The 101,553-nt window shown below is 73.9% G+C and carries 81 protein-coding genes and 1 pseudogene (1 of these 82 only partly in view); 43 read left to right on the forward strand and 39 right to left on the reverse strand.

Translation table 11 applies throughout. The features are described from left to right. Both ACZ6TV_RS39680 and ACZ6TV_RS39685 read right to left on the reverse strand, forming a co-directional pair. Positions 1-752: the beginning of an ABC transporter substrate-binding protein gene (locus ACZ6TV_RS39680; RefSeq protein ID WP_465303887.1), read on the reverse strand. It extends 838 nt beyond the left edge of the window; the window shows 752 of its 1,590 coding nt (coding positions 1-752); the start codon lies at positions 750-752; the stop codon falls past the left edge of the window. A gap of 11 nt (positions 753-763) precedes the next feature. Beyond that, positions 764-2,158 (reverse strand): serine hydrolase domain-containing protein, encoded by a 1,395-nt coding sequence (locus ACZ6TV_RS39685; protein WP_465303889.1) that lies wholly within the window; start codon positions 2,156-2,158, stop codon positions 764-766. Positions 2,159-2,321: 163 nt separating this feature from the next. Here ACZ6TV_RS39685 and ACZ6TV_RS39690 point away from each other — a divergent pair, with 163 nt between their 5' ends. Both ACZ6TV_RS39690 and ACZ6TV_RS39695 read left to right on the forward strand, forming a co-directional pair. Continuing rightward, complete coding sequence (locus ACZ6TV_RS39690; protein WP_465303891.1) at positions 2,322-5,051, forward strand: ABC transporter permease; 2,730 nt, start codon at positions 2,322-2,324, stop codon at positions 5,049-5,051. Positions 5,052-5,295: 244 nt separating this feature from the next. Further along, a complete protein-coding gene (locus ACZ6TV_RS39695; protein WP_465303893.1) occupies positions 5,296-6,483 on the forward strand; it encodes an RCC1 domain-containing protein in 1,188 nt (395 codons plus the stop codon). A 67-nt stretch (positions 6,484-6,550) separates the two neighbouring features. On the opposite strand, the gene ACZ6TV_RS39700 is transcribed toward ACZ6TV_RS39695, so the two are convergent. The 4 genes from ACZ6TV_RS39700 to ACZ6TV_RS39715 form a co-directional block, all read right to left on the reverse strand. Then, positions 6,551-7,090, reverse strand: a complete 540-nt coding sequence (locus ACZ6TV_RS39700; protein WP_465303895.1) for a hypothetical protein — start codon at positions 7,088-7,090, stop codon at positions 6,551-6,553. A gap of 284 nt (positions 7,091-7,374) precedes the next feature. Continuing rightward, positions 7,375-8,157 carry an ABC transporter permease gene (locus ACZ6TV_RS39705; RefSeq protein WP_465303897.1) on the reverse strand — a complete coding sequence of 261 codons (783 nt, stop codon included), beginning with the start codon at positions 8,155-8,157 and terminating at the stop codon, positions 7,375-7,377. Next, the gene (locus ACZ6TV_RS39710) at positions 8,150-8,920 is read right to left on the reverse strand and encodes an ABC transporter permease (protein WP_465303899.1); all 771 of its coding nucleotides are present in this window, start codon (positions 8,918-8,920) and stop codon (positions 8,150-8,152) included. Before ACZ6TV_RS39710 ends, ACZ6TV_RS39705 begins: the two co-directional genes overlap by 8 nt. Positions 8,921-8,934: 14 nt before the next feature. Continuing rightward, entirely contained in the window at positions 8,935-9,882 is a 948-nt protein-coding gene (locus ACZ6TV_RS39715; protein WP_465303901.1) for an ABC transporter ATP-binding protein, read from the reverse strand. A gap of 528 nt (positions 9,883-10,410) precedes the next feature. Between ACZ6TV_RS39715 and ACZ6TV_RS39720 the strand changes: the two genes are divergently transcribed. Continuing rightward, positions 10,411-11,703: a CHAT domain-containing protein gene (locus tag ACZ6TV_RS39720; RefSeq protein ID WP_465303903.1), complete on the forward strand. Its 1,293-nt coding sequence runs from the start codon at positions 10,411-10,413 to the stop codon at positions 11,701-11,703. 155 nt (positions 11,704-11,858) lie between these two features. Here the strand turns inward: ACZ6TV_RS39720 and ACZ6TV_RS39725 are convergent, their stop codons facing one another. The 4 genes from ACZ6TV_RS39725 to ACZ6TV_RS39740 form a co-directional block, all read right to left on the reverse strand. Further along, entirely contained in the window at positions 11,859-13,511 is a 1,653-nt protein-coding gene (locus ACZ6TV_RS39725) for a lectin (RefSeq protein ID WP_465303905.1), read from the reverse strand. A 119-nt stretch (positions 13,512-13,630) separates the two neighbouring features. Continuing rightward, positions 13,631-14,491, reverse strand: coding sequence for a carbohydrate ABC transporter permease (locus tag ACZ6TV_RS39730; protein WP_465303907.1), 861 nt, complete (start codon positions 14,489-14,491; stop codon positions 13,631-13,633). A gap of 6 nt (positions 14,492-14,497) precedes the next feature. Next, positions 14,498-15,475: a carbohydrate ABC transporter permease gene (locus tag ACZ6TV_RS39735; protein WP_465303909.1), complete on the reverse strand. Its 978-nt coding sequence runs from the start codon at positions 15,473-15,475 to the stop codon at positions 14,498-14,500. A gap of 13 nt (positions 15,476-15,488) precedes the next feature. Beyond that, positions 15,489-16,817: an ABC transporter substrate-binding protein gene (locus ACZ6TV_RS39740; protein ID WP_465303911.1), complete on the reverse strand. Its 1,329-nt coding sequence runs from the start codon at positions 16,815-16,817 to the stop codon at positions 15,489-15,491. Between the two features lie 244 nt (positions 16,818-17,061). On the opposite strand from ACZ6TV_RS39740, the gene ACZ6TV_RS39745 reads away from it, so the two are divergent. The 4 genes from ACZ6TV_RS39745 to ACZ6TV_RS39760 are packed head-to-tail and all read left to right on the forward strand — an operon-like array spanning position 17,062 to position 21,843. Next, on the forward strand, positions 17,062-18,381 hold the full coding sequence (locus tag ACZ6TV_RS39745) for an L-fuconate dehydratase (RefSeq protein WP_465303913.1): 1,320 nt from the start codon (positions 17,062-17,064) through the stop codon (positions 18,379-18,381). Position 18,382: 1 nt separating this feature from the next. After that, positions 18,383-19,894 carry a sugar ABC transporter ATP-binding protein gene (locus ACZ6TV_RS39750; RefSeq protein WP_465303915.1) on the forward strand — a complete coding sequence of 504 codons (1,512 nt, stop codon included), beginning with the start codon at positions 18,383-18,385 and terminating at the stop codon, positions 19,892-19,894. Further along, positions 19,891-20,862, forward strand: a complete 972-nt coding sequence (locus ACZ6TV_RS39755) for an ABC transporter permease (protein ID WP_465303917.1) — start codon at positions 19,891-19,893, stop codon at positions 20,860-20,862. The genes ACZ6TV_RS39750 and ACZ6TV_RS39755 overlap by 4 nt, the downstream gene beginning before the upstream one ends. 15 nt (positions 20,863-20,877) lie before the next feature. Beyond that, positions 20,878-21,843, forward strand: a complete 966-nt coding sequence (locus tag ACZ6TV_RS39760; protein WP_465303919.1) for a substrate-binding domain-containing protein — start codon at positions 20,878-20,880, stop codon at positions 21,841-21,843. Between the two features lie 69 nt (positions 21,844-21,912). On the opposite strand, the gene ACZ6TV_RS39765 is transcribed toward ACZ6TV_RS39760, so the two are convergent. Genes ACZ6TV_RS39765 through ACZ6TV_RS39795 form a run of 7 tightly spaced genes read right to left on the reverse strand, consistent with a single transcriptional unit; the run spans position 21,913 to position 32,756 of the window. Continuing rightward, positions 21,913-22,854, reverse strand: coding sequence for a phosphoglycerate dehydrogenase (locus ACZ6TV_RS39765; RefSeq protein ID WP_465303921.1), 942 nt, complete (start codon positions 22,852-22,854; stop codon positions 21,913-21,915). A gap of 12 nt (positions 22,855-22,866) precedes the next feature. After that, positions 22,867-24,612, reverse strand: coding sequence for a hypothetical protein (locus ACZ6TV_RS39770; protein WP_465303923.1), 1,746 nt, complete (start codon positions 24,610-24,612; stop codon positions 22,867-22,869). After that, positions 24,609-25,271 (reverse strand): hypothetical protein, encoded by a 663-nt coding sequence (locus tag ACZ6TV_RS39775; RefSeq protein WP_465303925.1) that lies wholly within the window; start codon positions 25,269-25,271, stop codon positions 24,609-24,611. The genes ACZ6TV_RS39770 and ACZ6TV_RS39775 overlap by 4 nt, the downstream gene beginning before the upstream one ends. 8 nt (positions 25,272-25,279) lie before the next feature. After that, positions 25,280-26,023, reverse strand: a complete 744-nt coding sequence (locus ACZ6TV_RS39780; RefSeq protein WP_465303927.1) for a hypothetical protein — start codon at positions 26,021-26,023, stop codon at positions 25,280-25,282. Then, positions 26,013-27,113 carry a hypothetical protein gene (locus ACZ6TV_RS39785; RefSeq protein WP_465303929.1) on the reverse strand — a complete coding sequence of 367 codons (1,101 nt, stop codon included), beginning with the start codon at positions 27,111-27,113 and terminating at the stop codon, positions 26,013-26,015. The genes ACZ6TV_RS39780 and ACZ6TV_RS39785 overlap by 11 nt, the downstream gene beginning before the upstream one ends. Further along, on the reverse strand, positions 27,113-30,385 hold the full coding sequence (locus ACZ6TV_RS39790) for a hypothetical protein (protein WP_465303931.1): 3,273 nt from the start codon (positions 30,383-30,385) through the stop codon (positions 27,113-27,115). The genes ACZ6TV_RS39785 and ACZ6TV_RS39790 overlap by 1 nt, the downstream gene beginning before the upstream one ends. Before the next feature lies 1 nt (position 30,386). Further along, positions 30,387-32,756, reverse strand: coding sequence for a hypothetical protein (locus ACZ6TV_RS39795; protein ID WP_465303933.1), 2,370 nt, complete (start codon positions 32,754-32,756; stop codon positions 30,387-30,389). 111 nt (positions 32,757-32,867) lie between these two features. On the opposite strand from ACZ6TV_RS39795, the gene ACZ6TV_RS39800 reads away from it, so the two are divergent. Continuing rightward, positions 32,868-33,167 carry a GlsB/YeaQ/YmgE family stress response membrane protein gene (locus ACZ6TV_RS39800; protein ID WP_465303935.1) on the forward strand — a complete coding sequence of 100 codons (300 nt, stop codon included), beginning with the start codon at positions 32,868-32,870 and terminating at the stop codon, positions 33,165-33,167. Positions 33,168-33,246: 79 nt separating this feature from the next. Here the strand turns inward: ACZ6TV_RS39800 and ACZ6TV_RS39805 are convergent, their stop codons facing one another. Next, positions 33,247-34,176 carry an ion transporter gene (locus ACZ6TV_RS39805; RefSeq protein ID WP_465303937.1) on the reverse strand — a complete coding sequence of 310 codons (930 nt, stop codon included), beginning with the start codon at positions 34,174-34,176 and terminating at the stop codon, positions 33,247-33,249. 308 nt (positions 34,177-34,484) lie between these two features. Here ACZ6TV_RS39805 and ACZ6TV_RS39810 point away from each other — a divergent pair, with 308 nt between their 5' ends. Further along, positions 34,485-35,159, forward strand: a complete 675-nt coding sequence (locus ACZ6TV_RS39810; RefSeq protein WP_465303939.1) for a hypothetical protein — start codon at positions 34,485-34,487, stop codon at positions 35,157-35,159. 1 nt (position 35,160) lies between these two features. Here the strand turns inward: ACZ6TV_RS39810 and ACZ6TV_RS39815 are convergent, their stop codons facing one another. Beyond that, the gene (locus ACZ6TV_RS39815; protein WP_465303941.1) at positions 35,161-35,421 is read right to left on the reverse strand and encodes a PspC domain-containing protein; all 261 of its coding nucleotides are present in this window, start codon (positions 35,419-35,421) and stop codon (positions 35,161-35,163) included. Positions 35,422-35,630: 209 nt separating this feature from the next. Between ACZ6TV_RS39815 and ACZ6TV_RS39820 the strand changes: the two genes are divergently transcribed. From ACZ6TV_RS39820 to ACZ6TV_RS39830, 3 genes are read left to right on the forward strand one after another with little or no spacing between them, the layout of a single operon-like run. Further along, the gene (locus ACZ6TV_RS39820; RefSeq protein ID WP_465303943.1) at positions 35,631-36,011 is read left to right on the forward strand and encodes a hypothetical protein; all 381 of its coding nucleotides are present in this window, start codon (positions 35,631-35,633) and stop codon (positions 36,009-36,011) included. Then, positions 36,008-36,892 carry a hypothetical protein gene (locus ACZ6TV_RS39825; protein ID WP_465303945.1) on the forward strand — a complete coding sequence of 295 codons (885 nt, stop codon included), beginning with the start codon at positions 36,008-36,010 and terminating at the stop codon, positions 36,890-36,892. Before ACZ6TV_RS39820 ends, ACZ6TV_RS39825 begins: the two co-directional genes overlap by 4 nt. 11 nt (positions 36,893-36,903) lie before the next feature. Continuing rightward, positions 36,904-41,952: a CHAT domain-containing protein gene (locus ACZ6TV_RS39830; RefSeq protein WP_465303947.1), complete on the forward strand. Its 5,049-nt coding sequence runs from the start codon at positions 36,904-36,906 to the stop codon at positions 41,950-41,952. 67 nt (positions 41,953-42,019) lie between these two features. On the opposite strand, the gene ACZ6TV_RS39835 is transcribed toward ACZ6TV_RS39830, so the two are convergent. Next, the gene (locus ACZ6TV_RS39835) at positions 42,020-42,964 is read right to left on the reverse strand and encodes an acyltransferase domain-containing protein (protein WP_465303949.1); all 945 of its coding nucleotides are present in this window, start codon (positions 42,962-42,964) and stop codon (positions 42,020-42,022) included. Between the two features lie 187 nt (positions 42,965-43,151). On the opposite strand from ACZ6TV_RS39835, the gene ACZ6TV_RS39840 reads away from it, so the two are divergent. Then, positions 43,152-44,261, forward strand: a complete 1,110-nt coding sequence (locus ACZ6TV_RS39840) for a cellulose binding domain-containing protein (RefSeq protein ID WP_465303951.1) — start codon at positions 43,152-43,154, stop codon at positions 44,259-44,261. 346 nt (positions 44,262-44,607) lie between these two features. Then, positions 44,608-45,537 carry a hypothetical protein gene (locus tag ACZ6TV_RS39845; RefSeq protein ID WP_465303953.1) on the forward strand — a complete coding sequence of 310 codons (930 nt, stop codon included), beginning with the start codon at positions 44,608-44,610 and terminating at the stop codon, positions 45,535-45,537. Here the strand turns inward: ACZ6TV_RS39845 and eno are convergent. Next, entirely contained in the window at positions 45,519-46,784 is a 1,266-nt protein-coding gene (gene eno, locus ACZ6TV_RS39850; RefSeq protein ID WP_465303955.1) for a phosphopyruvate hydratase, read from the reverse strand. The genes ACZ6TV_RS39845 and eno overlap by 19 nt on opposite strands. A 137-nt stretch (positions 46,785-46,921) precedes the next feature. Here eno and ACZ6TV_RS39855 point away from each other — a divergent pair, with 137 nt between their 5' ends. After that, complete coding sequence (locus tag ACZ6TV_RS39855; protein ID WP_465303957.1) at positions 46,922-47,872, forward strand: MerR family transcriptional regulator; 951 nt, start codon at positions 46,922-46,924, stop codon at positions 47,870-47,872. Here the strand turns inward: ACZ6TV_RS39855 and ACZ6TV_RS39860 are convergent. After that, on the reverse strand, positions 47,848-48,438 hold the full coding sequence (locus tag ACZ6TV_RS39860) for a GrpB family protein (RefSeq protein WP_465303959.1): 591 nt from the start codon (positions 48,436-48,438) through the stop codon (positions 47,848-47,850). The two genes, ACZ6TV_RS39855 and ACZ6TV_RS39860, sit on opposite strands and share 25 nt — an antisense overlap. Before the next feature lie 153 nt (positions 48,439-48,591). On the opposite strand from ACZ6TV_RS39860, the pseudogene ACZ6TV_RS39865 reads away from it, so the two are divergent. The 6 genes and pseudogenes from ACZ6TV_RS39865 to ACZ6TV_RS39890 form a co-directional block, all read left to right on the forward strand. Further along, positions 48,592-49,952, forward strand: a pseudogene (locus tag ACZ6TV_RS39865) (KUP/HAK/KT family potassium transporter); the annotation flags it as partial. A 150-nt stretch (positions 49,953-50,102) separates the two neighbouring features. Then, complete coding sequence (locus ACZ6TV_RS39870) at positions 50,103-50,516, forward strand: KUP/HAK/KT family potassium transporter (RefSeq protein ID WP_465304045.1); 414 nt, start codon at positions 50,103-50,105, stop codon at positions 50,514-50,516. Between the two features lie 151 nt (positions 50,517-50,667). After that, the gene (locus ACZ6TV_RS39875) at positions 50,668-52,029 is read left to right on the forward strand and encodes a DUF4832 domain-containing protein (RefSeq protein WP_465303961.1); all 1,362 of its coding nucleotides are present in this window, start codon (positions 50,668-50,670) and stop codon (positions 52,027-52,029) included. A 19-nt stretch (positions 52,030-52,048) separates the two neighbouring features. Next, on the forward strand, positions 52,049-54,706 hold the full coding sequence (locus ACZ6TV_RS39880; RefSeq protein ID WP_465303963.1) for a fibronectin type III domain-containing protein: 2,658 nt from the start codon (positions 52,049-52,051) through the stop codon (positions 54,704-54,706). 64 nt (positions 54,707-54,770) lie between these two features. Beyond that, entirely contained in the window at positions 54,771-56,924 is a 2,154-nt protein-coding gene (locus tag ACZ6TV_RS39885; protein WP_465303965.1) for a hypothetical protein, read from the forward strand. Beyond that, positions 56,921-57,313, forward strand: coding sequence for an SRPBCC family protein (locus ACZ6TV_RS39890; protein ID WP_465303967.1), 393 nt, complete (start codon positions 56,921-56,923; stop codon positions 57,311-57,313). Before ACZ6TV_RS39885 ends, ACZ6TV_RS39890 begins: the two co-directional genes overlap by 4 nt. Before the next feature lie 89 nt (positions 57,314-57,402). Here the strand turns inward: ACZ6TV_RS39890 and ACZ6TV_RS39895 are convergent, their stop codons facing one another. Beyond that, positions 57,403-58,002: a MauE/DoxX family redox-associated membrane protein gene (locus ACZ6TV_RS39895; RefSeq protein WP_465303969.1), complete on the reverse strand. Its 600-nt coding sequence runs from the start codon at positions 58,000-58,002 to the stop codon at positions 57,403-57,405. A gap of 32 nt (positions 58,003-58,034) precedes the next feature. After that, entirely contained in the window at positions 58,035-60,824 is a 2,790-nt protein-coding gene (locus ACZ6TV_RS39900) for an AfsR/SARP family transcriptional regulator (RefSeq protein ID WP_465303971.1), read from the reverse strand. 193 nt (positions 60,825-61,017) lie between these two features. Here ACZ6TV_RS39900 and ACZ6TV_RS39905 point away from each other — a divergent pair, with 193 nt between their 5' ends. The 5 genes from ACZ6TV_RS39905 to ACZ6TV_RS39925 all read left to right on the forward strand — a co-directional run bounded on the left by ACZ6TV_RS39905 (position 61,018) and on the right by ACZ6TV_RS39925 (position 64,207). Beyond that, positions 61,018-61,209 carry a hypothetical protein gene (locus ACZ6TV_RS39905; protein ID WP_465303973.1) on the forward strand — a complete coding sequence of 64 codons (192 nt, stop codon included), beginning with the start codon at positions 61,018-61,020 and terminating at the stop codon, positions 61,207-61,209. A gap of 106 nt (positions 61,210-61,315) precedes the next feature. Beyond that, the gene (locus tag ACZ6TV_RS39910) at positions 61,316-61,873 is read left to right on the forward strand and encodes a TlpA family protein disulfide reductase (RefSeq protein WP_465303975.1); all 558 of its coding nucleotides are present in this window, start codon (positions 61,316-61,318) and stop codon (positions 61,871-61,873) included. Continuing rightward, the gene (locus tag ACZ6TV_RS39915) at positions 61,870-63,204 is read left to right on the forward strand and encodes an ATP-binding cassette domain-containing protein (RefSeq protein ID WP_465303977.1); all 1,335 of its coding nucleotides are present in this window, start codon (positions 61,870-61,872) and stop codon (positions 63,202-63,204) included. Before ACZ6TV_RS39910 ends, ACZ6TV_RS39915 begins: the two co-directional genes overlap by 4 nt. Further along, a complete protein-coding gene (locus ACZ6TV_RS39920; RefSeq protein ID WP_465303979.1) occupies positions 63,174-63,755 on the forward strand; it encodes an ATP-binding cassette domain-containing protein in 582 nt (193 codons plus the stop codon). The genes ACZ6TV_RS39915 and ACZ6TV_RS39920 overlap by 31 nt, the downstream gene beginning before the upstream one ends. After that, positions 63,752-64,207 (forward strand): S26 family signal peptidase, encoded by a 456-nt coding sequence (locus tag ACZ6TV_RS39925; protein WP_465303981.1) that lies wholly within the window; start codon positions 63,752-63,754, stop codon positions 64,205-64,207. Before ACZ6TV_RS39920 ends, ACZ6TV_RS39925 begins: the two co-directional genes overlap by 4 nt. Positions 64,208-64,290: 83 nt before the next feature. On the opposite strand, the gene ACZ6TV_RS39930 is transcribed toward ACZ6TV_RS39925, so the two are convergent. Beyond that, on the reverse strand, positions 64,291-64,689 hold the full coding sequence (locus ACZ6TV_RS39930) for a nuclear transport factor 2 family protein (protein ID WP_465303983.1): 399 nt from the start codon (positions 64,687-64,689) through the stop codon (positions 64,291-64,293). Positions 64,690-64,748: 59 nt separating this feature from the next. Here ACZ6TV_RS39930 and ACZ6TV_RS39935 point away from each other — a divergent pair, with 59 nt between their 5' ends. The 3 genes from ACZ6TV_RS39935 to ACZ6TV_RS39945 all read left to right on the forward strand — a co-directional run bounded on the left by ACZ6TV_RS39935 (position 64,749) and on the right by ACZ6TV_RS39945 (position 67,061). Further along, the gene (locus ACZ6TV_RS39935; RefSeq protein WP_465303985.1) at positions 64,749-65,324 is read left to right on the forward strand and encodes a TetR/AcrR family transcriptional regulator; all 576 of its coding nucleotides are present in this window, start codon (positions 64,749-64,751) and stop codon (positions 65,322-65,324) included. A 9-nt stretch (positions 65,325-65,333) separates the two neighbouring features. Beyond that, positions 65,334-65,645: a Dabb family protein gene (locus tag ACZ6TV_RS39940; protein ID WP_465303987.1), complete on the forward strand. Its 312-nt coding sequence runs from the start codon at positions 65,334-65,336 to the stop codon at positions 65,643-65,645. 174 nt (positions 65,646-65,819) lie between these two features. Further along, complete coding sequence (locus ACZ6TV_RS39945; RefSeq protein ID WP_465303989.1) at positions 65,820-67,061, forward strand: metal-dependent hydrolase; 1,242 nt, start codon at positions 65,820-65,822, stop codon at positions 67,059-67,061. Positions 67,062-67,087: 26 nt separating this feature from the next. Here the strand turns inward: ACZ6TV_RS39945 and map are convergent, their stop codons facing one another. Both map and ACZ6TV_RS39955 read right to left on the reverse strand, forming a co-directional pair. After that, positions 67,088-67,873: a type I methionyl aminopeptidase gene (gene map / locus ACZ6TV_RS39950; protein WP_465303991.1), complete on the reverse strand. Its 786-nt coding sequence runs from the start codon at positions 67,871-67,873 to the stop codon at positions 67,088-67,090. 121 nt (positions 67,874-67,994) lie between these two features. Then, positions 67,995-70,031 (reverse strand): cell wall-binding repeat-containing protein, encoded by a 2,037-nt coding sequence (locus ACZ6TV_RS39955; protein ID WP_465303993.1) that lies wholly within the window; start codon positions 70,029-70,031, stop codon positions 67,995-67,997. A 485-nt stretch (positions 70,032-70,516) separates the two neighbouring features. Here ACZ6TV_RS39955 and ACZ6TV_RS39960 point away from each other — a divergent pair, with 485 nt between their 5' ends. Together ACZ6TV_RS39960 and ACZ6TV_RS39965 are read left to right on the forward strand one after the other, a co-directional pair. Next, positions 70,517-73,654 (forward strand): M28 family peptidase, encoded by a 3,138-nt coding sequence (locus tag ACZ6TV_RS39960; RefSeq protein ID WP_465304047.1) that lies wholly within the window; start codon positions 70,517-70,519, stop codon positions 73,652-73,654. A gap of 86 nt (positions 73,655-73,740) precedes the next feature. Beyond that, entirely contained in the window at positions 73,741-74,760 is a 1,020-nt protein-coding gene (locus ACZ6TV_RS39965) for a threonine aldolase family protein (protein WP_465303995.1), read from the forward strand. A gap of 98 nt (positions 74,761-74,858) precedes the next feature. On the opposite strand, the gene ACZ6TV_RS39970 is transcribed toward ACZ6TV_RS39965, so the two are convergent. The 3 genes from ACZ6TV_RS39970 to ACZ6TV_RS39980 form a co-directional block, all read right to left on the reverse strand. After that, positions 74,859-75,356 carry a hypothetical protein gene (locus tag ACZ6TV_RS39970; RefSeq protein WP_465303997.1) on the reverse strand — a complete coding sequence of 166 codons (498 nt, stop codon included), beginning with the start codon at positions 75,354-75,356 and terminating at the stop codon, positions 74,859-74,861. 118 nt (positions 75,357-75,474) lie between these two features. Further along, positions 75,475-76,059, reverse strand: a complete 585-nt coding sequence (locus ACZ6TV_RS39975) for an RNA polymerase sigma factor (protein ID WP_465303999.1) — start codon at positions 76,057-76,059, stop codon at positions 75,475-75,477. Next, positions 76,056-77,300, reverse strand: coding sequence for a S8 family peptidase (locus ACZ6TV_RS39980; RefSeq protein ID WP_465304001.1), 1,245 nt, complete (start codon positions 77,298-77,300; stop codon positions 76,056-76,058). Before ACZ6TV_RS39980 ends, ACZ6TV_RS39975 begins: the two co-directional genes overlap by 4 nt. Positions 77,301-77,349: 49 nt before the next feature. Here ACZ6TV_RS39980 and ACZ6TV_RS39985 point away from each other — a divergent pair, with 49 nt between their 5' ends. From ACZ6TV_RS39985 to ACZ6TV_RS40010, 6 genes are all read left to right on the forward strand, one after another. Next, positions 77,350-80,010 (forward strand): CHAT domain-containing protein, encoded by a 2,661-nt coding sequence (locus ACZ6TV_RS39985; RefSeq protein ID WP_465304003.1) that lies wholly within the window; start codon positions 77,350-77,352, stop codon positions 80,008-80,010. A 174-nt stretch (positions 80,011-80,184) separates the two neighbouring features. After that, positions 80,185-80,808: a hypothetical protein gene (locus ACZ6TV_RS39990; RefSeq protein WP_465304005.1), complete on the forward strand. Its 624-nt coding sequence runs from the start codon at positions 80,185-80,187 to the stop codon at positions 80,806-80,808. 10 nt (positions 80,809-80,818) lie between these two features. Continuing rightward, entirely contained in the window at positions 80,819-81,418 is a 600-nt protein-coding gene (locus ACZ6TV_RS39995) for a hypothetical protein (RefSeq protein ID WP_465304007.1), read from the forward strand. A gap of 71 nt (positions 81,419-81,489) precedes the next feature. Beyond that, positions 81,490-82,053 (forward strand): SdpA family antimicrobial peptide system protein, encoded by a 564-nt coding sequence (locus ACZ6TV_RS40000; protein WP_465304009.1) that lies wholly within the window; start codon positions 81,490-81,492, stop codon positions 82,051-82,053. Next, positions 82,047-83,132 (forward strand): hypothetical protein, encoded by a 1,086-nt coding sequence (locus ACZ6TV_RS40005; protein WP_465304011.1) that lies wholly within the window; start codon positions 82,047-82,049, stop codon positions 83,130-83,132. The genes ACZ6TV_RS40000 and ACZ6TV_RS40005 overlap by 7 nt, the downstream gene beginning before the upstream one ends. Beyond that, positions 83,129-83,401: a hypothetical protein gene (locus ACZ6TV_RS40010; protein ID WP_465304013.1), complete on the forward strand. Its 273-nt coding sequence runs from the start codon at positions 83,129-83,131 to the stop codon at positions 83,399-83,401. The genes ACZ6TV_RS40005 and ACZ6TV_RS40010 overlap by 4 nt, the downstream gene beginning before the upstream one ends. 29 nt (positions 83,402-83,430) lie before the next feature. Here ACZ6TV_RS40010 and ACZ6TV_RS40015 read toward each other — a convergent pair whose 3' ends face one another. From ACZ6TV_RS40015 to ACZ6TV_RS40025, 3 genes are all read right to left on the reverse strand, one after another. Next, positions 83,431-84,006: a hypothetical protein gene (locus tag ACZ6TV_RS40015; RefSeq protein ID WP_465304015.1), complete on the reverse strand. Its 576-nt coding sequence runs from the start codon at positions 84,004-84,006 to the stop codon at positions 83,431-83,433. Positions 84,007-84,113: 107 nt separating this feature from the next. Beyond that, on the reverse strand, positions 84,114-84,788 hold the full coding sequence (locus ACZ6TV_RS40020) for a hypothetical protein (protein ID WP_465304017.1): 675 nt from the start codon (positions 84,786-84,788) through the stop codon (positions 84,114-84,116). Positions 84,789-84,845: 57 nt separating this feature from the next. Beyond that, positions 84,846-86,114 (reverse strand): multidrug effflux MFS transporter, encoded by a 1,269-nt coding sequence (locus ACZ6TV_RS40025; protein ID WP_465304019.1) that lies wholly within the window; start codon positions 86,112-86,114, stop codon positions 84,846-84,848. Positions 86,115-86,149: 35 nt separating this feature from the next. Here ACZ6TV_RS40025 and ACZ6TV_RS40030 point away from each other — a divergent pair, with 35 nt between their 5' ends. Next, on the forward strand, positions 86,150-86,617 hold the full coding sequence (locus ACZ6TV_RS40030) for a MarR family winged helix-turn-helix transcriptional regulator (protein WP_465304021.1): 468 nt from the start codon (positions 86,150-86,152) through the stop codon (positions 86,615-86,617). 6 nt (positions 86,618-86,623) lie between these two features. Here the strand turns inward: ACZ6TV_RS40030 and ACZ6TV_RS40035 are convergent, their stop codons facing one another. From ACZ6TV_RS40035 to ACZ6TV_RS40045, 3 genes are all read right to left on the reverse strand, one after another. Beyond that, positions 86,624-87,895 carry a glycosyltransferase gene (locus ACZ6TV_RS40035; protein WP_465304023.1) on the reverse strand — a complete coding sequence of 424 codons (1,272 nt, stop codon included), beginning with the start codon at positions 87,893-87,895 and terminating at the stop codon, positions 86,624-86,626. Between the two features lie 88 nt (positions 87,896-87,983). Further along, the gene (locus ACZ6TV_RS40040; RefSeq protein ID WP_465304025.1) at positions 87,984-88,460 is read right to left on the reverse strand and encodes a hypothetical protein; all 477 of its coding nucleotides are present in this window, start codon (positions 88,458-88,460) and stop codon (positions 87,984-87,986) included. Between the two features lie 11 nt (positions 88,461-88,471). Beyond that, positions 88,472-89,371, reverse strand: a complete 900-nt coding sequence (locus ACZ6TV_RS40045; RefSeq protein ID WP_465304027.1) for a hypothetical protein — start codon at positions 89,369-89,371, stop codon at positions 88,472-88,474. Between the two features lie 195 nt (positions 89,372-89,566). Here ACZ6TV_RS40045 and ACZ6TV_RS40050 point away from each other — a divergent pair, with 195 nt between their 5' ends. After that, complete coding sequence (locus tag ACZ6TV_RS40050) at positions 89,567-92,638, forward strand: CHAT domain-containing protein (RefSeq protein WP_465304029.1); 3,072 nt, start codon at positions 89,567-89,569, stop codon at positions 92,636-92,638. 162 nt (positions 92,639-92,800) lie between these two features. Continuing rightward, positions 92,801-94,720 (forward strand): putative bifunctional diguanylate cyclase/phosphodiesterase, encoded by a 1,920-nt coding sequence (locus ACZ6TV_RS40055; protein ID WP_465304031.1) that lies wholly within the window; start codon positions 92,801-92,803, stop codon positions 94,718-94,720. Between the two features lie 28 nt (positions 94,721-94,748). On the opposite strand, the gene ACZ6TV_RS40060 is transcribed toward ACZ6TV_RS40055, so the two are convergent. Together ACZ6TV_RS40060 and ACZ6TV_RS40065 are read right to left on the reverse strand one after the other, a co-directional pair. Next, positions 94,749-95,291 carry a TetR/AcrR family transcriptional regulator gene (locus tag ACZ6TV_RS40060; RefSeq protein WP_465304033.1) on the reverse strand — a complete coding sequence of 181 codons (543 nt, stop codon included), beginning with the start codon at positions 95,289-95,291 and terminating at the stop codon, positions 94,749-94,751. Beyond that, complete coding sequence (locus ACZ6TV_RS40065; RefSeq protein WP_465304035.1) at positions 95,288-95,878, reverse strand: sugar O-acetyltransferase; 591 nt, start codon at positions 95,876-95,878, stop codon at positions 95,288-95,290. Before ACZ6TV_RS40065 ends, ACZ6TV_RS40060 begins: the two co-directional genes overlap by 4 nt. A 41-nt stretch (positions 95,879-95,919) precedes the next feature. Here ACZ6TV_RS40065 and ACZ6TV_RS40070 point away from each other — a divergent pair, with 41 nt between their 5' ends. The 3 genes from ACZ6TV_RS40070 to ACZ6TV_RS40080 all read left to right on the forward strand — a co-directional run bounded on the left by ACZ6TV_RS40070 (position 95,920) and on the right by ACZ6TV_RS40080 (position 100,217). After that, positions 95,920-97,134 carry an MFS transporter gene (locus tag ACZ6TV_RS40070; protein WP_465304037.1) on the forward strand — a complete coding sequence of 405 codons (1,215 nt, stop codon included), beginning with the start codon at positions 95,920-95,922 and terminating at the stop codon, positions 97,132-97,134. 158 nt (positions 97,135-97,292) lie between these two features. Continuing rightward, entirely contained in the window at positions 97,293-99,311 is a 2,019-nt protein-coding gene (locus ACZ6TV_RS40075) for a caspase, EACC1-associated type (RefSeq protein ID WP_465304039.1), read from the forward strand. Between the two features lie 300 nt (positions 99,312-99,611). Next, complete coding sequence (locus tag ACZ6TV_RS40080) at positions 99,612-100,217, forward strand: DUF1062 domain-containing protein (protein WP_465304041.1); 606 nt, start codon at positions 99,612-99,614, stop codon at positions 100,215-100,217. Between the two features lie 52 nt (positions 100,218-100,269). On the opposite strand, the gene ACZ6TV_RS40085 is transcribed toward ACZ6TV_RS40080, so the two are convergent. Then, the coding region (locus tag ACZ6TV_RS40085; RefSeq protein ID WP_465304043.1) for a sensor histidine kinase at positions 100,270-101,553 on the reverse strand (1,284 nt) is incomplete at its 5' end.

Here is a 101,553-nt window from a genome sequence, read left to right on the forward strand (position 1 = left end):
ACCTGCTTGGACGTCAGCAGGTTGGCCGCGGTCGCCTCGTTGGTGACGACCTTGAGGACCGCCGTGTCGGGCAGGCCGGGCTGGACGGTCTTCCAGTCACCGGGGCCCCACGCGTAGTCCTTGCGGCGGGTGAACGTGTAGTGGTCGTTGGCGACCGCCTCGGTCAGCGTGAACATGCCGGTGCCGTCGCCGCCCTGCTTGAGCAGGTTGCGGTCCTTCATGCCCTTGTCGCACACGATCGGCAGGCCGCCGACCATCCGGGCGAGGAACGCCGCGGGCGCCGGCGAGGTGACCGTCACCGTGCCGGCCGCGTCGTCCGCCTTCGCGGTCGCGCCGGCCGGGACGAACGCCCCGATCCGCGACGACCCGTTCTTCGGGTCGCCGACGAAGTTGATGTTGTCGGCGACCACGGTCGCGGTGAGCGGGCTGCCGTTGGCGCACTTGACGTCCTTGCGCAGCGTGTACGTCGCGGACGTCGTCGTGCCCTGCCAGGTCTGCGCCAGCCCGGCGACCTCGTTGCCGCCCGGGTCGATGCTGATCAGGGAGTCGTACATGAACCGGCCGACGAGCATCGCGACCGACAGGGACGTGAGGTGGGGGTCGAGCGTGCCGGGGTCGGCGCCGAGCACCATGGTGAACGTCTTGCCGTCGGCGAGCTGCTGATCGCCGGTGGTCCCGGTGCCGTTGCCGCCGCACGCGCCGAGGAGGAGCGCGAGACCACCGACTGCGGCGGTGATCCGGACAGATCTCATGGATGCCTCCGCTACTGGTTCGTGGGGACGCGACGGATCGCGCGGCCGCTGTGGACGTACAGGGAGTGACCGGTCCCGTCGTCGCCGACGAAGACGTAGGGGATGTGGACGCCGAGCGTGGCCTTGAGCGGGACGAACCGGTCGCCGGACAGATGGACCAGCTCGGTCCGCTCGACCTGGCCGCCGAGCTGCGCCATGAGCCCCTTGGGCCGCTGCTCGACCCAGAGCCGTCCGTCGCCGTCGCGCTCCACGACGAGCTCGGCCACGTCGCACGAGTACGTGCCGAGGTGGCGCTCGACGTCGACGGTCTCCGGCTCCTCCGGCGGCGCCGGCAGCGGCGGCATCTGCACGCCGGCCAGGTCCCGCAGCACCTTCGTGAAGATCTCGCTGTACAGCGCGAACGGATTGCCGCCGTTGCTGAGCAGCGCGACCGCGACGTCCCGCCCGGGCACCACGCGCAGCATCGCCGCCTGGCCGATCGTGTTGCCGTCGTGCCCGATCACCGGGCCGCCGGGCCAGTCGAACACCTCCCAGCCGAGCCCCCACGCGTCGCCCATCAGGCCGAGCTCTGGCAGGGTCACCTGGGGCTGCCGCATCGCCGCCGCGCTGTCGGCGCCGAGCACCTGGGTGCCGTCGGCCGCCTTGCCGCCGTCGAGGTGCATCCGCGCGAAGGCGACCAGGTCGCGGGCCCGCATCGTGAGCATCGACCCGGCCGGGGCGTTGGACCGGGCCAGGGCCCAGATCGGCGCCGGCACCGGGTCGGCGTCCGGCCCGGGCTGGATGTGCCCGACCGCGGCCCGGAAGAGGATCGCCTCGTCGGCGCCGTTGGCGGCGTGGGTGAGCCCGAGCGGCCCGAACAGGTGCTCGCGGACGCAGGCGTCGAACGGCTTGCCGCGCAGCACCTCGACGACCCGGCCGAGCACGCAGTACCCGGCGTTGTTGTAGGAGAACATGCTGCCGGGCGGGAACAGCTGGGGCGTGGCGGCGAGCGTCGCGACGTACTTCTCGACGCAGTCGTCGCCCTTGCCGGTGTCGGTGAAGATGTCGCCCTCGAAGCCGGCCGTGTGGCTCAGCAGCTGCCGCACCGTGATCGCGGCGGCCGCCGCTTCGTCGGCGATGGCGAACTGCGGCACGTACTGCCGGACGGGCGCGTCGAGGTCGAGCGCGCCCTCGTCGGCCAGCTGCATCACGAGCGTGGCCGTCCACACCTTGGTGATGGACCCGACCTGGAACACCGAGTCGGCGGTGGCCTCCACCCCGGTCGCCAGGCTCAGAACGCCGGCCGCGACGTCGATGACGTCACCGCCGACCGAGACCGCCACCGCAGCGGCGGGCACCTTGTACTCGACGAGCAACGCGGGCAACCGCTCGCGCAGCCAGTGATGGATGTCATCCAGTTCCGACATGCGGCAACCCTAGGTTCACGCTCCCGACCGGTGTTCGTCCAAGACGACAACTCCGGTGCCGCCAGTTCGTACCGGCGGACAGTCCGGCGCTTATTTCGCGTCTTGACATAAGGGGTCGGATCGATGGATGGTTCGGGGCGACCGTCGACACGGGGGTGTCCGAATGATCACGATCATCCGCGCGCAGCTGCGTTTCCGCCTGGGCCGGCAGGTCGCCACGCTCGCCGCGGTGACCGTGGCGGTGGCCAGCTTCGCGCTGCTGGTGTCGGCGTCGCAAGGGTCGCGGGTGCGGGTCGGCGGCACGGTCCAGGCCAACTACCGGCCCGTGTACGACATCCTGGTCCGCCCGCCCGCCGCCGTCGACACCGGGGAACAGGCCGGCGGGCTGGTGCGCACCGACCGGGTCACCTCGACCTACGGCGGCATCACCGAGGCGCAGTGGAAGCGGATCCTGGACCTGCCCGGGGTCGCGGTGGCCGCACCCGTGGCGATGGCCGGCTACGTCATGCAGACGGCGGCCGTCACCGTCGACCTCACCGACCACGTCGCCGCCGGCGGGCAGCGGCAGGTGCTGCGGGTGCGTCCGGTCTTCACCGGCGACCGCGGGCTGTCGAGCATCGCCGACGGACCGAAGTACCTCTACGCCACCAGGAACGCCCTCGAGTTCCTGCCGGGTGAGCCGATGGTCGAGGGCAAGATGTACGACAGCTCGCAGCTGCCGAGACCGCCGGCGGTCCACGAGCACGGCGCCGGTGGGGTGACCGAGGTGTGCGAGCCGCTGACCGGCTACTTCGACGGCGTCGACCCGCTCGCGCCGCGGGACCGCACCGAGGCGGTGTGCTGGTCCAGCGATCCGGCGTCGAGCATCGAGCAGACCCCGCACCCGCAGCTGCGGGTGCTGTTCCCGATCCCGCTGCTGCTGGCCGCGGTCGACCCGGTGCAGGAGGCGAAGCTCGACGGCCTCGACGCCGCCGTGGTGCGGGGCGGCTACTTCACGCCCGGCGACACCGCGCCGGGCATCCCGGTGCTCGCCTCCGGCAGCCTCGACCTGGACCAGCAGCTGCGCCTGGAGATCGAGCGCGTCGACGGCGACGCGGCGGACAAGACCGGTGCCGGGATGCGACTGGACAACGCGGTCGACTACTACGCCACCCAGCCGGCCACCCCGATCGGCGCGCGGGCCTACAGCGCCCAGGACGTGTATCCGGACCTGCTCCGGTCGCTCACCGGCACCGTCCCCGTGGGCGACTGGTGGACGACCAGCCCGATGACGCTGTCTGGCGGCACCGCCGGCGTGCTGCCCTACACCGGCGTCGAGTGGGGGCAGCACGCGCACGACAGGCCGGCCGGCAGGCCGCTGCCGGTGGGCCTGGCCGACGACCCGGTCCGCACCGTCGTCATGCACGGACCGTCGGACCCCAGGGGCGGGACGTTCCTGCGCGGCGTCGGCGTGTACGACCCGGCCGTGCTCGCCGCCGGTCCGGCGCTGTCCCGGCCGCCCTTCGACCTGTGGGCCGTGCCCGGGGCGACCGGCGCCGACGACGCGGCGCGCGCCGCGCTCGGCGACCGGCCGTTGCTGGCCGGCACCGGCTTCGCGGGCCCGCTCGGGCAGCGGCCGCACCTGCTCACCACGCTCTCGGCGCTGCCGGCGTTGCAGCGGGCGCCGTACGACAACCTCGACCCGGCGCACGGCGTCAACGCCGACGCCCCGATCTCGATGGTCCGGGTCCGGGTCGCCGGCACCGTCGGCATGGACGCGTTCTCCCAGGAACGGGTCCGGGCCGTCGCGGACCAGATCCATCTCGCCACCGGCCTGCGGGTCGACCTCACCATCGGATCCTCCGCGGCGGCGGTGCCGCTGCGCCTGCCCGCCGGAAGGTTCGGCCGCCCCGCGCTCGCCGTCCGCGACACCTGGCTGAAGCTCGGGGTCGCCACGACGATCGTGTCCGCGATCGACCGCAAGTCGCTGGTCCTGTCGATACTCGTCCTGATCGCCTGCGGCCTCGCGGTCGGCAACGCGACCGGCGCCGCGGTCCGCGGCAGGACCACCGAGCTGGGCGTGCTCGCCTGCGTCGGCTGGCCCCGCCGTCGGCTGTTCGCCCTGGTCGCGGGGGAGGCGTGCGCGGTCGGCGCGGTCGCCGGCCTGCTGGGCGCGATCCTGGCCCTCGCGTTGTCCCCGGCGCTCGGGGCCACGCTGAGCGCCGGGCACGCGCTCGTGGCGGTCCCGGCGGCGCTGCTGCTGAGCCTGCTGGCGTCGCTGCCTCCCGCGTGGCGGGCCACCCGCGCCGACCCGGCCGCCGCCGTGCGCCCCCCGGTCGTGGCCGTGCGGCGCCGCCGGGTGCCGCGCCGGGTCGGCGGCCTCGCCATCGGCAACGTCCTGCGCGCACCCGGCCGCACCGCCGTCGGCGCGTCGAGCCTCGCGATCGGCGTGGCGTCGCTGACCCTGCTGGTGATCATCAACCTCACCTTCCGTGGCAGCGTCTCCGGCACGGTCCTGGGCGACGCCGTCACCGTGCAGGTGCAGACCACGGACTACGTCGCGGCGGTCCTCACCACCCTGCTGGGTGCCGGCACGGTCGCCGACGTCCTCTATGTCGGCATCCGGGAGCGGGCCGCCGAGTTCGCCCTGCTCGGCGCGGTGGGCTGGGCGGACCCGGCGCTCGCCCGCCTCGCCGCGTACGAGGCGGTGGCGCTCGGCGTCCTGGGCGCGACCACGGGCGCCGGCGCGGCGCTCGGCACCGCCGCCCTGCTCAGCTCCGACCTCACCGTCACCTCGTTCGCGGTGGCCGCCGCCGCGGCGGTCGCCGGGACACTCCTGGCGGTGGCGGCCGCGATCCTGCCGGTCAGGTCGCTGCGCACCCTGCCGGCCGCCCGCCTGCTCGCCGAAGGCTGAATCCGGGACCGCGCGCCTTCTTCGCCGCCGTGGCGGAGGGCCGGTCGTCCCGGTTTCCTCGGCCCGCCTGGGGCATCACCTTTCGACCACCCGGACGGGTGCCGGCCGGACCCGCGCGCCGATTGACGACTGTAACTTTCGCGGCCCGGTGCAGGCGGACGGCGGTGCGGCGACGGCTTCGTTGCCCAGCGTGAGCGGATGATCGTAGCGTCCGCCCATCATCATGTCGTTGGGAGACAGGTACATGGGCGAATCTCGGATCGGCCGGCCGCGCGTTCGGCGGCGGCCCTTGTTCAGCATCGCCGCCGCCGCGGTGGCGAGCGTCGTCGGCGCCGTCCTGGCGGTCGCGTTCACGGCCGGCCCGGCCGCGGCGGCTCCGCCGGTCGCCAGTGTCGGCGCCGGTTACGGGCAGACGTGCGCGGTCGGCACCGACGCGACGCTGTGGTGCTGGGGCAGCAACTGGAGCGGCGAGGTCGGTGACGGCACCAACACGACGCGGACCACGCCGACCCGGGTCGGGACCGCGACGAACTGGTCCCGCATCGAGGCCGGCAGCAACTACGCGTGCGCGACCAAGACCGACGGCACGCTGTGGTGCTGGGGCGGCAACCGCCGGGGCCAGCTCGGCGACGGCAGCATCACCAACCGGAACGCCCCCGTGCAGGTCGGCACCGCGACCACCTGGGCCAACGTCAGCGCCGGTGACAGCCACACCTGCGGTGTGCGGACCGACGGCTCGCTGTGGTGCTGGGGCTTCAACCGGCTCGGGCAGCTGGGCCTGGGCACCGCCGACTACTACGTGACCGCGCCGGTGCGGGTCGGCACGGCGAGCAACTGGGCGAGCGTCACGGCTGGCTACGCGCACACCTGCGGGACGCGGACCGACGGCACCCTGTGGTGCTGGGGCGACAGCTCCAGCGGGCAGATCGGCACGGGCTCGCTGAGCTACTCGACGACGCCGGCGCAGGTCGGCACCGCGACCACGTGGAGCAGCGCGACGGCTGGCTTCCTGCACACCTGCGGCGTCCGCACCGACCGGACCCTGTGGTGCTGGGGCAACAACGGCTACGGCCAGCTCGGCGCGAGCGGCCCGCTGCAGAGCGCGCCGGTGCAGGTCGGCAGCGTCACCACCTGGAACGCGGTCAACGCCGGCTACGACTCCTCGTGCGCGAGCCGCACCGACGGCAGCCTCTGGTGCTGGGGCAACAACATGGCCGGCGGGCTCGGTGACGGCACGACGACCAGCCGGTCCACCCCGACGCGGGTCGGCACCGCCACGACCTGGACGACCGGGCTCGTCGCCGGCTACCACAGCTGCGGCGTGCGCACCGACGGCGGGCTGTGGTGCTGGGGGTACAACGGGAACTCGCAGCTCGGTGACGGCACCGCCACCGACAGGTCGACCCCGGCGCAGGTGAACCTCCCCGGCTGACCGCCGGCCGGGCGTGCCCGCCTTCACTCGTGGGCGGGCACGCCCGGCGTCACCGTGTCGCCGGAAGCTACATCGGCGGCAGCACGTAGGTCGCGTACGCGGAGACGTTGCCGACCTTGTCCCGGGCGCGGACGGCGTACGTCGTGGCCGCGTTCGCGAAGTGCGGGACGGACTGGTAGAGCTGCGTCGTGGTGATGTACGGCCGGCCGTTGACGGTGACCTCGTAGCCGGTGACGCCGAAGTTGTCCGTCGACGCCGACCACCGCAGCGTCACTCCGGTGCCGACCCCGGGCCACGTCGCCCGCGTCGCGACCATGTTGCCCGGGACCGTCGGCGCCTGGGTGTCGGTCAGGACGGTGTAGGTGCAGGGGTTGCCGTCGACGCGGCAGTTCGTGAGGTCGCCGGTGCCGAGGACGGCGAAGCCGGTCTCGAAGCGGACGCCCGCGGTCTGCGGCGACGCGGCGTAGAACTGCGCGACCCAGTGGTTGCCGGTGCGGGTGAAGGGCAGGCTGCCGAACGGGGTGACGCTCGAGCCCTCGGGCAGGTCGAACTCGAGGCGGAACGACGTGGTCGGCGCGCTGGTGGTGTACAGGACGGTGACTGTCACCCCGTAGGTCGGCGATCCGGCGGGGGAGGCTGCCGGACCAGGGTGCCCGTCCCGGCGTAGGCGGGCGACGTGACGAACAGGCTCGCCACGGCCCCGAGCAGCGCGGTGACGGCGACCGCGGCCCCTCGGGCGGTAAAGCGCGATGAAGTCATGGCCATAGATGTATCGAGATATCGACGGCCGTGACAGTGTCCGATCGGGCAGTCCCCGGCAGAGCATTTGAACCAGAATGCGGCCGACCCGGACAATAGCCAGGTGCGGGCCGGCCGCATCGCCCGGCCGGGTCAGCCGCGCAGCGTCCGGTCCAGCCGGCGGACGGCGACGAGCAGCGCGGCGAGGCCCAGCACCGTGAGGTAGACGATCGCGATCAGCGCGTGCCGCCAGCCGGTGCCGAGGAAGCAGGCCCGGACCAGTTCGATGCTGTGGTACAGCGGCAGCGCCTCAACCAGCCACCGCACCGGCCGGGGGTACACCGACAGCGGGAAGAACGTGGTGGAGAACAGGAACATCGGCAGCATCACCAGCTGGATCAGCTGCGTGTCCTGCCAGCTGCGCAACAGGGTGACCACGACCAGGCCGAGCGACGCGAAGGTCGCGCCGATGAGCAGGGCGGCCGGGACGACCAGCAGCGCGGTCCAGGTGCCGGTCAGGCCGATGAGGCTCACCGCGACCAGGAACGTGGTGGACACGAGCGTCCCGCGCAGCAGCGCCCAGGTGACCTCGCCCAGCGCCACGGCGCGGCTGGACATCGGCGTGGTGAGGATGGCCTGGTAGGTCTTCTCGGTGGCGAGCTTCGCGTACATGTTGAACGTGGTCTCGTTCATGGCGCCGTTCATGGCCGCGGTGGCCAGCAGGGCCGGCGCCACGAAGCTGGGGAAGTCGACGGCGGTGCCGGCGAGGCCGGTCACGGTGCCGACGAGGACGCCGATGCCGACCCCGAAGGCCAGCAGGTACATCATCGGCTCGAAGATCTCGGCCAGCAGCACCGGCCAGGTGTGCCGGTAGATGAGCAGGTTGCGCTCCACCATGGTGAACGCCCGGCCGGGACGCAGCGCCGTGTCAGACATACAGCTGCCTCCGGTAGTTGCGCCGGGCGAGGACGACGCCGGCGACGGTGAGCGCGGCGAGGTACGCCACGTGGACGAGCGTCAGTGGCAGGGTCGCGGTGCCGAGCGCGACGCCGCGGGCGAGGTCGATGCCGTGCCACAGCGGCGTCACCCAGGCGACCGGCTGGAGCCACCCGGGCAGCTGCTCGATGGGGAAGAACGTGCCGGAGAACATGTACAGCGGCAGGATCACGAAGCGGAACATCATGTTCAGCTGCGCGGGGCGGCTGACGGTCACCGCCCAGGCCGCCGCGGGCGCGCCGAACGACACGGCGACGAGGACGGCGATGGGGACCAGCAGCGCGCCGCGGGCGGGATCCACGGCACCGAAGCACGCGCACACCGCGATGAACAGGATCGCGTTCTGCGCCGCGCGCAGCAGCCAGTACAGCAGGTGGCCGTGGAAGATGTCGGCGGGACGCAACGGGGCGGTCGCCGCCGACCGGTAGTTGCCGGTCGGCCGGGTGCTCTGGAAGACCGGGCCGGCCGCCTCGAGGAAGGCCGTCTGCATGACGGCGGCGATGAGCAGCCCGGGCACGATGAACTCGGCGTAGGTGTGCCCGTGCAGCTGCGGGTCGGCCCGGGCGTCGATGAGCTTCCCGAGGCCCAGCCCGAGGGCGATCATGAAGAACAGCGGGTTGACGACGCTGATCACGATGCTGCCGCGCCAGGTACGGCGGTAGCGCAACAGCCAGTAGGTGAGGGCGTGCAAGGCGGTGGTCATCGCGGAGATCCCCGTCAGTCGATGAGTGAGCGGCCGGTGAGGGTGAGGAAGACGTCCTCCAGCGTCGAGCGCCGCACGATGGCCGCAGCCGGGCGCACGCCCCTGGCGTGGACCGCGGCCAGGGTCGACTCGCCGTCGTCGGTGTACAGCACCAGCCGGTCCGGCAGCACCTCCAACCGGTCGGTGACCCCGGCGCACTTGTCGATCATCGGCTGCCGCTCGTGGGTGGCGAACCGCAGCTCGAGCACCTCGCGGGTGCTGTAGCGCCCGATGAGGTCGGCGGGGGAGCCCTCGGCGACGATCGTCCCGGCGTCCATCACCACCAGGCGGTCGCACAGCTGCTCGGCCTCGTCCATGTAGTGCGTGGTGAGCAGCAGCGTGACGCCGTCCTCCTTGAGCTGGAACAGCCGCTCCCACAGCAGGTGGCGCGCCTGCGGGTCCAGGCCCGTGGTCGGCTCGTCGAGCAGCAGGATCTCCGGCTGGTTGATCAGCGCCCGGGCGATGGTGAGCCGCCGTCGCATGCCGCCGGAGAGGGTGGCGACGGCCTGGGTGCCCTTGTCCTCGAGCCGGCTGAACTCCAGCAACTGGTCGCAGCGCTCGCGCAGGGCCTTCCACGCAATGCCGAAGTAGCGGCCGTAGATGAGCAGGTTCTCCCGGACGGTGAGCTCGGTGTCGAGGGTGTCGTCCTGCGGCACCACGCCGAGTCGGGCGCGGATCAGCCGGCCGTCGCGGGCGGCGTCCATGCCGAGGATGCGCAGTGTGCCGCCGGAGACCGGGGAGACGCAGGCGATCATCCGCATGGTCGAGGACTTGCCGGCGCCGTTGGCACCCAGGACGCCGAAGGCCTCACCCGCGCGGACCTCGAAGTCGATCCCGCGGACCGCGGTGTACGGCTCCCCGCCGGAGCGGCTGTCGTAGGTCTTCGTCAGGCCCCGGGCCTCGATGAGTGGCGCAGTGGTCATGATCGTAAACCTAGTCGGCGAAGTCGAAAATTTACAACGCATTACCACGTTTCGAGCAAGCTCTTGTCGACCCGATTGCGGCACCGGTCCCGGCCCCCTGTCGGTGCGCCGGGCGTTGTCCGCGCCGCAGTTGGTCAACGCCGACACCCGCGCCCGGATCCAGGAGATCTCCGGTGTGCTCGGCCACCAGCCCAACCGCGCGGCCCGCGGGCTGATCACCGGCCGAACGTCGCCACCGGCGACTACCACCGCAGCGTCTACTTCCGCTGCACACCCTGACCCGAGACGGAAAGCGCATCGGAAGTCCCGCACGCGCCCGCAGTTCTCCGAATCGCGGCCGCGTGCGCTGGGCCGTCCGCCTGCGGTGCCGCTGTCCGTCAGGACGTCATGAGCGGTCTGCCCGTGGCCCGCGGACACAGTTTGGTGGAGGAACCCGTGACAGACCTCGGCAGCCGTGACCTGGACCCGGCAGCCCCGCGGCCGGCACCACGGCCTGCCGCCGCCAGCAGGCCGGCGGCCGCCGGTGCGGTGGCGCCGCTGGAGGGGCACAACCGGATCCTGATGCTCGCCGCGAACCCGGCAGCCACCCCACGGCTCGCCCTGGACGAGGAGGCCCGGGAGATCGACGAGAAGCTTCGACTGTCCGGAGGCCGCGACACCTTCGAGTTCATCACCCGCTGGGCGGTACGCCCGGCGGACCTGCTCCAGCACCTCAACCAGCTCCGCCCGCAGATCGTGCATTTCAGTGGCCACGGCACCGCGAACGGCGAGATCGTCCTGTCGACCGGCACCGGCGGTGAGCACCGTGTCAGCCCGGAGGCACTGGCCGGACTGTTCAGGACCATGAAGGACGACGTCCGGATCGTCGTGCTCAACGCCTGCTACTCCGCTGCCCAGGCAGAGGCGATCGGCCGCCACATCGACTACATCGTCGGCATGACCGCGCCCATCGACGACCGCTCCGCCGCCGTCTTCGCCGCCGCGTTCTACTCGGCCCTCGGCTTCCGTCGCACCGTCGAGGAGGCATTCGATCAGGCGACCGCGGCGCTGATGCTGCACGGACTGCCGGACCACGCCGTCCCCCAACTCATTGTCCGGCCCGGGGCCGAGACCGCGGCTCGGATCGGCGCCGGGCCGGCCACGGTCGAAGACCTCTTCTCACCGCTGCCCGCGCCCGTGACGATCGCCTGGCGCTCGGATTTCGACCAGGGGCTGCACCGCGGCACATACACTGATCCGGCGGTCGAGCTCCACGTCGTCCCCCTGGGCGCACCTCCGCTGTCGGCACGGGTCCATGCCGGCCTCGTCGATTCGCTGCCCGCACGCATCCGGGCCGCCGCCGCCGTTCCCGCAACGGAGGCGGTAAAGCTCACGCGCGACACCGCGGGTGCGACCGTGCCCTTCGATCCGCCGAGGCTGCGCTGGAACGAGGCGCGGGCGCCGCAACTGCAGGGCATCCGCCTCGCTGCCGACGGTCAGGTGTCGATCTGGTCGACGCTGCCCTGCGATTCGATGGGCGCCGTCCTGGACCGCGATCATCTTCCCGCGCAGATCGCTGACCTGCTCCGCCTGATCGGCCGGCTGGAACTGCTGGGTGCCGCACACATGGCTGTCGCGGCCGGTGTGCAGTCGACGCTGATGCTCTCGATCGACAGCGTCGACCGGCTGCCCCGACGGCAGGCGAGCACGTTGTACCAGTCCGACAAGCCGATCCGCGTCGAGCCCGACGAACGCATCTCCGCCGCGGCGCTGGCCGACAGCGCTCCAGAGGTCGCGCGGGCACTGTCCAGGGCGATCCTCGACGCCGCCGCAGCACGGTAGGACCCGATGTCGCTGAGGACGGTCCGATGACGCGGTGAGCGGCCGTGACGGGGTACGGCACTCGTGCCTGACCTGTCACGGGCCGGGGGCGCTGTCCAGGGTGCGTCCGCTCCCAGGTTCCGGTGGAGCGGACGCACCCGGAGACGCGCCGGTGGCTATGCCGGGAGCTGGTCGAACTGTTCCCAGCCGCCGATCGCCGTGCGGTTGGCGATCAGGGCGGCGGCGCCCGCGTTCTCCGCGCACACGTAGCGGTTGTTGACCGTGGCGAGGAGGCTGACGGTGCCGTTGCTGTTGCGGATCAGGGTGAACGTCTCCCAGGGGCCGGCGGCGGTACGGTTGGCGATCAGCGCGGCGGCGCCGGCGTTCTCCGCGCAGACCAGGCGGCTGTTGACCCTGGCGCGCAGCGCGATGTTGCCGCCGCCGAGGTCGAGGACCTCGAAGCGTTCCGCGTTGCCGACCGCGGTGGCGGAGGCGATCAGCGCGGAGTTGCCGCTGTTGGGTGCGGAGACGTAGCGGTTGTTCGCCCGGGACCGGAACGCGAAGGCGGTGCCGGTCGGCGGGGTCGAGGGCCCGCCGGCGACCGGCTGGGTCGGCCGGGTCGGGGTCAGCGGCGTCTCGCGTTTGAACATGCGGCCGCCGTCGGCGGTGAGCCGCAGGTAGTAGTCCGCCGAGCAGGCCACGCCGTCGGCGTCGAGGGCGGGGTGGCCGAAGTTCGCCGGCTGCATCGAGGCGTTCTCGGCGGTCTTCGCGATCTGGTTGCCCTCGTTGAACTCGTCGAACATCGACACGTACAGGCCCTGCGCGCCGAGCCGGGTCATGTTGTAGATGTGCCGCCAGTAGAAGTCGCCGTGGGCGCGGGCGCCGGCGGACAGGTCGCCGGGCATGACGCACGGCTGGTAGTCGATGCCGCGGGCGTTGCAGTCGGCCTGGTCGCCGAGGTTGACGTTGTTGTAGTAGGAGTCGAGGCCGGCGACGTCGCCGGTGCGGCCGACCATCCACGGCGAGATCATGTTGAACGCGTGGTACACGTCGAGGAAGCCGGGTCGCGAGTCGTTGACGCCGGTGCGCCACCAGGTCGGCACGCCGCCGATGACGTAGCAGCCCTGGGCCTTGAACCAGTTGATGACGTCCAGGCACGGGCCGGGTGCGAACGGGCGGCCGGGGTCGTTGAAGCCGAAGCCCCAGATGCAGACCACCGGCTTGCCGTTCTGCCGGGCGTACGCCGGCGACGCGGTGTAGGCCGACATCTTCGTCGTCCAGTCGGTCTTGATCTGCGACTGCATGTTGGTCCAGCTGGTGACGTCGTACATGATGTAGAACTTGCGGCCGAAGGCCTCCGCGGCGCTGCGGACCTTGACCGTCATGGCGTCGCGCATGGGACCTTCGCCGCCGACCGGGTTGAACCGTTGCAGCGCGGCGGTGTCGCAGCCGTAGTCGCGCATCCACTTGAAGTGGGTGTCGACGGTCTGCTGGTCGTAGGACGAGAACAGCTTGGCGGGCTGTCCGTTGCCCAGGTTCGCGTACGCGGTCGGGTAGCTCTTGGTGAACTCGCGCATGTCCGGCCACGACACGAGCGTCGTGTTGCCCGGCGACGGCGGCTGGCTGCCGTTGGCGCTGTAGTGCCACCACTGGTTGATCGGTGACCCGTCGCCGAGGCAGGCGAACCACCCCTGGTAGCCGACGGAGATCTTCCCGACCACGTCGCCGGGCGGGCTGGCGGCCTCGGCGGTGCCGGCGACGTACGCGGTGGCACCGAGACCGGCGGCGGCCAGTCCGGAGGCCAGGACCTGGCGTCTGGTGATGCTCATCGAATGTCCTTCAGACACATGGGAGCGCGCCGACGCAACCTGGTGTAACGGCATTCCGCGATGAGGGTGTCCGGAATTGCCGTCTTCGGTTGGACTTTTGCAAGAAGAATACTGATTTGTCAATACGTTGCTGTCCCGAGCATCTGGCCGCGGGTGAGGGCGCGCTGGGCGATGACGAAGACGGCGACCACCGGGGCGACCGTGACGAGGGTGGCGACGGCCAGCTGCGGCGCGTAGAGCCGTACGTCGAGCCCGGCGGCGTTGGTCGGGTCGAAGAGCGGGCTGGAGGAGACCAGCTGCGGCAGTCCGACCGAGATCGTGGTGTCCGACGACAGCGGCAGCAGGACCAGCGGCAGGAAGAAGTTGGTCCAGTTCGCCACGAAGCTGAAGAAGCCGACCAGGGCCACCGCCGGCTTCGCGGCGGGCAGCGCGACCAGGCGGAAGATGTCGGTCTCCGACAGCCCGTCGATGCGGGCCGCCTCGAGGACCGGCGCGGGGAGCGTCGTGCGGAAGTGGATGTACGTGAGGTAGACGCCGAACGGGTAGAAGCCCATGAGCAGCGCGACGACCCAGATGTTGTTCACCGCCCCGGCCGCGCTCACCTCCAGGTACAGCGGGATCACCAGCACGGTGTTGGGCACGACCATCGTCAGCAGCGTGCAGAAGCGCAGCAGCCGGCGGCCCGGGAAGCGCAGCCGGGCGAGCGCGTAGCCGGCCGGCACGCCGACGACGACGGCGACGAGCGCGCCGCCGGTGGCCACGATCAGCGAGTTGCCGAGCCAGCTCAGCACGACCCCGTCGTTGAAGCGCAGCACCGTCTGCCAGCTGTCGCGGGCGTTGCCCAGGGACAGGCCGGTGGGGCCGGTGCCGTCGTCGCGGCGCAGCCCGACCAGCGCGAACGCGGCGACGGGGTAGGCGAACCCGGCCGCGACGAGCAGCAGTGTCAGGATCCGGCCGGCGCGGCCGAGGTGTACGGGCATCGTAGGTCACCGTTCGTCGTCGAAGAGGCCGCTGCGGCGCACGACCAGCAGGCCGACGCCGAGCGTCACGGCCAGCAGGATCACCGACATCGCGGCGGCCATCGGGGTGTCGAGGATCTGGTACGCGTAGGAGAACCCGAGCTGGTTCGGCGTCCACTGCGGGGCGATCAGCCCGTGCGTGACCTGGCTCAGGACCTGCGGCTCGAGGAACAGCTGGAAGCCGTAGGCGAGGTTGAGCAGCGCGAGGTAGCCCAGCCAGGGCCGGATCATCGGCAGCTTGACCCGCCACGCGATGCCCCAGGCGCCCGCGCCGTCCAGCCGCGCCGCCTCCAGCAGGTCCGCGGAGATGCTGTTCAGCCCGCCGGTGAGCACCACGACCCAGGTGCCGGCGCCCTGGAAGAAGAGCATGGCGGCCAGGATGTACGGCAGGTTCCCGGGCTGGGCGACCTCGCCCAGCGTGTGGTGGCCGAAGCCGTGCCAGAGGAACGCGACCGGGCTCTGCCCGGGGTCGAGCAGGAACAGCCAGAGCATGAAGTTGGCGACGCCGGTGAGGGCGCCGGGCAGGTAGTAGACGAAACGCATCGTGCTGCCGAAGCGGCCGGGGCTCGCGTCGACGAGCAGGGCGAGGCCGACGACGCCGAGCAGCATCAGCGGCAGCCAGATGAGCATGGTGAGCGCCACGTTGCCGAAGGTCTCGGCGAAGCGGAGGTCCGTGACCACCCGCCGGTAGCTGCTGAGCCCGCCGAAGCCGGTCTCCGACTCGTTCTGCAGGCTCTTGACCAGGGCGTACCCGGCAGGTACGAGGCCGCCGACGAGCAGCAGTGCGACGTACGGCAGGACGAGGACCGCGGCGGCGCGGCGGCCCATCCTGCCGGCCCGCCCGGTCCTGCCGGGCCGGCCGGTCCTCCGCGGTGGCTGGGGCGGCGGCGGGACGGCCGCGTGCACCGGCGCGTAGATCTGGCTGCTGCTCCTGTACGTCGACACGGGCGGACTCGATTCAGGCGCTGTCGTGGACGGTGTAGCCGAACGAGCGGGCCTCCCCGACGAGCCGTTCGCCGAAGACGGTCCAGGCGTGGGAGAAGGAGCGCCCCGAGGTGAGCGCCGGGGTGACGGTGTGCGTCCACACGGTGCCGGTGTTGTACCGCGTGTAGTCGCGCTCGGGCCGCACGATGGTGCTCGCCCGGACGAACGCCGCGGCGGCGGCGTCGAAGTCGGCGAGGTACTTCGCCTCGCGCTGCCGGTCCAGCCACGGCTGCTGCAGCGCGGTGACCCCGGGCAGCCCGACGCTGAGCTGGACCTGCCAGCGCGGGTCGGCGGCGACGAACCGGGCGAACGTCAGCGTGTTCGCCAGCTGGGTGCCCTTGATGTGCCGGGAGAACCCCCACAGGCCGCCGCCCTCGGAGCTGGTGTGCGGCGTGTCGTCCGTGGACCAGCGCAGCGGCGCGGCCGCGGCGATGCGGCCCGGCGGGACCTTCCACGTGTCGCGGAACAGGAAGCTGCCCCACCACACCGCGCCCGGGCTCATGACGAGGCGTTTGCCGAGGTCGGCGGCCTCGGGGGAGAAGATGCCGGCCGGGGCGACCGCGCGGGCGGCGACGAGCCGGTCGAGCAGGTCGCGGACGCGCAGGCAGCGCGGGTCGCCGAGGTCGATGTGCACCTGCCGCTCGCCGAGCCGGTGGTTCGTCGGGCAGCCGCTCGCCCACAGGTAGCGGTCGGGTGCGTAGGCGTCGCCGAGGAAGCCGGTGACGTAGCCGGGGTGCTCGGCGGCGATGCGCACGCTGAGCTCGCCGTACTCCTCCCAGGTGGCGGGCGGCCGGTAGCCCCAGGCGGCCATCAGCTGCTTGTCGTACCACAGCACGTCGGGTGCCGCGTCGTTGCGCAGGCAGCGGAACAGCCCGTCGATGCGGCACTGCGAGATGGAGCTCGGCGCATACCCGGCGATGACGTCGGCCAGGTCCTCCGTCAGGTCCCGGACGTAGTTGATCTTCGAGTTGGCGGCCCAGGCGATGTCGTCGTTGGACGGGAAGAAGATCGCGTCCGGCCATCCGGTGCCGGCCTGGTTGAACAGCACGAACTTCTGCTGCAGCTCGGTGCTGCCGACGTTGCCGTTGATGGTCGTCACCTCGACCGGGATCTCGGGGTGCGCCTGCTGGAAGGCGCTCACCGCGGGCAGCCGGGGCGGGTCGACCCACACCGTGATGCGCCCGCCCGAGTCGGTCGCGTCGTCGGCGGTGCCGGTGCCCTCCGGGCCCTTGCAGGCGGCGGGACCCATCAGCGCGAGCACCGCGAGCGTCGTGACGGCGGCACGTGTACCGCAGTGGATCATCGCGGCTCCTCACCGAAGCCATCGGATGTCTAGTGGAATGACGGTGGGATTAGACATGGGAGGTCTCTCGCTGTCAACCCGGACAAACCACGTCCTCGATCACGCATGTCCGAAAGACATCCTATGAATATGCCGATTCGGGGGAGACGCGGTTCGACATCCGGTGCTAGTGTCCGTCGCCAATAGATCGGATCAATGCCCGCCACCGTGGGGATTGATCCGCGCGGCGGACGGAAGTGTGTGCATGACGACGATCACCGCAGTACGGATCCACGACGTGCGGTTCCCGACGTCGCTGAGGCTCGACGGGTCGGACGCGATGAACCGGGACGCCGACTACTCGGCCGCCTATGTGGTGCTGGAGACCGACACCCCCGGGCTCGCCGGGCACGGCTTTACCTTCACCATCGGCCGCGGCACCGACCTGGTCGCCGAGGCGGTGCGGCAGCGCGCCCAGCCGCTGCTCGGCCGCGACGCCGGCGAGCTGTGCCGCGACCTCGGCGCGGTCTACCGGGAGCTGGGCGCGGACTCGCAGCTGCGCTGGCTGGGGCCGGAGAAGGGGGTCGTGCACCTGGCGCTCGCCGCGGTGATGAACGCCGTGTGGGACCTGGCGGCGCGCCGGGCCGGAAAGCCGCTGTGGCTGCTGCTCGCCGAGATGTCACCCGAGGAGCTGGTCGCCGCGACCGACTTCCGGTACATCACCGACGCCCTGACGCCGGACGAGGCCCTCGCGATGCTGCGCGAGATGGCGCCGACCCGCACGCAGCGGATCGAGCGGCTGCGCGAGCTGGGCGGCTACCCCTGCTACACGACCAGCGCGGGCTGGCTCGGCTACGACGACGACAAGCTGCGCCGGCTGCTGAAGGAGGCGGTCGACGCAGGGTACCGGCACGTCAAGCTCAAGGTCGGGCTGGACCTCGCCGACGACGTACGACGGCTGCGGATCGCCCGTGAGGTCATCGGCTGGGACGCGGACCTGATGATCGACGCGAACCAGGTGTGGGACGTGCCGCAGGCGGTCGACTGGGTGGGCCGGCTGGCCGAGTTCCGTCCACTGTGGATCGAGGAGCCGACGAGCCCCGACGACGTCCTCGGGCACGCCGCGATCCGGCGGGCGGTGGCGCCGATCGGGGTCGCCACCGGCGAGCACGGCATGAACCGGGTGCTGTTCAAGCAGCTCTTCCAGGCCGGCGCGATCGACTACTGCCAGCTCGACTCGGCCCGGCTCGCCGGCGTCAACGAGATCCTCGCCGTCTACCTGATGGCGAAGAAGTTCGGCGTCCCGGTCTGCCCGCACGCCGGCGGTGTCGGGCTGTGCGAGCTCGTCCAGCACCTGTCGATCTTCGACTACGTCGCGGTGTCCGGATCCCTCGAAGGCCGGGTCACCGAATACGTCGACCACCTGCACGAGCACTTCACCGACCCGTGCGTGGTCGTGGACGGGCACTACGTGCTGCCGGACGCGCCGGGCTACAGCGCGCAGATGCGCGAGCGGTCGCTGCAGGAGTTCGGCTACCCCGGCGGCGGCTACTGGCAGACGCGCGGCCCCGCCACGGGAGCCTGACATGACCCTGCTGGAGGTGCGCGGCGCGAGCAAGAGCTTCCCCGGCGTCCAGGCCCTGGACGGCGTCGACCTGGAGCTGCGCCACGGCGAGGTCCTGGCGCTCGTCGGGGAGAACGGCGCCGGCAAGTCGACCCTCATGAAACTGCTGACCGGCATCGACCGGCCGGACGCCGGCACGTTCCGGCTCGACGGTGAGCAGTACACGCCGATGAGCCCGAGGCACGCGCAGGAGCTCGGCATCTCGATCATCCATCAGGAGCTCAACCTGATGCCGGACCTCACGGTCGCGCAGAACATCTTCATCGGCCGGGAGCCGCGCATCGGCGGGCTGCTGCTGTCGGAGCGGGCACTCAACCGGCGGACGGGCGAGCTGCTCGCCCGGCTCGGCCTGCCGCTGGAGCCCACCGACCTCGTCGGTGACCTGACGGTGGCGCGGCAGCAGATGGTCGAGATCGCGAAGGCGCTCAGCTTCGACGCGCGGGTGCTGGTCATGGACGAGCCGACCGCCGCGTTGAACGAGGTCGAGGTGGCCACCCTGTTCGGGCTCATCCGCCGGTTCGTCACACCGCGGACCGGCGTCATCTACATCTCGCACCGGATGCACGAGCTGGCCCAGATCACCGACCGGATCACGGTGCTGCGCGACGGGCGGTACGTCGACACCGTCGGCACCGCGTCGAGCACCGTCCCGCAGGTGATCTCGCTGATGGTCGGGCGGACGATCACCGGCGAGCAGCGGCCGCGGGGCGCCGTCGTCACCGGCGAACCGGTGCTGTCGGTGCGCGGGCTGCACACGAAGGCCCTGCTGCGCGACGTCAGCTTCGACGTGCGCCGCGGGGAGATCCTCGGGTTCGCCGGGCTCATGGGCGCCGGCCGCACCGAGGTCGCCCGGGCCCTCGTGGGCGCGGACCGCAAGGACGGCGGCACGGTCACGGTCCACGGGCGTGAGGTCGCCATCGCCAACCCGGCCGACGCGGCCCGGGCCGGGATCGGCTACCTGTCCGAGGACCGCAAACGCTACGGCGTCCTGCTCGGCCGCAACGTGCGGGACAACGTCGTGCTCGCCTCCATGCCCCGCTTCACCTCGCACCTCGGGCTCGTCGCCGACCGGATGATCGCCAGGACCGCCGCCGACCACGTCGCCAAGCTGCGCATCCGCACCCCGTCGACGGGCCAGCTGGTGCAGCACCTGTCCGGCGGCAACCAGCAGAAGACCGTCATCGCCAAGTGGCTCGTCCGCGACTGCGACGTCCTCATCTTCGACGAGCCGACCCGCGGCATCGACGTCGGCGCGAAGGACGAGATCTACGCGCTGCTCGACGAGCTCGCCGCGGCCGGCAAGGCGATCGTGATGATCTCCTCCGAGCTGCCCGAGATCCTGCGGATGTCGCACCGGATCGCGGTCATGTGCCAGGGCCGGATCACCGCCGTCATCGACAGTACCGACGCGACCCAGGAAAAGATCATGGACTTCGCCACCCGATTCAGCACCGAAGGAACGGTGACCTCGTGACCTCGATCCCTTTTCCCGCCAGGGTCCGGGGCTCTGTGCAGCAGCTGCTCGCCCTCGCCAGCCTGATCGCGATCCTGGTGTTCTTCTCCTTCGCCAGCCCGTACTTCTTCACGCCCAGCAACCTCGTCGGCATCCTCATGGCCGCCACGGTCACCGGGATCCTGGCCCTGGGCACCACGTTCGTCATCGTCTCCGGCGGCATCGACCTGTCCATCGGCACCGGCATGATCCTGTGCGGCGTCATGACGGGCGTGTTCATGACGTACTGGGGCTGGCCCGCCTGGGCGGGGGTCACCGCGGCGATCCTGTTCGGCGGCCTGATCGGCTTCGTCAACGGCTTCAACGTGTCGGTCCTGGGCCTGCCGCCGTTCATCGCGACGCTCGGGATGATGCTCGTCGCGTCCGGCCTGTCGCTGGTCATCTCCGGCACGAAGCCGATCTACTTCAAGGAGCACCCCGACTTCCAGCTGCTGATGAACTACTCGGTGATCCCGGGCGCCCGCTTCCCCCTCGGCGTGCTCATCTTCCTGGTGCTGACCGTCGTCGCCGCGGTCGTGCTCGGCAAGAGCATCGTCGGGCGCTACGCGTTCTCGATCGGCAGCAACGAGGCCGCGACCGCCCTGTCCGGCGTCAACGTGGTCCGCTGGAAGCTCACCATCTACACCCTCGCCGGGCTGTTCGTCGGCGTCGCCGGCGTCCTCGCCGCGTCCCGGCTCAGCTCCGCCCAACCCGTCGGCGGCATGGGCCTGGAACTGGAGGCCATCGCCGCCGTCGTCATCGGCGGCACCTCCCTGCAGGGCGGCCGCGGCTCGATCGCCGGCACCGTCGTCGGCGCGCTCATCGTCGCGGTCCTCACCAACGGCCTGCGCGTCACCGCCGTGCCGCAGGAATGGCAGTCGGTCGTGGTCGGCTGCGTGATCCTCGTCGCCGTCTACGTCGACATGCTCCGCAAGAAACGCACCCTCTGAGAAGGAGACACCCCCATGCACAGGAAGGCCTTCGTCGCGCTGCTCGGCGCGACCGCGATCATCCTCACGCTCGGCGCCTGCTCCGACGCCGCCGAGAAGCCCGGCGAGGCGAAGAAGCCCTACGTCGCGCTCATCTCCAAAGGGTTCCGCCACCAGTTCTGGCAGGCCGTGAAGGCCGGCGCCGAGCAGGCCGCCAAGGAGTTCGACGTCACCGTCACCTTCGAGGGCGCGCAGGAGGAGGGCAACGTCGAGCAGCAGATCCAGCTGCTGCAGACCGTCATCGACAAGAAGCCCGACGCGATCGGCTTCGCGGCCATCGACAGCCAGGCGGCGGGCCCGCTCATGCAGCAGGCGAAGAACGACAAGATCCCGGTGATCGCGTTCGACTCCGGCGTCGACAGCGACGTGCCGATCACCACCGCCGCCACCGACAACCTCGCCGCCGCCGCCGAGGCCGCCAAGCACATGGCCGAGAAGATCGGCCACGAGGGCAAGATCGCCATGGTCGTGCACGACCAGACCAGCGTCACCGGCGTCCAGCGCCGCGACGGCTTCCAGGACTACATCAAGAAGAACGAGCCGAAGATCCAGATCGTCGACATCCAGTACAGCGGCGACCCGCTCAAGGCGACCGACCTCGCCAAGGCGATCATGACCGCCAACCCCGACCTCAAGGGCATCTACGGCTCCAACGAGGGCGCCGCGATCGGCGTGCTGCACGCCGCCCAGGAGAAGGGCCTCACCGGCAAGCTGACGATCGTCGGCTTCGACTCCGGCAAGGACCAGATCGACGCGATCAAGGCCGGCACGATGTACGGCGCCATCACCCAGAACCCGGTCGGCATCGGCTACGAGACCGTCAAGGCGGCCGTCGCCGCCATCAAGGGCGACAAGCTCCCCAAGTCCGTCGACACCGGCTTCTACTGGTACGACAAGACCAACATCGACGACGCCAAGATCACCGCCGTCCTGTACCAGTGACCGGCCGAAATTCGTGACCAGGTGCCGGCCGGTGGATCCTCACCGGCCGGCGCCGTGCCTTGTCGCGGCTCAGCCTCGCACGACGTTGCGCAGAGGGGTGCCGGCCCGCAGGGCGGCCAGGTTTTCGGCGATCAGCGCGGCCGCGCCGACCGGGCGCCCGCCGGCGGCGTGCGGGGTGACGATGATGTTCGGCTCGTCCCAGAGGCCGGAGTCCGCGGCGAGCGGCTCGGACTCGAAGACGTCGAGGGCCGCACCGGCCAGGCGCCGCGCCCTTACCGCGTCGAGGACGGCAAGCTCGTCGACCGTCGCGCCGCGGCCGACGTTGATCAGCCAGGCGTGCGGCGGCAGCAGGGCGAGCTGCTCGGCGCCGAGCGCGTGCCGGGTCTCGGGGGTGGCCGGCAGGATCATGACCAGGACGTCGGTCGCGGGCAGCACGGCCGGCAGGTCGTCGGCGGCGACGACGGGAAAGCCGGCCCGCTCACCGGCGCTGCGGGCGACGCCGGTGACGGTCGCGCCCAGCGCGACGAGATGCGGCGCGAGGGTCGTGGCGATCCCGCCGAACCCCCAGATCGTCACCCGGGCGCCGCGGAGCGTGCGGAAGTCGCCGACCGGCGCCACGGGCTGCAGGCCGCCCAGTTCGCCGGCCCAGCGGTGGCCGATCTGCGCGCGGACCGTCAGGTGCAGGCGGCGCGCGGCGGCCAGGATCAGCGCGAGGGTGTGCTCGGTGACCGGCCAGTCGTGCAGGGTCTGCCCGGCGGTGATGACGACGCCCTGCCCGAACCCCGCCGCCAGCACCGCGTCCGGCCCGGCCGCCAGGGTCTGCACCCACCGCAGCCGACCCAGCCGCGCCGCGGCGTCCCGCAACTGGTCCGCCGGGTTGCCCCAGACCACCAGGGCCTCGGCGTCGGTGTGCCCGTCCGGCACGGGCCGGTCGACGGCATACCGGACCGCGGTGACGTCGGACGGGACCTGGACGTCCAGGTCGATGCTGTCAGGCAGGAGCAGTTTCACCGGTCCAGCTTCCTACATCGGCGACCAGCGATGCGTTGCCGGCGCGGGCGGCGGGTCCAGGGCGGCGCCGGCGGCGGCCAGCCGGTCGGCCATCGCCGGGTCGGCGGCGCGCAGGGCGGCGAGATCCGTCTGGGTCTCCAGCAGCTGCGTCCACAGCACGCCGCGGCCCTGTTCCAGCAGGGAAGCGGCCCGGTGCGCGCGGCCGGCGGCGATGGCGCAGGCCGCGGCGTCGAGGGCCAGCTCGGCCCGCTCGCCGAGCAGTTCCTCCCGGCTGTCGCGGCTCACGCCCCGCCAGATCAGCCGCGGCAGGAGCCCGACGGCCGTGGCGTACCCGTCGGACGCGTCCTGCCAGTGCGCCGCCGACGCGGCCACCCCGCCCCACAACTGGCCGGCGAGCACCCGGTCGGCGGCCGGCGCGTGCGGCAGCAGGGCGGCGGCCCGCCAGGCGTCGCGCGCCGGTCCCTGCTCCGCCCGGCTCCGCAGCCCGAAGCCGAGACTGGTCAGCAGCCACGCCCGCGAAGGATGGCCGGCGGGCGTGGCGGCAATGGACGAGCGCAAGAGCTCGACCGCCTCGTCGAGGTCCGCCGGCTCGCCGGTCCGCCCCTTCCGGACGTGCAGCACGGCGGCGAGGTTCGCCCGCAGGCCGGCACGATCGGGCGAGCTGTCGCCGGCGGCGGCCACGGCCTCCCGGCAGCTGGCGACGGCGTCGTCCAGGTCCTGCCAGGCGCCCGTCACCGCGAACCTCAGCTGCAACACGCTGCCGAGGTTGGACAGCCGGTGCGCTCGCTCGCGGTCGCCGCCGGGGGTCGCGGCGAGACCGGCGAGGCTGGCCTCCGCGGCGTCGTGGATGTCTGCGGGACGCTTCCTCCGCTGGAACCGCAGCATCAGCATGGCGCCCAGGTTGGACAGGAGCCGGGCCAGCCCGGGGTGGTCGCCGGGGGTCGCGGACACGGCGCCGCGCCCGGCGAGGACCGCCGCGTCAAGGTCCGCGAGCTCGCCGAGGAACTCGTACCGGGACCGCAACGCGCTGCTGAGGTTGCTCAGCCGGCCCGGCAGCTCGGGGTGCCGATCGGGCGTCGCCCGCACGGCCTTCCACCCGCTGTGCACCGCTGTGCCGAGATCAGCGAGGTCCCCGGTGCGCTCGAACCGTGCGTGCAGCGTGAGGCAGAGGTTGGACAGCCGGTCCGGCAGCGCCGGGTCGTCATCGTCGGTGGTGGCCGACACGGCGGCACCGGCCATCTGCGCCGCTTCGTCGAGGTCCACGGCCGAACCGGTCTGCTCGAACATCGTCCACAACCGAGAGCCGAGGCCCGACAGGACCAACGCCCGGTCGGGGCCGTGGCCGGGGACGGCGTCGAGCGCCGACCGCATCAGGCGCACCGCCTCGTCCAGGTCCGGCCGCGCGCCGCCCCGCTCGAACCGGGCCGCCAGGGCGTTGCTGAGGTTGAACCATCGTCTCGCCCGAGCGGGGTCGGCGTCAGGGGTCGCCGCCACCACCCTGCGGGCCAGGACGATCGCCTCGTGCAGATCCCCGGTCCGGCCCAGCCGGTCGAACCGGAGACGCAGGCAGCTGCCCAGGTGGGACAGCCAGTCCAGGCGGTCAGGATGGCCGTCGCGGAGGAGGAACAGGGCCACGCGGGTCATCAGCACCGCTTCGTCGAGGACTGCGGCGCTGCCGGACCGCTCGAAGCGACGCAGCAACACGGTCGCCCGGTGCTCGACCTGGTCCAGGGCGGGCCCGGCGGAGTGCGGCGTCACACCAGCGACACCGTGCCCTTCCACCAGATCGTGGTGGCGCTGCACCTCGCGGCGGCCGGGACGGTGGCGGAGAAGGTGGTGGTGATCTTCGTGGTCCGCCAGCCGGCGGCGACGGTGTATTGCACACCGGTCACCTTGGCGGTGAAGACCCAGGTGGCGCCGCTCGTCGGGACGCTGAAGCAGGCCGCGCGGCCGGAGACGGCGCTGCCGCGCGCGGACCAGGTGTCGCTGTCCATGGTGAGTGTGACAGTACCGCTGATCCAGCTCGACCCGGCGACGCAGAACTGGCTGCCGCACCGGACCAGCTGCAGCGAAAGCGCCCTCCTCTTGTCGCTGTCGCAGTTGTCGTCGGCGCCGCTGCAGGAGGAGAGGGGCAGCTCGAAGGTGGCCTCGGCGAGACCGCGCGCGAGGTCCTCCGGGCTGGTCGTGGCGACCTGCTGGCGGGCCGCCTGGAGGGCCTTCTCGTGCTGGCCGTCGGCGGCGTCGGCCTCCTCGCGGGAGGTCCGCAGGTCGGTCCGGGCGTGCGCCAGGTCGTCGGCGAGCCGGTCGGCCTTCCGGTCGGCGGCGGAGATGCGCACGGCGGCGGTGACGAGGGTCGCCGCGCAGACCAGGGCCATGGCGATGAACAGGGCGCCCAAGAGCTTCGGGGTCGGCTTCACGCTCGCTCCTACATTGTCCACAGTGCGATGAGGCCGACGAGGCAGCCGGCGACGACCGTGGCCATCACCACGGCGGACACCACCAGCGCACGGTCCCCGGACGGCGCCACCGGCGGCACCGTGCTGCTGTCGTCGTCGGGTGGTGCGGGCGGCGGGTTGAGGTGCGCCAGCCGGTCGCGCAGTGCCTGTTCGAGGAGGTCCGGCCCGGGTGGGTCGGCCGGTGGGCGTTCCCAGCCGGTCACCCGCAGCGTCGCGACGCCGTCGGCCGGGACGTGGGCCAGGTGCGGGGTCGGCCCCGCGTGCCGCAGCCCGTACCGCTGTTCGAGGCCGTCGCGTACCCCGAGCCAGCGCTCCAGGAGGCTCTGGACCTCGTCGGGTGCCAGGTGCGGGAGGCGCTCGGCCAGGACCGTCCCCTGGAGCTCGGGGTGCACGAGGACCGGGAGGTAGCCGTCGTCCAGCCGCAGGCCGTGGTCGTACCAGCGGGGGACGACGACCTCGGGTGGGAGGCCGAGCTCGCCGAGCAGCCGGCCGCGGTCACGCAGCTCGCCGGGCTGTCCGGTGACCAGACAGTCCACGCGGCAGGGGCCGCCGGCGGCGGCGAGCCGGAACGTGACGGCCTCGTCGGTGACGGCGGCCACCGCGGGGCGGTTGTCCGCGTCGACGGCGAGCCAGCCTTGCCGGAGTTCGGCAGGGTGGAACGCGGCCCGGCCGTCGGCGACACGGTCGATGCAGTGCCGCGCCTCAGCTTCCATAGATCACCCGTCCCGGGCTGTCGGTGTCGTGGACCCTCGACCAGACGCGGACGCAGGCGAGGACCATCCCGGAGACCTCCGGGATCCGCAGCGGGATGTCGTGCGCGGTGAGCGCCCGGGCGCTGTCGAAGCTGGCCGGTGGCAGCTTCACCAGCCCGGGTCCGAGCTCGGCGGCGGCGTCGCGGATCGCGGTGTGCGCCCGGACGCGGAGCCGGCCCCACCAGCTGACGTCCGCGGCCGGCGGCAGGTGCACCACGGACGTCACGGCCTCGTGCAGGCGGACCAGGCTCTCCAGCCGGTCCGGACCGGCCGGGCCGCCCGGGCCGCCCACACCGCCCGGGGCGGCGGCGATCAGCGCCGCCGTCCTGGCCGTCAGCTGGCCGCGCAGCCGCTCCTGCTCCGCCGGTGAGGTGAGCTCGGCCAGCCCCTGGAACTGCAGGGTCTGCAGGCAGTGCCGCAGGTGGCGATCCTGGGCCAGCAGGTGCAGCACCGGCACCACCACCCGGGTGAAGGCGACGGCGGCCGGGTCCGCGCCGGGGCGGTCGAGGACCGCGGCGTGCGCCCGCAGCTCGGCCGGCAGCGGCGCGCCGGGGTCGGTCGCCAGACCGTCGTGCAGGATGCTTCCCCCGGCGGACAGCCGGGGGATCAGCGTGTCCCGGTCGATGCCGCGGACGGTCACGGCGGCGGCGTCGACGGTGGCGCCGGCCGCGCGGGCCTCGTCCGCCGCGCGGGTCTGGACGTCCCACCGGTCGTCGGGGGCCATCCGGAGGGCGAGCAGGTGCAGCGCGCTCCAGAGCCTTGCGGGGTCGGCCGGGGGCGGGCCGGGGTCGCGCTCGCCGGCCAGCAGCGCCGCCTGTGTCCACAGTGGAGCCAGCCGGGCGCCGAGCCCGTCGCGGGCCGGCGGGCCCGCGGCGCGACCGCCGGCCGGGGCGCCGCGGACGGCCAGGATCCGGTCGACGGCGTCGGTGGCGGGGTTGCCGGGAGCGGCCTCGTCCAGGGCCGCGCGCACGCCGGTGAGCAGGCCACGGACCAGGGTGGCCGTGGCCGGCTCGGCGAGCAGCGCGCGCAGCGCGTCGTCCAGCGACGCCATCAGTGCGCGCCGTTGAAGGGGTCGAAGCGCTCGTCCAGGTCGATCTTGCCGGGCTCCATCGGCACGCTGAGGACCCGGCCGGGGTTGGCGATGACGTCGGCCATGGACCGGGCCGGCAGGTACGGCACGAAGCCCTGGACGGGCTGGACGCGGCCGGTCTCGTCCACGACGATGCGGGTGTCCGCGCCGCGGCCGTGCCGGATGGCCGCCCGGAACGGCGTCCCGACCCGGTGCAGCACGGTGGGGTCGTCGGGGTCGCGCCGGCCGATCCACCAGGTGCCGTCGGTGGGCACCTCCCGCGGGAAGCGGACGCTGACCCAGCAGCGCAGCGCCGTCTGCCCGTCGGGGGAGACCACGCATCCGTCGGGTTCGCTGTTCTCCCGTAGCAGGATCTTGCCGTGGTTGGCCATCCCACCGGCGACGTCGGGGTTGACCACCAGGTCGTGCCGCAGCCGGACCGGGCCGAAGGCCGCGTCCCGGCCGGCCACCTGATCGTCCGGAGGGCACGCGGACATGTCGAGGCTGTAGTGCGGGCTGCCGGCGCAGAAGTGCGCGGTCAGCAGGTCGGCCTCGTCGATCTCGAACTGCATCGAGACCTGGCCCACCCACTCGTCGAGGTCGAACAGGTCCGCCTGGTCCTCGGCCAGCTCCTGCAGGCTCAGGAAGCCCCAGAGCACGGCCGGTTCGGCCTTCGACACGCCGCTGCGGTTGATGGCCAGGTCGAGGATCGCCGGCATCCAGTCGGAGCGCTGGGCGCCCTGCCCGGACTCGCCGACGCGTTCGAACTCGCGGCCGGCCGGGAAGACCGGCAGCTGGTTGGGGCCCGTGCCGGACAGTTCGAGGTCGTACGGCAGGCCGTGCAGCAGGTTGTCGACGTCGATGTGGAGCTCGGTGCGGCCCATCGCGACGTTGCGCTTGGCCCGGCGGGGGTCCGCGTAGCCCTTCTGCCGGACGTGCTCGGTCCAGCAGGCACCGATGGAGGTGCCGACCTTGGCGAACATCGGGTCGTGCACGACGTGCAGCGGGTTCCAGCGCAGGGCGCCCCAACCGCTGTGGGTGCTCTCGCCGGTGAAGACCTCCTGCAGCAGCTGCCGGGCGCGGGGCAGCGCGGACGTACCGCCGGAGAGGATCACCATGTCCAGCGGCTCGGCGTCGCCCTCGGCCGCCAGCAGCCGTTTGCAGGCGACGTCCAGGGCGATCTCCATCGCGCGGCTCAGCACGTTGTCGATCTCGGCCCGGATGGCGGCGTGGTCGACCTCGAGCGCCGACGCGTGCGCGCCCGCGGCGCCGAGCTGCAGCAGCTCCTCAAGGTTGCGCAGCAGGTGCGGCCGGCCGGCGGCGGAGGCTCGCTTGGCCTTCTCCGCCTCGTCCCACAGCCGCCGGAACCGCTCGCGGGCCTGCTCCTCCTCGGCGGCCGTCCGCACGGCGGACCATCGGGTGGGGACCACCTGGTCGATGAGCAGGAGCCTGGTCGGCTCGGTGGCGGCGGCGTCCTCGGCGCCGGCGACGGGCAGCAGCGACCCGGCCCGGTAGACGCCGCCCTCCAGGAACGGCGGGTACTCGCCGACCACGGAGTTCGGCGACCGGGTCAGCAGCAGGTCGGCGATCCGGGCCTTGAACAGGTGGAAGATGCCCAGCGTGATCCGGTCGCCGCCGAGCTGGAGGTTGCCGGCCTTGCCCAGCACCGTCGGGCGCAGCTCGTAGTAGCGCCCCTGCTGGTCGACCGGCACGGTGCCGTCGCGTTCGGTGTGGTCGCGCAGGGTCAGGGTGAGCAGGGCGACGTCGGTGGACCCGCCGCCGATGTCGATGACCAGGATGTTGTGCCGCCAGGTCTCCGGGGCGACCTGCCGGCTGCGGGCGCGGAACGTCTCGACGCCGATCGCGGGGTCACCGGCGAACGCGCGCATGAGGTTGAACATCGCCGCGGCGGTCGCCTCGTCGAGGCGGGTGTCGGCGAACCGCAGGCCGACGGAGTGCGCGAGGCGCTCCATGTCGAGGCGGGTCTGCGGCGGGGCGGTCGTCGGGTAGGTGACCACCGCCCGGTGGATCTCGCCGGACGCGTACCGGTCGCCGTTCGCCCGGCGGAAGTCGGCCACCTTGCCCAGCAGGCATCGCCACACCGCGGTCAGCGCCTCGTCCGTCGTCGGGGCACCGGACAGCCCCGCCGGGAGCCCGGGCAGCGGCCGGCTGTTGCCGACGAAGCGCTTGAGGCCCGGCTGGTGCTGCGCGGCCACCGGCACGGACCCGCCGGTGTGGTTGAACCCGTCCTGCCACATCTCCAGTTCGAAGGGTGCGAGCGACAGGACCCGCGCGTCGCTGGAGATCGCCGGTGTACTGGCGTGCATCGGCACCGGGAAGAACTGCAGCTCGGCGATCGGAGGACGGGAGAACGCGTCCCGGTAGAGCCGCTGCAGCGCGCCGGTGAACGCGTCGCGGCGGGCCGGCAGCGCGTTGTCGACCTCCTGGTCGAGGGCCAGCAGCACGTCGAAGACCTTGTCGCCGGCGAGCGACTCCTTCAGCTGGGTGAGCGGGTCGGCGAGCCGGTTGCCGGGCATCGACGCGGCGAGGGTGCGGCCGGCGCCCTCCAGCAGGTGCCGCCACTCGTCGCCGGAGAGCCCGAACTCGTCGGTGGCGGTGCCGTTGAGCAGCTCGGTCAGGCAGTCGCGGAGCCGGGCGACCTGGGTCGGCGCGATCCCCAGCAGCGCACGCTTCTGGTTCTGGTCGAACATCGTGATGGTCGAGTTGGACATGCCGAAGTCGATCGCGACCCAGCCCTTGTACCGCTGCTCGGTCTCCGGCACCGCCGGCCGCGGCTCGGCGGCGGGCGGCCCGGGCTCCGGCGCCGGCGGCTCGGGGATCCGGGACGGGGTCACGAGGACGCACCGCCGGACCAGCCGCTCGCCGAGCGGGACCAGCCTGCCGTCGGCGAGACGCTCGGCGGCGTCGACCGACCAGGTGAACGTCGTCTGGCCGGGCGGCAGCGCCGAGCCCGCCACGTACTGCCAGGGTGCCAGGTACCGCCCGTACGGCGGCAGGTCGACCCCGGCCAGCGGCAGCTCGGGCTGCCACAGGTCGCTGATCTGCCTGGCCGGCGCGCCGGCGGCGGTGGCGACGTCCGGTGTCACCCGGACCGCCTGGACGACGATGTGCCGCCCGGACCGGTTGACCAGCAGCGGCGACGGCAGCGCGACGGGCCGGTCGGTGCCGTCCAGGGTGAACTGCTGCCGGGCGGTGCCGCCGGCCTGGTCGACGAACTCGAGGTCGATGTCCATGTCAGTTCTCCCATTCCGACCATGGTCCGCCGGCGGTGGTGCCGGTCGCGCGGGTGCGGAGCTGCTGGATCGCGGCCAGGAGCGTGCTCCTGGCCGCCTCGCCCGCCGGCGGCGTGTCGGGCGGTTTCGCCGCGGCCAGGGTCTGCAGCAGCCGGTCGAAGAAGTGCAGGGTCACCTGCTCGGCCCAGCTCCGGACCGCCTCGACGTCGGTCTGCATCAGGTACGCGCCCGCGGCGACGAACTCGTGCCGCAGCCGGATCACGTAGCCGGGGTGCCTGCGATGCACCAGCTCGGAGTCCGACGGGTCGTAGGGGTGCCGCGCCGGCAGCGACCACACGAATCGCGAGTCGCGGCGCAGCGGGAACGCGGCGGCGTAACGATCCGGTCCGGGCGCCCGGTAGGGCACCTTGTCCAGGATCGAGGCCGGGGCCCTGGTCAGCAGCCCCTGCCAGTCCTGCGGCCGGACGACCAGCGTCCACGGGCCCGGCCGATCGGCGAAGACCGCCTTCGCGCGGCCGCGCAGCGTCTCCTCGGCGGCCAGGGTGTCCTCCGCGGTGCGGATCAGCGCCCGCTCCCAGCGCGCCAGCGCCTCGGCCCGGACCGTGCCGAACGCCTCCACGCAGCTCTCGCTGAACGGCCCGACCAGTTCGGTGGTGGTCGCGGGACCGTCGTGGACCTCGCGGCCCCGGACCGAGTCGAGCGCCTGCCGCCACTGCGGCCACCGGTGCACGCGATGGGCGGCGGTCTCCTCGACGAAGTCGGCGAACGGCTTGCGGTCCGGCTCGTCCGCCGCCAGCGCGCCGGACAGCACGCTCGGCAGGCCGCGGCGCAACCGGATCAGCACGGTGCGCAGCCCCGACAGGACGGACTGGAACTCGACGTGCGCGGCGGCGGCGCCACCGGGGTCCGGTGCCGTCTCGACCGCGGACTCCAGCTGCTGCAGGAGCTCGCGCAGCCGGGAGTCCTCCCGCCCGACCCGCTCCGCCCGGCGGCGCACGCCGTGCACGGACAGCTGGTCGGCGAGCATCGTCTGGACCCGGCGCCGGCCACCATCCTGGGACACCGGCAGCAGCACCGCCCGCAGCGGGCTGCCCTCCGGCAGGCCGAGGGCGACCTGCTGGGCGTAGCCGGCGAGGTGGTCCTGGAGGCTGGCGCGTTCGTCGAACCGGCCGGCGACGAGGGCGGGGGACAGCCGGCCGAGCGCGACGAGACCCGCGTAGAGGAACGAGGGCTCGCCTGGGACCAGCTGACCGGCGGTGCGCAGCAGCTCGGCGACCGACGGCAGGCTGCTCAGCACCGCGTCGTCGCTGTCCAGGCCGGCCTCCTTGAACCGGATGGCCTGCGGATTGTCGAACACGTTGCCGACGCCGGCGATCGCACCGCCGTTGACCGCGGTCAGCAGCCGGGTCAGCTCGTCGGACGCGAGGCCGTCCGGGTTGGCCGCCTTCAGCAGCACCACGGCGGTGTCGACGTCGTGCAGGAGCGTCTCGGTCAGCATCCGGTCACGTTCGGACGACAGGTGGTTGAGGATGCCGGGGAAGTCCCAGAGCTCCAGCACCGTGCCCTCGCCGAAGCCCGTGAGGTCCTTGCGGTCCGGGGGCTGCGGGGCGTCGCCGGTCGCGAGCAGGCCGGGCATGAGCGTCACCGGTACGTCCATCGCGACCTCGGCCTGACGGACGAGCCAGAACAGCTGGGCGGGCGACTGGCCCTCGTAGACGATCTGGACCAGCGCGCCGAACTCCTCCGCCGACACGTCCCGGGCGGTGCCGAGGCAGGCGTCGTGCTGCCGGGCGCTGGCGGCGACCGCGACGAGCTGCCGGACCAGGCGGTCGAGGCTCGGGTCGAGCGATCTGGCGGTGCGGTGCCAGGCCTCCAGCGCGTCCGGGTCGCCGTCGACGGCCTTGCGCGTGAGCGTGTCGAGGTCCGGGTGCGCGCCGCCGGCCGCCCGGACCTGCCGGCCGAGGTCGGCCAGGCACGCCTCGCACTCGGAACGGCTCAGGAACACGATCCGCCGGCCCGTCACCACGGTCGTGCCGCCGGCGACCGGCCGGAGCCGGAAGCGGGTCACGTTGCCGGTGGTGGGCCGGTCGCCGATCGGCAGGTTGTCGAGGAAGCCGAGCATCGAGGCGATGAACAGGGTCTTGCCCGCCCCGAACTCGCCGATGACGCCGACCTTGTAGGGATCCCGGACCGTGCTCAGCACCCGTCTGGCCTGGTCGCGGACCCGTCCGATCGGCGCGGTGAGCGCGGGCCCGAAGTCGGCGCCGTCGATCAGGGCGATGGCGTCCGCGGCGAGCTGCTCCGCGTCCGTCACAAGATCGTTCCTGGCGGCGCTCGCGCCGCCGCTGCCTGCGTGCCACGTGTCGGTCATCAGTGCCTCTCGGCGTGACGATGGGAGCGGACATCCGTTGCTGACGGACAGCCGGTGGCTTGCGCCCCTGGGGCACAATGCGAGGCGGAACCTGGTGAGGAGGTCGCTCGGGTGAGTGCGCAGGATTATCTGTCCGCGATCGTGTTCGGCGCGGTCATCGGGATCGTCGCGCGGATTCTGCTGCCCGGCCGGCAGCCGATCGGCCTGATCCTCACGGTGCTGATCGGGATGGGTGCCGCGGTGGCGGGCACCTGGGCCGCCGACCGCTGGGACATCAGCAGCGACAAGGTGCTCGTGGTCGGCGGGCACCGGTATGACTGGCTGGTCATCGGCGTGCAGGTGGGCATCGCGGTGGTCGGCGTCGCCATCGCCGCGCTGCTGGCCCGCGCGTTCTCGTCCGACGACGACTGACCGGCCCCGCACCACCGACCGCTGACGCGTCTGACGGGCGCGGCTGACGGGCGCGGCTTACGGGGCGCCCGTCACCGGATCATCTGTCGCCGGCCGGTGTCACCTGACGGGGTGCCGGCGTGGCCGGCCCGGCGTCGCCCGCGGCGAGATGGCGCTCGAGGGCGTCGACGGCCGCCCGCAGCGACGCGAGCTGCGCCGCGACGGTCGCCTCCGCCGGCCGTTCGGCCGGGTCCTCCGGCGGCGGGGGAGGGGCGTCCTGCTCGCGGGCGGCGGTCGCCGTCTGCCGTTCCTCGTGGTGGGCCTCCTGCAGCGCGTTGAGCACGACGCCGACGAGGAGGTTCGTCAGCAGGAAACACGCGGCCACCATGTAGGAGACGTAGTACAGCACCGCCCATTCGGTGACGGCGCGGCCGGTCTGCAGGGTGTCGGTGATGCCGTCGAGGGACAGCAGCAGGAACAGGGTCAGCATCGCCTGCCCGACGGTGCCGTACCTGGCGGGGTTGGCGTCGGCGAACATCATCCAGCCGAGCATGGCGTAGCCGTACAGCAGCAGCACCGTGACGAGCAGGAAGCTGCCCAGGCCGGGCAGGCTGCGCCGGATCCCCACGAGGATGACCCGCAGGCTCGGGAAGAGCCGGAACGTCCGCACGATCCGGGCCAGCCGCAGCATCCGCAGCACGGTCACGTTCTCCCGTACCCCCGGCAGCAGCGGCGACAGCAGGATGAACAGGTCGAAGAGGTTCCAGCCGTCGCGGAAGAACACCCGCGGCGACTGGAGCTGCGCGCCGAACCGCACCAGCAGCTCGGCCGCGAAGCACACGATGCAGGCGTACTCGACGGCCCGGAGCGCGTCGTCGGCGGCGCGCTGCGCGTCGTCGTACGTCTCCAGGCCGAGGACGACCGCGTTGATGACGATGACGGTGAACGAGGCGACGCTGAACCACGGCGCGTCGATCAGCGCGCGGCACGCGGCGGCGATCCGAGCGGCCGGCGACAGGATGGTGTTCATGGACGGGCAGGACTCCCCGGACGGTGACCTTCAACCGGCACGCAGCCTACGACACGATCGACATGTCCGGATCATCGGTCACGCCGTCGCAAGGAGGCACGAACCGCCCGTCGCCCCGCAAGGCACGCCGCCCGGTCTTTCCCGCGCCGGTCGTGGACCCGTACTGTGTCCGGAGGCCGGAAACGGGCCGGCCGGCGCTCCTCGGCGGGAGACGGCCGGCGGTCGTGGATCCGGTGCGCAGGACAGAGTCGAGTGGCCTCGGCGGGCCGCCTCGATGACGGCCGTCATCGTGAGCGAGGAGCACCGCTGTGGGCAACAAGGTCAACCGTCGGCCGGTCGCGGCACCGCAACGGCGCCGGGCCGGCGTCCACTGGGTGTGGCTGGTGCTGGCCCTGGCGGTCGGTGCGCTGCTCGGCGGCCCGATCGGCGCCGCGACGGCGGACCCGCGCTCCGACACCGAGCGGGCCGTCGACGCGCTCAAGGCCGCCGACGCCGAACGCGACGCGGCGCAGATCGTGGCGCTGACCGAGCAGGCCCGCAAGACCGTTGAGGTGCTGGCTCCGGTGCTCGACGAGCTCGCCGTCGCCGTCCCGCCCGGCGGCACCGCACCCGGACCCGCCGCCACCGCCCAGCAGGTCGCGGCGTGGAAGGCGGCGACGGCCAAGGCGGTGGCCGGGTTCGCCGACCCGCCGTCGGCCGGGACGGGGGTCAACATCGCCCGGTCCGGGTTCGCCACGGGCACCCGGACCCTGCAGCAGGCCGTCACCGCATACGAGCAGGGGCTCGCGTCGGGCGCGGCCGCCCAGCTGACCCACGCCGGCCAGCTGCGCGACATCGCCGTCGCGACGTGGGCCATCGGCGGCACCCAGCTCGACCAGCTCAACGTCGACGCCGGCAACGGTCACGCCCACGTCTTCCTGCCGGCCGTCCCCGGCCAGGGCGCCATGACCTCGGACGGCTCCCCGGAGGGCAAGGGCAAGTAGGTCAGACACTCGTCAGCGTCGGCTCGGCCGGCTGCTCGGCGACCTTCGCCGTCGCCTCGGCCGGCATGATGATCCACAGGATCGGGTAGACGAGGATCTGCGTGCCCGGGATCGCCAGCAGGACCAGGCCGAACAGCAGCCGCGCCGGCCACGGGTCGATCCCGAACCGCCGCCCCAGCCCGGCGCAGACCCCGCCGAGCACCCGCCCCTGCGCCGGCCGCACCAGGTCGTGCTGCCGCATCGTGCCGTAAACGGTCTCCATCACGTCGCTCCTTCGATTCGTGCCACTCGTGTTCGACCGTTCAACTGTCGCCGCCGGGGCGCCGCCCGGGCATCGGGGAACGCCCCGGGCCACCCCCGGATCCGGGCCACCTACGGGTGCTGACCGGCATCCGACGCTTCCGGGGAGTGACCGTCCGGGCCCGCCGGCGATAGATTGAGCGCCGCGGTTGGTGCTCTGGGGAGGGCCGGATGGACGACGCGGTGTCCGTCGAGCTTGCGCAGCGGTTGCGGGAGGAGCTGCCCGTGTTGCTGGACGCGGCCGCCGTCGTGGACGCCGACGCCGTGCTGGCGGACATCGTCGAGCGGGGGCGGCGCGGCGAGCGGGTCACCGTGCCGCTGCTGACCTACGTGCGTGGCGTTCCCGCACTGCGGCAACGGGCCGGGGAGCTGCTCCCGGCCAGCGGTCAACGGGGGGTCAACCCACCGCCGGGTGTCGCCCGGGTGCCGCTCGCGCCGCGGTACGTGTGCCCGAACGGCGACTACGAATACTTCCGCGTCGACGTGGCCAGACCGGTCCCCACCTGCCCGCACGACGGTGCCGACCTGGTGGTCGACGGGGCGGCGGCGTGAACCCGTTCGGGCTGACCGTCGGCAACCGGCTCGCCGAGCAGCTCGTGCCGCGGCTGCTGACACCGGCGTTCGCGTTCTGGGCCGGTGGCCTGCTCGCCCTGTGGACGCCGGCGCGGGGGCACCGGTGGTCGGAGCGGATCGGGGCGCTGTCCGGGGTGGAGCAGGTCGCGCTGCTGGCCGCGGCCGTGGCGCTGATCGCCGGGTCGGCGGTCGTCGCCGAGCTGCTGACGCTGCCGGTGCTGCGCCTGCTGGAAGGCTACGGACCGCTCACCCGCCCGCTGCGCCGTTTCCAGCGGCGCCGCCACCTGACCGCCGACGCGGAGCTGCAGGCGTTGTCGGGCCGGGCGTTCCGCGGCGAGCCGGTCGACCCGCTGCGGCTCGCCGCGGCCGAGCAGCGGCTGCACGACTTCCCGGCCGCCGGGCGGATCATGCCGACCCGGCTGGGCAACATCCTGCGCGCCGCCGAGGACCGGCCCGCCGAGCGGTACGGGCTCGACCCCGTCATCTGCTGGCCGCACCTGTGGCTGGCGCTGGACAAGGACGTACAGGTGGAGCTGACCGAGGCCCGCCGGAGCCTGGACGACGCGGCCCGGCTGTGGCTGTGGTTCCTGCTGTTCAGCGCCTGGACGTGGACGGCGTGGTGGGCGCCGCTGGTGTCGGTCGCCGGCTGCGTCGTGACGTACCGCGCCGCGATGCTCGGCCGGGCCAGGGCGTACGGCCAGCTGCTGCAGGCGGCGTTCGACCTGCACCGGCACCTGATCTACGCGGCGCTGCGCTGGCCGGTGCCGCAGAGCCCCGACCAGGAACGCGCCGACGGCGAGGCGGTCACGACCTACCTGTGGCGTGGCATCGCGCCGCCGGGAATGCGGTTCACCAGCTGAAGGAGCGCGCCGTGCAGGACGAGGCAGCGGACCGGGCGATCGCGGCGATGGAGGCACTGACCGGCGAGGACGGCGACCTCGACACCCTCGACGAGGCGCTGCGCACGCTCGGCGGCACACTCGCGACGACCCGCGGCGAAGCACACTGGGACCACCGCCTGGCGCTCATCGGTGGGCTGCGGCTGCGGTACGACCTGAGCGGCGACCCCGGCGATCTCGACGACGTGGTGCGGGCGGTGCGCGACGCGATGGACGCGGCCCCGGAGGACCTCCTCGCCGACCTTCGCTTCCACGCGATGAACGCGCTCTGGGAGCGGTTCCTGCTCGCCGGCGATCCCGCCGACCTCACCGAGGCCGTCGCCGCCGCCCGGCACCTGATGGCGCTGGACATCGACGACGAGCTCATCACCGTCACGGTGCCGAGCGAGCTGGCCGATATGCTCGCGGTGCGGTACAGCTACACCAGCGATCCGGCCGACCTCGACGAGGCGGTCACGCTGCGCCGGCGGATCCTGGCGGAGCTGCCGGCCGGCCATGAGCTGCGGGTGCGGCTGGAGGTCATCCTCGGCAACACGCTGCGGCTGCGGTTCGAGCGCGGGGGCCGGCGCGCCGACCTCGACGAGGCGGTCGCCGTGCTCCAGCAGGCGATGGACACCGTGCCGGACGACGACCCGGCGCGCGACGGCGGCGCCTACGAGCTCAGCGTGGTCCTGGTGAAGCGGTTCCTCGCGGACCGCGCGCTGCCCGACCTCGACGCCGCCGTCGGCCTCGTCCGGGACCTGGACGGCTCGCAGCCCCGCAACGCCCTGTCGCAGGCGCTCGAGATCCGCTTCGAGGCGATGGGTGACCCGGCCGACCTCGACGCGGCGATCGACGCCGGCCGGGACGCCGTCGCGCTGCTGGAGGAGGGTCACCACGACTGGTCCGTGTTCCGCAACAGCCTCGCCGGGCTGCTGCGCACCCGGGCCGCCGCCGGCACCACGACCGGCACCGAGGAGGACCTGGACGAGGCGGTCGACCTGCACCGCGAGGCGGTGGCGGCCGCTTCGCCGGGGCACCCGTTCGTGCCGCAGCTGCTGGTGAACCTGGCCCGGACCCTGCGCGCCCGGTCCGCGGCCGGCGACCTGGACGAGGCGGTCGACGCGCTGCGGCTCGCCGCGGCCGTCACGGGTCACCCGCGGCGGGCCGCGTCGCTGACCGACCTCGGCCAGGCGCTGCTGGCCCGCTACGCGACCGCCGGTGACCTCGGCGACCTGGCCGAGGCGGTGGCGGCCGGGCGGTCCGCCCTGGACCTGGCGCCCACCGGGTCGCCCGGGCTGCTCGTGCAGGCCCTGGCGCAGCGCTACGACGTGACCGCCGACGTCGAGGATCTCGACGACGCGATCGCGCTGTGGCGGCCGGTCGCCGCGGCGCCGGCGGAGCTGCACGGGCTGGGCGGGATGCTGTGGGCCAGGTTCGAGGCCACCGCCGTCCCCGCCGACCGGGACGAGGCGATCGAGCTGGTCCGCCGGGCCGTCGCCGCCGCGCCGGAGGGCCCGGACGCGGTGCGCTACCGCCTGGACGCCGGGTCGGCGCTGCGCCGCCGGTTCGCCGCCACTGGCCGGGTCGGGGACCTCGACGAGGCGGTCGAGTGCGTGCGGGGCGCCGCGCGGGTCGACCCGCTCGACGCGGACGTCTGGGCCGCGCTCAGCGATCTGACCATGGCCAGGTTCGGCAGCACCGGCCGGCGCGAGGACCTCGACACCGCGGTCGGCGCCGCCGAGGTGGCACTGCGGTTCGGCGCGGACAGCGAGGACGTGCCCGCGGAGCGGATCCAGGCGCTCGCGCACGCGCTACGGACCCGGTTCGAGCACTTCGGCGACGAGGCGGACCGGGACTCGGCGAGAGACCTGGAGCGTGCCGCCGGCATCGAGACCGACCCGATGGCCGACCTCGTCGGGCCCGGCGACGGCGACGCGTACGCGTACCTGCGCAGCGTCCAGGGCGCCGAGCTGCTCGGGCGGGTGCTCGCCGGCGCCGACCCGGCCGCGCTCGACACGGCGGTCGGGCTGCTCCAGCAGGCCGCCGACCTGTTCAGCCCCGGCGCGGAGGGCCGGACGGAGGCGATGAGCGACCTCGCCACCGCCCTGTGGAGCCGGTTCGTCACCTTCGGGGACCCCGCGGACCTGGACCGGTCGATCGCCGCCGGGCGCGCCGCGGTCGCCGGCGGGCCCAGCCCGGCGCGGACCGGGCTCGCCAACGCCCTGCTGCTCCGGTTCACCCGGTTCGGCGCACTGTCCGATGTGGACGAGTCGGTCGCCGTGGCCCGGTCCGCCGTGGAGGTGGCCGACGACGGCCGGTGGGGGAGCCGGGCGGGTGCGCTGTCGGGGCTCGGGATCGCGCTGCGGCTGCGGTACGCGGTGACGAACGACCCGGCCGACATCGCCGGGGCCGTCACGGCCGGCCGGGCCGCGGTCGACGCCGCGACGGACGACGAGCGGGCCATCCCGTGGTCCAACCTGGCGGGCACGCTGCTGCTGCGGTTCGAACGGCACGGCGCGCCGGCCGACCTCGACGAGGCGGTGACGGCCGGGCGGGCCGCGGTCGCCGCGACCCCCGCCGGGCACCCCGACCGCGCGGCGCCGATGGCGAACCTCGCCACCGCGCTGCGGCACCGGGCCGAGTGGACGCGGTCGCGGGAGGACCTCGACGAGGCGATCACCGTCGGCCGCGCCGCGGTCGGGGCCACCCCCGCCGGCCACGGCGACCTGGCCATGTACCGGTCCAACCTGGCGGCCGCGCTGCGGCAGCGGTACCTGGCCGGCGGGGACCGCGCCGACCTCGACGGTGCCGTGGCCGCCGCCCGCGCGGCCGTCGACGGCTTCGCCGAGGACCATCCGGACCGGTCCCGCTACCTGTCGAACCTGACCGTCCACCTGCGGAACCGGTACTTCGACCTCGGCGACCCGGCCGACCTCGCCGAGGCGGTCGAGCTGGGCCGGGAGGCGCTCGCGGCGGCCGGGCCGGACGTCCCCGATCGGGCGACGCTGCTCACCAACCTCGGCGTGACCCTGGGGGTGGCGGCCACGGCCGGCCGCGAGCCCGGCGACGCCGACCTGACCGTGCAGGCCGAGGCGGTCGAGCTGGCCAGGGCGGCACTGGACGCGGCGCTGCCCGGGCACCCGAACCGCCCGGTGTACCTGGGGAACCTGGCCACCGCCGTGTACGACACCTTCCTCACCGGCGGCGACCCGGCGGCGCTGGACGAGGCGGTCACCCTCGCCCGCGCGGCGGCCGGCGCCGCGGCACCCGGGCACCAGGACCGGGAGGTCCACCTGGTCCTGCTCAACAAGGTGCTGCTCGCGAAGATCGTCGAAGGCGCCGGGGAGCTCGTCGACGAGGCGGTCGCGGTGGCCCGCGAGGCCCTGGCGGCCGCGCCGACGGCGCACGCCCGCGCCGCCCTCGCCGACAGTCTCCAGCGGCGCTTCGCGCGGACGGCGGACCCCGCGGACCTCGACGCGGCGCTGGACCTGTGGCGTGCCGTGGCGGACACGGCGGCGGCGACCCCGCAGGAGCGGCTCGCCGCCGGGGCGCGGGCCGGTGCCCTCGCGGCCGCCCACGGACAGTGGGACCAGGCCGCCGACGCCTACGCCGTGGCGGTGGCGATGATGCCTTTCGTCGCGTGGCGGGGCAGCGTCCGGTCCAGCCGCGAGCGGGTCCTGCGGCGCTGGGCGGGGATCGCCGCGGAGGCGTGCGCCTGCGCGATCGCCGCCGGTCAGCCCGACCGCGCGGTCGAGCTGCTCGAGCACGGCCGCGGGGTGCTGTGGTCGCAGTTGCTGGAGACCCGCGCCGACATCACCGCCCTGCGGCCGGCCGCCCCGGCGCTGGCCGCCCGCATCGGCGCGGTCCGGACCGCCCTGAACCTCGAGGAGGACGCGGGCACCGACCGGCGGATGCACCTCGCCGTGCAGTGGGACGCGCTGGTGCGGCAGGCGAGGGCGCTGCCGGGCTTCGAGGACTTCCTGCGGTCGCCGGGCGTGGAGCGGCTGCGGGCCGCCGCGGCCGGGGGCACCGTCGTGCTCCTCAACGCCGCCGGTACCCGCTGCGACGCCCTCCTCGTCGGCGCCGGCGGGACGCGGGTGATCGGCCTGCCGGGGCTGGACGCCGCCGCCGTCGCCGCGCGGGCCGACGCCTACCTGGCCGCGCTCCTCGCCGTCGAGGCCGGGGACGTCTTCGCCGAGCTCGACATCGCCGCCACCCTGCGGTGGCTCTGGGACGACGTCGCCGGGCCGGTGCTCGCCGCGCTCCCGCCCGGGAGCACCCGGGTCTGGTGGTGCCCGACCGGGCCGTTCAGCTTCCTGCCCGTCCACGCGGCCGGCCACCACGACGAGGGCGCGGGGCGGACGGTGCTGGACCGGGTCGTGTCGTCGTACACGCCGACGCTGCGCTCGCTGCTGCAGGCCAGGACGGTGGACGCGCCGCCGGCGGACAGCCGGCTGCTGGTCGTGGCGCTGCCGGTCACGCCGGGCCTCCCGCCGCTGCCGAACGTGATGCGGGAACGCGACCTGCTCACCGCGCTGTTCCCCGCGGCGCGGCGCACGGTGCGGGAAGGCCCGGCGGCGACCCGGGCCGAGGTGCGTGCCGCCCTCGGCCGGCACGCGTGGGCGCACTTCAGCTGTCACGGCGACCAGCAGCTCGGCGACCCGTCCAGCGGCGGGCTCGCACTGCACGACGGGATGCTCACGATCGGGGAGCTGGCCGGCGACCGGTTCGGCGGCGAGTTCGCGTTCCTGTCCGCGTGCAAGACCGCCGTCGGTGGCGTGCACACCCCGGACGAGGCGATCTCGCTGGTCGCCGCGCTGCAGTACACCGGCTGGCGGCACGTCATCGGGACACTGTGGACGGTGTGGGACGACGCGGCGGCCACCGTCGCCGAGGACGTCTACCGCACCGCCGTCGTGCACGGCGAGCTGCGCCCGGACACCGCCGCCGCGGCCCTGCACGCGGCGACCCGCCGCCGGCGCGACGCCGAGCCGGCCAGGCCGAGCACCTGGGCGCCGTTCGTCCACATGGGACCGTGAGTCCGGCGGTCGCCGGTGCCGGGTCGGCCAGGGCGACCACCTGACGGGCTGAGCGGCGGGGTCCGGCTCAGATCGGGAAGCTGCCGCGCCGCCACTGCCAGTGCCGGCCGGCCCGGAGGTGGTCGATGACGGCGCGCTGCAGGACGGTGTCGCGCGGGAGCCGGTCCAGGGGGGTCGTGAGGGTGCGGAAGGTGAACCGCAGCACCTCGACGTCGCCGTCGATGCCTTCCGGCTGCGTGTAGGGCTCCAGCTCGAAGCGCCGCTGGAAGCGGGCGATGTTGGAGTCCTCGGGCAGGTATTCCAGCAGCTGCGGGTCGAGCAGCCACGAGCCGCAGGAGAACGCGGTGTAGTGCTCGTCGGGAAAGTGCCGGGGGAAGAACGCGCGGGCCTGGTCGAGCGACGCCGTGACCGCCTCCGCGGTCAGCGGCCCGGCGTCGGGGATGTGCAGGTCGATGGAGGTCTCGCCGCGCTGGTGCTGCAGCCGGCCCAGCTCGAACAGGCCGCCGCGCGCGTGCAGGGTCAGCCACGCCTGCATGACGGGCCAGCCCTCGCCGCGCATCCGCCGGTCGACCGCGAGGTTGCGGCCCAGGTCCGCGAGGGTCGCCCACGACACGGCCTCGGCGACGCCGTGGTCGCGGTGATACCCCATGACGCCGTCGACCAGCGCCAGGTATGCGTACACGTAGAGGTGGCGCCAGGCGAGGCCGCGGTCGCGCGGCAGCTCCGGACCGGGCGGCAGCCAGCCGTGCCCGCCGAGGTCGGCGCCGACCAGCGCGGTCGAGCGGTCGAGCAGCCAGCGCAGCTCCGGGGTCCACTGCGGATCGCCGGGGCCGGGCCAGCCGGCCAGGATCTCGGCGGCGTCGTCCGGCGGCACCGCGAGCCGGTCGAGGATCGCGGGCGCGTCGGCTCTGGCGGGCAGCGGCGCCGCCGGCCGGTCACCGGCGAGCCGGTGCACGCGCTCGACGTCCTCGACGGGCACCCCGAGCCGGGCGGCGATGTTGTCCAGATCCACGCCGACGACCCTATCGGGCCGCCGGCGGTCAGCGGGAGGGCCGGTGGGTGCCGGCGGCCGGCGGCTCCGGCGGCCGCTGAAACTTTCGTCCGCTCGTCGCTCGACCGGCGCCGCCAGCTTGACGAAAAGGTTTTCGGTCTGGATCGTGACGCTCGCTCTATCGGAATCGACGGATGGGAGGATCGGAATGACGCGACAAGGGCTTCGCGGGCTCCTGGTGGGTGCCGTGACCGCCGGGCTCGCCGCGACCGGGGCGGTCGCCGCCACGACGGCCAGTGCCGCCGCGGCCGGCTGCCGGGCCGTCTACACGGTCAGCTCGCAGTGGCAGGGCGGCTTCGGCGCCACGGTGGCGGTCACCAACCTCGGTGACGCGATCAACGGCTGGACCCTGACCTGGAGCTTCGCCAACGGGCAGACCGTCACCCAGGCGTGGAACGCGACGGTGACGCAGAGCGGCGCCGCGGTGTCGGCGGTCAACGCCGGCTACAACGGCGCGCTGGGCACCGGGGCCAGTGCCTCGTTCGGCTTCAACGGCTCCTGGACCGGCACGAACGCGGCCCCGGCGGCGTTCCGGCTCAACAACGTGCTCTGCACCGGCACCGCCGGGCCGAGCGGCAGCGCCTCACCGACGAGGTCGCCGTCGCCCAGCGCCTCACCGACGAGGTCAACGTCGCCCAGCGCCTCGCAGTCGCCGTCCGGGCCGGTCAACAAGACCGTGCGGGTCTTCTGGCTCAAGCCCACCGACGTGCCGTACGACCAGCGCTACCCCGACGGCATCGCCGGCGTGATGCGCGAGGCGCAGCGCTACTACCGCCAGGAACTCGGCAAGACCTTCACGCTCAACAGCACCGTGGTGGAGACGGTCAACGGCGAGCACGACGCCGCCTGGTACGTCAACACCAACTGCTCCCCGACCGGCGACCGGTACTGGTGCGTCGTGTTCAACATGCAGGCGGAACTGCGCCGCCGCTTCAACCTGGGCAACCCGGACAGCCGCTGGCTGATCGTCGGCGAGATCAGCGCCGAGGACCCCGGCAGGTCGGGCGGCGGCGCGAGCCCCGGCTGGCTGCTGCTCAGCGGCCACGACGCCGACGGCGGCGCCGGCATCAACGGCCCGATGAACCGCTGGTACGGCGGCATGGTGCACGAGCTCGGCCACGGCTTCGGCCTGCCGGACTCGACGTCCACGGACGGCACCCCGATGTCGGCGTCGTTCTACAGCTACCCGAACACGCACTTCAGCCAGGCCCAGAAGAACGCGATCCTGGCAGGTCCGTACGGCAGCTTCCTGTCCTGACAACCCGTGGCCGGTTGTCCGGCGTTGTTTGTCCAGAGCCCGCGAGCCTTCCGGACAACGCGGCTCCCGTCCACGGTGGACCCCGACGGACATCAGCGAAGGGAGCGGCGATGCGTCCAGAGATCGCGGGCAGGGCCAACGTGGGCGGCAGCGGGCGGCGCCTGCCGCGGCGGCGCCGGGACTGACGGAGCGCCGACCATGACCGCCGGCCCCCGTGCACCCCTTCGCGCGGGGGCCGGTTCCGTCGCGCCGGCCAGCCGGGCCAGGGCGTCAGCTTGCCGACATGACGCTGGACGTCGCACTCGGTACGGGAGCACCTTGCTCATAGTGACCGGGAGGTGTTCCGATGCGTCCACTGCAGCAGGAGACGTGGGCAAGGTCGTACCGTTACGTGCGCGTCGCGATGGTCGCGCTGCTGGTCGGCCTCGGCGCCGCGGTCATCTACCAGACCGGCAAGCAGGGCTGGCACCTGCTGTCGTCGGTGAGCGCCTACTACTACACTCCGGCGCAGAGCCTGTTCGTCGGTTCGCTGATCGGTCTCGGCGCGTTCATGATCGCGCTGCGCGGCACGACCGACCCCGAGGACGTCCTGCTCAACCTCGGTGGCATGTTCGCGGCTGTGGTCGCCATCGTCCCCACCGCGCGGGGCAACGACTTCCGCACCGCGGTCCGCCTGTGCGGCGTCGCCACCGACAAGCTGCCCGACGGCGTGGACTGCCTGTCGGTGCGGGCCCTGGAGGCCGCCGCCCGCGCGAACGTGGAGAACAACATGTTCGCCCTGCTGCTCCTCGGCGGCCTCGGCATCCTCGCCACCCTCGTGATCGTGGTGAAGGAGGGGCGGCACAGCCGCTCCACCTGGCTGGGCATCCTCGTGGCGCTGCTGGTGTACGGCACGGCGCTGGGCTCCTTCGTCGCCGCCGAGGACCGGTTCATCGACTACGCGCACTACGTCGCGGCGCTCGGCCTGTTCGCCTGCATCCTGGCGGTCGTCGTCATCAACGCCCGCCGGCACCAGCAGGAACGCGCCCCGGCCGGGGAGCAGCCGCCCGCCGCGCTGCCGCGCAACCGGTACAGCATCATCGCCCTGGTGCTGATCGGCGCGACCGCGGTCCTGCTCGTCCTGTGGCTGACCGGCGTCCTCACGCTCTTCTGGCTGGAGATCATCGTCGCCGGCCTGTTCGCCGTGTTCTGGACGGTGCAGACCTTCGAGCAGACCCCCGCCGCGACCCCGCCCGTGGCGGCGCTCCCGGCCGACGGTCAGCGGGCGCCGGCGTAGCGGGCGCTGCCGCCCAGCTGCTCCTCGATGCGCAGGAGCTGGTTGTACTTGGCGGTGCGGTCCGACCGGGACAGCGAGCCGGTCTTGATCTGCCCGCAGTCCAGGCCGACGGCGAGGTCGGCGATCGTGGTGTCCTCGGTCTCGCCGGAGCGGTGCGACATGACCACCCGGTAGCCGGCCCGCTGCGCGGTCCGCACCGTCTCGATCGTCTCGGTCAGGGTGCCGATCTGGTTGACCTTCACGAGGATCGCGTTGGCGTAGCCGCCGGCGATCCCGTCGCGCAGGCGGGCCGCGTCGGTGCAGAAGACGTCGTCGCCGACGAGCTGGAGGCGGTCGCCGGCGCGGGCGGTCAGCCGGGTCCAGCCGTCGATGTCGTCCTCGGCCATCGGGTCCTCGATCGACGTGATCGGGAAGCGCGCCGCCAGGTCCACGAGGTAGTCGATGTGCTCGGCCACCGACCGTTTGCGGCCCTCGCCGGTGTAGTCGTACACGCCGTCGTGGTGGAACTCGGAGCTGGCCGGGTCGAGGCAGATCGCGATGTCCACGCCCGGCCGGTAGCCGCTGTCCTCGACGGCGCGGACCACGAACTCCAGCGCCTCGTCGGCGGTGGCGAAGTCCGGCGCGAAGCCGCCCTCGTCGCCGACGTTGGTGCTGTGCCCGGCCGCGGCCAGGGCCCGGCGCAGCGTGTGGAACACCTCGGAGCCCATCCGGACCGCCTCGGCGAAGCTCGGCGCGCCGACCGGAGCGATCATGAACTCCTGGAAGTCGAGCGGATTGTCGGCGTGCGCGCCGCCGTTGACGATGTTCATCATCGGCACCGGCAGCAGCCGTGCGCCGACGCCGCCGACGTAGCGGTACAGCGGCTGCCGGTGTGCGACCGCGGCGGCCCGGACGGTCGCCAGGGAGATTCCCAGGATCGCGTTCGCGCCGAGCCGCCCCTTGCCCGGCGTGCCGTCCAGCGCGATCATCGTCTCGTCGACGAGGGCCTGGTCGTCGGCGTCGAGGCCGGTCACCGCCGCGGCGAGCTCGCCGTTGACGGCGGCGACGGCCTTGGTGACGCCCTTGCCGTGGAAGCGCGCGGGGTCGCCGTCGCGCAGCTCGACGGCCTCGTTGGCGCCCGTCGACGCGCCCGACGGCACCGCGGCGCGGCCCGTCGAACCGTCGGCGAGGACCACGTCGACCTCCACCGTCGGGTTGCCGCGGCTGTCCAGCACCTGGCGCCCGACCACCTGCGTGATCGCCGTCATCGATCCACCTCCTGCATCTCGTCGATGTGCTTGTCGATGTCTGTCGCGGTGGCCACTCTGGCAGGCCGCGACGGTGCCGGCACCGCGACGATGAACACGTTGACCCGTACCCTGGGGTGCGGGTTTAAGGTCGCGGGATGCGAGTGGGGGAACTGGCGCGCAGGACCGGCACGACCGTGCGGGCCCTGCGCTACTACGAGTCCGCGGGCCTGGTCGTGCCGCGGCGGCTGAGCAACGGCTACCGTGAGTACGACCCGATCGCGGTCCGGCTCGTCGAGCAGATCCGGCAGCTGACCGCGCTCGGCCTCGCCGTCGAGGAGACCCGCCCGTTCGTCGAGTCGATCGCCGGCGGCGCCGAGGACACCGACGTGTGCGCGGCGGCGCTCGCCACGTATCGCAGCACCATCGACACCCTGCAGGACCGCATCAGCCGGCTGACCGCGCAGCGGGACGCGCTCAGCACCCGCCTCGACGCCGCCACCACCCGCGTCGCGACCGGCCCGCCGTCACCGGGCGCGGACCCGGCCGGGCTCGTCGGCCGCCGCCTGCCGGACCTCGCGTTCTACTGCACCGACGGCCGCCCGGTCGACCTCGGCGCGCTCGGCCCCGGGCGGACCGTCGTCTTCGTGTACCCGCTCACCGGCCGTCCCGGCGTCGACCTGCCCAACGGCCTGATCGAGGTGCACGGGGCGCTGGCCGGCACCGAGCAGGCGACCTGGCTGCGCGACCACCACGCCGAGCTGCGCAACGCGGGCGTCGACCGGGTCTACGGCCTGTCCGCCCAGTCCACCGGCTACCAGCGTGAGCTCGTCCACCGGCTGCGGCTGCCGTACCCGCTGATCCCCGACCCGCGCATGCTGCTGGCCGCCGGGCTGGAGCTGCCGACCTTCACCGCCGCCGGCATGACCCTCTACGAGCGGCTCACCCTCGTCGTGCTCGACGACGTCGTCGAGCACGTGTTCCACCCGATCCCCGAGCCGGCCGCCCATCCGCTCGCCGTCCTGGCCTGGCTCGCCGGCCTGGCCCGCCAGACGCCGGTGACGCCCGCTCGGCCGGCCCGGGGTCACGCGGCGAAGATGCGGGTGTAGATGTCGTCGATGACGTCGTTCTTCGCCAGGCTGTAGTCGCCCGGGTTCGCCGCTGTGCGCTCCGCGATCTGCTGCTTGACCGCCGCGTACAGGGCCAGGTCCTGCGGATGCGTGCGCAGCCAGTCCCGGAAGAGCAGGTGCCGGACCGGCTCCGGGGCGCCCCGCGGCCACACATGCAGGTGGACGTCGGCGGCGGCGCTGACGAGCATCCGGTGCCCGTGCCACCACGGCTCGCGCAGCACGAGCACGTAGCCGGCGGCGGTCAGGGCCGGCACGTAGGCGGACTCGTCGGCGGTGTCCGCGATGAGCAGGTCGACGTCGATGACCGGCTTCGCGGCCAGTCCCGGCACCGACGTGGAGCCCACGTGCTCCAGGCCTGCGACGAGGTCGCCGAGGACGGCGCGGATCGCGGTGCTCACCGCCGCGTACCTGGCCGGCCACGCCGGGTCGTACGGGTGCAGCACGACCGGGGCGGGCGGCTTCGGCCACTCGCCGACGACGCCCGCGTGCAGCTGTTCCGTTGTGCCGTGGAAGCGCCGCACGACCTCTGGTGGGTGTTCGACCATCGTGACCTCCGTCCGAAGCAAAGTCGGCCAGACTACGCGACCACCGGCCGGGCGGGCAACGCGACCGCGGCAAGTCCCGCGTCCGCCCACGGGACGCCGACCTTGACCAGTACAGTCCGGACGGAGGGCGAAACTCCGAGAAGGAGGCACCCGATGGCGACCGGCTCGCCCGACGGCCGGGCCCATGACACGGCACGGCTGGCGCTGGTCGTGGGCGCGCTCGGCGTCGTCTTCGGCGACATCGGGACCAGCCCGATCTACACGCTGCAGACGGTCTTCGCGCCGAGCGACCCGCATCCCGTGCCGGTCAGCGAGGCCAACGTCTACGGTGTCGTGTCGCTGGTGTTCTGGTCCGTGATGACCGTCGTGACCGTCACCTACGTGCTCCTGGCGATGCGCGCCGACAACGACGGCGAGGGCGGCATCATGGCGCTGATCACGCTGCTGCGCCGGTGGGGCGGCGGGCAGCGCGGCCGGCGGACCGCGGCGGTGCTGGCGGCGCTCGGCATCTTCGGCGCGGCGCTGTTCCTCGGCGACAGCATGATCACCCCGGCGATCTCCGTGCTGTCCGCGGTCGAGGGGATCAAGACGGTCGAGCCGTCCCTCGCCGAGGCGGTGGTGCCGGTCACCGCCGCCATCATCATCGTGCTGTTCCTGGTCCAGCGGCGCGGCACCGCCGCCGTCGGCCGGGTCTTCGGGCCGGTGATGATCCTGTGGTTCGTCGTCATCGGCGGGATCGGGATCACCGGGATCGCCCGGGACCCGACATCCTCCGGGCGCTCTCGCCGACCTACGCGATCGGGTTCCTGTCCGGGCACTTCGGCGTGGCCTTCTTCTCCCTCGCCGCCGTGGTCCTCGCCGTCACCAGCGCCGAGGCGCTGTACGCCGACATGGGGCACTTCGGCCGGCGCGCCATCACCCGGGGCTGGCTGTGGCTGGTCTTTCCCGCGTGCGTGCTGAGCTACCTCGGCCAGGGGGCGCTCATCCTCAAGGACCCGGCCAACATCGACGGCCCGTTCTTCCTGCTCGTGCCGGAGTGGGCGCGGCTGCCCCTGGTCGTCCTGGCGACCGCGGCCACCGTCATCGCCGCCCAGGCCGTGATCACCGGCGCGTACTCCGTCGCGGCCCAGGCCGCCGAGCTGGGCTACCTGCCGCGGCTGCGGGTCGTGCACACCTCGGAGTCGCAGATCGGTCAGATCTACGTCCCGTGGATCAACTGGCTGCTGCTGGTCTCGGTCCTCACGCTCATCTTCGCGTTCCGCAGCTCCGCCGCGCTGGCGTTCGCGTTCGGCATGGCGGTCACCGGCACGATCACCATCACCACGCTGATGTTCTTCTACATCGCCAGGCAGAAGTGGACCGTCCCGCGCTGGCTGCTCGTCGGCGGCGCGGCCGTGCTGCTCGCCGTCGACCTGCTGTTCGTGGCGGCCAACCTGACCAAGTTCGTGCACGGCGCCTGGCTGCCGCTGCTCATCGGCCTCACCGCGTTCACCGTCATGACGACGTGGCAGAAGGGCCGGCGGATCGTCACCGCCGAGCGGCAGCGGCAGGAGGGCTCGCTGCGCGAGTTCATCGACGGGCTGCACGACGGCAGCACGCGGCTGGCGCAGGTGCCCGGCACCGCGGTCTTCCTCAACCGTGGCAAGGAGACGACGCCGCTGGCGATGCGCGCCAACGTGGAGCACAACCACGTGCGGCACGAGCACGTGCTCATCCTCGCGCTGGTGACCGAGCCCGTCCCGCGGGTCCCGGCCGCCGAGCGGATCAGCGTCGACCACCTCGGGTACACCGACGACGGCATCGTCCACGTGACCGTCCGGTTCGGGTACATGGACACCCCGGACGTGCCGGCCGCGCTGCGCCTGCTCGATCCGGCCACCACCGAGGGACGGCTCCAGCTGGACACGGCGTCGTACTTCCTGTCGAAGATCGACCTGCGCCGCGGCGACCGGCCGAGCATGCCCGCCTGGCGCAAACGGCTGTTCGTCGCCACCTCGTACATCACCGCCGACGCCGTCGAGCACTTCGGCCTGCCCCGCGACCGGACCGTCATCATGGGCTCCCACATCGAAGTCTGAAGTTGGCTCTTGCCAGCCGGCGCTGGTTCGAATAATGATGTAGTCCTTCGTAAGTTCGTCAACACCTCTGTGTATTGCTGCCCGCCGCGGCCGACAGAGGTGTCTGCTCCGTGCCCTCCGCCAGCGCACCCCTCCGAGCCGAGGACCCCTGATGAGACGAGCCCTGCGCCTCACCCTCACCCTGCTCACCGCCCTGCTCACCGCCCTGACCCTCGCCGCCGGCACACCCGCCGCCGCGCATCCCACCGGGCCGCAGTGGAAGCCCCTGACCTACACGTCCGCGCCGGCCGACAACCCGCTGAAGGGGTTCATGCCGTTCGCCGGTGACTTCGACACCTTCCCGCACAGCATGGAGTGGTTCTACCTGCCGCTGCGCGACGTGATGACCGGGCCGCGGCAGTTCCGGTGGGACGCCCTGGAGCGGCAGCTCGACGCCGTCGCCGGGCGCGGCCACCAGGCCGTGTTCCGGTTCTACCTCGACTACCCGGGCAAGCCCACCGGCATCCCGCAGTACCTGCTCGACGCCGGGCTGGTCACCCGCCCGTACCAGGACTTCGGCAACAACGGCGTGAGCGTCGCGCCCGACTACAGCGACCCCCGCCTGGTCTCCGCCCTGGAGAACTTCGTCACCGCGCTCGGCCGCCGCTACGACGGCGACCCGCGCATCGGGTTCATCACCCTCGGGCTGATCGGCTTCTGGGGCGAGTGGCACACCTGGCCGTACGACGGCTGGACCCAGCCCGAGAACTGGATGCCGGACACCGACGTGCTCACCCGCGTCCTCGGCCGGTACGAGGCCGCGTTCGACAAGACGTTCCTGCTCGCGCGGTACCCCAGCCAGCAGAACAAACCGCTGGGCATCGGCTACCACGACGACTCCTTCGCCTTCGAGACGCTGCCGCCGACGTCATGGCACTTCGTGCAGCGCCTCATCGACGAGGGCGTCACCGAGAAGTGGCGCACCCAGCCGATCGGCGGCGAGCTGCGCCCCGAGATCCAGTCCTGCCTGTGGGACGAGCCGGTCAGCTGCGCCCAGTCGGAGAGCTACCCCGACTCCGTCGCGCAGACCCACGCGTCCTGGCTCATCAACCACGCCGCGTTCACCGGCGGCGGGTTCACCGGCGACAAGTACCAGCGGGCCGTCGCCGGTGCGAAGTCCCTCGGCTACGAGCTGACCGTCACCGAGGCGGCGCTCGCCCGCGACCGGGTCACCGTCCGCGTCGCGAACCTCGGCGTGGCCCCGTTCTACGCCGACTGGTGGGCCGAGCTCGCCATCGTGGACGGTCGCGGCCGCGTCGAACGGCGCTGGCACACCGGCTGGAGCATGGCCGGCATCCAGCCGGGTCAGGCCGCCACGACGCTGACCGCCCACATCGACACCCGCGGCCTGCGCCCCGGCCGCCACACCGTCGTCATGCGGGTGGCCAACCCGCTGCGCGACGGCATCCCGCTGCGCTTCGCCAACACCGCCCAGAACAACAGCACCGGCTGGCTCACGCTCGGCACCGTCTGACTCTGGAAGGGACACGGTCATGCGATCCCCTCGCACCCTGGTCGCCGCCGTCACGGCGACCCTGGTCCTCGCCCTGCTGCCCGCCGGGGCCGCCACCGCGGCGCCGGCCGGCCCGCCGCCGCGGCCGGCCGCCGGGCCCGGCCCCGACACCAGCCTCACCACCCACACCTACGGCTACGCCGACGCCCCGCTCGGGCAGCCGCTGAAAGGCTTCGCCCCCTACCTGTTCCCCGGCGACAACCTGTCCACGAAGTACCCGGGCGGCCTCGTCTGGAGCTACTTCGCGCTCAACGAGGTCATGAAGGACCCGGCCAGCTGCTCCGTCTTCGACTGGAGCGTGTTCGAGAAGGCCCTCGACGAGGCCGCCGTCTGGGGCCGCCAGGTCGCGTTCCGCTTCTACGTCGAATACCCCGGCGGCAGCGGCACCCACCCGGGCAACGGCATCCCGCCGTGCCTCAACGGCAAGATGGCGCTGCGCACCAACGGGTTCTGGGGCACCGTCAGCCCCGACTACGACGACCCGGACGTCATCGCCGCGCTCACCAGCTTCATCAACGCGTTCGCCGCCCGCTACGACCGGGCCGGCCCCGGCGGCACCGCCGACCCGCGCATCGGGTTCATGTCCCTGGGCCTCGTCGGCCTGTGGGGCGAGTGGCACACCTGGCCCTACGACAGGGACCGGGCCGACGGCTACCCCGACCTGATGCCGACCGACGCGACCATCCGCACCATCATCGGCGCGTACGACGCCGCGTTCTCCAACATCCAGCTGGAGGTGCGCTATCCGCTCGCCGGCACCGAGACGGCCGGCATCGGCTTCCACGACGACTCCTGGCCCTACAAGGAGTGGCGCAACGGGCAGCTGAAGGGCATGACCCTGCCGATGTCGATGAACGGCTGGGACGACGCGTTCCTGCAGCTGCAGCTCAACACCGGCACCGAGAACCGGTGGACCACCCAGTCCATCGGCGGCGAGGCCCGGCCCGAGATCCAGGGCAGCCTCTACACCGACTGGCCCGGCGGGTCCGGCCAGGTCGACGACGTCCTCGCCGCGACCGAGCTCACCCACATCACCTGGATGATCAACCAGACCGGTGCCGGCGGGTACAGCCCCGGCGACCCGAAGGTCGCCGCGGGCGTGCGCAAGATGGGCTACAACCTGCACATCCCGCAGGCGAACTTCAACGCCACCGCGTCCGGCACGTTCAAGGTCGGCGTCACCATGCAGAACACCGGCGTCGCGCCGTTCTACTACCCGTGGACGACCGTCATCGGCCTGCGCAACGCCGCCGGCACCGTCGTGAAGACCTGGGACACGAGCTGGGACCTGCGGCAGGTGCAGCCCCTGAAGATCCGCACGTTCCCGGACTGGAACACCGGAGTGTCCTATCTGGACTACGGCCGGCCGGTGAACTTCGCCGCCACGCTCAGCACCGCCGGCGTGCCCGCGGGCTCCTACAGCCTGGTGCTGAAGGTCCGCAACCCGCTGGAGACGGTCACGCCGGACGTGCTGCGGGCCCGGCCCGCCGCCAGCCGCCTCACCGACTGGGTCATCGACCAGTGGCGCCCGGCGATGCCGCTGTCCTTCGCCAACGCCAACCAGGGCACCGACGGCTGGGTCGACCTCGGGCCGCTCTCGACGTCCGGCACCTGCACCGGTGACTGCGCCGCGCCGTCGGTGCCGTCGGGGCTGACCGCGACCGGGGTCACGAACACGAGCGTGTCGCTGTCATGGTCGCCGTCGACCGACAACGTCGGGGTCACCGGCTACCAGGTGTTCCGGGGGTCGGTCCTCGCCGGCTCGCCGACCGGGACCACGTTCACCGACACGGGTCGATCGCCCGGCCAGACGTACCAGTACACGGTGCGCGCGGTCGACGCGGCCGGCAACGTCTCCGGACCGTCCACCACGGTCCCGGCGACGACGACGGGCTGCGCGGGGGACTGCACGGCACCCACCGCGCCCACCCTGTCGTCACCGGCGAAGACCTCGTCCAGCGTGTCGCTGTCGTGGTCCGGTGCCACGGACAACGTCGGCGTCACCGGTTACGAGGTCCTGCGCGGGTCCACCGTGGCCGGCACGGTCACCGGCACCTCGTACACCGACACCGGCCTGACCGCGTCCACCGCCTACAGCTACACGGTCCGCGCCCTGGACGCCGCCGGGAACCGCTCGCCGGCCAGCAACACGGTGGCGGTCACGACGACCGCGGCGCCCGCCGGGCTGGTCCTGGACGACTTCGACGGCACCCCGGCGTACCCGGCGGCGGCGCAGAACGACCTCGGCAAATGGACCGGCGGCAACTGCTTCCTCGACGGCGGCGGCTCCGGTGTGGTGTCCGGCGGGGCGCTGAGCCTGCGGTACAACAACTGCGGCTGGTTCGGCTCCGACGTCGGCGTCGACCTGAGCGGCCGCACCTACCTCGTCATCCGGGTCAAGGGCGCGGCCGGGGGCGAGCAGACCCACTTCAACCTCGGGCTCGGCGGCACCACGAAGGTGTTCGGCGACTTCACCCTCGACGGCGGCGCCCACCCCGTCATCACCACGTCCTACCAGGACATCCGCATCCCGATGACCGCCAACGGCATCAGCCGCACCGCACCCGGTCAGCTCGCCATGGGCTTCTGGTACGGCGGCAGCTCCACCGTCACCATCGACAGCATCACCTTCCAGTAGGTATTCCCGCACGAGCCCGGCCGGGAGCGTCGTCCCCGGCCGGGCTGTCGCCCATACTCGGTGGGTGGCAGCTGCCGTCAGCGTCGAGGAGCTCGTGGAGCGGGCCGCCGAGCTGGTGCGGCACTGCGCCGAGGCCGACGACCCCGGCGCGCTGGACGACGCCGTGCGCCTGCTGCGCCAGGCCGCGGACCTCGGTCCCGCCGGTGACCCGGACCGCGCGGTGGCGCTCGGCAACCTCAGCTACGCCCTGCGGATGCGGTTCGAGCGGCAGGGCGCTCCGGAGGACCTGCACGAGGCCGTCACGGCCGGGACGGCGGCGGTCGACACGGTCGGCCCGGACAACCCGAACCTCTTCATGTGCCTGCTCAACCTCGGCGGCGCACTGCAAACGCGCGCCGAGCGGACCGGCGACGGCGCCGACTTCGACGAGGCGGCGCGGGTCACCACGGCGGCGGTGCACGCGGTCCCGCCCGCCGACGGGCGCCGGGCGCTGGCGTTGTCCAACCTGAGCTTCCTGCTGACCGCGCGCTTCAGGGTGCCCGGCGGCCTCGCGTCGCTCGACGCCGCCATCGACGCCGCCCGCGCGGCGGTGCGCGCGCTGCCGCCGGACGCCCCGGAGCGGGTGTCCGCGCTGGTCAACGTCGGCATCGCGCTCACCACACGGTTCGAGCACCGCGGCGCCGCCGCTGACCTGGATGCCGCGATCGAGGCGGGCACGGCCGCGCTCGCCGCCGCGCCGCCGGGGCACCCGATGCGCGGGGCGGTGCTGACGAACCTGAGCCAGATGCGGCGCCTGCGGTTCGCGTGTACCGGGGGCGCGGCCGACCTGGACGAAGCGGTCCGGACCGGCCGGGAGGCCGTCGCGTCGTTCCCGCCCGGGCACAGCTCCCTGGACCGCCCGCTGAGCAACCTGAGCATGGCGCTCGCGGAGCGGTTCGAGCACCGCGGATCACTGCCCGACCTCGACGAGGCGATCGAGCTGAACGGATCGGCGCTCGAGGCCCTCCCACCGGCGCACACGTTCCGCCTGACGGTGCTGTCCAACCTCGGCTACCTGCTGCGCCTGAGGTTCCTGCAGACGGCCGACCCGGCCGATCTGCGCACCTGTGTGCAGGTGCTGCGGGCGACCCTCGACGCGTCGGACGAGCGGAACCCGCTGCGCCCCAAGCTCGTCATGAACGTCGCCGGTGCGCTGTTCGAACGCTTCGACCGCTCACGCGACCTCGGTGATCTCGACGAGGCGGTCCGGCTGTTGCGCGGCGCCTCGGCCGGGCTCTACCCGGACCATCCGGACCGGTGCGACGTGCTCACGAACCTCGCCGGCGCGCTACGGGTGCGGTACGTCGTGACGGGCCGTCCGGTGGACATCGAGGAGGCCGTGTGGGCGGCGCGGGCGGCGTGCGCCGGCGCTCCGGCGGACAGCGCCTACCGGCACGTGTACCTGTCGAGCCTGGGCCTGGCCCTGGTCACCAGATCCGGCCTGCCGGGGCACGCGGCGGACCTCGACGAGGGCGTCGACGCCACGCGGGCGGCCGCCGCCGCCGGCACCAACGGCACCGTCGTCGCCAACGGGCTGTCCAACCTCGGCGTCGTGCTGCAGCAACGGTTCCACCAGTACGGGCGGCCCGAGGACGTCGAGGAGTCGATCCGCGTCTGCCGCGCCGCCGTCGAGGCCGTCCCGGCGGCACATCCCGAGCTGGCCAGGCACCTTGCCAACCTCGGTATCGGGCACTACCAGCGATTTCTGGCCGGGCGGGAGGCACAGGACGCGCACACCGCGTTCCGGCTGGCCCGGCAGGCGACGGCGGTGCCGACAGCACCGGCCGTCGAGCGGTTGCGGGCGGCGCACGGCTGGGGCCAGATCGCCGCCGACGTCGGCCAGTGGCCGGACGCCGCCGACGGCTACGACGAGGCCGTCCAGCTGCTGCTGGTGCTCGCCTGGCGCGGCCTGGACCGGCGCAGCCGCGAACACCTGCTCGGGGACAACGCCGGCACCGCCACGTCCGCCGGGGCGTGCGCCGTCGCCGCCGGTGACCCGCACCGCGCCGTGCGGCTGCTCGAACAGGGTCGCGGCGTCCTGTGGACCCAGTTGCTCGCCGGCCGCACCGAGCTGACCGTGCTGCGGGAACGGACCCCGGGGCTGGCCGCCGCCCTGGAACGGGTCCGGACCGAGCTCGACCGTCCCGCACCGGCCCACCCCGGCATGACGGGTGCGTGACCGTGCGACGGGAGATCAGCGTGGAGGGGCCACGCGACGCGGACGACGTCTGGGACCGCTATGTGCGGCCGGCGCGGTGGCCGGAGTGGTCGCCGCAGATCCGCTCGGTCGACTACGCGGCGGACCGCCTCGAGCCGGCCACGTCCGGGGTGCTGCGCGGGCCGGCCGGGCTGCCGGTGCGCTTCCGGATCCTCGCCGTCGACGGGTCGGCCCCGGTCCGGACCTGGTCCTGGACGGCCACGGCGGCCGGTGTACGACTGGCGCTCCGGCACACGGTCGAGGCCGCCGGCACCGGTACGCGGACCGGACTGGTCGTCGAGGGACCCGCACCGGTGGTGGTCGCCTACCTGCCGGTCGCCCGTCTGGCCCTGCACCGTCTCGTCCACTGACCGGGCGTCGCCGCCGGTCGCCGGTCCCTGCTCGGTCACTGGTCCTTGCGCGGTCGCCGGTCGTTGCGTGATCACCGGTCTTTTGTCGGTCACCGGTCGCGTGCCACGTCGCGGCGGACGCGGCGCACGGGGGCCGGCATGAACAGGTCCACCAGGTCGTCGAGGCGGATCAGCAGCACCCCGCAGACGGCACCCACCGGGAGTGCCACCGCCGTGGCGGCCGGATCGAGCGGCGGCGTCCCCGCCACCGCGACGCCGAGCACCGCGACGCCGGCCGCCGCCAGCAGCAGCCCGTTACGGACCAGGTGCCGGGCGCCCAGGGGCCGCTCGGCCGCGCCGAAGCAGGCGCAGCGGGCGCCGGTGCCGCGGTGCACGGCGAGCGCCACGCCGGTGGTGAACACGGCCAGCAGCCCGCCGGCCAGGGCGAGCACCAGCACCGCGAGGGGCCGGGCCGCCGGCCACCCGCCGGCCACGGCGGCCGCCGCCGCGCCGAGCCCGACGACGAGGCCGGCCTCGGCGACCGTGGCCGCCATCGCCACGCCGCGGACCCGGCCGGCGGGGACGAACGGCACCGGCCGCAGCGACTCCGCGAACGCCTGCTGCGCGGCCCGGCCGCGCAGCTTGGTCCAGGCGGACGCGGCGAACACGCACCACAACGCCGCCGTCAACGCCAATGACAGGTACGACATCGACCGTTCCCTTCAGTGTGGCTCAGTGTGGCTCAGTGTGGCTCCGGGTGCCCCAGCGCGCCGCAGTGCGGCGCCGTGGGCAGGGTGTCGAGCCGGGCGCGCAGCTGCTCCGCGCCGGCGTCGCCGAGGTCGGCGAGGATCTGCCCGGCGACCCGCCACGCGGCCTGCGCGGCGTCCGGCCGGCCGGACGCCAGGTGCGTGTCGCCGAGGTGGGTGAGCACCTTGGTCTCGTTGAACCGGTCGCCGGACCGGCGGCACAGCGCCAGCGCCAGCTCGTAGCACTCCGTCGCGCGGGCGTACTCGCCCTGGTGGTGGTGCACGTATCCGAGGCTGTCCAGGGTGGCCGCCTGACCGCTGCGGTCGTCCAGCTCGTGCTGCAGCGCCAGGGCGCGCCGGCAGTGGGTGAGGCTGTCCGCCCACTCGCGCCGCCCGGCGTGCACCCAGCCGACCAGGTTCAGCGCCCGGCCGCGCCCGAGGCGGTGCCCGGCCTCGGTGTACAGCCGCAGCGCGCACGCGCTGCGCTCGCGCATCAGCGCCCACTCGCCCCGGGACTCGGCGAGGCGGGCGAGCGCGAAGTACACGCCCGCGCGGCCCGCCGTGTCGCCGAGCCGCTCGTAGCCGCGCAGCGCCGCCCGGTACGCGGCCTCGGCGTCGTCGTACCGTCGCAGGTGCGCGTGGGCGCAGCCGAGGAACCGTTGCGCCCAGGCGCGTTCGCGGTGCTCGCCGAGCCGCTCGGTGGCCTCGATCGCGAGCCGCCCGACCTCGACGAGGTCCTGCCACCGTCCCTGGTTGTGCAGCAGCCCGGCGAGGACCCGGGCCAGCTGCCACGCGCGCCGGGCGAACCCCGCCTCGACGGCCAGCCCGGCCGCGGCCAGCATCGCCGGCCGGTGCTCGGCGAACCAGTCCAGCGCCCGCCGCTCGCCGGTGCACGGCTCGACCAGCACCCCGGCCGGCGGCGGGTCCGCGACCACGGCGGGCTGGTGCGGCTCCACCCGCAGCGCGGCGGCCTGCCCGGCGTGCACGTAGTGGTCGATGACCCGGCCCACCGCGGCGGCCCGCTCGGTGCCGGCGTCGCAGCGGCCGGCCAGTTCCGTCGCGTAGCTGCGCAGCAGGTCGTGCATGACGTACCGGCCCGGGCTGTGCTCGGTGAGCAGGTGGGCGCGGGTCAGCTCGGACAGCAGGGACCTGGTCCGCTCGGCCGGCAGCCCGGCGAGGCTGGCCGCCGCCGCGACGCCGACGTCGGGCCCCGGGGCCAGCGCGAGCAGCCGGAACAGCGCGGCGACCGGCGGGTGCAGCGCCCGGTAGGACCACGAGAGCACGTTGCGCACGTCGGTGGCGGGGTCGCCGGCGTCGAGCACGTCGAGCCGGCTCACCCGCAGCTCGTCGGCCCAGCGGGCGAGCGGGAAGCCCGGATGGGCGGCGGCCCGGCCGGCCAGCACCCCCAGGGCCAGCGGCAGCCGCGCGCACCGTTCGGCGATCAGCTCCGCGGCGCCGGGCTCGGCGGCCACCCGGCCGGTGCCGAGCCGCCGCGCCAGGAACTGCCGCGCCTGCCCGGGCGAGAACAGGGCGACCGGCACCGGCCGGGCACCCTCGGCCGCCACCAGCCCGGTGAGCTGGTCCCGGCTGGTCACCACGACCAGGCAGCCGGGCGTGCCGGGCAGCAGCGGGCGGACCTGGGCGGCGTCGCGCGCGTTGTCGAGCAGGATCAGCATCCGCCGGCCGGCGACCAGGGTGCGGTACAGCGCGGTCGCGGCCGAAGGCTCGGACGGCACGTTCTCGGCCCGCACGCCGAGCGCGTCCAGGCACAGCCGCACCGCCTCGGCGTCGCCCATCGGCGCCGCACCGGCGCTGAACCCGCGCAGGTCGAGGTAGATCTGCCCGTCGGGGAACCGGTCGCGGACCCGATGGGCCCAGTGCACCGCCAGCGCGGTCTTGCCGACCCCCGCCGTGCCCGACAGCACCAGTACGGCGGCCGGCGCGGCACCGTTGAGCGGCTCGTCGAGGCGGGCGACCTCCGCGGCGCGGGACACGAAGCCGGGCACGTCCGCCGGGAGCTGCGCGGGCGTCCGCCAGGCCCGCCGGGGCAGCCCGCCGTCGGAGGCGTCGTTGCGCAGGATCGTCCGGTACGCGTCGCGCACCTCCGGCGACGGGTCCGCGCCGAGCTCCTCGACGAGCCGGTACCGCAGCTCGGCGTAGCACTCCAGCGCGTCGACCGTGCGGCCGGTCAGGTGCAGGGCCCGCATCAGGACCGCGGTGAGCGGCTCGACCAGCGGGTACTCGCCGATCGCCTCGGTCAGCGGGGCGAGGACCGTGCCGGCGTTGCCGCAGCGCAGCTCCGCCTCGGCCCACCGCACCAGGGCGTCGACGTGCTGGCGGCGCCACGCCCTGCGCATCCGCTCGGCCCAGCTCCCGGGCAGCCCGGCGAGCGGCTCCCCGGTCCACAGGTTCAGCGCCCGGCGCAGCAGCGCCACCCCCTCGCCGTCGGGCCGGCCGCGGGCCCGGTCGATGAGGTCGCGGAACAGGTTCAGGTCGATCCGGTCGGGCGTGACGTCCAGCACGTATCCGCCGGAGCGGCGCGGCAGCACGGGCGCGTCGCCGTCGCCGGCCAGCAGCCGGCGCAGCCGGGTGAGGTAGACCTGCAGGGTGCGCCGGGCGCCGGCGGGGGCCTCGTCCCACACCCGGTCGATGAGGACCTCGGTGCTGACCGGTCGGCCGGCGTCGGCGGCCAGCACCGCCAGGACGTGCCGCTGCTGCGGTGGCCCGGCGTCCGCCACGTGGTTGCCGAGCCGCAGTTCCACCGCCCCGAGTAACCGAATCTCCATGCCACCGCCCCCGTTGGCAGCGTCCGGCGTCAATGCCTGACTCGGCGATGTCTATCTCATCACCCGTTCCGGCAGGGCGCCAGCAATTCATTAACGAATCGACCTCGGTCTTCGTCGCATGCTGTGGGGCAGCCCGGCCGGAGATCACCGGCCGGTGCCTCCACTCATCCGAACGACGGAAGGGAAGGTGCACATGCGAGCGGTCAAGAATGCGGCCGGCGCGGTAGCCGACCGGCTCCTCGGCCTGGTCGTGCCGCACACCGTGGCCCGGGCAGCGGACTGCGACTACGAGTGCTGCGCCCCGCGGAACAAGGCGCGGTACTGCTGCTACTACCCGGGCGGCACGCACCACTGCGGCAGCTGCGTCACGTACATCGCCTGCTGATCCTGCAGTGAGCACGGCGGATCGCCGGTGTCCGCGGGCACCGGCGGTCCGTGGCCAGTCAATCCATCCGTTCGCCGGTCGACCGGCAGCTGCAAAGGCGGTATCCGTGCCTCTCCTCATTGTCGTCGTGACGCTCGTCGGCGTCCTGTGCGTGCTGAACCTGGTGCTGGCCCTCGGCGTGATCCGCCGGCTGCGCGAGCACACCGATCTGATCGACGCCGTGTACGAGCTCGTCGGCAGCGCACCCGGTGCCGGCCCGGCCGACTCCGGGCCGTCCGCCGGTGACACCGTCGCCCACTTCCTCGCCACCACCACCGACGGCGCGCCGGTCGGCCGGGACGACCTGGCGCCGTCGACCGTCGTGGCGTTCCTGGCCGCGGACTGCACGGGCTGCCAGGAGCAGCTGCCCGGGTTCCTCGCCTGGGCGCGCGGCCAGGACCGGCAGCGGATCCTGGCGGTCGTGAACTCCCACGACAGCGACCCGAGCGACCTCGTCGCGCAGCTCTTGCCGGTGGCACGGGTGGTCCTGGAAGGCGCGAAGCCGCCGGTCGCCCGCGCGTTCGGGGTGCGCTCGTACCCGAGGTTCTGCGTGCTCGGGCCCGACGCGACGCTGTCCGCGGTCGTCCCGTCGGCGTCCCGGCTGCCGGTCGGCGCCCGGGCGTGACCGCCGACGCCTCCGACCCGGGACCCGGTCCGCGCGCCCTGGCCGGCACCGCCGGCCGGGCCACCGCGATGGTCTGGCGCTCCGCGCGCGGCCACGTCCTGGGCTACGTCGCCGCCACCGTGGTCACCGCGGCGGCGCCGGTCGCGATGGCCTGGCTCACCCGCGAGGTGCTGGACCGGGTCGCCCGGCCGGACCGGGCCGGCCCGGCCGCTGGGCTGCTCGCCCTGGCCCTGGCCCTCGCGGCCGCGGGCGCCGCGCTGGCGGTCGCCGCCCACGCCGCGGAGTACCTGCGTGCCGAGGTGGACCGGCGGGCCGCGCTGCGCGGCAAGGACGAGCTGTTCGCCGCCGTGGCGGGCCTTCCGGGGCTGGCCCGCTTCGAGAGCCCGGCGTTCCTGGACCGGCTGCGGCTGGGCGTGCTGAGCGCGGCCAACCCGGGGCGGCTCGTGGACACCGCGCTGACCGTGTTCCGCAGCGGCCTGACGGTCGCCGGGTTCGTCGGCTCGCTGGCCCTGATCAGCCCGGCCTTCACCGGCGTCGTCCTCGCCTCGGCCGTCCCCGCGCTGATCATCGAGGTGCGCCTGTCGCGCCAGCGGGCCGGCCTGCTGTGGCGGATCGGCCCGGTGGAGCGGCGCGGGATGTTCTACGCCAACCTGCTGTCCACTGTGGACGCGGCCAAGGAGATCCGGCTGTTCGGCCTCGGCGGCTTCCTGCGCGGCCGGATGCTCGACGAGCAGCGCACCGCCGACGCGGCCCGGCGCCGCATGGACCGCCGGGAGCTGCTGGTCCAGGGCTCGCTGGCCGGCTGCTCGGCCGCGGTCGCCGGGGCCGGCCTGGTCTGGGCCGTGCTCGCCGCGGGCGACGGCCGGCTCAGCGTCGGTGACGTGTCGATGTTCGTGGCCGCGATGGCCGGTGTACAGGCATCCCTGGGCACGCTCGTCTCGGCCGGCGTGATGGCCTACGAACACCTGCTGACGTTCCACCACTACGTCGCGGTGGTCACCGCCGAGCCCGACCTGCCGGCGCCGCCCTCGCCCCGGCCGCTGCCGGCGCTGCGCGGCGCGATCGAGCTGCGCGACGTGTGGTTCCGGTACAGCCCGGACCACCCGTGGGTGCTGCGCGGGCTCAACCTGAGCATCCCGTGCGGGCAGACGGTCGCCCTCGTCGGGCGCAACGGCGGCGGCAAGAGCACCCTGGTGAAGCTGCTGTGCCGGTTCTACGACCCGACCCGCGGCGAGATCCGCTGGGACGGCGTGGACATCCGGGACGTGCCGCGGAGCGGCTGCGGGCCAGGATCGGTGCGGTGTTCCAGGACTTCGTGTCCTACGAGCTGACCGCCACCGAGAACATCGCCGTCGGTGACCTGTCCGCCGTCGCCGACCCGCGCCGGGTCGCCGAGGCGGCCAGGGACGCCGGGGTGCACGACACGATCGCCGGGCTGCCGCGTGGGTACCGCACGATGCTCAGCCGGGCCTTCGACGCCGGGCAGGCCGACGGCGACGACCCCGAGCCGGCCACGGGTGTGCTGCTGTCCGGCGGCCAGTGGCAGCGGGTGGCGCTCGCGCGGGCGTTCCTGCGGCGGGACCGGGACCTGCTGATCCTGGACGAGCCGAGCGCCGGCCTCGATCCGGAGGCGGAGCACCAGGTGCACAGCCACCTGCGCACCCTGCGGGCCGGGCGGACCAGCCTGGTCGTGTCGCACCGGCTCGGCGCGGTGCGCGACGCCGACCGGATCGTGGTGCTGGCCGACGGTGTCGTGGCCGAGGAGGGCACCCACGCCGACCTGGTCGCCGCAAACGGCGGCTACGCGCGGCTCTTCGCCCGCCAGGCGGCCGGATACCGCGACGACGGCGTGGCCGCCGAGCCCACGGCGGTGCACGGATGACGACGTGGCTCCCTTTCACCGTGGCCGTGCTGGCCGTGCTCACCGCCGTGGGGTGGCTGCGCCGGCGCTACCTGACGGTCACCGTCGACGGGCCCAGCATGCTGCCCACGTACCGGCCGGGCGAGCGCCTCCTGGTCCGCAGGACGGCACCCGGGGCGCTGCGCACCGGCCAGGTCGTGGTGTTCAAGGCGTCGGCGCCACCCCCGCCGCCGGGGGTCCCGGACAGTGGCCGCCCGGCGTGGATCGTCAAGCGGGTGGCCGCCGCGCCGGGCGACCCGATCCCGCGCGACACCGTGGCGGCGCTGCGCGCCGCGCCGGGCAGCCACGTGCCGGCCGGCCGGGTCGTGCTGCTCGGCGACAACCCCACGCGCTCCCACGACTCCCGCCGCTCCGGCTACTTCACCACCGACCGCCTCCTCGGCGTGGTCGTCCGCCGGTTGGGCGCGCCGTAAGCGTGGTCGGCGCCGGCTGGCCGCGCCGTAAGCGTGGTCGTCCGCCGGTTCGGGTGCGCCGTGGGCCGCCCCGCCGTGGCCGGTCATGGCCGCAGGGGGACGCGGCGGGGGCGGACGACGCGGTGGGTGATGCGCCAGCCGCCGTCGCCGCGGCTGAGGGTGTCCAGATACGTGCCGCTGGCGACGGAACCGTCCGTCATGACGCCGAGGTACTTCGACATGGCCTGGACCGTGCCGTCCGGCGCCTGCTCGAGGACGAGGTTCGTGACGTGGTGGGCGAGCGGGTTGGCGTCGCCGAGCTCGAGGGCGGCGTCGCGCGCGCCGGCCAGCCCGGCGAGGACACCGCCGCCGAGGGCGGTGACGTCATAGGTGACGTCCTCGGTGAAGAGCGCGGGCATGCCGTCGAAGTCGCCCCGGTCGGCCAGATGCCCGTGCAGGTTGATGACGTCCTCGATCGCGAACCGATCCTCGGTGCTCAGCATCGCTGCCCCTCCCGCATAAGTGGGGTGGTCCCCGTTTCTCTGCTGTACCGTATTCGGGGATGTCCCCGGATAGCAAGCGCCGGCCCCGGTCCGACGCACAACGCAACAGGGAACGCCTGATCGCCGCCGCCCGCGACCTCGTCGCGGAGTCCGGCAGCGACGTCGCCCTGGACGAGGTCGCCCGCCGGGCGGGCGTCGGCAACGCCACGCTCTACCGGCACTTCCCGACCCGCGCCGAGCTGCTCGCCGCCCTGTACGCCGGCGAGGTCACCGCGCTGTGCGAGCACGGCGACCGGCTGCTCACCGCCCCCTCACCGATCGAGGCGCTCTTCACCTGGCTCGACGCGTTCGTCGCGCACGTGGCGACCAAACGCCCGCTCGCCCTGGCCGCCACCGACGTCCCGGACGGCCGCAGGACGCCGATGTTCGAGGAGTGGCACGCCGCCATCACCGCCACCGCCCGCGCACTGGTGCGCCGCGCCCAACCGGCGCTCCGGCCGGACGTCACCGCCACCGACCTGCTCGCCCTCGCCAGCGGCGCGGCCCTCGCCACCGACCCGGGCAACGCCCGCCGTCTCGTCGCACTGCTCCGCGCCGGCCTGACGGTCCAGGACGCCGCGGACGGCGTACGGTAGCGTGCCGGCGTGTTCATCCACTCCGTGTACTTCACGCTGCGCCCCGACCTCACGCCCGCCGAACACGACCAGTTCCTGGCCGGCGCGCGCAGCCTGCTGACCATCGACACGGTCGGCGACGGCCACCTCGGCACCCCCGCGACGACCGACCGCCCGGTCATCGACCGCGCCTACTCCCACGCCCTGGTCATCACCTTCACCGACCAGGCGGCACACGACGCCTACCAGGTCGACCCGGTCCACGACAGCTTCCGGAACGAGTGCGCCACCCTCTGGTCCGAGGTCCGCGTCTTCGACGTGGACACCACCACGACCCCCTGACCACCACCCCCGGTCGCGGCCCTGCTCGCCGGCGGCGGACACCGGGTCGACGACGATCATCGGGTCGGCCACGCGCCGGCCCGCTGGCGGTCCGCGGTCATGCCGTCGCCGCGTTGTCGCAAGGCTTGTCTCAATGTGGACAGACAAGGTGTGGGACAAGTCAAATGGTCGACCATGGACAACCTCACGCACACGCTCATCAGCGTTCTGGTCGGTGAGGCGGTCCACCGGTCGCTCCCGCCGTCGCAGCACCTCAGCGACCGGCAGCGGCGCGGTGTCGCGATCACCGTCATGGCGGTCGGCGGCAACCTGCCCGACGCCGACGTCATCTACACGACCTGGGCCGGCACCACGCTGGACTACCTGCTGCACCACCGCGGCCACACCCACACCGTCCTCGGTGCGGTCGGCCTGTCGCTGCTGCTGTTCCTGGCGGTCCGGCTGTGGTGGCGCTTCAGGGGGATCGCGCCGGGTCGCGCCGATCTCGGTTTCCTCGCCGCGGTGTCGGTGCTGGCGCCGCTGCTGCACATCGGGCTCGACTTCACCAACAACTACGGGGTGCACCCGTTCTGGCCGTTCGACAACAGCTGGCACTACGGTGACTCGGTCTTCATCGTCGAGCCGCTGCTCTGGGCGACCGCGGCGGCGCTGCTGTTCGTCCTGCCCGGCAGGACCGCGCGGATCCTCATCGGGCTCGTCCTCGTCGCCGGGCTCGGCCTCAGCTGGTTCAGCGGCTTCGTGCCGGTCTCGTTCGCGGCCCTGTTGACCGTGCTGACGCTGGGGCTCGCCGCGGTCAGCCGCTTCGCGCCGGCGCGGGCCGCGCTCGCCGCGGGGGTCGCCGCCTGGCTGGTGCTCACCGCGACGTTCGTCGTCACCACCCGGACCGCCGAGAGTCGCGTCGAGGCGCTGCTGGCGGCCCGGTTCCCGGGCGCGCGCACCCTCGAGGTGGTGCTGACCCCGATGCCGGCGAACCCGGTGTGCCGTGAGGTGCTGGCCGTGCAGCGGGCGGCGGACCAGTACGTCGTCCGGCGGGCGTTCCACTCGCTCGCGCCGTCCTGGATCGCGGCCGGCCGGTGCGGGGCGTCGTCCACGTCCGGGACCGGGTCGACCGCGAAATACGCGCCGGTCGCCCAGCCGTCGGACGGCGAGATCGCGTGGGCCGGCGAGCTGGCGCTCGACGGTGCCCTGCTCGCCGGTCTCGCCTCGGACTACTGCGCCGTCGCGGCGCTGCTCCAGTTCGCCCGGGTGCCCTACGCCGCGCGGGAGGGCGACGGCTGGATCGTCGGCGACCTGCGCTTCGACCGTGAGCCGGGCCTCGGTCTGGCCGAGGTCGAGGTCAGCCCGGGCGACGATCACTGCCCGCGCCTGCCGGCGCCGTGGACGCCGCCCAGGGAGGACCTGCGCGGCGGGGCCTGAGGCACGAGGCGGTCCTCAGGCGGTCTTCAGGCGGCTGCGCCGGGCGTGGGGCGGCGGGTCAGCACCTGCGGCCCCGAGGGCGTGATCGCGACCGTGTGCTCGGAGTGCGCGGTGCGGGAGCCGTCCGCGGAGCGGATCGTCCAGCCGTCCTTGTCGTATTTGATCTTGTCGGTGGTGCGGCAGAGCCAGGGCTCGATGGCGATCGTGAGGCCGGGGTCGAGCTTGATGCCGCGACCGGCGCGGCCGTCGTTGGCGACGTGCGGCGCCTCGTGCATGGTGCGGCCGATGCCGTGCCCGCCGAACTCGCCGTTCACGCCGTAGCCATACGAGTGGGCGACCTTGCCGATCGCGGCGGAGACGTCGCCGAGGCGCCCGCCGGGCCGTGCGGCGGCGATGGCGGCCTCCAGCGCGACCTCGGTCGCCTCGATCAGCTTGAGGTCCGCCGGGTCCGGGGTGCCGACGACGAAGGACAGCGCGGAGTCCGCGACCCAGCCGTCGATGCCGACCGCCATGTCGATGCTGAGCAGGTCGCCGTCGCGCAGGACATAATCGTGTGGCAGGCCGTGCAGCACGGCGTCGTTGACCGACAGGCAGAGCACGTTGCGGAAGGGCCCCCGGCCGAACGAGGGGGCGTAGTCCCAGTAGCAGGACTCGGCGCCGCGCTCCTTGATCCGGCGGCGGGCGTGGTGCTCGACGTCCATCAGGTTGACGCCGACCGCGGCGACACCGCTCAGCTCGGCGAGCAGCTCGCCGACGAACTGGCCGGTCACCGCCATCCGCCCGATCTCCTCGGCGGACTTGAGCTCGATCACGACAACATCCCTCTCCGCATGCGGTATTTGTATACCGGTATTTTTATATCACGGCGGTGGGGGACGAAACGCAGCCGCCGCGCCACCAGGAGCTGGTGACGCGGCAGCGGTGTGTGCGGGGTCAGCCGGTGATGCTCTTGCGGTTGCCCGCGGTGATGCCGGGGATCTTGCCCTTCGTCGCGGTGGCGGTGCCGCGCGGCTTGGCGTCCGCGGACTTCGCCAGGGACTTCGGCTTGGTGGTCGGCACCGTGTACGTCTCGGTGTACTGCTCGTACTTGTGCGTGCCCGGCAGTGAGATCGCGTTGCCGAGCGGGGCGATCAGGTTGTCCGACAGGGCGAGGTACCCGCCGAGCAGGACACCGTACTTGATCGACGCGGAGTTGTCCGACAGGTACTTGCGCACCTGCGGGCTGAGCGAGCCGGGGGTGGACAGCAGCAGCGGTCCGCCGTTGGCGCCGATCATCGAGCCGCCGGTGAGCGCGTCGAACCAGGTGGTGGCGGTGGCGACCGCGGCGTACCGCGGGCCGGTGAAGAAGAACTCGGCGACCTCGATCGCCGTCTCGAACTCGGTCGCGCCGTAGACCGGGTAGTAGTACCACGTCTCCGTGATGTTCTCCCAGTTCGGGAGCTGGCCGCGGTCGTACCCGTTGAGGAGCGCCCGCACGCCGGGCCCGCCGACGCCGATCATGTCGACCACGCGCGGGTCGCGCTGGTTGAGGTAGTTCGCGGTCGCCGCCGGCAGATTGTCGCCGTTGGTGAGGACGATGACGGTGTCCGGGTTCGCCCCGGCCGCGGCGCCCGCGGCGAGCGCGTCGTAGTACTTCAACGACGTGGCGAGGATGACGGCGGTCGGGTTCGGGGTGATCGCGTTCGCCACCGCGATGGCGGTGTCGTACTCGGTCGCGCCCCACAGCCGGATCGTGGAGTACCCGAGGCTCTTGAGCCGGTTCTCGACGTTCGCGGACAGGGCGACGGTGCCGCCGAGCAGGTAGACGGTGCCGGAGCTGCCGAGGACCCGCTTGATCTCCGCCTCGGTCGCGGCGGCCAGGCCGCTCGGCGGGGTGATGAGCAGCGGGCCCTGCTTGACGACGGCGAGCGCGGATCCGCCGAGCGCGTCGAAGTACTGGTCGTCGCGGGACAGCACGACGGCCTTCGCCGGGGTGCGGACCCCGTCGACGACACCCTTGTCCGTCCAGTTCCAGCGGGAGGTGGCGACGGCGGTGAGCAGCGCGTCCTGGCCCCAGACGCGGTTGACGTACTGGCCGTTGACCGGCTGGACGCTCGGCTCGCTGCCGTTCACGACCAGGTCCACGACGTCCTTGGTGTCGAGGTTGATCCGCCGCACCGTGGGGTCCCACCCGGTGTAGGTGGTGAAGAGGATCGCGTCGCCCTCGGTGGTCCAGGTCGGGTCGTAGTTGTAGGTGCTGCCGGTGTTCTCCACCGTGGTGAGCTGCCACTCGTTGGCGCCGTCGCTGTCGGCGACCCAGATCTGGCTGGCGTCGCCGGCGGTGCGCACGAACGCGATGCGGCCGCCGTCCGGGGCGAAGTCCGGCGCCCAGCCGTCCTCGACGATCGTGAACGGGTTGTACTCGGCGTCGAGCCGGTTGATGACGGCGCCCTGGCGCTGGCCGTAGGCCGAGTGCTGGTAGATGACCTCGTTGCCCCAGGTGGTGACGTTGCTGTCGAACAGCCCGTCGTCAGGGGCGCTGAACAGTTCGACGCCGGTGGGCCAGTTGGCGCCGGAGGACGTGATCGACAGCTTCGAGTAGGAGTTGAAGATGACGTACCGGCCGCCGTAGGCGTACACCGGGTTCAGCGACGAGGAGACCCGGGTGGTGTCGAGGAGGTCGACCCGGTCGCTGCCGTCCGGGCGGATCGACACGGGGCGCGCCCCGTCGTGGAACAGGTAGCGGCTGCCGTCCGGTGACCAGTCGCCGGAGCCGGGCGACGCGTAGCTGACGAGCCGCCGCGCGTTGGTGCCGTCGGCGTTGGCGATCCACACCTCGTTGCCGCGCCGGAACGTGATCTGACCGGTCTGGCCTGGCTGGGTGGCGTGCGCCGCCTCGCCGGTGGCGAACACGACGGTGGGTGCGGCGGCCACGGCGGTGGCGGCGACGGCGCCCTTGAGGGCGGCACGGCGCGACAGCGCGAACGACACTTGGTTCTTCCTCCCCGAAGAGACCGCCGGACGGCGATCACCGCGCAGTGTAGGGGTCCGGCCAGGGCCGCCGCAGTCCCGGTCGGCCAGGTGTTCCGGCCGCCACGACGATGCGGGTGGACTGCCCCCCAGTTGTCGCGATTTGTCCGCCGGGATCGCGTGACCGGCCCGCCCGGCGGCCGGCCGCGCACCGGTGTCGATACCCGAGGCATTTGCCGGCGTCTCTTGACGAATCGGCCGGTCGTCGCCTTGAATGCTGGTGTTACTGAACGAGTAACAACAGTTAACCACCTTGTTGCGCCGAACCTCGGGCCGACCTGGTGCAAGGCAGAACCCCCATCTGTCATCCCGGATCCGCCGCCGGAGGGCCACCGCCCTGGCCCGCGGCGGACCCGCCGTCAAGAGGAGCCCAAGTGAGACGCACACTCGTGCTGCGAGGTGGTGCGACCGTCGCCGCCACCGTCGCGGTCGTGCTGGCCGCCACCATGGTGACGGCCGCCGCCACCCGCCCGCCGGACCCCGTCGCCGCCCCCGGGCCGAAGGCGCCGGAGGTCGCCGCCGAGCAGTTTCTGAGCGCCGAACCGGCCGCGGTCCACCGCTCGGCCGAGGACCGCTTCGACCGCAGGACGGTCACGCGGCAGGACGGCCTGCGGTACGTGTCGTACGAGCGCACCCACCGTGGCCTGCCCGTCCGCGGCGGCGACTTCGTCGTCGTCACCGACGCCGCCGGCAAGGTCCTCAGCGTCACCGGCGCCCAGGACACCACCCTCGACGCCGGCACCACCGCCAAGATCGACGCCGGTACCGCGGCCGCGAAGGCCCGGTCGCAGCTGCTCAAGGTCACGGCGGCCGAACCGCCCCGGCTCGTCGTCCTCGCCCGCGGCAAGGGCCGCCTCGCCTACGAGGTCGTGCTCGAAGGGAACACCGCCGGCAAGACCGCCAGGCTGCACGTCTACGTCGACGCCACGAGCGGCGCCGTGCTGCCCGAGGAGACCTGGGACGAGGTCGTCGCCGCCACCGGCAACGGCTACTACAACGGCCAGGTCAGCATCGACACGTCCGGCTCCGGCACCTCGTACACCATGAGCGACCCGAACCGGCCGGGCCTGTCCTGCGGCGGGCAGAACGGCACCGCCTACACGAAGACCAGCAACACGTGGGGCAACGGGTCGGGCACGAACCTGGAGACCGCCTGCGTCGACGTCATGTACGGCGTACAGCAGGAATGGGACATGCTCGGCAACTGGCTGGGCCGCAACGGGATCAACGGCGCCGGCCGCGGCTTCCCGGCCCGCGTCGGACTCGCCGAGGTGAACGCCTACTGGAACGGCTCCTACACCAACTTCGGCCGCAACTCCGCCGGCACCGGGCAGGCGACCCCGATCGACGTCGTCGCGCACGAGTACGGCCACGCCATCTTCCAGACCACACCCGGCGGCGCGGGCAGCGGCAACGAGAACGGCGGGCTCAACGAGTCGACCGGGGACATCTTCGGCGCGCTCACCGAGCACTACGCCAACAACCCCAACGACCCCGCCGACTACGACGTCGGCGAGGAGGTCAACCTGACGGGGAACGGCCCGATCCGGTACATGAACCAGCCGTCCCGCATCAGCGGCAACCCCAACTGCTACTCCAGCGCCATCCCCAGCACCGAGGTGCACGCCGCGGCCGGCCCGCAGAACCACTGGTTCTACCTGCTCGCCGAGGGCACCAACCCCGGCGGCGGCAAGCCCGCCAGCCCGACCTGCAACAGCACGACCATCACCGGCATCGGCATCCAGAAGGCCGGCCGCATCTTCATGGCCGGGCTCAACCGCAAGACCTCCGCGTGGAACCACGCCGCCGCCCGGCTGGCGACCGTCCGCGCGGCCGTCGAGCTGTTCCCGGGCAGCAACACCGAGTGCGCCACGGTCAAGGCCGCGTGGAGCGGGGTCAGCGTCAACGCGCAGAGCGGCGAGCCGGCCTGCCCGACCGGCGGGAGCAACGACTTCTCGATCTCCGTCAGCCCCACCTCGACCAGCGTCACCGCCGGTCAGGCGGCCACCGTCACCGTCAGCACCGCCGTCACGTCGGGCAGCGCGCAGAGCGTCACGCTGTCGGCGAGCGGCCTGCCGGCCGGCGCGACGGCGACGTTCACCCCGGCGACCGTCCAGGCGGGCGGCACGTCCAGCCTGCGGATCAGCACGTCGGCGAGCACCCCGGCCGGGTCGTACACGGTGAGCGTCCTCGGTGACGGGGTCAGCGCCGACCGGACGGTCCCCCTCGGCCTGACCGTCACCGGCACCGGCAACCCCGGCACCCCGCCGGACGTCAGGGTCACCAACGTCAAGGCGCACCTCACCCAGTTGCAGACGATCGCCACGAACAACGGCGGCAACCGCTACTCCGGCCGGCCCGGCTACACGGCGTCGCTGCAGTACGTCGAGGGCCGCCTGCAGGCGGCGGGCTACACCGTGACCCGGCAGACGTGCACGTCGTGCACGACCGGCTCGGTGAACCTGATCGCGGAGTGGCGCGGCGGCGACGCCGCCCAGGTCCTCATGCTCGGCGCGCACCTCGACGGCGTCGCGGCCGGGCCGGGCATCAACGACAACGGCTCGGGCTCGGCGGTGCTGCTCGAGGTCGCCCTCACCCTGGCGCAGCAGAACCCGGCGATGACCAAGCGGGTCCGGTTCGCCTGGTGGTCCGACGAGGAGCAGGGCCTGCGCGGGTCGGCGTTCTACGTCAACCAGCTGCCGGCCGCCGAGCGGACCCGGATCCGGGCGTACTGGAACTTCGACATGGTCGGCTCCCGCAACGCCGGCTACTTCGTCAACAACATCTCCACCACGGCGGCGCAGCCGCTGAAGGCGTACTACGACTCGATCGGCGTGCAGACCGAGGAGAACGTCGAGGGCGCGAACCGCTCCGACGACGCCTCGTTCCGCAACGCCGGCATCGCCTCCAGCGGCATCGCGGCCGGCGCCTCGGCCACCAAGACCACGGCCCAGGCGGCGAAGTGGGGCGGCACCGCCGGCGCGGCGTACGACTCCTGCTACCACAGCTCGTGCGACACGATCAGCAACGTCGCCGACGTGCCGCTGGACCGGGCCGCCGACGCCGTCGCCTACGGCTTGTGGAACCAGGCGGTCGGCGGTGGCCAGCCGGCCGACGACTTCAGCCTGTCGCTGAGCCCGTCCGCCGGTTCGGTGCCGCCGGGCGGGTCGGCGACCGCGACGGTCGGCACCCAGGTCACGTCCGGCTCGGCGCAGACGGTCGCGCTGTCGGTCAGCGGGCTGCCGTCCGGCGCGACGGCTGTGTTCAGCCCCGCGTCCGTGCAGTCCGGCGGCACGTCCACCCTGACCGTCAGCACGACGGCGGGCACCCCGGCCGGCACCTACCCGCTCACCGTCCTCGGTGACGGGGTGAGCGCGGACCGCACCGCCACGTACACGCTGACGGTCACCGGCGGGGGCGGCGGCTGCTCGGGCGTCCCGGCCTGGAACTCCACCACCGGCTACGTCCCCGGTGACCGCGTGTCGCACAACGGCCGCGTGTGGAACAGCACCTGGTACTCCACCGGCGCCGAACCCGGCGCACCCGGCTCGTGGGCGGTCTGGACCGACGCCGGAGCCTGCTGAACCGGTGTCGCGACGGCGGTGGGTGCCCGGCACACGATCGGGCACCCACCGCTGCGCGCCGCGGGCGGGCGCCGATACTGGACTGGGTGAGCACCTTCGCCAGTGACAACACCTCCGGCGTGCATCCGGAGATCCTCGCCGCCCTCGCCGCCGCCAACGCCGGGCACCAGCCCAGTTACGGGCGGGACGAGTACACCGGACGCCTGCAGGACGTGTTCCGCGGGCACTTCGGTGCCGCGGCCCGCGGCTACCCCGTCCTCAACGGCACCGGTGCGAACGTCGTCGCGCTGCAGGCGGCCTGCGACCGGTGGGGTGCGGTCATCTGCGCGGACACCGCGCACATCCACGTGGACGAGTGCGGCGCGCCGGAGCGGATGGGCGGGCTGAAGCTCCTGGTCCTGCCGACGCCGCACGGCAAGCTGACCGTCGAGGACATCGGGCGCGAGGCCCGGGGGTTCGACGACGAGCACCGGGCCAAGCCGCAGGCGGTGTCGCTCACCCAGTCCACCGAGCTCGGCACCGTCTACACCCCGGCGGAGATCGCGGAGATCGCCGAGTTCGCGCACGGCCACGACATGCTCGTGCACGTCGACGGCGCGCGGCTCGCCAACGCCGCCGCGCACCTGGGGATGCCGTTGCGGGCGTTCACCACCGACGCCGGGGTGGACGTCGTGTCGTTCGGCGGCACCAAGAACGGCATGCTGCTCGGCGAGGCGGTGGTCGTGCTGAACCCCCGGCTGAACCACGGCATGGACTACCTGCGCAAGTCTTCGATGCAGCTGTACTCGAAGATGCGGTACGTGTCCGCGCAGTTCCTCGCCCTGCTGGAAGGCGACCTGTGGCTGCGCAACGCCACCCACGCCAACGCGATGGCGACCCGGCTCGCCGAGCGGGTCCGCGACCTGCCGGGCCTGCGGATCGGGCACCCGGTGCAGGCCAACGCCGTCTTCGCCCGGCTGCCGGAGCCGGCCCTGGCCGACCTGCACGAGCGGTTCGCGTTCTCCGACTGGAGCACCGGCGAGGCCCGCTGGATGACGTCGTTCGACACCACCGCCGAGGACGTCGACCGGTTCGCGGCGGCCGTCCACGCCGCCCTCACCCGCTGACCGGCGCCGGCGCTACTGCTGCGACCAGTAGGCGAGGTTGAAATTCTGTGATCCATCCCACACGGTATGGGGGAGAGCGCTCTCTCGACGGGCCTTGGTCATGGGTACCTCAGCACCAGCCAGCTCGTGACCACCACGCGGTCCGGGAGGTCCAGCCGCAGCCGGACCGGGCCCGGCGCCGGCAAGGGCAGCTCGAACCCGCCGACCGCGTCGAGGCGGGCGGTGCCGAAGGCGCTGTCCGGGGTCTGCCCGGTCACCGGCCGGCCCTCGAGGGGGTCCGGCAGGTCGAGGTGCACCTGGCCGAGCATCCCGTCCTCGTGGATCTCGACGTCGACGGTGTACCGGTCGTCCCGGAACGTCAGCAGCCGCGCCGGCTGTGCGGACAGCGCCGCCGGCCCCGAACGGACCGCGCCGGCCGGGGGCAGGTCGCAGGCGGAGTCGAACACCAGACCGGCGACGGCCGCCGGGCCACCGGCGCGACCGATCCGGAACGCGTCCAGCGCCGGGGACAGGAAGTCGCCGGCGGACGGCCCGGCCAGCGCGGCGTGCAGATCGCTCAGCAGCCGCCGGTCATGCTCCCATCGCCGCCCGGTCATGCCGTCACCTCCGCTGCGCTGCGGCGCCGGCCTGACCCGATGCTGCGATGCTGATGCCCGGTCACTCCGCTGCGCTCCGGCCCGGTCATGCCGTCACCTCCGCTGCGCTCCGGGCCGGTCATGACGGCCGCCGGTCGCCGGTGCCGAGGTAGGCGGCCAGGGCCGGGGTGGCCCGCAGCTTGTCCAGGCACCGCCGCTGGGTCGGCCCGACGCTGCCGATCGACATCCCGGTCTCCGCGACGACGTCGCGGTAACTCATCGGCGGCTCGCCCAGCAGCATGCCGAGCAGCCGGCGGCACCGGTCCGGCAGCTGCCCGAACCCGTCCCGCAGCGCCGCGTACTGCTCCTGCCGCACCGCCGCCGTCTCGGGCTCGTCGGTGGACGGGAGATCGTCGAACAGCCCGGCGGGCCGCTGCCGCCGGCTGGTCCGGATCACCCGCTGGCACTCCCGGCTGGTGGTGGTCGCGATCCAGGCGGGCAGGGCGGCCGGCCGGTGCAGGCGCTCCAGCCACTCCACGACCCGCAGCCACACGGTCTGGTTGACCTCGGCCGCGTCCGCGCCGGTGAGCCCGGACTCGCCGATGGCGGCGACGACCACCGGCATCATCCGGTGGACCAGCTCCTCCCAGGCGAGGGCGTCACCGGCCGCGGCCGCCGCCACCACCGCGTCGAGGCCGGTCCGGGCCTGCTCCGGCGCGATCACCGGACCACGGCCCCGTATCCGTCGAACGGTGCCTCGCCGCCGCGCAGGACGGCGTCGGCGGCCTTCGGGGTCAGCCCGGAACCGCTGACCAGGCCGGCCAGCCGGCCGATGACGTACGGCGCCGCGAACGACGTGCCCTGCCAGCTCGCGAAGCCGTCGAAGATGATCGCGCCGCCCTCCGGCGGCTGGAGAAAACCGGTGACGAACGGCCCGGCCGCGTCGCCCGGGGCGCACACGTCGACCCATGGTCCGCGGTTGCTGAAGTCCGCGGGCCGCCCGTCCGGAGCGAGCGCGGCGACGGCGGTGACCCCGCCGAGCGCCGCCGGCCAGGTCGGGCGGGTCGAGCCGGCGTTGCCCGCGGCGGCGACCACGACCGTGTCCGGCGGCAGCGCGGCGACCGCGTGGCCCAGCGGCATCGACGGCACGTCGCGCTGGGTGTAGCAGCCGAGGGAGAGGTTGACGAAGGCCACGGACGGGTGCAGCGACTGCAGCGCCAGGCACACGGACTCCTCGTCGCCGATGCCGTCCGGGGACAGCGCCACCGCCGCCTGGAAGCGGGCCGACGGCGCGATGCCGCGCAGCACCCCGGTGACGAACGTGCCGTGCCCGCCCTGCAGCGCCAGCTGCCGGCCCTCCGTGTAGAGCGGGTCGACGCAGGCGGGCGAGGGGCGGTCCCAGCCGCCGAACCAGCCGGGGTGCGTCCGCGCGGCGAGCGCCCACATACCCGTGTCGCAGACGCCGACCAGGACGCCGGTTCCGGCCTGACCGGCCGGCGGCCGCATCGCCGGTGCCGCGGCGGGGGCGTCGGCGGGATTGCCCATGACGTTGGGATAGCCGAACGCGACGTGATGCGGCTGTACCTTCGGCGGCGGCTGCGAGGGCCAGTTGGCGGGGTCGCGGAGGTCCTCGACGATCGCCTCGATGTCCACGTCGGCGGCGAACCACAGCCGGCTGACCCCGCCGAACCCGGCTCCCGGGACGACGGAGTGGCCGAGCGCGATCAGCCGCGCCTCGACCCGCGCCAGGTCCGGCGGCGCGACCAGCAGCTGCCGGGGCCGGTACCAGAACGTGGACCCGCCCGCGGCACGGATGGCGGGGTCGGCGGCGACGAGGGCGGCGAACGCCTGCTGATACCACAACGGGTCGGCGGCGGCCCGGCCCGCACCGGCGAACGCGCCCACGGCGGTCGCCGCGGCCGCCGCCAGCAGGGTGCGGCGGGCGATGGGCTGCTGAACCGTCATGCGTCCTCCAGGCCTCGATCCTGACGCCAAGCTAGGATCGACAGCTGTCATGCGCCATCGTCAATCCGACCGTATCAATGTCGACCCGTCCGACTCCGCGACGCTGACCGAGCTCGCGGAGCAGGCGCTGGCGCTCCGGCAACGGGACCCGCGGGCGGCGATCGCCCTCGCCGAGCGGGTCCTCGCCGCGCGGGACCGCGACCCGGGCCATCGCTCCGTCGCCGAACGCGCCATCGGGCTGGCCCGCAAGGAGCTCAACGACCTGGCCGGGGCGCAGCGGCACCTGCGCCGCGCCGTCGCCGCCGGGCGGCGCAGCGGCTCCGGCCGGACCCTCGCCATGGCGCAGATGAGCCTCGGCTACGTCCTGGCCGCCGCCGGGCGGACCACGGCCGCGCACACCGCCGTGACCGCGTCGCTGACCCGGCTCACCGGCTCCGAGGCGGGCCAGGCGCTGATGCAGCGCGGCGTCGTGCAGTACTTCCGCGGCCGGTACGTGGAGGCGGCCGAGGACTACAGCGCCGCCATCGACGTCGCGCTCCGGGAGGGCGACGCCCTGCTGGAGGCGCGGGCCCGCAACAACCGGGCGATCCTGCCCGCCGGAGCCCGGGACCGGGCCGGCGGCGCCGCGGCCGACCTGGACCGGGCCGCGTCCATCTTCGCCGGGCTCGGCCTCGACCTGGCCGCCGCCGACTGCCGGTGGAACGCGGGTCACCTGGCCGCCCAGCACGGCGACGTGCCCGGGGCGCTGGCCGTCTTCGCCGACGCCGAACGCGAGTACCACCGACTGTCGGTGCCCCGCCCGGCGCTGATCCTCGACCGGTTCGAGCTGCTCGCCGCGGTCCCGCTGGTCCGGGAGGCGGCCGACACCGCGGCCCTGGCCGTGCGGGAGCTGCGCGCGCACGGCCTCGTGTCGGACCTGGCCGAGGCGCTGCTCGCGAGTGCCCGCGCGGCGTTGCTGCTCGGCGACCCGGACGGCGCCGCGACGGCGGCGTCCGCGGCCAGGGCGCGGTTCCAGCGGCAGGGCCGCCGGGCATGGTCGGCGTTCGCCCGCACCGTCGAGTTGCGCGCCCAGTACATGCGGGGCATCCGGACAGCCGCGCTGCTGACGGCGCTGACCCGCAACGCCGGTCGGCTCGAGGCCGCCGGGTGGCTGCTGCCGGCGGCGACGGCGTGGGTGGAGGCGGCGCGGGTGGCGCTCGCCCTCGACGACCCGGCCCGGGCCCGACGCCTGCTGGCACGGGCCGCCGCGTACCGCCGCGGCGGGGTGGCCGGGCAGCGGGTCCGCGGCTGGCTCGCCATGGCCCTGCTGCACCGCATCGACGGCGACGACCCGGCCGCGGCCGCCGCGCTGCGCCGCGGGCTCGCCGTCCTCGACGAGCACCGGGCCGTGCTCGGCGCCACGCAGGTGCGGGCCGGCAGCACCGTGCACGGCCACGAGCTGGCCGCCGAAGGGCTCGACATCGCCCTGGCCGGGCGGCGGCCGGGCCCGGTCCTGGCCTGGGCCGAACGGTGGCGGGCGACCACCCTGTGGTCACGCCCGCCGCTGCCGCCGCAGGACCCGGGCCGCAACGCCGTGCTGGCCGAGCTGCGTGAGACGGCCCGGGACGCCGAGGACGCGCTGCTGGCCGGTCGCCGCGCCGAAGGACTGCTGCGCCGCCAGTCGGCGCTGGAGGCCCGGGTCCGCGAGCTGGACCTGCGCACCGCAGGCGGCGACGCCGGCGCGGCGCCCGCCGTCACCGTGCGGGCCGTCGCCGACCAGCTCGGCCGGGCGGTGCTGGTGGAGCTGGTGTCGCACCGGGGCGCGCTGGCCGCCGTGGTGGTCCGCGACGGGCGCGCCACCCTGCACGACCTCGGCCCGCTCCCGGCGGTGCTGGCGCAGGTCCGGCGGTCCCGGTTCGCGCTGCGCCGGCTGATCACCCTCGGCGAGTCGGCCGGCGCCCGGACCGGCCTGGCGGACGCGGTGGCGCGCCTCGACGGGCAGCTCTTCGACCCGGTCCGGGACCGGCTCGGCGACCGGCCGCTCGTCGTCGTCCCCGGCGGCGCGCTGCACACCGTGCCCTGGTCTGCGCTGCGCACCGGCGCCGACCGGCCGGTCACCGTCGCGCCGTCCGCCGCGGCGTGGTGCCGGGCCGCGCGGCAGCCCGCACCCACCGGCCCGGCGGTGCTCGTCGCCGGGCCCCGCCTGCCGGAGGCGGCGACGGAGGTCGCGGCGCTGACCGCGGTGTGGCCCGGCGCGACCGTGCTCACCGGCCCGCGGGCCACCGTCGCCGCGGTCACCGCGGCGTTCACCGGCGCCGGAATCGCGCACGTCGCCGCGCACGGCGCGTTCCGGGCCGACAATCCGCTGTTCTCCTCCCTGGCCCTCGCCGACGGCCCGCTGTTCGCCTACGAGCTGCAGCGGCTGCCCCGGGCGCCGGGCTGCGTCGTCGCGTCCGCCTGCGAGACCGGCCTGGCCGACGCGCGGCTCGGTGACGAGCTCATGGGCTTCGCCGCGGTCCTGCTCGCCCAGGGCACCAGGACGCTCATCGCGGCGATGCTGCCCGTCCCGGCGGACCGGACCGCGGCGCTGATGGTGCACCTGCACCGGCTGCTGCGGGCCGGTGAGGCGGCGGCGCCGGCGCTCGGCGCGGCCCAGGCGGCGCTGCGGTCCGGCGGCGACCCCCGCGACGTCGCCACCGCCGCCGCGTTCGCCTGCCTGGGCGCCGGCTGACAAAAGAATTCCTGTATCAAAAACGCCGTCCGGCGATCGTTTGCGGCGTGCCGTGATACGCCATTCACGCATGGCGTTGTTCACAATTCCCGCGAATTTGAAATGATTGACGGAGAACAATTGGCAGACGCATGGTGATTGCGCCCGGAAATCCCCGGCGAAATTGGAGGCACCATGCGTGATGCAATACCCGACCGGCTGGTCCGCCGGCCGATCGTCGTCGCCCTGCTCGCCGTGGCGATGCTGGTCGGGCTGACGGCGGTTACGACACCGCAGCGGGCGGCGGGAGCCGCCACCGTCCGGTACGACGGCGACACCCTGATCCGCGGTGTGTTCTTCGGACTGGGCCCGGCCGCGCAGCAATACCCGAAACTCGTGCTGGGCGCCATCGCCGACCCCGCACGCAACGCCGCGATCATCCCGCGGTTGTTCACGGCGGCCGAGCAGGCGGCACCCGGATTCCGGGAGCGGTTCGCGGCCGCCATGTACAGCCGCGACCGGATCCGCATCCAGCGGACGGTCCTGGACACCGGCGACATCCTGTTCGCCGCGCTGCTGGTGCTGTACCCCGACCTCGAGGACGACCTGACCGCGGCCGGTGGCACCCAGGGCACCGCGACCCTGCTCTGGATCCTCAACGTCATCGCCGTCGCCGCCCAGGCCGCCGCGGCCGCCCAGGCGGTCGTCGTCGTCGAGTTCGTCGCGTTCTGGTTCAAGGACCCGAGCGCGCCGAAGGACAACCAGCTGCGCCTCGAACGGTGGACCGACCTGGTCGCCACCACCCTGCCCGGAAACTGACGGAGGAGCCATGCGTGCCATCCCACGCTCCCGCCCGCTGCTCGCCGCCCTGCTCGCCGTGGTGGTGCTGCTCGGGCTGACCGCGGTCGCCACGACCGGCCGGGCGGGTGCCGCCGCCGTGCCCCGCTACGACGGCGACGCGCTGCTGCGGGGCATGTTCTTCGACCTCGGCCCGGTGGCGAAGCAGCACCCGAAGCTCGTGCTCGGCGACATCGCCCAGCCCGAACGCAACGCCGCCCTCGTGTCCCGGCTGCTCACCCAGGCGGAGTTCGCGGAGCCGGGGTTCCTCGGCCGGTTCGCCGCGGCGATGTACAGCCGGGACCGGGCGCGGATCCAGCGCTCGGCGGTCGACGCGGGCAACACGCTCGTCGCCGCGCTGCTGGTGCTGCACCCGGACGCGGCCGTCGACCGGTCCACCGGCGACGGCACGGTCACCGCCACGGCGGTCTACCAGTTCGTCGATGCCAACGCCAACGTCGTCGTCGACACGATCTCGCTCGTCCTGGACCTCGGCGGCGGCTCCGGGACCGGCCACGGCGTGCACCCGGACCTGCGGCTGCGCCTCGAACAGTGGGCCCAGCAGGTCGCCACCACCCTGACCGGCGCCTGAGCCGGCCGGTTGCCTCGAAACCCCGACCGGCACGGTGCCCGCCACCGTGCCGGTCGACCGAAGGAGACGTGATGCACCGACCCACTGCCGCCCCGCCCGCCCGGCTGGGTGCGTTCGCGCTGGCCCTGATCGCCGCCGGCGTGCTCGCGGGCACCTACGTGGTGCACACCCAGCTGCCCGACAACGCCGTCGACCTGCCGTACGAGGCCGCCGTCGAGGAACCTGTCCGGGTGGCCCTGCCGCAGGGCTGGGCGTTCTTCACCCGCGACCCGCGCGGCGCGGACCTGCTCGTCTACACCCGCGGCGGCGACGGCCGGTGGCGCGACGCCCTGCTGTCGCCGCACGCCGAGCCGCGCAACCTCTTCGGCCTGGCCAGGGCCTCCCGGGCGCAGGGCGTCGAGCTCGGCCTGCTCACCGGCGAGGTGCCCGGGGACGGCTGGACCGGCTGCCAGGCCGAGCCCGGGCCGTGCCTGGAGCGGCTGACCCCGTCGCCGGCCGTCAACCGGGCCCGCCGCACCACCCTCTGCGGCGACGTCGGCCTGGTCCAGCGGGAGCCGGTGCCGTGGGCCTGGAGCCGCTCCGGCGACCAGGTCGTCATGCCGAGCACCGTCGCCCGGCTGGAGGTGTCGTGCTGACCCGGCTCGGGCTGGCCGCCCGGCGCGCCGCCGCCGTGCCGCCCTGGACCGACGTCTACGGCCTGGCCCGTACCCTCATCGCCGCCGGCACCCTGCTGACCCTCGTGTTCAGCCCGCCCGAGGTGCTCTTCGCGCCCGTCCGGGGGCTGCTGCCGGCGCCGTACTGCGGCGGCACCCGCGCGATCAGTCTCTTCTGCGTCATGCCCGAGGCGGGACTGCCGGTGGCCCGGTGGCTGGCGGTGGCGGTCCTGCTGGTGGTCGCGTCCGGGTGGCGGCCCCGCTGGACGGCGGTCCCGCACTGGTGGGTCGCGTTCAGCCTGCAGGCGTCGGCGAGCATCCCGGACGGCGGCGACCAGGTCGCCGCGAACCTGACCCTGCTGCTGCTCCCGCTGGCCCTCACCGACCGCCGCCGCTGGCACTGGAGCGCGCCCGGCTCGTCCGCCGCCGGCCCGGTCGGCTCGTTCGGCTCGTTCGGCCCGGTCGGCCCGGTCGGCTCGTTCGGCTCGGTCGGCTCGGTCGGCTCGGTCGGCTCGTTCGGTGAGGCCGGCACGGTCGGCCCGGCTGGCGAGGCCGGCAGGTTGACCGGCGTCGCGGCCGGCTGGCTGATCCGTGTCCAGGTGGCCGGGATCTACCTGCACGCGAGCCTCGGCAAACTCGCCGTGCCCGAGTGGCGCGACGGCACCGCCCTGTACTACTGGCTGAACAACCCGAACTTCGGCACCGCCGGCTGGCTGCGCGAGCCCACCCTGCACCTGCTCGCCCTCGGCCCGGTGGTCGCGGCGCTGACCTGGGGGTCGCTCGCGCTGGAGTTCGCGCTCGCCGTCGCGCTGGTCCTGCCGCGGCGCCACTGGCCGGCGCTGCTGCTCGGCGGTCTCGCCCTGCACGGCGGCATCGCCGCGCTCATGGGCCTGTGGAGCTTCTCCCTCGCCATGTTCGGCGCGCTGATCCTGTACCTGCGCCCGTTCGACCAGCCGTTCGCCCTGCCGCGGCGGTGGGCGGCGGTCCGCGGCGCATCGGCCCGGCCGGGGACCGGCGGCCCGGCGGCCGTCGACACCGCCCATGACAGAACCGGCGCATGACGCACGACGTCGCGCACCATCCGCACAGCTTCACCGTCGCGGGGCAGCTGCTGACCGCCGGCGGCGCCATCCATCGGGTGAACATCGGCGGCTACGACCGGCTGCCCCGCCGCGACGGTGTGCTGGAGCTGATCCACACGGACGTCGTCCCGTGGGGTTCGCCGCGCACGTCCAACGGCCCGGTGCCGTTCGAGCCCAACGGCGCGGCGAAGTCGCTGGTCGACGGCCTCATCGAGCTCGCACTGCGGCACGGCGTCCGGCCGGCCTGACCGCGGGGTCCCGGCGGGGCCCGGTGAGGTCAGGCGGTCCCGCCGTGCCGGGCGGCGCAGGTCCCGCACACGACGGTGAAGTCCGGCGACGTCAGTGCCCACAGGTGGTCCGACCGCAGGACCATGGCCGCGTCGCCCGGCAGGCACGGCGGTGCGGCGTCGCCGGTCCTGACCGCGTGCGCCACGATCCGGTGCCCCTCCGGCTCGACGAAGCGGAGGTTGCCGTAGTCGCCCGCGACCGGCGCGCCGTCCACTGTGGTCACCCGCAGCGGGTTGACGACCTCGTACCAGGTCACGAGGTCCGGCATGTCGACCGCCCGCGCGGCCGCCCCGGCGCCGACCTTGGCCATGTTCAGCCACAGCGCGGGGTCGCGGCCGGACCCGGGATCGTCTCCGGGCAGGTACAGGCGGACCACCAGCCAGGCGACCCCGGGTGCCGCCGCCCGCGCCTCGCCGGCCTCCGCCGGGGTCGCGCACCGGAGCACCGGCACGGGGCCGCCGTACCGCGGATCGAGCTCCGCCAGCGCCTCGGCGACGGCGTCGACCCCGTGCCCGCACAGGATCACGCCCTTCGCGGTGCTGACGTCCCGCATCTGGGAGGACACCGTCCGGAGCATGCCCAAGGCGTGTTTGGTCAGTGGATGCCGGGCTGCGGCGGCCCCAGCCGACGCCTGGACCTCGCCTCGCTCCGACCCCACTGACCAAACACGCCTTAGATCAGGAACGAGCGGCGGGTCTCGGCGCCGACGTTGATGACGCCGATCACCGCGCCGGACACGTCGTGGACGTCGAAGGCCCGGTTGCTGCGCATCACCTCGCGGATGCCGGGCGGCAGGGCCGGGGGTTCGTCCTCGGTGAGGCGCATGCGGGTCGCGGCGGCGATGAGCCGGGTGACGAGGTCGGCGGCGTCGACGTCGACCGGGACGCGGCCGAACTCCCAGCCGGACACGGTGAGGTCCAGCAGCTCCAGGGTGTGGATCAGCAGCCAGTTCGGGTCGGTCAGGACCATCGCCCGTCTGACGTCGGCGTCGATCGCGGTGAGCGCGGCCGGGAGGTGCACGTACGGGTGCCAGCCCACCGTCTGCTCGGTGAGGTGGTACCGCAGGCCGGTCCGCCGGAACAGGGCGCGGTAGTCGCGGCGGTCGGCGCCGTGGCCCTGGACCTCGCCGAAGGCCCGCTCGGCGGTGTCGTGCACGATGCGGACCGCGACCGCGACCCCGTCATCGCCGGTGAGCAGGCCCGCCAGCGCGGCGGCCTGCTGCCGGAACCTGCCCTGGACGTGCCCGCCGAAGTTGCGCCGGATGTCGGCGACCAGTGCGTCCTGGCGGGCGGGGTCGACCGTGAGCGGCCTGCCGGCCGACTTGCGCCGGAACCACCGCATGGTCACCTCTCACCGTCGTCGAAGTTTCGATCATGATAGTCGCCGCCGTGTGCGGGTCACCGCTCAAGCCTCTCCGGCGCGGCGCGCGGCCGCAACAGCAGCGGGTCCGCCACCGGCGGGCACGACAGCAACGGGCGGGCGGAGCAGCAGCAGGACGGCCAGCGCGGCGGCGGCGCACGCGAGCATCGTGGTCGCCATCGGCACCGCGGTGGACTGGCCGGCGAGGCCCATGGCGGACGCGGCGAGCCCGGCGACGAGGAACTGCAGCAGGCCCTGCAGCGACGACGCGGCGCCCGCCGAACGGGCGTGCCCGGCCAGGGCGAGGGACGTGGCGTTGGCCAGGACGACGCCCAGCATCGAGACCACGACGAACAGGCAGATCAGCAGCGCCGGCAGCGGCAGCCGGGCGGTGGCGCAGACCAGTACACCGGCGGCACCGCAGACCGCGACGGCCAGGGCGGTGCGCAGCAGGGTGTGCTCGCCCGCGACCCGGCCGACGACGAGGCCGTTGAGCTGGCCGAACAGCACGATGCCGAGCCCGTTCGCGGCGAAGACGAGGCTGTACCGCTGGGCGCTGAGGCCATACACGTCCTGCAGCACGAACGAGGAGCCGGAGATGTAGGCGAACACCGCCGCGAACATCAGCGCCGCGGCCAGGACGTAGCGCAGGTAGCGCCGGTCGGTGACGAGGGTCCGGAACGCGCGGGACGTGTCGCGGAAGCCTGCGCGGCGCCGGTCGGCGGGCAGCGACTCCGGCAGGGCGAGGACGACGGCGACGGCCAGGACGGTGCCGAACCCGGCCAGCACCAGGAACACGGCCCGCCAGTTCGCGACCGTCAGCAGCTGCCCGCCGATGACCGGGGCGAGGATCGGGGCCGCCCCGTTGACCAGCATGAGGGTGGAGAAGAACCGGGTCATCGCGGTGCCCTCGAACAGGTCGCGGACGATCGCGCGGGACAGCACGACGCCGGTCGCGGCGCCGAGCGACTGCACGGCCCGGCCGGCGACCAGCCAGCCCGCGTCGGGGGCGAGCGCGCACCACAGCGAGCCGGCGACGTAGAGCGCCATCCCGGCGAGCAGCGGCCGGCGGCGGCCCCACGCGTCGGACAGCGGTCCGGCGACGACCTGCCCGAGGGCCAGGCCGATCACGAAGACGGTCAGGGTCAGCTGCACCATCGGCGCGCTGGTGTGCAGGTCACGGGCCATGCCGGGCATCGCGGGGAGGTACATGTCGATGGTGAGCGGGCCGAACGCGGCGAGGGAGCCGAGCAGCACCGCCAGCCGTGCCCGCCGCCCCCGGCGCAGCGCCGGCCGGACCTCTGTTATCGCCACATAACTATGGTGCCATAATCCACTACGATGGTGTTGTGGCCCACGACACCGACACCGACCTGGCCGACCTGGCGCACCTGATCCTCAACGTCGGCCGGCTGGTGCGCGCCAGGACCCCCGACGGTCCCGGGGTGGTGCCGATGACCGACACGGAGCGGCACGTGATGCGGGTCGTGGACCTCTTCCCGGGCGCCGCGCCGAGCCAGATCGCCCGCCGCACGCGGCTGCAGCGCACCAACGTCAGCACCGCCCTGCGCGGCCTCGAGGACAAGGGCATGATCTCCCGCCGCACCACCGCCGGCCGCGGCGTCGCCGTCCACCCGACCGAACGCGCCGCCGCCAACCTCCGGACGCTGCGCGCCGCGTGGGCCCGCGAGCTCGCCGAGGCCGTCGGCGCCGACCTCGACGACGTCCGCCGCTGCACCGCCCTGCTCAGCCGCATCGAACAGCACTTCACCACGGAGTCGGTGACCTCCAGTGGTGACGACGACCTGCTTGTATGAGCCGTCTCAGCGACGCAGCGCCTCCACCAGGTCCGCGGCCCGGGCGACGCCGCCCGCGGCGGCCAGCTTCGCCCCGAGCTCGGCGGCGCGGGCGCGCATCCCGGGGTCGCCGAGGACCTGGGTCACCGCCGACCTGATTCTGGCGGCCCGAGGTGTACCGGTGCGGAGGTCGACGCCCGCGCCGGACCAGGCGACCCGCCGGGCGACCTCGGGCTTGTCGAGGGTCGCGCCGGCCACGACCATCGGCACACCGGCGGCGACCGCCGCGAGGGTGCCGCCCCACCCGGCGTTGGAGACCACGACGTCGACGAGCGGCAGCAGGTGGTCGTGCGGCAGGAACGCCGCGGCGCGGGCGTTGGCCGGCAGGGTGCCCAGGACGTCGGCGGGCGGCCCGCCGGTGGTGCACACGACGAGGGCGGGGGAGCCGGCGAGAGCCTCGAGGGTGGGGCGGAGCAGGTCGGTCGGGTCGACGTCGAGCGTCCCCTGCGTCACGTGCACGACCGGCCGTCCCGCCGCCCGCGCCGCGGCCAGCTCCGGCCACCACGCCGGCAGGTCGCCCGGGGGACCGGCCGGCGCGGCGAGCCGCCCGACGTAGTGCACGTGGGCGGGCAGGTCGCCGCGCGGATAGTCGAGCCCCGGGACACCCTGCGCCAGCACGAGATGCGGCGAGTAGAGGCCGTCGGGACCGGGCACGGCGGCGGGCCCGAGCCCGGCCGCGGCCCGCATCCTGGCCACCTGCGGGTCGACCGTGAGCCGGCCCGCCAGCTTGATCGGCTGCCACAGCGCCGTGTTCCGCCACCGGGTCAGGCGGCCGGTCGCGGGGCGCACCGGCAGGCCCAGCGGCGGCAGGTCCCGTCCCGGCAACGTCAGCGGGATCACCGTGACGGTCGCCCACGGCACGCCGAGCCGCTCCCCGGCGAGCCCGCCGCCGAACGCCAGCTGGTCCGTCACGATCAGGTCGAACGGTCCCGCGGCGGCGATGTCCGCCAGCTGCCCGGGCGCGGTGCCGAGCAGGATGTCGGTGAAGTTGGCCAGGTTGGCGCGGATGCCCTTGCCGTCACCGACCCGCGGGAACGTGTCGGCGAGCCGCGCGTCGTCGTAGTCCTTCGCGGCCTGCCACGGCAGCCACCGCGCCCCGGCCGACTCGAACCTGCCCCGGTACTTGGCGCCGGTGTACCCCGTCACGTCGTGCCCGCGCCGGACCAGCTCCGCGGCGACGGCCGCGGTCGGCCCGACGTGCCCCGCGAACGGCAGGCTGGCCACCAGAATCCTCGCCACCGGCACCACTCCTCAGCCGCACGCCGGGTCCCCGCGCGTCGACGGTACCCCTCGCCCCGGCGCGGTCCTCCGCGGTCCTCCGGGGCCGTCAGATGATCTGTCCCTGCAGGAACACGACGTTCGGCCAGACGCCGGCATCGACGAGAATGTCGAGACGCACCTGCCGCTCCCGCTCGACGGTGTGGACGTAGGCGCGGTACCGCCGGTGCGGGTCGGTGGGCCAGCCGAACCCCTGCGCCAGCTCCCGGGCGAACGGGATGCCGTCCTGCTCGAAGGCGCCGGACACCGCGACGTCGTTGTCCGCCAGGAACGCGGCGACGCAGTCGGGTCCGCCCGTCGTGCGGAGGAAGAACGAGTCCGCCTCCCATTGCGAGTACCGGTAGTACCGGGCGTCCGCCCGCGCGCAGTCCGGCAGCTTCACCGCATACCGGGTGAGCTCCTTCGACAGCGTGGTGTGCCGGCTCCCCGGATATGCCCGCGGGTCGGCGCCCTCGCCCGGGCGCAGCCACACCAGCACTGCGACGACCACCGCGACGACCGCCGGCGCGACCAGGACGCGTGGCACCGCACCCCTCGTCAACGGGATGCCCGCAGCCGCGCGACGGCCTGGTCCAGCTGGGCGGTGCTCACGCCGTCGCTGTGCACCGCGACGATCCGCCCGTCCTCGGTCCAGACCCGTGCCTTCGGCCCGGTGCCGCCGTCGCTGTCCGAGACGCTCGCCGGGTGCCCGGCGACCCGCGCCGGCTCCCCACCTGATGACCAGCGGACGAAGAGCTCCGCGGCGCGGTCGCCGCGGAGCACGGTCACGTCGAGGCGCGCAGGTCCGCCGGTCCACGACTGCGACGCCCCGGTCGAGGTCGGAAACAGATATCCCCGTGCCCGCGCCCAGCCCAGACTCTCGGCGTTGGCCCTGACCGTGCCGACCGGCCGCAGGCCGCCGGGCAGGCCCGCCCGGTTGATGCGAGGCCGGTCGCCGCCGACGAGGTGCCTGGCGGCCGCGACCGCCTGGGCCTCGCCGAGGCCGCGGCCGACGACGGCCATGCGGGCGCCGTCCGGCGGCCCGGACCAGGTGGGCCAGCTGATCCACACGTCGCGGCCGACCCGGCCGACGGTGGCGCGGTGGCCACTGACCCAGACCGTCCGGCCGCTGTCGGAGCCGGGCAACGAGGTGGCGTCCCCGGCCGGCCAGTGGACGGCGGCGAGCGTCGCACCGGCCAGTGGATCGGGCGCGGTCAGGTCGGCGTACAGCGTGATCCGGCCGTCGCCGGTGTCGGGACGCGGCGTTCTCGTCTCCGCCGGCACCAGGTCGCCGATCCGCTGCGTGGCGGGCGCGTCGCCGCCGCGCGGGGACGCGAAGACGATCCAGGGCGGGGTGTCGGCCAGCGGCACCGGCGGGAACACTCTGCCGGTGCCCGCGTAGCCTGCCGCGAGCACGGCGACGACCACGGCCAGCCACACGAGACGCCGCCTCCACACCTGCCGACCTGTACGGCCGTCGCTCATTCCGCCCCCCGGAAGTCTCGGTTGCACGCGGCTGACCGCGGAGGCCTGTGGCGAGGCCGGGACGGCAGGATAAACCAGGACGTGGCGGGCAAAAGAATCGAACGGTGAAGATTCGACCCGATGGTCCGATCCGGCGGCCGGCGCGCGACCTGTCCGTCAGAAACAGTGGTGAACCTGGTCCGCACCACCTGGCTGGCCGGCAGGATCAGTCGCCGGGTCAGGGCGTTCACCGCCGGCGGCGACGCGCGGCCGGTGCTCGACCCGGAGGCCCTCGCCGAGGCGGACCGGCTGGCCAGGGCGGCGGGGCCGCGGTCGCAGGTCGCCGCGTACGTGCTGGGCTGGCTGCACTGGTGCCGGTTCCAGGCGCTGCCGGCGGGACAGGACGCCGCCGACCTGGCCGCCGCGGCGCGCTGGTTCGCCGAACTGCCGGCGAGCGACGCCGGCCGGCTGCCGCCGAACTGGGCGGAGGCAGCCGCCGAAGCCGCCGCCCGGCCCGGTGACCCGGGCCACGGGCACACGCTGGGCGGGCGGGCCGAGGCGCTGCTGATGGCGTACCAGCAGGGCGAGGAAGGGCCGGACGCGCTGGACCGGGCCGTCGCCGCGGCACGGGCCGCCGAGCCCGCCGGCGCCGACCGTGACCTGCTGGCGCTGCTGTTCGCGCGGCTGAGCTCCGCGCACCTGCGGCGCGATGCCGGTGCCGGTGACACGGACGCCGCGGTGGACCTGGCCGAGGTGGCGGGGCGGCTCGTCCGGCCCGGCGCCGACGCCGGGGTCCGGGCGGGGGTCCTGGAGACGCTGAGCGCGGCGTACGGCAGACGGTTCGAGATCGCCGGCGCCCGGGCCGACATCGACCGGGCCGTCGACGCCGCCCGCCGTGCCGTGGCGACGGCTCGCGCCGACGACGCGGAACGGTCCGTCACGCTCAGCACCCTCGGCAACGCGCTGGTGACACGGCACCGCAGCGGCGGGGGACGGGCCGACCTCGACGACGCCGTCGACGTCCTGCGGCAGGCCGCCGCCGCGGCCGGGGAACCCGGGCACGGCGCCGGCGTCGCCAACAACCTCGGTATCGCGCTCCGCGACCGGTTCGCCCGGGACCGGGCCGGCGACGACCTCACCGAGGCCGTGCTCGCCCACGAGGCCGCCGCCGGCGCCGTCCCGCCCGGCGACCCGGACCGCGGCGGCTACCTCACCAACCTCGGCGCCGCGTACACCGCCCGCTACCACCACGCCCGTGACCGTGCGGACCTCGACGCCGCGGTCGACGCGCACCGCGAGGCGCTCGCCGAACCCGGCGGGGCGGACCGGGCCGGGCTGCTGATGAACCTGGCGCACGCGCTGCACGTCCGGCACGAGGAGGCGCCGCGGGACACGGACGCCGCGGAGTCGGTGCGGCTGCACCGGCAGGCCACCGGACTCGTCCCGCCAAGCCACGCCCGGTACGCCGACCACCAGGCACAGCTCGCGATGGCTCTCACCGCCGCCGGCCGGCTCGACGGCGGCGGCCCGCAGGCCGACGAGGCCGTCACGGCGGCCCGGACCGCGCTCGCGGCCGCGCCGGAGCCGCGGCCGCACCTGCTGGTGGTCCTGGGCAACGCGTTGCGGGCCAGGTTCGAGGTGCGCGGCGACCCGGCCGACCGCACCGCCGCCGTCGACGCGTTCCGGCGCGTGGCGACGGACGCGACCGTGCCGGCGCCGGTCCAGATCCTGGCGGCCCGCCGCTGGGGCGCCCTCGCCGCCGCCGACCGGCCGGCCGCCGCGCTCGACGGGTACTCCACCGCCGTCGCCGCGCTGAGCCGGCTCGCCTGGCACGGCCTGCCCGAGGGCGACCGGCAGCACCTCCTCGGCACCGTCGGCGGCCTCGCCGGTGACGCCGCCGCGGCCGCCATTGACGCCGGCGACCCCCGACGGGCCGTCACGCTGCTGGAGCAGGGCCGTGCGGTCCTGTGGGCGCAGCGGCTGGACGGCCGGGCCGACCTGTCCGGCCTCGCCGCCGCCGCGCCGGACCTCGCCGAGGAGCTGGCGGCGGTCCGGGCCGCGCTGGACCTCGCAGACACCCCGGCCGAACGGCGCCGGGAGCTCGCCGCCACGCACGACCGGCTGCTCGCGCGCGTCCGGGCGCTGCCGCCGACGGCCGACCTGCCGCGGCCGGACCTGTTCCAGCGGCCGCTGCCGGTGGCCGACCTGCTGGCCGCCGGTGCGGGGAGCGCCGGGACGGTGGTGATCGTCAACGTCAGCCAGTGGCGGTGCGACGCCCTGCTGGTCCGCGACGGCGGCGTCACCGCCCTTGCCCTGCCCGGGCTGACGCTGGCCGACGCCGTGACGCACGCGGCGGCGCGGCTCGGCGTCGAACTGGCCGGGTCCCGCGACCTCGACGCCCCGGCCGTGCCCGTCGCCGGCGGCGTCCCGACCGCGGCCGGGACGCTGCAATGGCTGTGGCGCGAGGTCACCGGCCCGGTCCTGGACGCCCTCGGGCTGACCGGCCCGCCGGACGGGGACTGGCCCCGGCTGTGGTGGTGCCCGACCGGTCCGCTCACGCTCCTGCCGCTGCACGCCGCGGGCCCGGCACTGGACCGGGTCGTGTCCTCCTACACCCCGACGCTGCACGCCCTGCGCCGGGTCCGGCCCGCCGCCGACCCACCCGCCCCGGGGCCGATGCTGGTGGTGACCCAGCCGGCGACGCCGGGCCAGGCGCCGCTGCCGGCGGTCCGGCGCGAGCAGGACCAGATCCTCGGCCTGTTCGGCGCGGCCCGCTGCACGCTGCTGACGGACGCCGCCGCGAGCCGGGACCGGGTCGGCGCCGCCCTCGCCCGGCACCCGTGGGCGCACCTGTGCGGGCACGGCACCCAGGACCTCGACGACCCTTCCCGGGGCGGCCTGGTCCTGGCCGACGGCGTCCTCACCGTCGACGAGCTGCGGGCCGGCAGCGGCGCGGGCGAGTGGGTGTTCCTCGGCGCGTGCCAGACCGCGACCGGTGGCCTGCGCACCGCCGACGAGGTCATCAGCGTCGCCTCGGCGATGCACCACGGCGGCTGGCGGCACGTCGTCGGCGCGCTGTGGCCGGTCGAGGACTCCGCCGCCGCCGAGGTCGCTGCGGCCGTCTATCCGCCGCTGGTACGGGACGGGCGGCTGCGGCCGGACGACGGGGCCCTGGCGTTGCACCACGCCGTGCGGGCGCTGCGCGACCGGCAGCCGCACCGACCGGCGGCGTGGGCACCGTTCGTGCACCTGGGACCGTGACGCGCGGGTGCGGACCCGGTGCGGCTGGTTGCCCGCCGGTTGCGGTGCGGGCGGTCGCCTCAAGCCGGGGTGCCGTCCTCCGATGCGGTGGTGTCGGACCCCACCAGCAGGCACGGAAAGGCGGCCACAGTGCAGCGTTCACAGCTCCGGCGGTGGTTCGCCGTGACCGGCCTGACGGTGGTCATGCTCGCGCTGACCGGTCTGAGCGTGAGCGGCGTGGCGCACACGCGAAGCTCGGCGGCGGCCGTCAGCAAGGTGTGCATGCTCGCCGCGGCGTACGACCGGATCCACGACGCCGTGGTCACCGAGGAGCGCAGCGAGCGGCTCTACCGGGTCGAACCCGGGTCGGTGGTGCGGGACTCGCACGCGGCCGCGAGCGCGTCGCTGCAGGAGGCGCTGGGCGACGTGGAGCGGCTCGGCACCGCCGCCGACCGGCACCTGGCCGCTGAGATCGGGGCGCTGCACGGGCAGTACCTCCAGGCGGTCACGGACGTCTTCGACGCGGTCGACGGCCGGGCCGGCGACGAGCGGGCCGTCGACGCGGTCGACGCCGGCCGGGCGCAGTCGCTGTTCGAGCGGATCAACCGGATCGTGCAGACGGCGACCGTCGAGCGCAACGAGCAGGCCGCCCGGGCGCTGCGGGACCTGGAGCGGGTCGAGACGCTCGCGTTCATCGCGACGGTCGCCGGGTTCGCGGTGGGGCTGGTCCTGATGACGGTGCTGCTGGTGCTCAGCATCGGCTACCAGCGGCGGCTGGTGCGGCAGGCCGCGTCCAGCGAGCACCAGGCGTCGCACGACCCGCTGACCGGCCTGCCGAACCGGGTGCTGTTCGCCCGCCGCGCCGGGACCGCGCTGCAGGACGCCCGGGAGCGTGGCGGCAGCGCGTCGGTGCTGATGCTGGACCTGGACCGGTTCAAGGAGGTCAACGACACCCTGGGCCACCACTACGGCGACGAGCTGCTGCGGCAGGTCGCGGCCCGCACCAGCGCCGCGGTGCGCTCCGGGGACCTGGTCGCCCGCCTGTCCGGTGACGAGTTCGCGATCCTGCTGCCGCACGCGGCGGCGCCGGACGCCGCGCGCCTCGCCGCCCGGCTCCAGAACGACCTGCACCGCAGCTTCCTCCTCGACGACGTGACCGTCGACATCGAGGCGAGCATCGGTGTCGCGGCGGCACCCGAGCACGCGAGCACCGTCGAGGCCGCACTGCGCTGCGCGGACATCGCCATGTACAACGCCAAGGACACGAAGACCGGGATCGCCGTCTACGACGTGGCCATGCAGGTCGAGGACGGCAGCCGCCTGCTCCTGCTCGGTGACCTGCGCCGCGCCCTGGACAGCACCGACCAGCTCACGCTGCACTACCAGCCGAAGGTCCGGCTCAGCGACGGCCGGGTGTCCGGCGTCGAGGCGCTCGTGCGGTGGCAGCACCCGACCCGCGGCGCGATCCCGCCGGCGGAGTTCATCCCGGTCGCCGAGACCACCGGCCTGATCAGCCGGCTCACCCTGTACGTGCTGCGCGCCGCCCTCGGGCAGGTCCGCACGTGGCTGGACGACGGCCTGACGGTCCCGGTCGCCGTCAACCTGTCACCGCGGTGCCTGCTCGACGCCGGCCTGGTCGGGCATGTCGTGGCGCTGCTGCACGAGTTCGACGTGCCGGCGACGCTGCTGCGGCTGGAGGTGACCGAGTCGGCCGTCATGGCGAACCCGGCGATGGCCACCGCCACCCTCACCGAACTGCACGAGCTCGGCGTCCGGCTGTCGATCGACGACTACGGCACCGGCTACTCGTCCATGGCGTACCTGAAGCGCCTGCCCGTCGACGAGCTGAAGGTCGACCGCACGTTCGTCCTGCACATGGACGCCGACCACGACGACGCCGCCCTCGTCCGCGGCGCCATCGAGCTCGGCCACAACCTGGGCATGACGGTCGTCGCCGAGGGTGTCGAGGGCAGTGCGCACGTCGCCGCCCTGCGGGCGCTCGGCTGCGACATCGCGCAGGGCTACCACTACGCCCGCCCGATGCCCGCCGCCGACCTCGGCCGGTGGATGCACGAGCAGCGCCCGGTCACCGTCCCCGCCTGACCGTTCCGGCCGTACGCCCGCCGCGGGGTCAGGAGATGCGGCGGACCGCTTCCAGCGCGACGGCGTCGTCGCCGCGGCGGGTGTCGAGCGCCCGGTGCAGCGTGAGCCCTTCGATCAGGGCGTCGAGGATCCGCGCGGTCGTCGGGTCGAAGTGCCGGCGCAGCGCATGCCGGCTGCGCGCCATCCACCGCTCGGTGATGGCGCGGTACCCCGGCCGGCGGGCGGCGAGCGTGTACAGCTCATGCGTGATGATCAGGTCGCGGGCGTCGCGTTCGGCCGGGTCGTGGTTGATGAGCGACGCGACCGCCGCCAGCGCGTCCTCGCGGGTGACCGCCTGGCCCATGCGGTGCTCGAACTGCGTGGCGGCGCGGTCGGCGAAGCGGGAGAAGGCCTCGGTGAGCAGCTCGTCCATGCCGCTGAAGTGATACGTCATGGACCCGAGCGGCACGTCGGCGGCGGCGGCGACCCGGCGGTGGGACGTGCCGGCGACACCGTCCCGCGCTATGACGTCGAGACACGCGTCGATGATGCGGTCACGCCGGTCGGGGTCGGAGCGCCGGGCGGCGGTCAATCGCGCACGGACCGCACGACGCGGGCGGGGCTGCCCATGGCGACGACGTCCGCCGGGATGTCGCGGGTGACGACGGATCCGGCGCCGACGACGCTGTTGTCGCCGATGGTGACGCCCGGGCAGACGATGACGCCGCCGCCGAGCCACACGTTGTCGCCGATCCTGATCGGCCGGGCGGACTCGAGGTGGGCCCGCCGGGCCTCCGGGTCGATCGGGCGGGTGGGCGTGAGCAGCTGCACGCCGGGCCCGATCACGCAGTCCTCGCCGATGGTGATCCTGGCGACGTCCAGCGCGGTGAGGTTGACGTCGACGACGGTGCGGGCGCCGATGTGGATGTTGTCGCCGAAGTCGACGAACAGCGGCGGCTTGACGAACGCGCCGTCGCCGAGAGTACCGACGAGCGCCTCCAGCAGGGGCCGGGCCGCGGCCAGGTCCTGCACCGCCGCCCGGTGGTAGGCGTCGGCGAGCTGGACCGCGCGCTGGGCGAGGCGGTCGCTCTCCGGGTCGTCGCCGCCGACATACAGGTCGCCGGCGAGCATCCGCTCGCGATTCGTCCGGTCGTCGCCTTCGAACCAGTCCCGGGACATGCGTACGATCGTACACATTGAGCTTCGACGGAAGGCTGAACATGTCCTCCAGGACGGACCACGCGGCGATCGGCACGATCTTCGCCATCCACGGTGCGGTCGCCGGCACGTTCGCGACCCGGGTCCCGGCCATCGCCGAGCGCCTGGACCTGTCGCCGGGCGAGCTCGGCGTCGCGCTGTTCATGCCCGCCGTCGCCTCACTGATCCTGATGCCGATGACCGGGCGGCTGATCCACCGCATCGGCACGAGGACGGCCACCCGGCTGCTGATCGCGGTCTGGTGCCTCGCACCGATCCTCACGGCCGTCGCGCCGAACCTTCCCGTGCTCTGCGCGGCGCTGCTGGTGTTCGGCGCGGCCGCCGGCACCGCCGACGTCGCCATGAACGCGCAGGGCGTCGCGACCGAGGCGCACATCGGCCGGCCCATCATGTCCAGCCTGCACGGCCTGTGGAGCATCGGCGGCTTCGCGGCCGCCGGCGCCGGCGCGCTGGTCGTGAAGGCGGACCTCGGCGTGCTCCCGCACTTCGCCGCGATGGCCGCGGTGCTGCTGCTGATCAGCCAGGCCGCCGGGCCCCGCCTGGCCGCCACGGCGGCGGACGAGGTCGACGACGGCGAGCCGGCACCGCCGCGGTTCGCGTTCCCCCGGGGCCCGGTCCTGGCCGTCGCCCTGCTCGCGTTCTGTGCGGTGTTCCCGGAGATCGCCGGCCTGGACTGGGCGGCCATCTACCTCACGCGGGTCCTCGACTCCGGGCACGCCACCGCGGCCCTCGGCTACACCGTCTTCGCCGCCGGGATGGCGATCTGCCGCCTGCTCGGCGACCAGATCATCCGTCGCTTTGGGGCCGTGTCGACGGTACGCACCGGCGCCGTCGCCGGCACGATCGGCGCCGCCCTGGTCGTGTGGGCTGTCAACGCGCCCGTCACGATCGTCGGCTTCGGGCTGCTCGGCGTCGGCATCTCCGTCGTCGTGCCGCTGGCCTTCGCGACCGCGGGCCGGGTCGGCTCGCAGTCCGGCCGCGCACAGACCGGCAACGCGATCGCGGGCGTCGCCACCATCGCCTACGGCGCCGGCCTCGCCGCACCGGGCGTCATCGGCGGCGTCGCGTCCCTGTCGTCGCTGCGGATCTCGTTCGTCCTGGTCGCGGTGCTCGTGGCGACGGTCGCGATCACCGCCGGCGTGCTGTCCTCGGCGGACGGCGACGGCGACGGGCGCGCGGAGCCGGCCGGTCGCGTCGAGGTGCCGGCCGCCGAGTGACCCGGCGGTGCCGCCCGAGCGGCGGTCCACCCCGGGCGTGCCGCCGGGCGGTACCGTGCAACCTATGACTGCTGACGGTGCCGGTGGTCCGGGGGCGCCGCGGTCGTCGTGCGGAGGTTGCCGGTGACGCCCGCGTTTCCCGGCCGAGGGCGGTGACGGTGCGGCTGCCCGATCGCGCCAGGTCGTCCGCGCTGCTGATCGGCACCAGCGCCTACAGCGCCCCGACCCTCCCCGACCTGCCCGCGGTGCGCAACAACCTGCAGGGTCTCGCGGCGGCGCTGACCGACCCCGTCCACGGCAGTGTCAGCGCCGCCAAGTGCCGGATCATCGACCAGCCGGCGAACCCGATGACGATCCCCAAGGCGCTGAGCGAGCTGGCCCGCGACGCGGACGACACGCTGATCGTCTACTACGCCGGCCACGGAATCCTGGGCCGCGCGACCGGCGAGCTGTTCCTCGCGCTGCCCGACTCCGATCCGGAGTACCCGGCGTTCAGCGCGTTGCGGTACGACGATCTGCGCAACCTCATGGTGGCCGACGGCGACGTCCACGCCAGGAACCGTGTCGTGATCCTGGACTGCTGCTACAGCGGCCGCGCGATCGCGTCGATGTCCGACACGCAGGTCGGCGGCCTGGTGGACATCGAGGGCACCTATGTCCTGACGGCGACGGCGCGCACCCGGCAGGCCCTGGCACCCCCGGGTGCGCGCTACACCGCGTTCAGCGGCGCGCTGATCGAGCTGCTGCGGGACGGCATCGCCGACGGCCCTGAGCTGCTCAGCCTCACCACGATCTACCAGCAGCTGAGCACCGTGCAGCGGAGGCGGAGCCTGCCGGCGCCCGAGCAGAGCAACTTCCGCACGGTCGCGCAGCTCGCGCTCGCCCGGAACCGCGCCTATCGGCGGGCCCGTCAGGCGCCCGCCGCCGGCAGCCCGGCACCGGTGTCGGCGCCGACGCCGGCACCGGCACCGGCCGGCAGGCGCCCGCCGGCCAAGCACGCCGGTGCGGGCTACCGGCTGCCGCCGCTGGACCTGCTGGCGTTCGGCGAAGCGCCGCGCAGCCGCACCCGCGCCAACAACGAGGTGGCCGCCGCGCTGGAGGGCGTGTTCCACCAGTTCGGCGTCAACGCGCTCGTCACCGGCTTCACCCACGGCCCGGCGGTGAGCCGCTTCGACGTCGAGGTCAGCCACGGCGTGGCGGCCGAGCGGATCGCGGGCCTGGCGCGGGCGATCGCCGTCGCGGCCAAGGTGCCGGACGTGCGGATCGTCCGCCCGGCCCACGGCGAGGGCACCTTCGGCGTCGAGGTCCCGCACCGGGGCCCCGACCGGGAGCTGGTCGCGCTCGGTGACCTGCTGCGGTCGCGCGCCGCCTCCAGCGGCCGGCACCCGCTCCTCGTCGCGCTGGGCACGGACGTCGAGGGCGGCTACGTGATGGCCGACCTGGCGCACCTCCTGATCGCCGGCGAGTCCGGCGCGGGCACGTCGACCTGGCTGCACACGCTGCTGGTGTCGCTGCTGACCAGGGCCACGCCCGACGAGGTGCGGCTGCTGCTGGTCGACCCGAAGCGGGCCGGGCTGACCGCCTACGAGGGCGTCCCGCACCTGGTCACGCCGATCGTCACCGACCCGGAGCAGGCGGCCGGCGCGCTGGACGGGGTCGTGCGTGAGCTGAGCGTGCGGCACGACGACCTCGCCGCCGCCGGGGTCGGGCACGTCGACGACTACAACCGAAAGGTCCGGGCCGGGCAGATCACCGCGCCGCCGGGCGGCGAGCGGGTCATCCGGCCGTACCCGTATCTGCTGGTCGTCGTCGACGAGCTCGCCGACCTGATGACGGCCGCGCCGGGCGACGTCGAGCACGCCATGGTGCTCATCGCCAGGCTGGGCGGGGCGGCCGGCGTCCACCTGGTCCTCGCCACCCAACGCCCCGCCGCCGACGTCCTCACCGACCCCGTCAAGGCGCACGTCCCGGCGCGGCTGGCCTTCGCGACCTCGTCGCCGGCCGACTCGCAGGCCATCCTCGACCGGCCCGGCGCCGAGCGGCTGATCGGCCGCGGCGACGCCCTCTTCCTGCCGCCGGGCGCGCAGGAACCGGTCCGGGTCCAGGGCCCCTGGGTCAGCGCGGCCGAGGTCGACGACGTCGTGCGGTTCTGCAAGGACCAGCGGCGGCCCGAGTAGCCCGGCGGCCGGCGTACCGGCGATAAACCGGTGGAGCCCCCGGCGGCACGCTGCTAGCGTCGCCCACGTCCGGGTCGCCGAACGAGGACGGACCGTTGTACACCAGCTGAGACATCCGCTGCGCCGAGCAGGCACGTGAGGGGCCCCTTTCCGTGGGTGGCCCCGCCCAGGCGTGCGCTCTCGGACCCCGACATCCCGCACTGACCGAGCGAGTGCGGCGCGCCGTCGTGACACACGGCCCGCCACTCGCCCCTCCGTCGTGCGCGGACTCTCCCCGCGGGGCGTCGCCCCCGCACGAAGATGTCGCAGCAGATCGGTTTCTCACCGGTGCTCAACAGCAACGAACGACGTCCCGCGGCGCAGTGGCTCGTGTGCCCGACCGCCCTTCCGCTCATCCGCCGCCGCTGCCTGCGCTGTCCGTCGGCGCTTTACCGCACGTACGGCAAGTTCCGCGTCAACGCCAACCACAAGCTCCTCGACGTGTGGCTCCTGGCGCTGTGCGCCGGATGCGGCGAGACCATCAAGCTCACGGTCCTCGAACGGACCAACGTCCGCGCCATCGAACCGTCGACGCTGGACCGGTTCCACGCCAACGACCCCACCCTCGCGGCCGACCTGCTGCAGGACCCGGTCCTGCTGCGCCGCAACAACGTCGCGCTCGTCTGGGACGACGCGTGGACGCTGCGGAAGTCGCCGCCCGGCGACCCGGAGGCCGGGGTGCTCGACGTGTCGGTCCGCTTCGCCCGGCGCATCCCGATCAGGCGGACGGTCCTGCTGGCGGCCGGGCTGGAGGTGTCGCGATCCGAGGTGCAGAGGCTCCTCGCCGCCGGCATCCTCACCTCGGAGGACCGCCTCACCGGCACGTCGTCCAGCGATTTCTCGTTCACGATGAAGCGCCTTGCGTGACCTCGATGATCACATCAGCGGGGTACGGCACGGCCGCCTGCGGGCGGCGGCATCACCCGGCGGGTTCGGCGGCGGGCAGCGTGAGGGTCATGGTGAGTCCGCCGCCGGGGGTGTGTTCGGGTTCGAGGTGGCCGTGCATGGCTTCGGCGAGGCCGCGGGAGAGGGCGAGGCCGAGTCCGACGCCGGTGGTGTTGTCGTGGTCGCCGAGGCGTTGGAAGGGTTGGAAGATGCGGTCGTGGTCGGTGGTGGGGATGCCGGGTCCGTGGTCGATGACGCGGATTTGGACGTGGCCGGCGTGTGTGCTGGCGGTGATGAGGGGTGGTTGTCCGGTGGGGCTGTGGCGCAGGGCGTTGGCGAGGAGGTTGACGATGATGCGTTCCAGCAGGGCCGGGTCGGCGTACGCGTCGGGCAGGTAGTCGGGGATGTTGACGCGCACGCCGTCGGCGGGGTCGCCGAGGTCGGCGATGCTGTTGGTGACGGCGTCGGCGACGTTGAGCTGCTGCGGGTGCATGCCGAGGGCGCCGGCTTGTAGGCGGCTCATGTCGAGGAGGTTGTCGACGAGGCGGTTGAGCCGGTCGAGGGATTCTTCGGCGGTGGCGAGGAGTTCGTCGCGGTCGTCGGTGGAGAATTCGACGTCGTGGCTGCGGAGGCTGCCGACGGCGGCTTTGGCGGAGGCGAGTGGGGTGCGCAGGTCGTGGCTGACGGCGGACAGCAGGGCGGTGCGGACTTTGTCGATTTCGGCGAGGTTGCCGGCTTCGGCGGCTTGTTCGGTGAGTTGTTGCTGGCGTAGTGCGATGGCGGCGTGCGCGGCGAACGCTTCGATGAGCCGGCGGTCGGCGGCGGCCAGGGTCGGGCCGCGCAGCACCAGGGACAGCTCCTCGTCGATCGGGACCTCGCTCTCCCCGTCGGTGGGTGACGCGCACGGCTGATCACCGGCGTTCGCGGCGACCCGCCACCCGTCGTCGCCGCCTTGCAGGAGCGTGACGGTGGTGAGGCCGAACGACTCGCGGACCCGTTCGAGGAGGGCCGGCAGGGGCCGGTCGCCGTGCAGGACGCTGCCGGCGAGGGTGGCGAGCGTCTGCGCCTCGGTGCGGGCGCGTGCCGCCTCCCTGGTCCGGCGTGCGGCGAGGTCGACGACCGTGGACACGGCGACGGCGACGGTGACGAACGCCAGGAGCGCGAACAGGTTCTCCTGTCTGGCGACGGTGAAGCGGTGCAGGGGTGGGGTGAAGAAGTAGTTGAGCAGCAGGAAGCTGCCGACGGCGGCGAGCAGCGCGGGCCACAGCCCGCCGGTGAGCGCGACGGCGACGGTCAGGATGAGGAACGCGAGGATGTC

Source organism: Dactylosporangium sp. NPDC051087 (assembly GCF_055586325.1).

Coding starts and splice junctions, on each gene's coding strand:
- ACZ6TV_RS39685 (WP_465303889.1), bottom strand. CDS start 2,158: ATGTCGGAACTGGATGACATCCATCACTGGCTGCGCGAGCGGTTGCCC.
- ACZ6TV_RS39690 (WP_465303891.1), top strand. CDS start 2,322: ATGATCACGATCATCCGCGCGCAGCTGCGTTTCCGCCTGGGCCGGCAG.
- ACZ6TV_RS39695 (WP_465303893.1), top strand. CDS start 5,296: ATGGGCGAATCTCGGATCGGCCGGCCGCGCGTTCGGCGGCGGCCCTTG.
- ACZ6TV_RS39705 (WP_465303897.1), bottom strand. CDS start 8,157: ATGTCTGACACGGCGCTGCGTCCCGGCCGGGCGTTCACCATGGTGGAG.
- ACZ6TV_RS39710 (WP_465303899.1), bottom strand. CDS start 8,920: ATGACCACCGCCTTGCACGCCCTCACCTACTGGCTGTTGCGCTACCGC.
- ACZ6TV_RS39715 (WP_465303901.1), bottom strand. CDS start 9,882: ATGACCACTGCGCCACTCATCGAGGCCCGGGGCCTGACGAAGACCTAC.
- ACZ6TV_RS39725 (WP_465303905.1), bottom strand. CDS start 13,511: ATGAGCATCACCAGACGCCAGGTCCTGGCCTCCGGACTGGCCGCCGCC.
- ACZ6TV_RS39730 (WP_465303907.1), bottom strand. CDS start 14,491: ATGCCCGTACACCTCGGCCGCGCCGGCCGGATCCTGACACTGCTGCTC.
- ACZ6TV_RS39740 (WP_465303911.1), bottom strand. CDS start 16,817: ATGATCCACTGCGGTACACGTGCCGCCGTCACGACGCTCGCGGTGCTC.
- ACZ6TV_RS39745 (WP_465303913.1), top strand. CDS start 17,062: ATGACGACGATCACCGCAGTACGGATCCACGACGTGCGGTTCCCGACG.
- ACZ6TV_RS39750 (WP_465303915.1), top strand. CDS start 18,383: ATGACCCTGCTGGAGGTGCGCGGCGCGAGCAAGAGCTTCCCCGGCGTC.
- ACZ6TV_RS39760 (WP_465303919.1), top strand. CDS start 20,878: ATGCACAGGAAGGCCTTCGTCGCGCTGCTCGGCGCGACCGCGATCATC.
- ACZ6TV_RS39780 (WP_465303927.1), bottom strand. CDS start 26,023: ATGGAAGCTGAGGCGCGGCACTGCATCGACCGTGTCGCCGACGGCCGG.
- ACZ6TV_RS39785 (WP_465303929.1), bottom strand. CDS start 27,113: ATGGCGTCGCTGGACGACGCGCTGCGCGCGCTGCTCGCCGAGCCGGCC.
- ACZ6TV_RS39790 (WP_465303931.1), bottom strand. CDS start 30,385: ATGGACATCGACCTCGAGTTCGTCGACCAGGCCGGCGGCACCGCCCGG.
- ACZ6TV_RS39795 (WP_465303933.1), bottom strand. CDS start 32,756: ATGACCGACACGTGGCACGCAGGCAGCGGCGGCGCGAGCGCCGCCAGG.
- ACZ6TV_RS39805 (WP_465303937.1), bottom strand. CDS start 34,176: ATGAACACCATCCTGTCGCCGGCCGCTCGGATCGCCGCCGCGTGCCGC.
- ACZ6TV_RS39815 (WP_465303941.1), bottom strand. CDS start 35,421: ATGGAGACCGTTTACGGCACGATGCGGCAGCACGACCTGGTGCGGCCG.
- ACZ6TV_RS39820 (WP_465303943.1), top strand. CDS start 35,631: ATGGACGACGCGGTGTCCGTCGAGCTTGCGCAGCGGTTGCGGGAGGAG.
- ACZ6TV_RS39840 (WP_465303951.1), top strand. CDS start 43,152: ATGACGCGACAAGGGCTTCGCGGGCTCCTGGTGGGTGCCGTGACCGCC.
- ACZ6TV_RS39845 (WP_465303953.1), top strand. CDS start 44,608: ATGCGTCCACTGCAGCAGGAGACGTGGGCAAGGTCGTACCGTTACGTG.
- eno (WP_465303955.1), bottom strand. CDS start 46,784: ATGACGGCGATCACGCAGGTGGTCGGGCGCCAGGTGCTGGACAGCCGC.
- ACZ6TV_RS39855 (WP_465303957.1), top strand. CDS start 46,922: ATGCGAGTGGGGGAACTGGCGCGCAGGACCGGCACGACCGTGCGGGCC.
- ACZ6TV_RS39860 (WP_465303959.1), bottom strand. CDS start 48,438: ATGGTCGAACACCCACCAGAGGTCGTGCGGCGCTTCCACGGCACAACG.
- ACZ6TV_RS39870 (WP_465304045.1), top strand. CDS start 50,103: ATGCGCGCCAACGTGGAGCACAACCACGTGCGGCACGAGCACGTGCTC.
- ACZ6TV_RS39875 (WP_465303961.1), top strand. CDS start 50,668: ATGAGACGAGCCCTGCGCCTCACCCTCACCCTGCTCACCGCCCTGCTC.
- ACZ6TV_RS39880 (WP_465303963.1), top strand. CDS start 52,049: ATGCGATCCCCTCGCACCCTGGTCGCCGCCGTCACGGCGACCCTGGTC.
- ACZ6TV_RS39895 (WP_465303969.1), bottom strand. CDS start 58,002: ATGTCGTACCTGTCATTGGCGTTGACGGCGGCGTTGTGGTGCGTGTTC.
- ACZ6TV_RS39900 (WP_465303971.1), bottom strand. CDS start 60,824: ATGGAGATTCGGTTACTCGGGGCGGTGGAACTGCGGCTCGGCAACCAC.
- ACZ6TV_RS39905 (WP_465303973.1), top strand. CDS start 61,018: ATGCGAGCGGTCAAGAATGCGGCCGGCGCGGTAGCCGACCGGCTCCTC.
- ACZ6TV_RS39925 (WP_465303981.1), top strand. CDS start 63,752: ATGACGACGTGGCTCCCTTTCACCGTGGCCGTGCTGGCCGTGCTCACC.
- ACZ6TV_RS39930 (WP_465303983.1), bottom strand. CDS start 64,689: ATGCTGAGCACCGAGGATCGGTTCGCGATCGAGGACGTCATCAACCTG.
- ACZ6TV_RS39935 (WP_465303985.1), top strand. CDS start 64,749: ATGTCCCCGGATAGCAAGCGCCGGCCCCGGTCCGACGCACAACGCAAC.
- ACZ6TV_RS39945 (WP_465303989.1), top strand. CDS start 65,820: ATGGACAACCTCACGCACACGCTCATCAGCGTTCTGGTCGGTGAGGCG.
- ACZ6TV_RS39960 (WP_465304047.1), top strand. CDS start 70,517: ATGGTGACGGCCGCCGCCACCCGCCCGCCGGACCCCGTCGCCGCCCCC.
- ACZ6TV_RS39970 (WP_465303997.1), bottom strand. CDS start 75,356: ATGACCGGGCGGCGATGGGAGCATGACCGGCGGCTGCTGAGCGATCTG.
- ACZ6TV_RS39980 (WP_465304001.1), bottom strand. CDS start 77,300: ATGACGGTTCAGCAGCCCATCGCCCGCCGCACCCTGCTGGCGGCGGCC.
- ACZ6TV_RS39985 (WP_465304003.1), top strand. CDS start 77,350: ATGCGCCATCGTCAATCCGACCGTATCAATGTCGACCCGTCCGACTCC.
- ACZ6TV_RS39990 (WP_465304005.1), top strand. CDS start 80,185: ATGCGTGATGCAATACCCGACCGGCTGGTCCGCCGGCCGATCGTCGTC.
- ACZ6TV_RS39995 (WP_465304007.1), top strand. CDS start 80,819: ATGCGTGCCATCCCACGCTCCCGCCCGCTGCTCGCCGCCCTGCTCGCC.
- ACZ6TV_RS40000 (WP_465304009.1), top strand. CDS start 81,490: ATGCACCGACCCACTGCCGCCCCGCCCGCCCGGCTGGGTGCGTTCGCG.
- ACZ6TV_RS40010 (WP_465304013.1), top strand. CDS start 83,129: ATGACGCACGACGTCGCGCACCATCCGCACAGCTTCACCGTCGCGGGG.
- ACZ6TV_RS40065 (WP_465304035.1), bottom strand. CDS start 95,878: ATGTCCCGGGACTGGTTCGAAGGCGACGACCGGACGAATCGCGAGCGG.
- ACZ6TV_RS40070 (WP_465304037.1), top strand. CDS start 95,920: ATGTCCTCCAGGACGGACCACGCGGCGATCGGCACGATCTTCGCCATC.
- ACZ6TV_RS40080 (WP_465304041.1), top strand. CDS start 99,612: ATGTCGCAGCAGATCGGTTTCTCACCGGTGCTCAACAGCAACGAACGA.